100 protein-coding genes, 1 tRNA gene and 2 pseudogenes (2 of these 103 only partly in view) are annotated in these 112,106 nt (G+C 72.0%); 45 read left to right on the forward strand and 58 right to left on the reverse strand.

What is annotated here, in order from left to right:
* The 5 genes from pqqC to ACZ4U1_RS21070 form a co-directional block, all read right to left on the reverse strand.
* Window positions 1–130: the start of a pyrroloquinoline-quinone synthase PqqC gene (gene pqqC, locus ACZ4U1_RS21050; protein ID WP_467905064.1), read on the reverse strand. The gene continues 590 nt to the left of window position 1, outside the view; 130 of the gene's 720 nt are visible here — the first part of the coding sequence; its start codon is at window positions 128–130; its stop codon lies off the left edge, out of view.
* The gene (gene pqqB, locus ACZ4U1_RS21055; protein ID WP_467905065.1) at window positions 127–1,041 is read right to left on the reverse strand and encodes a pyrroloquinoline quinone biosynthesis protein PqqB; all 915 of its coding nucleotides are present in this window, start codon (window positions 1,039–1,041) and stop codon (window positions 127–129) included. Before pqqB ends, pqqC begins: the two co-directional genes overlap by 4 nt.
* A gap of 8 nt (window positions 1,042–1,049) precedes the next feature.
* Window positions 1,050–1,187, reverse strand: coding sequence for a pyrroloquinoline quinone precursor peptide PqqA (gene pqqA, locus ACZ4U1_RS21060; protein ID WP_467905066.1), 138 nt, complete (start codon window positions 1,185–1,187; stop codon window positions 1,050–1,052).
* A 70-nt stretch (window positions 1,188–1,257) separates the two neighbouring features.
* Entirely contained in the window at window positions 1,258–2,379 is a 1,122-nt protein-coding gene (locus tag ACZ4U1_RS21065) for a PQQ-dependent sugar dehydrogenase (RefSeq protein ID WP_467905068.1), read from the reverse strand.
* A gap of 172 nt (window positions 2,380–2,551) precedes the next feature.
* Window positions 2,552–4,108: a glycosyl hydrolase family 28-related protein gene (locus tag ACZ4U1_RS21070; protein ID WP_467905069.1), complete on the reverse strand. Its 1,557-nt coding sequence runs from the start codon at window positions 4,106–4,108 to the stop codon at window positions 2,552–2,554.
* Window positions 4,109–4,140: 32 nt separating this feature from the next.
* Between ACZ4U1_RS21070 and ACZ4U1_RS21075 the strand changes: the two genes are divergently transcribed.
* Window positions 4,141–4,842 carry a CDP-alcohol phosphatidyltransferase family protein gene (locus ACZ4U1_RS21075; RefSeq protein WP_467905070.1) on the forward strand — a complete coding sequence of 234 codons (702 nt, stop codon included), beginning with the start codon at window positions 4,141–4,143 and terminating at the stop codon, window positions 4,840–4,842.
* Here the strand turns inward: ACZ4U1_RS21075 and ACZ4U1_RS21080 are convergent.
* From ACZ4U1_RS21080 to ACZ4U1_RS21100, 5 genes are all read right to left on the reverse strand, one after another.
* Window positions 4,732–5,286: an FAD synthase family protein gene (locus tag ACZ4U1_RS21080; RefSeq protein ID WP_467905072.1), complete on the reverse strand. Its 555-nt coding sequence runs from the start codon at window positions 5,284–5,286 to the stop codon at window positions 4,732–4,734. The two genes, ACZ4U1_RS21075 and ACZ4U1_RS21080, sit on opposite strands and share 111 nt — an antisense overlap.
* On the reverse strand, window positions 5,277–6,737 hold the full coding sequence (locus tag ACZ4U1_RS21085) for a fibronectin type III domain-containing protein (RefSeq protein ID WP_467905074.1): 1,461 nt from the start codon (window positions 6,735–6,737) through the stop codon (window positions 5,277–5,279). Before ACZ4U1_RS21085 ends, ACZ4U1_RS21080 begins: the two co-directional genes overlap by 10 nt.
* Window positions 6,738–6,917: 180 nt before the next feature.
* Entirely contained in the window at window positions 6,918–8,444 is a 1,527-nt protein-coding gene (locus ACZ4U1_RS21090; protein WP_467905075.1) for an oligosaccharide flippase family protein, read from the reverse strand.
* Window positions 8,441–10,057 (reverse strand): hypothetical protein, encoded by a 1,617-nt coding sequence (locus ACZ4U1_RS21095; protein WP_467905076.1) that lies wholly within the window; start codon window positions 10,055–10,057, stop codon window positions 8,441–8,443. Before ACZ4U1_RS21095 ends, ACZ4U1_RS21090 begins: the two co-directional genes overlap by 4 nt.
* On the reverse strand, window positions 10,054–11,589 hold the full coding sequence (locus ACZ4U1_RS21100; RefSeq protein ID WP_467905077.1) for a hypothetical protein: 1,536 nt from the start codon (window positions 11,587–11,589) through the stop codon (window positions 10,054–10,056). Before ACZ4U1_RS21100 ends, ACZ4U1_RS21095 begins: the two co-directional genes overlap by 4 nt.
* A gap of 165 nt (window positions 11,590–11,754) precedes the next feature.
* Between ACZ4U1_RS21100 and ACZ4U1_RS21105 the strand changes: the two genes are divergently transcribed.
* Both ACZ4U1_RS21105 and ACZ4U1_RS21110 read left to right on the forward strand, forming a co-directional pair.
* The gene (locus ACZ4U1_RS21105) at window positions 11,755–12,735 is read left to right on the forward strand and encodes an NAD-dependent epimerase/dehydratase family protein (RefSeq protein WP_467905078.1); all 981 of its coding nucleotides are present in this window, start codon (window positions 11,755–11,757) and stop codon (window positions 12,733–12,735) included.
* Between the two features lie 5 nt (window positions 12,736–12,740).
* Window positions 12,741–13,943 (forward strand): glycosyltransferase family 4 protein, encoded by a 1,203-nt coding sequence (locus tag ACZ4U1_RS21110; RefSeq protein WP_467905080.1) that lies wholly within the window; start codon window positions 12,741–12,743, stop codon window positions 13,941–13,943.
* 188 nt (window positions 13,944–14,131) lie between these two features.
* Here the strand turns inward: ACZ4U1_RS21110 and ACZ4U1_RS21115 are convergent, their stop codons facing one another.
* The 6 genes from ACZ4U1_RS21115 to ACZ4U1_RS21140 form a co-directional block, all read right to left on the reverse strand.
* Window positions 14,132–15,337, reverse strand: coding sequence for a glycosyltransferase family 4 protein (locus tag ACZ4U1_RS21115; protein ID WP_467905082.1), 1,206 nt, complete (start codon window positions 15,335–15,337; stop codon window positions 14,132–14,134).
* Window positions 15,334–15,894, reverse strand: coding sequence for a DapH/DapD/GlmU-related protein (locus tag ACZ4U1_RS21120; RefSeq protein WP_467905084.1), 561 nt, complete (start codon window positions 15,892–15,894; stop codon window positions 15,334–15,336). The genes ACZ4U1_RS21115 and ACZ4U1_RS21120 overlap by 4 nt, the downstream gene beginning before the upstream one ends.
* Window positions 15,895–16,043: 149 nt before the next feature.
* Window positions 16,044–17,516 carry a sugar transferase gene (locus ACZ4U1_RS21125; protein WP_467905086.1) on the reverse strand — a complete coding sequence of 491 codons (1,473 nt, stop codon included), beginning with the start codon at window positions 17,514–17,516 and terminating at the stop codon, window positions 16,044–16,046.
* 185 nt (window positions 17,517–17,701) lie between these two features.
* Window positions 17,702–18,721: a hypothetical protein gene (locus tag ACZ4U1_RS21130; protein ID WP_467905088.1), complete on the reverse strand. Its 1,020-nt coding sequence runs from the start codon at window positions 18,719–18,721 to the stop codon at window positions 17,702–17,704.
* Window positions 18,722–18,725: 4 nt separating this feature from the next.
* Window positions 18,726–22,052: a hypothetical protein gene (locus tag ACZ4U1_RS21135; protein WP_467905090.1), complete on the reverse strand. Its 3,327-nt coding sequence runs from the start codon at window positions 22,050–22,052 to the stop codon at window positions 18,726–18,728.
* A 224-nt stretch (window positions 22,053–22,276) separates the two neighbouring features.
* Window positions 22,277–22,978, reverse strand: a complete 702-nt coding sequence (locus ACZ4U1_RS21140) for a DUF5324 family protein (RefSeq protein WP_467905092.1) — start codon at window positions 22,976–22,978, stop codon at window positions 22,277–22,279.
* A 274-nt stretch (window positions 22,979–23,252) separates the two neighbouring features.
* On the opposite strand from ACZ4U1_RS21140, the gene ACZ4U1_RS21145 reads away from it, so the two are divergent.
* Window positions 23,253–23,810 (forward strand): peptidylprolyl isomerase, encoded by a 558-nt coding sequence (locus ACZ4U1_RS21145; protein ID WP_467905094.1) that lies wholly within the window; start codon window positions 23,253–23,255, stop codon window positions 23,808–23,810.
* Between the two features lie 94 nt (window positions 23,811–23,904).
* Complete coding sequence (locus ACZ4U1_RS21150; protein ID WP_467905095.1) at window positions 23,905–24,795, forward strand: rhomboid family intramembrane serine protease; 891 nt, start codon at window positions 23,905–23,907, stop codon at window positions 24,793–24,795.
* A 284-nt stretch (window positions 24,796–25,079) separates the two neighbouring features.
* Here the strand turns inward: ACZ4U1_RS21150 and crgA are convergent, their stop codons facing one another.
* Complete coding sequence (crgA, locus tag ACZ4U1_RS21155) at window positions 25,080–25,334, reverse strand: cell division protein CrgA (protein WP_059250060.1); 255 nt, start codon at window positions 25,332–25,334, stop codon at window positions 25,080–25,082.
* 152 nt (window positions 25,335–25,486) lie between these two features.
* On the opposite strand from crgA, the gene ACZ4U1_RS21160 reads away from it, so the two are divergent.
* The 6 genes from ACZ4U1_RS21160 to ACZ4U1_RS21185 all read left to right on the forward strand — a co-directional run bounded on the left by ACZ4U1_RS21160 (window position 25,487) and on the right by ACZ4U1_RS21185 (window position 29,726).
* On the forward strand, window positions 25,487–26,275 hold the full coding sequence (locus tag ACZ4U1_RS21160; protein ID WP_467905097.1) for a DUF881 domain-containing protein: 789 nt from the start codon (window positions 25,487–25,489) through the stop codon (window positions 26,273–26,275).
* A gap of 21 nt (window positions 26,276–26,296) precedes the next feature.
* The gene (locus ACZ4U1_RS21165; protein ID WP_467905099.1) at window positions 26,297–26,962 is read left to right on the forward strand and encodes a class E sortase; all 666 of its coding nucleotides are present in this window, start codon (window positions 26,297–26,299) and stop codon (window positions 26,960–26,962) included.
* A gap of 63 nt (window positions 26,963–27,025) precedes the next feature.
* Window positions 27,026–27,187, forward strand: coding sequence for a hypothetical protein (locus tag ACZ4U1_RS21170; RefSeq protein WP_189296565.1), 162 nt, complete (start codon window positions 27,026–27,028; stop codon window positions 27,185–27,187).
* Window positions 27,184–27,822, forward strand: a complete 639-nt coding sequence (locus ACZ4U1_RS21175; RefSeq protein WP_467905100.1) for an aminodeoxychorismate/anthranilate synthase component II — start codon at window positions 27,184–27,186, stop codon at window positions 27,820–27,822. Before ACZ4U1_RS21170 ends, ACZ4U1_RS21175 begins: the two co-directional genes overlap by 4 nt.
* On the forward strand, window positions 27,819–28,940 hold the full coding sequence (locus ACZ4U1_RS21180) for a class E sortase (protein ID WP_467905102.1): 1,122 nt from the start codon (window positions 27,819–27,821) through the stop codon (window positions 28,938–28,940). Before ACZ4U1_RS21175 ends, ACZ4U1_RS21180 begins: the two co-directional genes overlap by 4 nt.
* A gap of 27 nt (window positions 28,941–28,967) precedes the next feature.
* A complete protein-coding gene (locus ACZ4U1_RS21185) occupies window positions 28,968–29,726 on the forward strand; it encodes a class E sortase (protein WP_467905104.1) in 759 nt (252 codons plus the stop codon).
* An 85-nt stretch (window positions 29,727–29,811) separates the two neighbouring features.
* Here ACZ4U1_RS21185 and pknB read toward each other — a convergent pair whose 3' ends face one another.
* The 6 genes from pknB to ACZ4U1_RS21215 form a co-directional block, all read right to left on the reverse strand.
* On the reverse strand, window positions 29,812–31,818 hold the full coding sequence (gene pknB, locus ACZ4U1_RS21190; protein WP_467905106.1) for a Stk1 family PASTA domain-containing Ser/Thr kinase: 2,007 nt from the start codon (window positions 31,816–31,818) through the stop codon (window positions 29,812–29,814).
* Between the two features lie 195 nt (window positions 31,819–32,013).
* A complete protein-coding gene (locus tag ACZ4U1_RS21195; protein ID WP_467905108.1) occupies window positions 32,014–33,501 on the reverse strand; it encodes a peptidoglycan D,D-transpeptidase FtsI family protein in 1,488 nt (495 codons plus the stop codon).
* Window positions 33,498–34,949: an FtsW/RodA/SpoVE family cell cycle protein gene (locus tag ACZ4U1_RS21200; protein WP_467905110.1), complete on the reverse strand. Its 1,452-nt coding sequence runs from the start codon at window positions 34,947–34,949 to the stop codon at window positions 33,498–33,500. The genes ACZ4U1_RS21195 and ACZ4U1_RS21200 overlap by 4 nt, the downstream gene beginning before the upstream one ends.
* A gap of 27 nt (window positions 34,950–34,976) precedes the next feature.
* Window positions 34,977–36,605 carry a Stp1/IreP family PP2C-type Ser/Thr phosphatase gene (locus ACZ4U1_RS21205; RefSeq protein ID WP_467905295.1) on the reverse strand — a complete coding sequence of 543 codons (1,629 nt, stop codon included), beginning with the start codon at window positions 36,603–36,605 and terminating at the stop codon, window positions 34,977–34,979.
* 132 nt (window positions 36,606–36,737) lie between these two features.
* On the reverse strand, window positions 36,738–37,265 hold the full coding sequence (locus tag ACZ4U1_RS21210) for an FHA domain-containing protein FhaB/FipA (RefSeq protein WP_467905111.1): 528 nt from the start codon (window positions 37,263–37,265) through the stop codon (window positions 36,738–36,740).
* Between the two features lie 10 nt (window positions 37,266–37,275).
* Window positions 37,276–38,139 carry an FhaA domain-containing protein gene (locus tag ACZ4U1_RS21215; protein ID WP_467905113.1) on the reverse strand — a complete coding sequence of 288 codons (864 nt, stop codon included), beginning with the start codon at window positions 38,137–38,139 and terminating at the stop codon, window positions 37,276–37,278.
* Window positions 38,140–38,676: 537 nt separating this feature from the next.
* On the opposite strand from ACZ4U1_RS21215, the gene ACZ4U1_RS21220 reads away from it, so the two are divergent.
* The 4 genes from ACZ4U1_RS21220 to ACZ4U1_RS21235 all read left to right on the forward strand — a co-directional run bounded on the left by ACZ4U1_RS21220 (window position 38,677) and on the right by ACZ4U1_RS21235 (window position 41,843).
* Window positions 38,677–38,760 (forward strand) — tRNA-Leu (locus ACZ4U1_RS21220).
* A gap of 223 nt (window positions 38,761–38,983) precedes the next feature.
* On the forward strand, window positions 38,984–40,471 hold the full coding sequence (locus ACZ4U1_RS21225) for a DUF2252 domain-containing protein (protein WP_467905114.1): 1,488 nt from the start codon (window positions 38,984–38,986) through the stop codon (window positions 40,469–40,471).
* Window positions 40,472–40,655: 184 nt separating this feature from the next.
* A complete protein-coding gene (locus ACZ4U1_RS21230) occupies window positions 40,656–41,465 on the forward strand; it encodes a hypothetical protein (protein WP_467905116.1) in 810 nt (269 codons plus the stop codon).
* Window positions 41,466–41,513: 48 nt separating this feature from the next.
* Window positions 41,514–41,843 (forward strand): rhodanese-like domain-containing protein, encoded by a 330-nt coding sequence (locus tag ACZ4U1_RS21235; protein WP_467905296.1) that lies wholly within the window; start codon window positions 41,514–41,516, stop codon window positions 41,841–41,843.
* Window positions 41,844–41,863: 20 nt separating this feature from the next.
* Here the strand turns inward: ACZ4U1_RS21235 and ACZ4U1_RS21240 are convergent, their stop codons facing one another.
* The 6 genes from ACZ4U1_RS21240 to paaA all read right to left on the reverse strand — a co-directional run bounded on the left by ACZ4U1_RS21240 (window position 41,864) and on the right by paaA (window position 46,706).
* Entirely contained in the window at window positions 41,864–43,006 is a 1,143-nt protein-coding gene (locus ACZ4U1_RS21240; RefSeq protein ID WP_467905117.1) for an acyl-CoA dehydrogenase family protein, read from the reverse strand.
* 80 nt (window positions 43,007–43,086) lie between these two features.
* Window positions 43,087–44,151 (reverse strand): 2Fe-2S iron-sulfur cluster-binding protein, encoded by a 1,065-nt coding sequence (locus ACZ4U1_RS21245; RefSeq protein ID WP_467905119.1) that lies wholly within the window; start codon window positions 44,149–44,151, stop codon window positions 43,087–43,089.
* A complete protein-coding gene (gene paaD / locus ACZ4U1_RS21250) occupies window positions 44,151–44,684 on the reverse strand; it encodes a 1,2-phenylacetyl-CoA epoxidase subunit PaaD (protein ID WP_467905121.1) in 534 nt (177 codons plus the stop codon). The genes ACZ4U1_RS21245 and paaD overlap by 1 nt, the downstream gene beginning before the upstream one ends.
* Complete coding sequence (gene paaC / locus ACZ4U1_RS21255; RefSeq protein ID WP_467905298.1) at window positions 44,678–45,379, reverse strand: 1,2-phenylacetyl-CoA epoxidase subunit PaaC; 702 nt, start codon at window positions 45,377–45,379, stop codon at window positions 44,678–44,680. Before paaC ends, paaD begins: the two co-directional genes overlap by 7 nt.
* Window positions 45,380–45,405: 26 nt before the next feature.
* Complete coding sequence (gene paaB, locus ACZ4U1_RS21260; RefSeq protein WP_014673816.1) at window positions 45,406–45,693, reverse strand: 1,2-phenylacetyl-CoA epoxidase subunit PaaB; 288 nt, start codon at window positions 45,691–45,693, stop codon at window positions 45,406–45,408.
* Complete coding sequence (gene paaA, locus ACZ4U1_RS21265; protein ID WP_467905123.1) at window positions 45,690–46,706, reverse strand: 1,2-phenylacetyl-CoA epoxidase subunit PaaA; 1,017 nt, start codon at window positions 46,704–46,706, stop codon at window positions 45,690–45,692. The genes paaB and paaA overlap by 4 nt, the downstream gene beginning before the upstream one ends.
* A 580-nt stretch (window positions 46,707–47,286) precedes the next feature.
* On the opposite strand from paaA, the gene ACZ4U1_RS21270 reads away from it, so the two are divergent.
* Genes ACZ4U1_RS21270 through ACZ4U1_RS21280 form a run of 3 tightly spaced genes read left to right on the forward strand, consistent with a single transcriptional unit; the run spans window position 47,287 to window position 49,996 of the window.
* Window positions 47,287–48,051, forward strand: coding sequence for a DUF5819 family protein (locus ACZ4U1_RS21270; RefSeq protein WP_467905299.1), 765 nt, complete (start codon window positions 47,287–47,289; stop codon window positions 48,049–48,051).
* Complete coding sequence (locus ACZ4U1_RS21275) at window positions 48,048–49,259, forward strand: HTTM domain-containing protein (protein ID WP_467905125.1); 1,212 nt, start codon at window positions 48,048–48,050, stop codon at window positions 49,257–49,259. The genes ACZ4U1_RS21270 and ACZ4U1_RS21275 overlap by 4 nt, the downstream gene beginning before the upstream one ends.
* The gene (locus ACZ4U1_RS21280; protein WP_467905127.1) at window positions 49,256–49,996 is read left to right on the forward strand and encodes a TrmH family RNA methyltransferase; all 741 of its coding nucleotides are present in this window, start codon (window positions 49,256–49,258) and stop codon (window positions 49,994–49,996) included. The genes ACZ4U1_RS21275 and ACZ4U1_RS21280 overlap by 4 nt, the downstream gene beginning before the upstream one ends.
* 5 nt (window positions 49,997–50,001) lie before the next feature.
* Here the strand turns inward: ACZ4U1_RS21280 and paaN are convergent, their stop codons facing one another.
* Window positions 50,002–51,696, reverse strand: coding sequence for a phenylacetic acid degradation protein PaaN (gene paaN / locus ACZ4U1_RS21285; RefSeq protein ID WP_467905129.1), 1,695 nt, complete (start codon window positions 51,694–51,696; stop codon window positions 50,002–50,004).
* Between the two features lie 158 nt (window positions 51,697–51,854).
* Between paaN and ACZ4U1_RS21290 the strand changes: the two genes are divergently transcribed.
* Window positions 51,855–53,369, forward strand: coding sequence for a 3-hydroxyacyl-CoA dehydrogenase (locus ACZ4U1_RS21290; RefSeq protein WP_467905130.1), 1,515 nt, complete (start codon window positions 51,855–51,857; stop codon window positions 53,367–53,369).
* Entirely contained in the window at window positions 53,366–53,953 is a 588-nt protein-coding gene (locus ACZ4U1_RS21295; protein WP_467905132.1) for a TetR/AcrR family transcriptional regulator, read from the forward strand. The genes ACZ4U1_RS21290 and ACZ4U1_RS21295 overlap by 4 nt, the downstream gene beginning before the upstream one ends.
* Window positions 53,954–53,955: 2 nt before the next feature.
* Here ACZ4U1_RS21295 and ACZ4U1_RS21300 read toward each other — a convergent pair whose 3' ends face one another.
* Window positions 53,956–54,456: an Lrp/AsnC family transcriptional regulator gene (locus ACZ4U1_RS21300; RefSeq protein ID WP_467905134.1), complete on the reverse strand. Its 501-nt coding sequence runs from the start codon at window positions 54,454–54,456 to the stop codon at window positions 53,956–53,958.
* A 175-nt stretch (window positions 54,457–54,631) separates the two neighbouring features.
* Between ACZ4U1_RS21300 and pdhA (ACZ4U1_RS21305) the strand changes: the two genes are divergently transcribed.
* The 7 genes from pdhA (ACZ4U1_RS21305) to ACZ4U1_RS21335 are packed head-to-tail and all read left to right on the forward strand — an operon-like array spanning window position 54,632 to window position 62,625.
* Window positions 54,632–55,795 carry a pyruvate dehydrogenase (acetyl-transferring) E1 component subunit alpha gene (pdhA, locus tag ACZ4U1_RS21305; protein ID WP_467905136.1) on the forward strand — a complete coding sequence of 388 codons (1,164 nt, stop codon included), beginning with the start codon at window positions 54,632–54,634 and terminating at the stop codon, window positions 55,793–55,795.
* On the forward strand, window positions 55,792–56,796 hold the full coding sequence (locus tag ACZ4U1_RS21310) for an alpha-ketoacid dehydrogenase subunit beta (protein WP_467905138.1): 1,005 nt from the start codon (window positions 55,792–55,794) through the stop codon (window positions 56,794–56,796). The genes pdhA (ACZ4U1_RS21305) and ACZ4U1_RS21310 overlap by 4 nt, the downstream gene beginning before the upstream one ends.
* On the forward strand, window positions 56,796–58,184 hold the full coding sequence (locus tag ACZ4U1_RS21315) for a dihydrolipoamide acetyltransferase family protein (RefSeq protein WP_467905140.1): 1,389 nt from the start codon (window positions 56,796–56,798) through the stop codon (window positions 58,182–58,184). The genes ACZ4U1_RS21310 and ACZ4U1_RS21315 overlap by 1 nt, the downstream gene beginning before the upstream one ends.
* A 46-nt stretch (window positions 58,185–58,230) precedes the next feature.
* Window positions 58,231–59,142 carry an NTP transferase domain-containing protein gene (locus ACZ4U1_RS21320; protein WP_467905142.1) on the forward strand — a complete coding sequence of 304 codons (912 nt, stop codon included), beginning with the start codon at window positions 58,231–58,233 and terminating at the stop codon, window positions 59,140–59,142.
* Entirely contained in the window at window positions 59,139–60,521 is a 1,383-nt protein-coding gene (locus ACZ4U1_RS21325; RefSeq protein ID WP_467905143.1) for a molybdopterin molybdotransferase MoeA, read from the forward strand. Before ACZ4U1_RS21320 ends, ACZ4U1_RS21325 begins: the two co-directional genes overlap by 4 nt.
* Window positions 60,518–61,615 (forward strand): potassium channel family protein, encoded by a 1,098-nt coding sequence (locus tag ACZ4U1_RS21330; RefSeq protein ID WP_467905144.1) that lies wholly within the window; start codon window positions 60,518–60,520, stop codon window positions 61,613–61,615. The genes ACZ4U1_RS21325 and ACZ4U1_RS21330 overlap by 4 nt, the downstream gene beginning before the upstream one ends.
* Before the next feature lie 29 nt (window positions 61,616–61,644).
* The gene (locus ACZ4U1_RS21335) at window positions 61,645–62,625 is read left to right on the forward strand and encodes an NAD(P)H-quinone oxidoreductase (protein ID WP_467905146.1); all 981 of its coding nucleotides are present in this window, start codon (window positions 61,645–61,647) and stop codon (window positions 62,623–62,625) included.
* Between the two features lie 42 nt (window positions 62,626–62,667).
* On the opposite strand, the gene ACZ4U1_RS21340 is transcribed toward ACZ4U1_RS21335, so the two are convergent.
* Window positions 62,668–63,402, reverse strand: a complete 735-nt coding sequence (locus tag ACZ4U1_RS21340; protein WP_467905147.1) for a hypothetical protein — start codon at window positions 63,400–63,402, stop codon at window positions 62,668–62,670.
* 186 nt (window positions 63,403–63,588) lie between these two features.
* Between ACZ4U1_RS21340 and ACZ4U1_RS21345 the strand changes: the two genes are divergently transcribed.
* Window positions 63,589–64,131: a bacterial proteasome activator family protein gene (locus ACZ4U1_RS21345; RefSeq protein WP_356150249.1), complete on the forward strand. Its 543-nt coding sequence runs from the start codon at window positions 63,589–63,591 to the stop codon at window positions 64,129–64,131.
* A 101-nt stretch (window positions 64,132–64,232) separates the two neighbouring features.
* On the opposite strand, the gene ACZ4U1_RS21350 is transcribed toward ACZ4U1_RS21345, so the two are convergent.
* Window positions 64,233–65,879, reverse strand: a complete 1,647-nt coding sequence (locus ACZ4U1_RS21350; protein WP_467905148.1) for a protein kinase domain-containing protein — start codon at window positions 65,877–65,879, stop codon at window positions 64,233–64,235.
* A gap of 343 nt (window positions 65,880–66,222) precedes the next feature.
* Here ACZ4U1_RS21350 and ACZ4U1_RS21355 point away from each other — a divergent pair, with 343 nt between their 5' ends.
* Window positions 66,223–67,854 carry a protein kinase domain-containing protein gene (locus ACZ4U1_RS21355; protein WP_467905150.1) on the forward strand — a complete coding sequence of 544 codons (1,632 nt, stop codon included), beginning with the start codon at window positions 66,223–66,225 and terminating at the stop codon, window positions 67,852–67,854.
* A gap of 73 nt (window positions 67,855–67,927) precedes the next feature.
* On the opposite strand, the gene ACZ4U1_RS21360 is transcribed toward ACZ4U1_RS21355, so the two are convergent.
* On the reverse strand, window positions 67,928–68,971 hold the full coding sequence (locus ACZ4U1_RS21360) for a phosphotransferase (RefSeq protein WP_467905151.1): 1,044 nt from the start codon (window positions 68,969–68,971) through the stop codon (window positions 67,928–67,930).
* 501 nt (window positions 68,972–69,472) lie between these two features.
* Here ACZ4U1_RS21360 and pdhA (ACZ4U1_RS21365) point away from each other — a divergent pair.
* From pdhA (ACZ4U1_RS21365) to ACZ4U1_RS21380, 4 genes are all read left to right on the forward strand, one after another.
* Window positions 69,473–70,702, forward strand: coding sequence for a pyruvate dehydrogenase (acetyl-transferring) E1 component subunit alpha (gene pdhA / locus ACZ4U1_RS21365; protein WP_467905153.1), 1,230 nt, complete (start codon window positions 69,473–69,475; stop codon window positions 70,700–70,702).
* A 1-nt stretch (window position 70,703) separates the two neighbouring features.
* Entirely contained in the window at window positions 70,704–71,681 is a 978-nt protein-coding gene (locus tag ACZ4U1_RS21370) for an alpha-ketoacid dehydrogenase subunit beta (protein WP_467905155.1), read from the forward strand.
* A 10-nt stretch (window positions 71,682–71,691) separates the two neighbouring features.
* A complete protein-coding gene (locus tag ACZ4U1_RS21375) occupies window positions 71,692–73,101 on the forward strand; it encodes a dihydrolipoamide acetyltransferase family protein (protein WP_467905157.1) in 1,410 nt (469 codons plus the stop codon).
* Window positions 73,102–73,777: 676 nt separating this feature from the next.
* Window positions 73,778–74,638 (forward strand): alpha/beta fold hydrolase, encoded by an 861-nt coding sequence (locus ACZ4U1_RS21380; protein ID WP_467905158.1) that lies wholly within the window; start codon window positions 73,778–73,780, stop codon window positions 74,636–74,638.
* Window positions 74,639–74,644: 6 nt separating this feature from the next.
* Here the strand turns inward: ACZ4U1_RS21380 and ACZ4U1_RS21385 are convergent, their stop codons facing one another.
* From ACZ4U1_RS21385 to ACZ4U1_RS21400, 4 genes and pseudogenes are all read right to left on the reverse strand, one after another.
* Window positions 74,645–75,097 carry a hypothetical protein gene (locus ACZ4U1_RS21385; protein ID WP_467905160.1) on the reverse strand — a complete coding sequence of 151 codons (453 nt, stop codon included), beginning with the start codon at window positions 75,095–75,097 and terminating at the stop codon, window positions 74,645–74,647.
* Window positions 75,094–75,645, reverse strand: coding sequence for an RNA polymerase sigma factor (locus ACZ4U1_RS21390; protein ID WP_467905162.1), 552 nt, complete (start codon window positions 75,643–75,645; stop codon window positions 75,094–75,096). The genes ACZ4U1_RS21385 and ACZ4U1_RS21390 overlap by 4 nt, the downstream gene beginning before the upstream one ends.
* 55 nt (window positions 75,646–75,700) lie before the next feature.
* Window positions 75,701–76,081, reverse strand: a pseudogene (locus ACZ4U1_RS21395) (DUF1648 domain-containing protein); the annotation flags it as partial.
* A gap of 57 nt (window positions 76,082–76,138) precedes the next feature.
* The gene (locus ACZ4U1_RS21400; RefSeq protein ID WP_467905164.1) at window positions 76,139–77,041 is read right to left on the reverse strand and encodes a D-alanyl-D-alanine carboxypeptidase family protein; all 903 of its coding nucleotides are present in this window, start codon (window positions 77,039–77,041) and stop codon (window positions 76,139–76,141) included.
* Window positions 77,042–77,231: 190 nt separating this feature from the next.
* Between ACZ4U1_RS21400 and ACZ4U1_RS21405 the strand changes: the two genes are divergently transcribed.
* Window positions 77,232–77,906 (forward strand): GntR family transcriptional regulator, encoded by a 675-nt coding sequence (locus ACZ4U1_RS21405; protein ID WP_467905166.1) that lies wholly within the window; start codon window positions 77,232–77,234, stop codon window positions 77,904–77,906.
* Window positions 77,903–79,213, forward strand: a complete 1,311-nt coding sequence (locus ACZ4U1_RS21410; protein ID WP_467905168.1) for an MFS transporter — start codon at window positions 77,903–77,905, stop codon at window positions 79,211–79,213. The genes ACZ4U1_RS21405 and ACZ4U1_RS21410 overlap by 4 nt, the downstream gene beginning before the upstream one ends.
* 40 nt (window positions 79,214–79,253) lie before the next feature.
* On the opposite strand, the gene ACZ4U1_RS21415 is transcribed toward ACZ4U1_RS21410, so the two are convergent.
* Window positions 79,254–80,078, reverse strand: a complete 825-nt coding sequence (locus ACZ4U1_RS21415; RefSeq protein ID WP_467905170.1) for a maleylpyruvate isomerase family mycothiol-dependent enzyme — start codon at window positions 80,076–80,078, stop codon at window positions 79,254–79,256.
* A gap of 182 nt (window positions 80,079–80,260) precedes the next feature.
* Here ACZ4U1_RS21415 and ACZ4U1_RS21420 point away from each other — a divergent pair, with 182 nt between their 5' ends.
* Complete coding sequence (locus tag ACZ4U1_RS21420; protein WP_467905172.1) at window positions 80,261–81,085, forward strand: carbon-nitrogen family hydrolase; 825 nt, start codon at window positions 80,261–80,263, stop codon at window positions 81,083–81,085.
* An 88-nt stretch (window positions 81,086–81,173) separates the two neighbouring features.
* On the opposite strand, the gene ACZ4U1_RS21425 is transcribed toward ACZ4U1_RS21420, so the two are convergent.
* Together ACZ4U1_RS21425 and ACZ4U1_RS21430 are read right to left on the reverse strand one after the other, a co-directional pair.
* Window positions 81,174–81,668 (reverse strand): LURP-one-related/scramblase family protein, encoded by a 495-nt coding sequence (locus ACZ4U1_RS21425; protein ID WP_467905300.1) that lies wholly within the window; start codon window positions 81,666–81,668, stop codon window positions 81,174–81,176.
* Between the two features lie 51 nt (window positions 81,669–81,719).
* Window positions 81,720–82,673, reverse strand: a pseudogene (locus tag ACZ4U1_RS21430) (helix-turn-helix domain-containing protein); the annotation flags it as partial.
* Between the two features lie 51 nt (window positions 82,674–82,724).
* Here ACZ4U1_RS21430 and ACZ4U1_RS21435 point away from each other — a divergent pair.
* Window positions 82,725–83,111 (forward strand): cupin domain-containing protein, encoded by a 387-nt coding sequence (locus ACZ4U1_RS21435; RefSeq protein WP_467905174.1) that lies wholly within the window; start codon window positions 82,725–82,727, stop codon window positions 83,109–83,111.
* Between the two features lie 71 nt (window positions 83,112–83,182).
* Window positions 83,183–85,036, forward strand: a complete 1,854-nt coding sequence (locus tag ACZ4U1_RS21440; RefSeq protein ID WP_467905176.1) for a thioredoxin-like domain-containing protein — start codon at window positions 83,183–83,185, stop codon at window positions 85,034–85,036.
* Here ACZ4U1_RS21440 and ACZ4U1_RS21445 read toward each other — a convergent pair.
* The 3 genes from ACZ4U1_RS21445 to ACZ4U1_RS21455 all read right to left on the reverse strand — a co-directional run bounded on the left by ACZ4U1_RS21445 (window position 85,024) and on the right by ACZ4U1_RS21455 (window position 88,566).
* A complete protein-coding gene (locus tag ACZ4U1_RS21445; protein ID WP_467905178.1) occupies window positions 85,024–85,275 on the reverse strand; it encodes a DUF6458 family protein in 252 nt (83 codons plus the stop codon). The genes ACZ4U1_RS21440 and ACZ4U1_RS21445 overlap by 13 nt on opposite strands.
* Window positions 85,276–85,341: 66 nt before the next feature.
* Window positions 85,342–86,640 (reverse strand): M18 family aminopeptidase, encoded by a 1,299-nt coding sequence (locus ACZ4U1_RS21450; protein WP_467905180.1) that lies wholly within the window; start codon window positions 86,638–86,640, stop codon window positions 85,342–85,344.
* Window positions 86,641–86,739: 99 nt separating this feature from the next.
* The gene (locus ACZ4U1_RS21455; RefSeq protein WP_467905301.1) at window positions 86,740–88,566 is read right to left on the reverse strand and encodes an acyl-CoA dehydrogenase; all 1,827 of its coding nucleotides are present in this window, start codon (window positions 88,564–88,566) and stop codon (window positions 86,740–86,742) included.
* Between the two features lie 161 nt (window positions 88,567–88,727).
* Here ACZ4U1_RS21455 and ACZ4U1_RS21460 point away from each other — a divergent pair, with 161 nt between their 5' ends.
* The gene (locus tag ACZ4U1_RS21460) at window positions 88,728–89,192 is read left to right on the forward strand and encodes an SseB family protein (protein ID WP_467797952.1); all 465 of its coding nucleotides are present in this window, start codon (window positions 88,728–88,730) and stop codon (window positions 89,190–89,192) included.
* A 143-nt stretch (window positions 89,193–89,335) separates the two neighbouring features.
* Window positions 89,336–90,307 (forward strand): pirin family protein, encoded by a 972-nt coding sequence (locus tag ACZ4U1_RS21465; protein WP_467905182.1) that lies wholly within the window; start codon window positions 89,336–89,338, stop codon window positions 90,305–90,307.
* An 81-nt stretch (window positions 90,308–90,388) separates the two neighbouring features.
* Here the strand turns inward: ACZ4U1_RS21465 and ACZ4U1_RS21470 are convergent, their stop codons facing one another.
* Both ACZ4U1_RS21470 and ACZ4U1_RS21475 read right to left on the reverse strand, forming a co-directional pair.
* Entirely contained in the window at window positions 90,389–90,814 is a 426-nt protein-coding gene (locus tag ACZ4U1_RS21470; RefSeq protein WP_467905183.1) for an SRPBCC family protein, read from the reverse strand.
* 78 nt (window positions 90,815–90,892) lie between these two features.
* Window positions 90,893–91,447 (reverse strand): GNAT family N-acetyltransferase, encoded by a 555-nt coding sequence (locus ACZ4U1_RS21475; RefSeq protein ID WP_467905185.1) that lies wholly within the window; start codon window positions 91,445–91,447, stop codon window positions 90,893–90,895.
* A gap of 78 nt (window positions 91,448–91,525) precedes the next feature.
* Here ACZ4U1_RS21475 and ACZ4U1_RS21480 point away from each other — a divergent pair, with 78 nt between their 5' ends.
* Window positions 91,526–92,635, forward strand: a complete 1,110-nt coding sequence (locus ACZ4U1_RS21480) for an AI-2E family transporter (protein WP_467905187.1) — start codon at window positions 91,526–91,528, stop codon at window positions 92,633–92,635.
* Here the strand turns inward: ACZ4U1_RS21480 and ACZ4U1_RS21485 are convergent.
* On the reverse strand, window positions 92,542–94,737 hold the full coding sequence (locus ACZ4U1_RS21485) for a SpoIIE family protein phosphatase (protein ID WP_467905189.1): 2,196 nt from the start codon (window positions 94,735–94,737) through the stop codon (window positions 92,542–92,544). The genes ACZ4U1_RS21480 and ACZ4U1_RS21485 overlap by 94 nt on opposite strands.
* A gap of 173 nt (window positions 94,738–94,910) precedes the next feature.
* Here ACZ4U1_RS21485 and aspS point away from each other — a divergent pair, with 173 nt between their 5' ends.
* Window positions 94,911–96,674, forward strand: a complete 1,764-nt coding sequence (gene aspS / locus ACZ4U1_RS21490; protein ID WP_467905191.1) for an aspartate--tRNA ligase — start codon at window positions 94,911–94,913, stop codon at window positions 96,672–96,674.
* 105 nt (window positions 96,675–96,779) lie between these two features.
* Entirely contained in the window at window positions 96,780–97,661 is an 882-nt protein-coding gene (locus ACZ4U1_RS21495) for a dioxygenase family protein (RefSeq protein ID WP_467905193.1), read from the forward strand.
* Window positions 97,662–97,684: 23 nt separating this feature from the next.
* On the opposite strand, the gene ACZ4U1_RS21500 is transcribed toward ACZ4U1_RS21495, so the two are convergent.
* Window positions 97,685–98,377 carry a hypothetical protein gene (locus tag ACZ4U1_RS21500; protein ID WP_467905194.1) on the reverse strand — a complete coding sequence of 231 codons (693 nt, stop codon included), beginning with the start codon at window positions 98,375–98,377 and terminating at the stop codon, window positions 97,685–97,687.
* A 94-nt stretch (window positions 98,378–98,471) separates the two neighbouring features.
* Here ACZ4U1_RS21500 and ACZ4U1_RS21505 point away from each other — a divergent pair, with 94 nt between their 5' ends.
* The gene (locus tag ACZ4U1_RS21505) at window positions 98,472–99,815 is read left to right on the forward strand and encodes a pectate lyase family protein (RefSeq protein ID WP_467905195.1); all 1,344 of its coding nucleotides are present in this window, start codon (window positions 98,472–98,474) and stop codon (window positions 99,813–99,815) included.
* Between the two features lie 68 nt (window positions 99,816–99,883).
* Here the strand turns inward: ACZ4U1_RS21505 and metG are convergent, their stop codons facing one another.
* From metG to ACZ4U1_RS21555, 10 genes are all read right to left on the reverse strand, one after another.
* Window positions 99,884–101,599: a methionine--tRNA ligase gene (metG, locus tag ACZ4U1_RS21510; RefSeq protein WP_467905196.1), complete on the reverse strand. Its 1,716-nt coding sequence runs from the start codon at window positions 101,597–101,599 to the stop codon at window positions 99,884–99,886.
* 106 nt (window positions 101,600–101,705) lie between these two features.
* Window positions 101,706–103,067 (reverse strand): VWA domain-containing protein, encoded by a 1,362-nt coding sequence (locus tag ACZ4U1_RS21515; RefSeq protein WP_467905198.1) that lies wholly within the window; start codon window positions 103,065–103,067, stop codon window positions 101,706–101,708.
* Window positions 103,068–103,155: 88 nt separating this feature from the next.
* Window positions 103,156–105,099 (reverse strand): FUSC family protein, encoded by a 1,944-nt coding sequence (locus ACZ4U1_RS21520; RefSeq protein ID WP_467905201.1) that lies wholly within the window; start codon window positions 105,097–105,099, stop codon window positions 103,156–103,158.
* Between the two features lie 62 nt (window positions 105,100–105,161).
* A complete protein-coding gene (locus tag ACZ4U1_RS21525; RefSeq protein WP_467905203.1) occupies window positions 105,162–106,118 on the reverse strand; it encodes an endonuclease/exonuclease/phosphatase family protein in 957 nt (318 codons plus the stop codon).
* Window positions 106,119–106,191: 73 nt separating this feature from the next.
* On the reverse strand, window positions 106,192–106,974 hold the full coding sequence (locus ACZ4U1_RS21530) for an ABC transporter permease (protein ID WP_467905205.1): 783 nt from the start codon (window positions 106,972–106,974) through the stop codon (window positions 106,192–106,194).
* The gene (locus tag ACZ4U1_RS21535) at window positions 106,971–107,960 is read right to left on the reverse strand and encodes an ATP-binding cassette domain-containing protein (protein WP_467905206.1); all 990 of its coding nucleotides are present in this window, start codon (window positions 107,958–107,960) and stop codon (window positions 106,971–106,973) included. Before ACZ4U1_RS21535 ends, ACZ4U1_RS21530 begins: the two co-directional genes overlap by 4 nt.
* Before the next feature lie 80 nt (window positions 107,961–108,040).
* Window positions 108,041–108,883 carry a DUF4097 family beta strand repeat-containing protein gene (locus ACZ4U1_RS21540; protein ID WP_467905208.1) on the reverse strand — a complete coding sequence of 281 codons (843 nt, stop codon included), beginning with the start codon at window positions 108,881–108,883 and terminating at the stop codon, window positions 108,041–108,043.
* A 101-nt stretch (window positions 108,884–108,984) separates the two neighbouring features.
* The gene (locus tag ACZ4U1_RS21545; protein ID WP_467905210.1) at window positions 108,985–109,500 is read right to left on the reverse strand and encodes a toxin-antitoxin system HicB family antitoxin; all 516 of its coding nucleotides are present in this window, start codon (window positions 109,498–109,500) and stop codon (window positions 108,985–108,987) included.
* 179 nt (window positions 109,501–109,679) lie between these two features.
* Window positions 109,680–110,603: a hypothetical protein gene (locus tag ACZ4U1_RS21550; RefSeq protein WP_467905212.1), complete on the reverse strand. Its 924-nt coding sequence runs from the start codon at window positions 110,601–110,603 to the stop codon at window positions 109,680–109,682.
* A 241-nt stretch (window positions 110,604–110,844) separates the two neighbouring features.
* Window positions 110,845–111,366 (reverse strand): hypothetical protein, encoded by a 522-nt coding sequence (locus ACZ4U1_RS21555; protein ID WP_467905214.1) that lies wholly within the window; start codon window positions 111,364–111,366, stop codon window positions 110,845–110,847.
* 186 nt (window positions 111,367–111,552) lie between these two features.
* Here ACZ4U1_RS21555 and ACZ4U1_RS21560 point away from each other — a divergent pair, with 186 nt between their 5' ends.
* Window positions 111,553–112,106 carry the start of a PP2C family protein-serine/threonine phosphatase gene (locus ACZ4U1_RS21560; RefSeq protein ID WP_467905303.1) on the forward strand. It continues 601 nt past the right edge of the window, so only the first 554 of its 1,155 coding nucleotides appear in the window; it begins with the start codon at window positions 111,553–111,555; the stop codon falls past the right edge of the window.

Consider the following 112,106-nt stretch of genomic DNA (forward strand, 5'->3'; position numbering starts at 1 on the left):
GATCGCCCTGGTGCATGCGGATGTTGAAGGGATGGCGGTCGTGGTAGCGGTCCTGGCCCACCGCGCGCAGGCGGGTCTCGAACTCGGCGGGGCTCCAGGGCTTCGCCGGCGGGGCGAGGGTCGTGGTCACAGCTCGATCACCATTCCGTCTTCGGCCACCCCGAGACCCAGCCGGGCGAGCCGCTTGTGCTGCGGTGCGGCGGGGTCGACGAGGGGATTCGTGTTGTTGAGGTGGGTGTAGAGGCAGCGGGCGGACAGCGTGGCGAGGATGCCGGCGGTGCCGCCCGGTCCGTCGATGGGCAGGTGACCCATGCCGGTGGCGGTGCGGGGGGAGATGCCCGCGCTGCGGGGTTCCTCGTCGTCCCAGAAGGTGCCGTCGAGGATGACGCAGTCGGCTTCGGCGGCGGCCTGGTGCAGCGCGTCGGACCAGGCGGCCACGGCCGGGGCGTACAGGACGGACCGGCCGGTGGCCGGTTCGTACAGGCGCAGCGCGACGACCCAGGCGTCGTCCGCGGGGGCGTCGGCGGCGTAGCGCGGGCGCTTGCCGGAGACGGGTACGGCGCTGATCAGGACGCCGGATCCGGCCGGGCCGCTCGCGTCGCCGAGCAGGGGCTGGGTGCCCGGGCACCGCAGCTCCCGCCAGGTCAGGGTGGTGTACGGGGTGAGGACCGCGCCGAGGCGCAGGCGGCCGTCGACCGCCTGGCGGACGGGGCCGGTGGCGAGGATCTCCAGGCGGTCCGCCTCGCGCAGCCGCCAGATTCCCAGCGTGTGGTCGAGTTCGGCGTCGGTGAGGACGACTCCGGCGACCGGTGTCTGCCGGGGCCGGGGCCCGGGGTGGAGCACCGGATGGTCCTCGATCTGGTCGCCGAGGTCGGGGGTGGCGTTGACGAGGTACCAGCGGCCCTCGTCGGCACGGACGGCCAGTGAGGCGTGTCGGCGGCGCCGCCCGGGGTGGGCGCGTGCCCCGGAACACCCGGGGCACGCGCAGTTCCACTGGGGGATGCCGCCGCCGGCCGCGGTACCGAGCACCTGCAGCAGCATGACGGGGGCTAGCGGACGCTGAGGGAGTAGGCGGTGACCTCCAGCGCGGTGTCGACGACCACGTATCCGGGGGTCTGCCAGGCGGTCCGGTCGGCCTCCTCGGTGCTGCGGGCGTGCTGTTCGCCCTGCTCGACGGCTTCGGTCATGGTGCGTACCTTCCTTTCTGCACGGGGTGTTCCCCTCCCCGGTTGGGAGGGAGCCTTCAGCCGACCGCCCCTACTTGATGGTCACTTTGAGCAGGAGGTCCTTGGCGTCGCCGCGGTCGCTGGTGCCCAGCCACAGCTGGTCGGCGCCGGGGACCTTGGCCAGCGCCCGCAGCCGGCCGTAGGTGCCGTTGTAGTAGGCGGTCGCGGGGCCGACGTCCTGGCCGGTGGCGTCGATCGGGATGCGCCACAGCCGGCGGCCGCTCAGTGTGGAGGCGTAGATGACGTCGTTGACGACCGCGATCTGGGCGGGCACGCCTCCCTCGTCCGGGTCCCAGACCATTTTGGGATTCGTCATTCCCGCGGTGGAGCAGGTGCCCTCACAGGTGGGCCAGCCGTAGTTCCTGCCCGGCTTGACGAGGTTGAGTTCGTCCCACTTCTCCGCGCCGATCTCGGTCGACCACAGCCGCCCGGCCCGGTCCCAGGCCAGTCCCTGGGGATTGCGGTGGCCGTAGCTGTAGACGCGGGTGCCGAACGGGTTTCCGGGGGCGGCGGCACCGGATTTGGTGATCCGCAGGATCTTTCCGTTGAGCGACTTCTTGTCCTGGGCGAGATTGCGCTGCTGGGCGTCGCCGGTGGTGACGTACAGATATCCGTCGGGCCCGAAAGCGATCTTTCCGCCGTTGTGCTGGGTGTCCCTGACGATTCCGGTCAGGATGGGGGTGTAGGCGCTGAGTTTGTCGCCGTCGAAGCGCATTTTGACCACACGGTTGTCCTCGCGCGTGGTCTCCATGAAGAACACGTCTTTGTCGGTGGTCCCGTTCCAGGTCGGGGACACGGCGACACCCAGCAGTCCGCCCTTGTCCTGCGTCTGCTCGCTCCACACCGCGTTCGGCACCGTGCCGACCTTCTTCTTGGCGCCGTCCAAGGCGACCTTCCAGACCACCGCGGTGTCGCGTTCCGTCACCAGTGCCGCTTTGTGGCCCCGGAGGAACGAGATTCCCCAAGGCGTCGTCAATTTGGCGGCCAGGGTGCGGATCGATGACGGTGCGCCGGCCGCACGGGGAGCGCCGGGCGGTTCCGCGGCTGTCGAGGGCGGCCCGGACAGGCCTACGGCCATGACGGCGGCGACAGCGGTGAGTGCGGCCATGACCGGCCGGACCCCATGCAGCGCCGAATGCGCCAAGCGTGACATTTGATGCCTTTCCTGTCGGTGTTTCCGGAGTATGGGCGCCCCCTCCGCGCATATCTGTGAGCTTGCGCGCCGACTCGTCCGCGGCCGGTCCACCGGCGCCGTGAAGTCCCTCCCACGAGTGACCGCCGTTCCGCAGGTGGGCAGGCGGCCGGTGCGGACGGAGTACACCGGGTCAGGGGAGCTTGTGCTGCGGGGAGGGACAGCCCGCCTGACCGGCGTCGGGCCCGGGGGCGTCCGGGGTGCCGGGCGCCGTGGCGGGACCGGGCGCGGGTGTCGTCGCCGGCTGCGGTGCGGGCGCCGAGGCGGGACTCGGCTCCGGGGTCGTCTCCGGGGCCGGGGCGGGGGTGCCGGGGGCCGGGCTCGGGGACTGGCCCGGCGCGAGGCACGGCGGCGGGGTGGAGGGGGTGGAGGGGGAGGAAGGGGAGGCCGGCCGGGACGCTTCGCCGGCGTTGCCCTCGTCGACGCAGTTGACGAACTGGACGAAGGGGACCTGGCCCGCGCCGCCGGCGCCTACCGCGAAGTCCTGTGCCGTGTGGCTGCGGAGCAGACACATGTCGTAGCGGGCGAGCACCGGGAGCGGGCCGGGCGCGGCGGCCGGGCGGTACTCGTGGCGGCCCACCAGCTGGCAGGAGTCGTAGCGGATCAGCGGCCCGCGCGGGCCCACGGTGTAGCGGTGCGGGCGGACGTCGGCGGAGAAGTCCTGGTGGGCGAAGGCGGTGTCGTCGCAGTCGCTGAAGTGGACCGTGCCGCTGTTCCACACGCAGTCGATGACGACCGCGTCGGGGTTGCGTACCTCGAAGCGGATGTCCTGGGCGTGGAACCGCTGTACGGAGTCGTGGTGCCGGCCGACGGGGAAGCGGAAGAACGTGCTGGTGGTGCCGTACTCCGGGGTGCTCTGCGGCCGTCTGTCCGTGATGATGTACGAGCCGCCCCGGCAGGCGATGGAACCCCCGTAGGGGAACTCCAGGAAGTTTCCCCACTCGTACTCGACCTTCATGTCGGTGAACCAGTAGTTGAGGAACTGGTCCTGGTCGTTCGGGTCCTGCTGTCCCGCCCGGGTCAGCCCCGAGTACAGGAACGCCCTGCGGTACCGGCCGCCGACCCGGCACGCCTCCCACCGCATCTCCGAGTTGGTGTCCGTGCCGCTCAGGGCGAGCCCGTACTCCCACTCCCCCATCCACTCGCACTCGGAGAACCGGTAGTCCTGGGCCTGCCCGGTCGAGTACGAGTCGAAGAAGGAGGCGCCGGGCGTGGCCGAGCGGAACTGCATGCGTTCGAAGGAGAGGTTGGACCACACGTCCTGGTTCCGGCAGAGGTAGGAGCCGGGGCCGGTGTCGGGGCGGAAGACGAGGCTGGTCATGCGCCTGCCCGCGCCGGAGAACCGCAGGCCGCTCGCGGGCCGGGGCGGCGCGACACCGTTCAGCAGCGCGTGCGGGCGGGTGATGAGGTACTCGCCGGCGGGGATCTCGATGACCACGCGGCCGACCCCGCCGGAGACACGGGCGGCGGCGTGCGAGTAGGCGACCTCGAAGGCCCCGCTGTCGTCGGTCCGCCCGTCGCCCACCGCCCCCAGGTCGATCACGTTGACCACGGTGTCCGACCCGTCCGGGGAGCGCCCGGCGGCCGACGCGCTGCGGGCGGACAGGGCCGTGGCGGCCAGCACCGAGGCGCCGCCACGCAGAAGTCGCCGACGGCTGACACGGGACACCGATCCATCCCGTTCTGTCATAATCCCCTTCTTTCCAGCCGATAAGGAGCCAAATGACCGGGTTCATCGAGGTGCTCAGGCATATGTCGGCGGCACAGAAGCCCGCGAAGGGGGTGTCGGCCTACACCCTGTTCGTCAACCGTCCGGCCGGCCGCCTCCTGGCCGCGCTGGCCTACCGCGTCGGCGCGACCCCCAATCAGCTGACCGTGCTCGGCGCCCTGTTCACCTTTCCGGCCCTGGCCGCCGTGGCCCTGGTGCGGCCCGGTCCGGGGATGTCGGTCGGTGTCTGTGCGGCCCTGGCCGTCGGGTTCGCCCTGGACTCGGCGGACGGACAGCTCGCCCGCACCCAGCGCTCGGGAAGTCCGTCCGGCGAATGGCTGGATCATGTGCTGGACTGCGTCAAGCTGGTCACGGTGCACCTGGTCGTGCTGGTGTCGTTCTACCGGTTCTTCTCGCTGCCCGGTCCGGCCTTCCTGCTGGCCCCGATGCTGTTCGAGCTGGCGGCCGTGGTCATCTTCTTCGCCGGGATCCTGACCGAGCAGCTCAAGCGGCGGACGGCGGCCCCGGCGCCGGCGGAGCCCGCCCCGGCGCTGCGGGCCGTGCTGCTCCTGCCCGTCGACTACGGAGTGACCTGCGTCAGCTTCCTATTCCTGGGCAGTCAGCACGTCTTCCTTTCCGTGTACTGCGCATTGCTGCTGGCCCACCTCTTGTTCATGGCCGCCTTCCTGGTCAAGTGGTTCCGCGAGCTGCGCTGAGGCGGTGTCCTGTGTCTTCTGCCGGGACAGCAGCTCCAGCGAGCCGCGCAGCAGGGTGCTGGAGGTGTGCATGGTGTAGGGGAAGTAGACGACCTCGACGCCGACCTGCGCGAAACGGCGTTCCAGCTCGACCCACTTGGGCGTGCCCCGCCAGTCGTCGCCCTTGAAGATGACGTGGAAGCCGATCCGCTTCCACGTCTCCAGCTTGTCCTCCTCCGACTCGACGACGGCGACGTCGACGTAGCGCAGGCTGCCGACGATCTCCAGGCGCTCGGTGAGCGGGACGACCGGCGGCCGGCCTTTGAGACGTACGACCAGGTCGTCCGAGGTGACCCCGGCGATGAGGCGGTCGCAGTGCCGGCGCGCCTGGCGCAGGATGTTGAGGTGGCCGATGTGGAACAGGTCGTAGACACCGGGCGCGAAGCCGATGCGGGTCATCTCCATGCGTCACCCGCCGTCCCGGCCGCCGCCTTCGCGGGTACGGCCACGCGCAGCGCGGGGGACTTCGGCGAGGTGTTCACCCCGTCCGACACCTCGATCCGGTACTGGTGACGGGTGCCGGCGTCCACGGAGTCGGTGTAGCTCATCCACGGGCGGTTCCAGTAGGTGGACGACCGCTTCTGCTGCGAGACCAGCCGGCCGTCCCGGTAGAGCCGGTAGGTGAGCGACGCGTCGTCCCGGTCCCAGGAGGCCTTCCAGCGCAGGGTGACCTGTCCGGCGCGGGCGGCGGAGAGGGAGAGGGCCGGCACCGGCGGTGCCCCGGTGTCGGGGCCGGCGCCGAAGCGGGTGAGGCTCTGCTGGGGTCTGCCGTTGACCCGGGTGAACTCGCCGCCCACCCAGAGGACTCCCCGGGCGACCGTCAGCGCACGCGGTCCCACCTTCTCCCCCGTCCCTTCGTCGGTGTCGGGGAACCAGTGCAGGATCCTGCTGGTCCGGGGCGACTGGGCCAGCAGGTGCTGCCGGTCCTGCCGCTCGGGGAAGCCGCCCGGTGTCCCGCTGCAGTCGTGGGCGTGGGAGGCGCTGTAGAGGACGCCGTCGTAGGGCAGGACGGCCTGGGTGGCGCCGTGGCAGGTGTCCTTCCACACCATGCTGTCGTCGTCGAGCCGGCCCGCGATACGGCCGTCGAAGATGCCCTCGCCGTGGCCTTCGGCACCGACGTAGAAGCGGGTGCCGTCCCGCGCGATCGACTTCACCGACGACCGGGACGGCAGCCAGTTGGGGAAGGTGTGCTCGGTCGCTCCGCTGGTGGCGTCCAGGGTGACCAGCGAGCGGGCCCACCGGCCGTTGACCCACTCGAAGTCGCCGCCGGCGTAGAGCTTTCCCCGTGAGGGCACCGCCGACAGCGCGCGCACCGGGGCGTCGATGTCCGCCCGGAACGTCCGCAGGGCGCCCTTGGGGGTGAGGGCGGCGATGTGCTGCCTGGTCCGGCCGTCGACCCGGCGGAAGTCACCGCCGAGATAGACCGTGCGGTCGGTGACGTCGATGGCCCGGACGGTCGCGGACACCGCCGGCCGGAAGTCCCGGCGCAGGGTGCAGTCGGCCGTGTCCAGGGCCACGGCGCTGGCCACGCCGGTGGACCCGACCCGGCTGAAGGAGCCGCCCACGTAGAGCACCCGGCCGTCCGGCGAGGCCTTGAGGGCGCGGACGGTTCCCTCGCCCCCGGTGAAGGAGGGCGCGCACGGCAGGAGGGCGCCGGTCACCGCGTCGAACGCGGCGAAGTTGCGGCGCGGGACCTCCCGGTCGCCGGGTTCCGCGCCGGACGGCCGTACCGAGTCGAAGGTTCCGCCGACGTAGACGACCCCGTGCGCGGAGGCCAGCGACCAGACGATGCCGTTCGTCTGCCATGTGGTCAGCGGGTCGGCGGTGAAGGACGCCTTGGCTGCGCCGGCGGCCACGGCGGCGGGGGGATGGAGCTGTGCGGCGGAGCACAGGAGGGCGACGGTGACAGCCCTGGTGGCCGCCCTCGACGGGAGCTTTCTCAGGCGCAATGGACACCCCGGATGGCAGTGGTGTGGGCGACGCGCGGGGAATGACACGGGGCCCGCCGAGCCCCGGCCGTACACCCCTGCCTGGGCTCACGCAGCGCGACGGCGCAGAACTCCGACCAGCTCACTCACTCCCAGCGGCCTGCGATACCACCACAAAGTAGTACCAAATACACACATTCCCAAGGTCATCCCGGCGGCGAGTCCTGACGGCGTGTCACCTTCCAGTGAGCGCAGGGCGGCCAGCACCACCGAGACGGCCAGTCCGGCACCGAGGGCGGTGGTGTAGCCGCGGTCCACGGTCGTGAAGCCGAGGCGCAGCCGGATGAGAAGGGCGGCCGAGAGGTTCTCCACGACGATGGCCGCGCCCCAGGACAGGGCGGCCCCGAGCACACCCCACTTCGGCACGGTGAGCAGACCGACCGTCAGCTGCACGGTGAACGCGGCGGCGGTGACGGCCAGATGCCAGGAACTCCGGCCGGACATCAGCAGCACGGTCTGGGCGTTGCCGACCGCGACGTTGACCATCGCGGCCCCGCACAGCACGACGAGGGCGGGCGCTCCGTCGACGAACTCCGGGCCGAAGACCGACAGCACGGTCCGGGGGAAGGCGGCGACGAGGACGAACAGCGGCCAGGAGAAGAGCACGATCCAGCAGGTCGAGACGCGGTGCAGGTGGCGCGCCTCGGCGACCTGGTCGACGGCGAGCAGCCGGCTGATCTGGGGCGCCACGGCGAGCCGGATGGCCAGTTGCAGCAGGGTGCCGGCGGTGATGACGCGGCCGATGGCGGTGTAGACACCGGCCTCGGCGCCGGTGGCCAGGGCGGACAGCAGGATGACGCCGACCCAGACCGCGCTGAAGTCGAAGACGGACGAGACCGCGCGGGGTGCCGCGAAACTCCAGAAGGCGCGCCAGGGAACGGCTCCGCGTACGGCCGGGTGCGTGGTGCCGCGGGCGGCGCGGCAGCGGCGCAGGGCCAGCCAGGCGGCCACGGTGCCGGCCAGGGCGGGCAGCAGCCAGGCCGCGGCCAGGGGGAGCATGCCCGGTGCCCAGGCGGCCACCGCGACGGCGATCAGCACGCGCAGCACGGGTTTGCCGATCTGCTCCACGCCGACGAACGGCACCACGGTGCCGTGGCCCTGGTTGGCGCCGAGCAGGACCAGTCCGACGGTGGCGACGGGCAGGAACAGCCCGAAGAGCCGGACCAGGGTGACCGCGTCGGCCGGTCGCAGGTGCGGCAGGAGCGTGGTGGCCACCGCGGGCCACAGCAGCAGGGGCAGGGCGGCCGCCGTACTGGCCACGAGCGCGGGGACGACGGCCGCGCGCAGCAGACCGCCCACCGAGCGGCCGCCGCCCAGGGCGATGTCGCGCGAGACGAAGCGGACGAGCCCGCTGTCGGCGCCGAGCTTGCAGGTGTGGCTGAGGATGGTGAACAGGGCCACGCCCGTGAAGACGGCGCCCGCTCCCCGCGCTCCGAGGGCGCGGGTGATCAGGCCGACGAAGACGAAGGCGAAGACGGCGTTGGTCGCGGAGCCCGCCACCCCCCACCAGCCGCCCCGCGCGGTGGCGGCGACGCTGTTCGGGGCGGCGGGGGTGGTCGCTTCCGGGGCGGTCATCCGCGGGAGACCGAGAGCGTGTCGTCCTGCGCCGGGAGTTCCACGACCGGTGTGGCGGGCTCGGCCTCCGGGCGGCGCCCGGCACGGCGGCGCAGGGCGGCACGGAGACGTCCGTGCCGGCGTCCGGTGTCGAGCACGGTGCCGAGGAGGGTTCCGCCGGAGCAGCCGATCAGCTCGTGCACCCGCCTGAGGTCGTCCCGCCGGGTGGTGTCGAGGCCGGCGACGACCAGGACGCCGTCGACGCGCTGGGCGAGGGCCAGGGCGTCGGCGTGTTCCAGGAGCGGCCGGGCGACGACGACCGTGGTGCGGGAGTCGGACCCGGCCGGCATCCGCAGGCCGGCGGCGGGTCCGCCCGCCCGGTCGGGCGCACCGGTGCCGGCGCAGCAGGCGAACCGTCCGGCGGTCCCGGCGTCGACGAGGCGGCTCCCGTCGGGCAGGGAGGAGGCCTCCTCGGGGGTGCGGGCGTCGTCCGGCAGCAGCGGCAGCCGTGCGGTGAGGGCGGGCGTGCCGGGGTCGGCGTCCACCAGCAGTACCTCGTCGCCGCACTCCGCGAGGGCCGCGGCCAGGTTCACGGCGACCTCCTCGGTGGCGGCACCGTGCCGGGGGGACACGACGAGGATCCGGCCGGTGCCGGCGGGCAGGCCGGTCCCGTGCAGGCGGAAGGCGAGGGCGCGGAGGGTCTCCGCACGGTCACCGCCCTGGCGGCCGACGGTCAGCAGGTCGTCGTCCTCGTCGCGCCCGGGGGGCAGCAGGCCGAGCACCGGGGTGCGCAGCGCCGCCCGGGCCTCGTCGGCCGAGCGGACCCGGGTGTCGAGGGCGGAGCGCAGCCAGGCCAGCAGGACGCCGAGGGCCAGACCGCCGGCCAGGCCGAGGGTGAGCAGGGTCGGCCGGCCGGGGCCCGAGGGCCGGCGGGGCGCCTCGCCGGGGCGGACGATGTCGCCTCCCTCGGTGTCACGGGACCTGATCTCGACGATGCGCTTGTGCAGGGTGTCCAGCTGGCTCTGCACGGCCTTCGCGGTGTCGTCCCCCGTGTCCTTCTCCGTGTCTGTCTCCGTGTCTTTCTCCTCGGCCTTCTTCTTGGCCGCCTGCACCGCCTTGATCTGCTGCTCCACGCTGCGGGTGGCCCGCTGTACGGCGGCTTCGTTCCGGGTCCTGCGGTCGGCCAGATAGGCCTCGGCGAAGGCGTTGGCACCGCGCGCGGCACGCCCCGGGGTGCGGGCGGTGAACTCGAAGCGCAGCACCTGGGACTTGGCCCGGTTGGTGATCCGCAGGTCGTCCTCCAGCGCGGCCGCCCTGCTGTCGGCCTGGCCCAGCAGGCGCGCCGCGCGGACGGCGACCGCGGCGCTGCCGGCGATCTGCTGCTCGGTGCCCATGCTGACCTGGTTGTCGGCGGCCACGCTGACCGCGCCGAAGGGGTCGGCGGTGGAGCGTACGAGGACTTCGCTGGTGGAGGTGTAGGTGTGGGCGCGGGTGAGCGCCAGGGCGGCCCCGCCGAGCAGTCCCAGGATCATCCCCAGGGCGATGAGGGCGCGGTGGCGCAGCAGCCGGCGCAGTTGGTCGCGTAGCTGGTCCGGCTCGTCGTACCGGTCGTAGAGGTGGATGGGGCCGGTCACGGAGGGCCTCCTGTTCCGGGGATCCGGGCGGGGTGGGTGGGTGCGGTCGGCGGCACCGACGGGACGGGCCGGGGCGCGCGGGCCGTGCGGGTGGTGATGAGCAGCGGAACGGTCAGCAGCAGCGTCAGCGGGCCGACGATCCCGAGCAGGCTGCCGCGCAGGAAGACCATCTGGTAGAAGGCGAAGGCCGGGACCAGCAGGGTCGCGAGGGTGCCGGTCCGGCCGCGGAGCCGGTGGCGTACGTCGTCCATGCGCCGTCCGGCCGCGCCGAGCAGGAAGAACACGGCGGCCACGGCGGGCGGGCCGGCCCACAGGTAACTCTCGATCCACAGCGGGGCGGAGAGGTTGAGGAAGTCGTAGCCCGCGTAGTGGGCCAGCGCGATCCCGGTGTCCTCCGGTTTGTCCGGCCACACCGAGCGCGGGACCGGGAACAGGACGGGACCCAGCACGTTCAGCGGGGAGAACCCCTCGTCCCGCGCGAGGTCGACACCGGTCTGCACCTGCTGGAAGGCGTCGTAGTCGCCGTTGGTGGTGAACTGCGCGGAGAGGGAGACGACGGTGAACTGCTCCCGGTCGCTGTAGCGGAAGTAGTCGCTGTACGGGAAGACCAGCAGCACGGTCGCCATGAGGGTGGCCGCGATGGCGCGGAAGGCGCGGGGACGGCACATCCGGGGCACGGAGAACAGCAGGGTCAGCAGGACCGTGCCGACCCAGAACCGCGGTTTGCTGACGGGGTTGTTGACGACGACGTTCAGCGCGAGGAGGAGCGGCAGCAGCAGCCGGCGGACACCGCGCAGCAGACGGTCCCCGCCGGGGACGCGCGGTACGTGCAGCAGGCCCAGCAGCGCCCAGAAGGCGGGCACGGACAGGGACCAGCTGCGCAGGGCCGCCACGAAGGCGTCGTCCGCGCCCTCCGCGAGGCCCGCCTCGCGCAGCGCCTGACGGCTCGTGAAGTAGGCGGTGACACCGCCGGGTTGGGCGGGGATGAGCACGGCCGCCAGGGCCAGGGCGAGCCCGCTCAGCGCCAGCAGGCGCCAGGGGGCGAGGCGGCGGGACAGCAGCCGTTCCACCGGCCCCGGCGGGGCGGTGGCGGGCCCGGCCGCGCGGGTGCGTTCCCGGCGGGCGGCGACGGCGGATCCCGCGGTGTGGGCGAGGAGTCCGAGTTCGACGACGGCCACGGCCGTGAGGGCGGTCCCCTGGCCGGTCCGGTAGGGCCACGGGTAGGTGTCGGTGGCGAGCTGCGCCAGGGGCGCGAGGCCGAGCCAGACATAGGCGAACACCCAGAAGCCGAGGGCGACGAGCCGCACCGTCGTCGCGGTGAGCGCGCGGATGAGGACCGTACCGGTGTGTGCCACCACCACGCCTTGCACGGCGAGCACGACCGACAGGTGCCCGCCGCCCGACTGGAGAAGCAGCCCCGGCAGCAGGACCAGCAGCGCCAGGGCCCAGAGAGAGACCGCGACCGCGCTGCGGCCGTGTGCGTCTCCTCTCAGCTGCTCTTCATCAATCGGGTATTTCAGCTGAAAGCTCATCAAGAGGTTTATATCGCCCGTAACTCATGAAGTCGTACAGGCGCGCGCGGCGGCGTCATCGGGTGACGCGGGGAGGCGGTCGGCGTGCCATAAGTCGAAAATCAGGACAAATGTGCATTCCTTGGTCGCACCAGGTCATCAGATCTTCGGACAAAGGAGTTGCCCATGGGCAAGCAGGTCGACGTCGTCGTTGCCGGTGGCGGGGGGTTCATCGGGGGCCATCTCGTGGGCTCCCTGCTGGCCCAGGGGCTGACCGTCCGCTCCATCGACATCAAGCCCCGGCACGAGTGGTACCAGGTCCACGACGCCGCGGAGAACGTGATCGCCGACCTGTCGCTCCTGGAGAACGCGCGCGCGGGCGTCCGGGGCGCACGGCAGGTGTACATGCTCGCCGCCGACATGGGCGGCATGGGGTTCATCGAGAACAACAAGGCCGCCTGCATGATGTCCGTGCTGACCAGCACCCACATGCTGCAGGCCGCGCACGAGGCCGGCGTGGAACGGTACTTCTACTCCTCCTCCGCCTGCGTCTACGCCGCCGGCAAGCAGACCGATCCGAACGTCACCGCGCTCCGCGAGGAGGACGCCTACCCCGCGCAGCCGGAGGACGGCTACGGCTGGGAGAAGCTCTTCTCCGAGCGCATGTGCCGCCACTACACGGAGGACTACGGCTTCACCACCCGCGTCGCCCGCTACCACAACGTGTACGGCCCGCACGGCACCTGGGAGGGCGGCCGGGAGAAGGCGCCCGCCGCGGTCTGCCGGAAGGTGGCCGAGGCGGTGCTCTCCGGTGACCACCGCATCGAGATCTGGGGCGACGGCCGGCAGACCCGTTCCTTCATGTACATCGACGACTGTCTGCACGGCAGCCAGATGATCATGGAGGGGGACAGCGATGTACCGGTCAACCTCGGCTCCTCGGAGCTGGTCACCATCAACCAGCTGGTCGACATCGTGGAGCGGATCGCGGGCATCCGCTGCGAGCGCAGCTACCGGCTGGACGCCCCCCAGGGAGTACGCGGCCGCAACTCCGACAACACCCTGATCCGAGAGATCTACGGCTGGGAGCCGTCGGTCTCCCTGGCCGACGGACTGGAGCAGACCTACGCGTGGGTCTACGACCAGGTCAAGCGCTCCCACCAGTGACGCCGATGAGGATCCTCGTCCACGACTACAGCGGCCACCCCTTCCAGGCCCAGCTGAGCCGGGAGCTGGCGCGCCGCGGCCACGAGGTCGTCCACTCGACGTGCACGGCGTACGTCTCCGGCAAGGGCAACCTCGCCTCCGACGTCTCCGGCCTGCGCTTCGCCACCATCGGCGACGGCGTCCGGCTGCGCAAGGAGGCCTACGTCCGCCGGCTCGGCCAGGAGACCCGGCTGGGCCTCGAACTGGCCCGGCAGGTCCGCCGCGAGAAGCCCGACGTGGCGCTGCTGTCCAACCTGCCGATCCCGGTGCTGGTGGTGACCGCGGCCGTGCTGCGGAGGCTGGGCATCCCCTGGGTGCTGTGGCACCAGGACGTGACCGCGGTCGCGCTGAAGAGTTTCGCCGCCGGCGGTGTCGCCCGGTCGATGGGGCTGGCGGCCAAGGTCTTCGGGGCGGGCGAGAAGTGGTCGGCGCGGCAGGCCGCGGCCGTCGTGGTGATCGCCGACTCGTTCGTGCGGGTCCACGAGCAGTGGGGCACCGCCGGCAAGGTCACCGTCATTCCCAACTGGGCGCCGCTGGACGAGATCGTCCCGGTGGCACGGGCCAACGCCTGGTCGGCGGAGCACGGTCTGAACGACGTGCGGACGGTGCTGTACTCGGGCACGCTCGGGCTGAAACACAACCCCGAGCTGCTGGTGCGGCTCGCCGAGCGACTGCGCGACCAGGGGAGTCCGGTACGGCTCGTCGTCGTCAACGACGGTCCCGCCGTACCCGTGCTCCGGGACGCCGCCGCCGCGCGGGGCGTCGAGCTGACCCTGCTCCCCTTCCAGCCCTACGAGCGGCTGCCCGAGGTGCTCGGCACGGGGGACGTCCTCGTCGTCCTGCTGGACCCGGACGCCGGGCAGTTCTCGGTCCCGTCCAAGACGCTGTCCTATCTGTGCGCCGGCCGGCCGGTGCTCGGCCTGATGCCCGCCGACAACCTCGCCGCGCGGCTGCTCCGGCAGGCGGGCTCGGCGGTCTTCCCGCCCGAGGAGCGGGCCCTGGGCGCCGCGGCCGCCTGGATCCGGGACCTCCTGGCCGACCCGGCCCGAGCCGAGCGACTGGGCAAGGAGAGCCGCGCCCTGGCCGAGCGCGAGTTCGCCCTGGAGTCCTGCGCCTCCCGTTTCGAGACCATCCTCCGCGACGCCGGCAGACACCGCCGCCGCCCCTGACCGGCCCCCGTTCCGTGGTCGACCGCCGCACGCCGTCGGCCACGGTCCCGCCGACCGGCCGGCCCACCGGGGGCCGGTGCCGGCGGGCGCGCGGGTCCCACGCGGCCTGGCGCTGTCGCCGTCGTCGGTCGGTCAGTTGGCCGGTTCTTGCCGGCGGCGCCCCACCCCTGTGCTTTCCGGCGCGGCTGTCAGGCTCGGTCGGTCACCCGGCCGGGCTCGGCGGCCGGCTCCTGCTGGGGGTGGCCGTCGGACGGGTGCGCAGTCCGGTCGGTACCGGTCCGGGCGCTGGTTCGGTAGATCTCCTCCAGGCGGTCCGTCACCGCGGTGATGGAGTAGACGTCCTCGACCACGCGGCGGCCCGCTTCCGCCATGCGGGTCCACAGGGCCGGGTCGGTGAGGAGGCGGTGGACCGCTGCCGCCATGGACTCGGGGGTGCCGTCGGTGACCAGGGCGGCGCCGTGGCGGGCCAGTTCGTCGGCGATGCCGCAGGTGTCGGTGCAGACCACGGGCGTGCCGGCGGCCAGCGCCTCGATGACGGTCATGCCGAACGGCTCGTTCACGCTGGCCAGCACATGGACGGCCGCCGTCCGGTAGGCCTCGCGCGCCTCGGCGGGGTCGAGCGCCCCGCCGTAGCGGACCACGCCCGCGGGGCCCTCCTCGATGAGCCGGCGTACGGCGGGCAGCGAGCCGTCGTCCGGGCCGTACAGGGTGAAGCGGGCCTCGGGCATCTTCCGGTGGACCAGCGCGGCCATCTCCACGAAGGCCTCGGGACGCTTACGGGGGTGCAGCCGGGCCAGGAACAGCACATGCGGCTCGCGCGGCTGCCGCGGCGCCGGTTCGGGCGGGCCCGGCCGGATGCCGTTGGGCAGGATCCGCAGCGGCGGGCCGTCCGGGCCGAGTACCCGCGCCACCAGCCCGCGCTCCTGCTCGGTCAGGACACAGCAGGCGCGGGCCCGGCGCAGCAGCGGCAGGTACAGCAGGTCGAAGAGCCGGACGGGGAGCGCGGTGCGCGGCTCGACCATGCCGTGCGTCTGCGCCACACACGGCACCCGGCGCAGCGCGGCCACGGCGAGGGCGCAGAGGGAGACCAGGTCGCGCCCCGCGTGGACGTGCACGACCTCGGCGTCGCCCATGGCCCGCCACAGGTCGCGGACGAGGAGGGGGTGCAGCAGGCCGATGAAGCCCCGTCCCGGCAGCAGCGTACGGGCCGGACGGGAGCGCAGCCGGACGGCGCCGACGCGGTCCGGTGCCCGGCCGCCGCCCCGCCACAGCGACATCAGCGTGACGTCGTGACCGCGTGCCGCCAGCTCCTCCGACTGGGCGACCGCGACGCTCGGCGGACCGCCGAAGGCACCGTCGTCGCTGACGAGCGTGACCACGTGGAGGAGTCTCATGCCGTACGTCCCTTCGTGGTCAGGACCGTGCCGGGCGCGAGGTCCCGGTGGGCGACGGCGCCGGCGCCCACCACGGCGCCCCGGCCGACGGTGACCCCGCGCAGGACGACGGCGCGGGCCGCGACCCAGCTGCCCGGTTCCAGCCGGATGGGGCCGTTGTCGAACTCGAACGTGGCGGACCGGGGGCGATGGCTGCCCGTGCACAGCAGCGCGCTCTGGGAGACACAGCAGTCGTGGCCGATCGTGACGGGTTCGAGGTTGAGGATCCAGGCGTCCTCGCCGATCCACACGTCGTCGCCGATCTCCAGCTTCCACGGCCAGTGCACCCGCACTCCGTGCCGGATCAGCACCCGCTGTCCGACGCGGGCGCCGAAGGCGCGCAGCAGCACCGGCCGCCAGCGGTCCGGGCACCACCATTTGACGAAGACCAGGTGCAGGACGGCGAACCAGGCGGCCTGGGCGAGCAGGGGGCGCCCCTTGTCGTATCCGGCGCCGGTGAAGCCGCGCAGGGAGCGCTCCACGACGGGCCGGTGCGGGGCGGCTGTGGTCTGCGCCATGACGGTGTTCCTTCCGGTTCCTTCCCGGTTTCCTCCGGAGGGCCGAGGCGTTCGGCTCGGCGGCCCTCCGCGTGATCCTTCACGCCCCGGAAGGCGAACCCGCCGCGATCGACGCGTGTTGGCGGCAGGCCTGCCCGGATGGAGGAACTTCAGTAGGCGCCCTGACCGTTCAGCACCGCGCGTACGGTGCGGGCCATCACGTTCATGTCCATGGACGGGGACCAGTTGTCGACGTAGCGCAGGTCGAGCGAGACCGTCTCGTGCCAGGACAGGTCCGAGCGTCCGCTCACCTGCCACAGCCCGGTCAGGCCCGGCTTGACGTGCAGCCGGCGCAGCTCCACCGGGTTGTACTTGGCGACCTCCTCCGGCACGGGCGGGCGCGGGCCGACCAGGGACATGTGGCCGAGGAGGACGTTGAACAGCTGGGGCAGCTCGTCCAGCGAGTAGCGGCGCAGGACGCGTCCCACCGGGGTGACCCGGGGGTCGCGGCGCATCTTGAACATGTGGCCGTCGTTCTCGTTCGCCGCTTCCAGCTCCTCCTTGAGACGGTCCGCGTCGACCACCATGGTGCGGAACTTCCACATCGGGAACGGCGTGTTGTACTGGCCGACCCGGATCTGGCGGTAGAAGGCGGGACCGGGCGAGCCGAGCCGCACGGCCAGCGCCAGCAGGAGCAGCAGCGGCGAGAGCAGCACGATCAGCAGCAGCGCGCCCACGCGGTCCACGGCCGACTTCAGCAGGGCCGGCATGCCACGGCGCAGCGGCGGCGCGATGTGCAGCAGGGTGAGCCCGGACGCCGAGGTGAGCCGGACCCGGCGGCGGGCGACCTCGACGATGCCGGGCAGCACGACGATCGGGCAGCCCCGGTCGTGCACCGCCCAGGACAGCCGGCGCAGCCGCTCGCCCGACAGGTGCGGGCCCGGCGCCACGAAGACCAGGTCGGCGCAGAGTTCGTCGGCCGCGCCGAGCACCGTCGCGGCGTCCTGCCCGGGCGTCTCGGGGTCCTCGCGGGGCAGCCGTACGTACACGGGGACACCGGAGAGGACCTCGTCCTCCCCGACCGGGCAGCAGCCCACGATCACGTACTCGTGGTCGGTGCGCTGGGCCAGCTGACCGACCACCGCGTCGATCGTCGGGCCCTCCCCGACCACCACGACATGGCGCAGCGCGCGGCCGTTGCGGCGGGCGGCCAGGAGGTGACGGTGGATCATCTTGTGGCAGGCCGCGGTGAGGACCAGCGCGGGGATCAGCGCCGTGAAGGCCTCGGCCGGCACGCTCTGCAGCCCGCACAGCACGCGCAGCGTCGCCAGCGCGCCGACCAGCAGCAGCCAGTCCCGCAGGACGGCCCCGAGGCCGCCGCCGTCGCCCCAGGCGGAGGGTGTGTACCGCTTGCCGGCGACCCTGATGAGCGGCCACAGCAGGGCGGCGACGGCCGCCAGGCGCAGGGGGTGGGGCTCGTGGACCTCCACGATCGCCGCCGCGACCGGCAGTGCCGCGCCGGCCAGGTCCACACCGACGGACAGGGGGCCGTACCAGCGTGCGTGGGTGCCTTCCGGATGAGCCGGGCGGCGGGGCACGGAGACCGGTGCCTGTCGGGATGCCGCGAGTCTGAAGGGCCGCATGCCTCTCCTTAGAAGCTCCAATCGCAGACCACCGGCGCGGCCGAACCGCCCGCTCAAGGGCTGGTCACGCCTTCATGTGATCTTTATATCAAGCGATAGGCGGCTATGTCCGATTTGCTTACTCCCTCTCCGTCCGTCCGTGCCCCGCGCCGGGACGCGCCGGGACGCGCCGGGACGCGCCGGGATCAGGTGAAGTCCGGCATGTAGGCGCCGTACCGCCGGGTCTCCGGGTCGAAGGTGAAGTCGAAGTAGTTCCTGTAGAACGTGAAGTGCCGGGTGAAGGCGCTGTTCACGTGCATCAGCGGGCGGGCGCCGGTGTCGGGTTCGGCGTAGGTGCCGAGCAGGGCGCCGAAGGTCTTCCGCCGGGAGGCGACCGCGAGGGCGTGGCTGTAGGAGCCGAGGATCTCCCTGCGGACGAACCGCTTCAGCTCGCCGAAGGTCACCTCGATCTTCCGGGGGTCGGCGAAGGTCCGGCCCAGACCGGCCTCCAGTACGGCGGCCGGTCCCGGGGGGAGATCTCGGAGTACCAGGACCTGCGTGTCGGGAAGGCCGGCGGACCGGTAGTCGGGGTGGTGCTCCACCTTGGCCAGGAGCTGGTTGAAGTCATGGCCGAACGCGCAGCCCCAGCTCCAGCTGAACCCGTCGGGGTGGTAGGCGGCCTGGAAGGCGGCGAGGTCCGCGGGGTCCGTGTTCGCCGGCTGGAAGTCCTTCGCGCGGGGATCCCTGTCGTCGGGGTCACGTCTCCCGCTGGCCACGACGAGAGGGGTGGAGCGGCCCGGCGGCTGCCACTGCCCGTCGTCCCAGCTGTTGACCAGGACCGGGCCGCCGGCATGGCCGTGGGAGAAGAAGCTCAGCTCCCTCAGGGTGCCCGGGGCGGTGACCCCGATGGTGCGCACCGCCGCGTAGACGTCCATGGCGGACATCACGTCGAAGTGACCGTCCTGGAAGGCGTGACCGTCGTAGAGGGCGCGGGTGACCGGACGGAAGGCGCGGACCGCGGCGACCGTCTCGGTCCGGTTGCCTCCCGGGTAGGTGAACGTCCGGACGACGATCTCCCCGCTGCCCACGTCCATGATCTGGAAGACCAGGTCCTCACGCGCCTTGTTGGCCGCCACCAGCCGCCGGACCCGGTTCTCGCAGTAGGCCCGGAACGGCAGGCTCTTGGGCGGCTGCGGATATCCGGCCACCAGGACGAAGTGCCTCATCCGCTCAGGCCTCGACCCAGTCGCCGTCCCCGTTCTGCACCCAGCGCGGCAGCCTGTCGTCCGGGCGCAGCCGCACCAGGTTCGTGGGGATACGTACGGTCCACTGCTCGCCCTGGGGGATCTCGTCGCCGGGGCGGTCGAGCCGTTCGGCGATCTCGTCGGCGATGGGCAGGTACAGCGGGCTGGACACGGTCGGCAGCGGCCCGCCGTTCCACAGCTCGCCGAAGTGCATGAAATGGTCGATGGCACCCTCGAAACCGAGGCGGGCGGGGACGGTGACCCGGCAGTAGCCGGCCTTGAGGAACTGGTTGAACAACGGGTCGGGATCGTCGTAGGCGAGCCGCTCGTCCCACTCGGACTTACGGCCCCAGAAGTACGGGTACGCCACCCACGTCATGTGCTCCCACTCGAAGGCCTGCTCGAAGAAGCGGACGTAGGCGCCCTCCGCCGCGGCCTCCTCGAAGTCCATCTGCGGGACCTTGTCGCTCGTGAGACGCATCGCGTCGAAGAGGTCGAAGTGCTGCTCGGTCATGATGCTGACGCAGCTCTTGCGCAGCTCGTGGGCGATCAGCTCCTCGTTGGCCCGCGGGTTGCGCCCCTCGATCGCGACACCGGCCTCCAGAGTGAGTGCGGCGAGCTTCTCCTCGTACTCCGAGAGACGGGCGCGGTAGGCGGTGGTCAGCTTGGCGTGGGTCTCCGCCCGCCACTTCTCCATCGCGCGCTCGGTGCGCCCGCACTTGATCTCGACGGCGACGGCCACCTGGGCGAGGCGCAGGGTGTCCACGGCGACCGGGACGGAGCCCTGTTCCTCGTCCAGCATGGTGATCCACACCCAGCGGTCCCCCGGCCCGAACCGGTGCGTCCGGCGGCCCACCACCACGTCCAGGGAGTACGTCCCCTCCCAGATGTTGCCGATGTAGGCCACGGACGCCTGGAGCGCCTGGTAGCCCTCGTCGATGGTGACCTGGCCGGAGTGGTTGTAGTTGGTCTTGCTGTCGCCGCCGCCCGCCTTGAAGTCGAAGGACTTGGTCACGTACCGCTCGGGCGGCGGGGAGACGTCCGTGGCCTGGTACGTCTGCACCCAGTGGTGGTAGTTCGTCTCGTCGATCTGGTGCGGCTTCAGGGGGAAGGCCTGCGGCTTGTCCAGCTGCACGGCTCCCGCGTGGGCCGACTGGAGGGTGTACACGAGGAACGCGGCCGGCTCCGGGATCATGAAGTCGAACATGGTCCGCAGCCCGTAGTTGAACATCTGCGCCCGGTAGACCTTGTTCACCCACTGGTAGACCCCGGAGATGTGCCCGATGCCGGGGCTGTTGTCGAGCGTGTGGGTGTTCTTCTCGGTGACCTCCGTGGTGACCCGCTGGGAGGTGCGCTCCAGCACCCGCTCGGAGATCTTGCGGGCGCTGCGCTGGGTGACGTCCTGGGAGAAGGTGGACGCCGATTTCGTCGCCTCCTCCTTCGACCGGGAGACGGAGCCCTCCACGGAGGCCGAGAACTCCACCGTGGGGCCGTACTTGCCGGAGACCGTCAGACCGGCCTTCAGCGCCGCGTCCTCCTTGATGACGGCACTGGCCTCCCGGCTCATCTCGAAGCGGTCGGTCGACTCCAGCTCGCGTTCCTCGGAGGTGATCGTCTCCGTCTCGCGGACGGTGATCTGCTCGGTCTCCTCCCGCCGGGTGTGCTCGCGCAGCTTGGTCTCGCCCTTGAGCACGTTCTCGATGTGGGCGACATCGGCGCCCTCGTAGCCGACCAGCTGCTGGCGGACGACCAGGAGGTCGGCCACGCCGGACGGCTTCACGCTGCCCCTGGTGGCCGGGACGCGGCCGGTCTCCAGCGGGAACTTCTCGATCGGGTCCAGGTCCCCGATGGTGATCGCGTTCCAGACGGACGGCAGCGGGGTGGCGGTGGTGACCAGCGTGTCGCCGATCCGCCGCACGCTGCGCTTGACGGGCTTCCCGAACAGTTTCTCCAGCTCCGCGGCCGTCCGGTCGACCTCGCCCTGGAGGAGGGCCACGATCCGGTCCAGCGGCTGGGCCGTCACGTCGATGCCGCGGGCCGTCAGCAGGGTCCGGGTGGGCTCCGACAGCTGCTGCGAGGCGTTCGGCCCGAGCCGGAAACCGAGGTCCTTCAGCACCGCCGGGATGAACTGAGGGCTGCCGGCGAGCAGGTCCGGCTTGGCGCCGAAGACCTGCCCGGCCAGCTGCGCGGCTCCGGCGACGACGCCGGGCTGCGGCGGGTCGGGCGGGGGCTCCTCGGCCGCGGCGGGGGAAGCGGCACCACCGCCGACGCCTCCGCGGGCACCACCGCCGACGGCTCCGCCGGTGCCGCCACCGCCACCGTCACCGTCACCGGCGCGGGCACTCCCGCCGGTGCCTCCGCCCGTGCCGCCACCGGTTCCGCCCCCCGTCGCGGTTCCCGCGGCCAAGGCCCGCAGGTTGGCCTCCGCGAGGCGGCCGTGGAAGCTGATCTGACGGGCCAGTTCGGCGGCCGGGGTGGCGTCGGCGGGCGGCAGCACCTCCGCCTTCCCGGTCTGCGAGGAGATGCTGAAGTGCTCACCGCCGAGGCCGGTGAGTTCCTCGATCGCCGTACGCAACTGCCGGTAGGCCGCGAGCAGTTGCTCGGCCCGCTCGCGCCGCACCCGGGCCGCCTCGGCCTCCTTCTCCCGTTGCCCGCGCTCGGCCTCGACGGTGGACAGGACGGGTTCGAGGCCCGTGGCACCGGGCAGCCGCAGGGACCGCCGGCGGGCGCGCCGCAGGTCCTGCGCGGTGGCGGGGAAGGAGGGCTGCGTCACCAGCCGGGCGACGATCTCCAAGTGGCGCAGCAGACGGACGAGTTCGTCCAGGGGCCGGGTGTGCTCGGCGGGCAGGTACTTGACGGCCAGCACGCTGTCCCGGAGCCGGGCCACGGCATCCTTGTACGGCGCGCCCTGCACGACGTCCGCCGGGGCCGCGCCGAACGCCTCACGGACGGCGGCGATCACCGTGTCGCGCAGGGAGGGCGGGGCAGGCGCGGAGGGGCCGGGATGGGCTTCGGCGGCGGGAAGGGCCCCGGCCACCGCCCGGGACGACGCTGACGAGGTCAGCCGGTCCAGCACGGCAGCGAACCTGGCCGTCTCCTTCCCCAGCGGAGCCTGCTCGGGCCTGGCGATGTACAGCGGCCCGGCGACGTACTCGCCCACCACCCGCCGGAGTTCGGCGCGCGGGTCCGGCGCGCCGGAGGCGGCGGACAGCGCCCGCTGGAAGTCGGTCTGCTGGGCCAGTTCCACGCTCGGCTGGTCGGGGTCCTGTGCGACAGCGGGCCGCAGCAGGGCGAGGCGGAAGAGCGGCTCCACGGGGCCTCCTGTGGGGTGACGGAGGCACGACTCGCGTCACGGACCCGCGCCCCCAGCTCCTCTCACTATGCGGTCGTTCCCCGTGGACAGAACCGAAGTTCACTCGTGTGAGTGTTCCGGGCGGGAACCAGTGATGTCGGTACGCACCACGAGCCCCCTCCGCCCCGGAGACACCGGCGGGAGGGGGCTCGTCGTCGGCCCGCAGCGGGCGGCGGGCCTACGGTTTACGGCTGGTCGTCACGGTCGGGCCCGTCCTCCTCGGCCTGCTTCGCCTCCACCTCCGGGTCCAGTCCCGAGGTGCCGGTGCCGTCCACCGAGGTGAGGTGGCCCTCGCCGGGGACCTCCGTCGCCGCCGGCGGCTCGACCAGCCAGTCGGGGTTGGCCTGCTTGTCCCACCACTTCCAGGCCGCGAAGGCGCCGCCCGCCAGGACGGTCAGCCCCGCCAGCATCTTCACGGCACGGCCGGTCCGGCACCGCCGGGCTTTTTGCCGGGCCAGCTTCTGGATGTCCTCGGCCGAGACCTGACCGCGCAGCGCGGCCAGGGCGGCGGCGCCGCGCGCGGCGGCCTCGTCACGTACCGGCGCGGCCGCGGCCACGGCCTGTTCGAGCTTGGGACGCGAGTACTCGGCGGCCTGCCGGGCCGCCTTGCGGGTACGGACGGCGGCCTCGTGCGCGGCCACGTCCATCTTCGTCGGCACATGTGCGCGTGCCTGTTCCAGGCGCGGGGCGAGCCGGGCGTCGTACTGCACGCGGGCCTGTTCGGCGGCCTGCGACACCACGGGCGCCAGCCGTACGCGTGCCTCCTGCGCGTAGTACGCGGCACGCTCCTTGGCCGTGTCGGCGTAGGGCGCCACCACTTCCGCGGCGTGCAGCACGCTGTCCTTCGCCGAGCCGGTCGCGGCGCGCACGCTGTCGATGCGGGTCACGGGTTCCTCCTCCTCGGTGGCGTACGGTATTTCGACTTTCCACCCTTTTACGGATCATGCCTGTCCGGGGCCGGTGCGGCATGCGCGGACGGGCATATGGGTGCCGATCTCTTCCTTCCGCATGATTCCGGGCAACAAGGGGCCTTCCGTCGACCCTGTCACGAATCGCCGGGGGGCGCCGCCCACCCGGCGGAAGTCGTGGCCGCCTGGCGACGCTCCGACCGGAGCGTGGAAGGATCGAAGTGTCGCGGCGGACGACGACGGAAGGCGGACCGTGGCCGAGCAGCTCTATGCCACCCTGAAGACCACCCTCGGCGACATCGAGGTGCGGCTCTTCCCGCTCCACGCTCCCGTCACGGTCAGAAACTTCGTCGAGCTGGCCCGCGGCGAGCGCGAGTGGGTCCACCCGGGCACCGGGGAGCGGAGCAGGAGACCGCTCTACGACGGCACGGTCTTCCACTCCGTCATCAGCGGCTTCATGATCCAGGGCGGCGACCCGCTGGGGAACGGGCTGGGCGGGCCCGGCTACGGGTTCGAGGACGAGTGCCATCCGGACCTCGCCTTCGACACCCCGTACCTGATGGCCATGGCCAACGCCGGCCCGGGCACCAACGGCTCGCAGTTCTTCATCACGGTCACCCCGAGCACCTGGCTGAACGGCAAGCGCACCATCTTCGGCGAGGTCAGCGACCCGGCCGGCCGGAAGGTGGTCGACGCCATCGCGAACGTGCCGACCGGCCGCAACGACCGGCCGCTCGTGGATGTCGTCATCGAGACGGTGGTCGTGGAGACGCGCGAGGGCCAGGGAACCAATCACCCCGCTCGTCCGTAAGGATGAGCGGGGCAGGACAGTGCCGTCAGGCAGGCGTACGCCCGCCACAGGCCTACACCGGCCACAGGGATACGACGACCGACAAGGGGATCTGATGGACCAGGCCGCAGGGAGCGCGCAGGACGCCGCCCGCAGCGTGCCCGTGTGCTACCGGCACCCGGACCGCGAGACCGGCGTGCGCTGCACCCGCTGTGACCGGCCGATCTGTCCCGAGTGCATGGTCAGCGCCTCGGTCGGCTTCCAGTGCCCGGACTGCGTCCGCGGCGGCTCCGGCACCGGCCACGCACCGGCCGCCTCCCGGCCGCGCACGATCGCCGGCGGCACGGTCACGGCCGACCCCCGCCTGCTCACCAAGATCCTGATCGGGCTCAACCTCGCGGTCTTCATCGCGATCAAGGCCGACAGCTCCCTGCTGGAGCACGTGGTGCTCTACGGCGCCTGGCCCCCGAAGCCCTTCGAGCCGACCTCGGGCGTCGCCGGCGGCGAGTGGTACCGCTTCGTGACGTCGATGTTCGCGCACGAGGAGTACTGGCACATCGGCTTCAACATGCTGAGCCTGTGGTGGATCGGCGGCCCGCTCGAAGCGGCCCTCGGCCGGGCCCGCTATCTGGCGGTCTACCTCGTCTCCGGGCTGGCCGGCGGCGCGCTGACCTATCTGCTCACCTCCCCGACGACCGCCTCGCTCGGCGCCTCGGGCGCGATCTTCGGTCTCTTCGGCGCCACCGCCGTGCTGATGCGCCGGCTCAACTACGACATGCGGCCGGTCCTCGCCCTGCTGGTGATCAACCTGATCATCACCTTCAACCCGGCCATGAGCATCTCGTGGCAGGCGCACATCGGCGGGCTGGTCGCCGGTGTCGTCACCGGGTACGCGATGGTCCACGCCCCGCGCGAGAAGCGCTCGCTGGTGCAGTACGGCACCTGTGCCGTCGTACTGGCCCTGGCGGTGGCGCTGGTGCTGGTCAGGACCGCTCAGCTCACCTGACCGGGCGGGGGGAACACCCTGTCACCGAACCGTTGTCCACAGCGTGTGGCGGATCTTGTGCACACGGTGCGGACACAGCTGTGCCCCCTGTCGCTCGGATGTGTTTCCGCAGGTCGGACAGGGGGCGAACGGGTGTCTGAGGGGCGCCTGGCCGGTCACACCGGCGTCAACACCCGATGGGTTATCCACAGATCGTCGTTCTTTTCCCCACTGTGGAAAACCCCTGTGGATAACTCAGTGGATAGCCGTGGGCAGAGCTACTCCGCCCGCGCTACGTCCCCGCGCTACTTCCACTGCGTGGAGACACCGAATCCGGCGGCGATGAAGCCGAAGCCGACCACGATGTTCCAGTTGTCCAGGCTGTCGACGGGCAGCGAGCCGTCGGTCACATAGAAGACGACGATCCACGCCAGGCCGATCAGGAACATGGCCAGCATGACGGGCGCGACCCAGGCGCGGTTGGTGAGCTTGATGGCCTGCGCCTGCTTCGCCGGCGGCGGCGTGTAGTCGGCCTTCTTGCGGATACGTGACTTCGGCACGAGGGTCTCTCCTGTCGATGCGCTGCGTGGCCGCGCAGGTAACTGGGTCGGGCTCGGGGCAGCGTACAAGGGGCCAACATGACGACTCTGTGTGCTCCCCCGGGCGTCCGTTAGCGTAGTGCTTCCGCGGCGCCGAAGGAGATAAGGGTACGTTGAGCAATTCTGCCGACTCCCCCGGGACGGGATCAACGGGTCCCGGCCCCCTGCGCAGGATGCGTTTCCGGCCGGTGCGGATGCTCACGGCGGCCGTCTTCGCCCTCGCCGGGCTGATCTTCTTCACCAGCTTCGACACGGCCAAGGGCACCGACATCCGCCAGGACGGTTCGCTGCTGAAGCTCTCCGACCTGATCCAGCAGCGCAGCCGCAAGAACAAGGAGCTGGACGAGTCCAACGCCACCCTGCGCGACAGCGTGGAGTCGCTCGCCGAGAGCGACGACGGCAGCACCAAGGCCGAGGACGAGAGGCTCGGCCGGCTGGAGAAGAGCGCGGGCACGCAGGAGCTGACCGGCAAGGCGATCACCGTCACCCTGAACGACGCGCCGCCGGGCGCCACCGCCAAGCTCCCCGGCTATCCCGAGCCGCAGCCCGACTACCTGGTCATCCACCAGCAGGACCTCCAGGCCGTGGTGAACGCGCTGTGGCAGGGCGGCGCCAAGGGCATCAAGGTCATGGACCAGCGGCTGATCTCCACCAGCGCGGTGCGCTGTGTCGGCAACACCCTGATCCTCCAGGGCCGCGTCTACTCACCGCCGTACAAGATCACGGCGGTCGGGGACCCGGACCGGCTGAAGCAGGCGCTCGCGGACAGCAAGGCGATCCAGACCTACATGGTCTACGTCAACGTCTACGGCCTCGGCTGGAAAGTCACCGACGACGGGACGGTGACTCTTCCCGGCTACTCCGGCACAGTGGATCTGCACTACGCGAAGCCAGTGGGGTAGACGTCCGTCCGGGAGCCGCCGGTGCGCGTGATCGTCAGAACCGTCAGCGAGCTGTGCATCACCCTCGGCACCCTGATCGTGCTCTTCGTCGTCTACGTGTTGTTCTGGACCGGTGTGAAGGCCGACCACGTCATGGGCGACCAGATCGAGACGTTGCGGCACCAGTGGGCGCAGCGCGGCGCCCAGCCGGTCGAGCGGTCCGGGCCGCAGGCGTACGCACCCGGCGAAGCCTTCGCCGTCATGTACGTCCCGCGCCTCGGTGCCGGCTGGCACAAGCCGGTCCTGGAGGGCACCGGCACCGGCACCCTGAAGAAGGGCCTGGGGCATTACGCGCGCACCGCCCGGCTCGGCGGGACCGGCAACTTCGCGGTCGCCGGCCACCGCCGGACCTACGGCGACCCCTTCAAGGACTTCGCGAGGCTGCGTCCGGGCGACGCCGTGATCCTGACCGACGGGACCGCCTGGTACACGTATCGGATCGACAAAGGGCCGTACAAAACCGTGCCGACGGACGTCGGGGTGATCGATCCTGTGCCCGGGAAGTCGGGGTACGCGGGTCCCGGCCGCTATCTGACCCTGACGACGTGCGATCCGGAGTGGGGCCACAGCCACCGGCTGATCGTGTGGGCGCATCTCGACGCCACCCAGCCTGTGGACAGAGGCGAACCGAAGGCGCTGCGCCGTTAATCTGGTGACGTACGGCGTGGGTCTGGTGCCGTAGGGGATACGGAAGGGACGGCAAGGGACGGCATGTACGGCTGGATCTGGCGGCATCTGCCGGGGAACGCGTGGGTGAAGGCGCTCCTCTCGCTCGTACTGGTCCTGGCCGTGGTCTACGTCCTCTTCCAGTACGTCTTCCCCTGGGCCGAACCGCTGCTGCCCTTCAACGATGTGACGGTGGACAACCAGTGAGCGCGCGGATTCTCGTCGTCGACAACTACGACAGCTTCGTCTTCAACCTCGTCCAGTACCTGTACCAGCTGGGCGCCGAGTGCGAGGTGCTGCGCAACGACGAGGTGTCGACCGCGCACGCCCAGGACGGCTTCGACGGCGTGCTGCTCTCGCCCGGGCCCGGGACGCCGGAGGAGGCGGGCGTGTGCGTGGACATGGTCCGGCACTGCGCGGCCACCGGGGTGCCGGTCTTCGGGGTGTGCCTCGGCATGCAGTCGATGCAGGTGGCGTACGGCGGTGTGGTCGACCGGGCGCCCGAGCTGCTGCACGGCAAGACCTCGCTGGTCGAGCACGAGGGCAAGGGCGTCTTCGCGGGCCTGCCCTCGCCCTTCACGGCGACCCGCTACCACTCCCTGGCCGCCGAACCGGCCACGGTCCCGGCCGAGCTGGAAGTGACCGCCCGTACGCACGACGGCATCATCATGGGCCTGCGGCACCGTGAACTCCGGGTCGAGGGCGTGCAGTTCCACCCCGAGTCGGTGCTGACCGAGCACGGGCACCGGATGCTGGCCAACTGGCTGGCGGAGTGCGGCGACCACGGTGCCGTGGCCAGATCGGCGGGGCTCGCCCCGGTGGTGGGCAGGGCCACGGCGTGACCGCGCTGCGCCCCGAGCGCGAGGACTTGTACGGCGGCGAGAGCCCGTACGAGTCCTCCGCCGGTGCGCGGCCGTACGCGGGCCGCCGGACGGACCCGCCGACGGCCCCGATGCCCCGGCTGACGCCCGGGCCGGCCGAGGAGGCGCTGACGGCGCCGATGCCCCGGGTCGCTCCCGTCGACGACGAGACGATGGCGCTGCGGGTCCCGGCCCCGGCGGGGTTCGCCCCGGAGAGCGAGCCCACAGGCGCCTCTGCGGCCTCATCTGCCTCTCCTGCCACCACAGGCGCACCCGGCGGCCGTGCGGCCCGGAGAAAGGCCGCCAAGCGCCGTGGCGGGCGGCGGCGCGGTGGCGGTGCCCGGGAGACAGCGGCTCCCCCCGTGGAGCGGGACCCGCAGCGGCCCCTGACCCGGGTGGAGGCCCGGCGGCAGGCCCGGCTGCGCAAGCCGAGCCCGGCGACCCTCGTGAGCCGGGCGATCGGTGAGCTGTTCATCACCACCGGCGTGCTGATGCTGCTGTTCGTCACCTACCAGCTGTGGTGGACCAACGTCCGCGCGCACGCGCAGGCCGGCAGCGAGGCCAGCCAGCTCCAGGACGACTGGGCGAAGGGCAAGCGCAACCCGGGGGTCTTCGAGCCGGGGCAGGGCTTCGCCATCCTGCACATCCCGAAACTGGACGTGGTGGCGCCCATCGCGGAGGGCATCAGCAACAAGAGGGTGCTCGACAAGGGCATGGTCGGGCACTACGGCGAGGCCCCGCTGAAGACGGCGATGCCCGACGCGAAGACCGGCAACTTCGGTCTCGCGGCGCACCGCAACACGCACGGTGAGCCGTTCCGGTACATCAACCGGCTGGAGCCCGGTGACGCGGTCGTGGTCGAGACGCAGGACACGTACTTCGTGTACAAGGTGACCTCGATGCTGCCGGTGACCCCGCCGACCAACACCAGCGTGCTCGACCCCGTCCCGCCGGGCTCCGGCTTCACCGGCCCCGGCCGCTACATCACCCTCACCACCTGCACGCCGGAGTTCACCAGCAAGTACCGGCTGATCGTCTGGGGCAAGATGGTCCAGGAACGGCCGCGCAGCAAGGGCAAGCCGGACGCGCTCATCGAGTAGGCCTCATCGAGTAAGGGCAGAGGAACTGTGGCAGCGACCGCCGACGAGACCGAAGAGACCACGGACGCGTCCGAACCGGCTGCGGATCCCGCTCCGCGCCGCCGGCGCCCCGGCCGGATCGCGCTGGCGGTCAGCGTCTTCGGGGAACTCCTCATCACGGCGGGCGTGCTGCTCGGCCTGTTCGTCGTCTACTCGCTGTGGTGGACGAACGTGATAGCGGACCGCAAGGCGGACCGGGAGGCCGACAAGGTCCGCGAGCACTGGGCCCAGCAGAAGGAGTCCGGTCCCGGCGCGCTCGACACCAGGGACGGCATCGGCTTCCTGCACGTGCCGGCCATGCACAACGGCGAGGTGCTGGTCGAGAAGGGCACGGGCACGGACGTCCTCAACGACGGTGTGGCCGGCTACTACACCGACCCGGTCAAGGCCACGCTGCCCACCACCGGCAAGGACGGCAACTTCTCCGTCGCCGCCCACCGGGACGGCCACGGCGCCAAGTTCCACAACATCGACAAGCTGGAGAAGGGCGACCCGATCGTCTTCGAGACCCGGGACGACTGGTACGTCTACAAGGTCTACTCGGTCCTTGCCGAGACCTCGAAGTACAACGTCAAGGTCCTCTCCTCGGTCCCCAAGGAGTCCGGCAGGAAGAAGCCGGGCCACTACATCACCCTGACGACCTGCACCCCCGTCTACACCTCCCGCTACCGCTACGTGGTCTGGGGCGAACTGGTCCGCGTGGAGAAGGTGGACGCGGACCGGACTCCGCCGGAGGAACTGCGCTGATCCGCGGCTGAAAGCACGTGGGCCCCTGCCGGGATGTCCCGGCAGGGGCCCACGCGTATCCGCCCTTCAGGCGTCCCTTCGGGCGTCAGCCGTCGGTGCCGCCGAAGAAATTGGTGCCGCCGTCGTTGCCGTTGCCGCCGTTGTTCCCCCCGTTGCCGATGCCCACGGTCGTCAGGGTGATCGTGGTGGCGGCCGGGTCGTCGACCTTCTCGTTCTGCTTCGGGTCCTGGGAGGCGACGAACGCGGTGTCGCTGCTGTCGCTGCCCGGGGCGAACTGGATGTTCGTGAAGCCGGCGGCGTTCAGCATCTGCCGGGCCACCGCGACCGTGCGGCCACGGACGTCCGGGATCTGCGTCTGCTGCTGCTGCGCCTTGCCGACGTTGACCGCGATGGGCGTGTTCTTGGAGACCTGCTGACCGGCCGCCGGGTTGGTGTTCTGCACCTTGCCGTTCTGGGCCGGGTCGGTGACCGGGGTGTCGTTGCAGGTCGGAGCCAGACCCTTGGCCTGGAGTTCGGCCTTCGCCTCGTCACAGGTCTTACCGGTGACGTCGGGCACGGTCACCTTCTCCTCGGCCTTGGCGACCGTGAGGGTGATCGTGGTGCCCTTCTCCTTGCTCGTGCCGCCCGCCGGGTTCTGGGTGATGACGACACCGGGCGGCTGGGTGGACACCTGGGTCTCCTTCTCGACGGTGAAGCCCTTCTCCTTGAGCTGGGCCTCCGCCTGGTCGAACTGGATGCCGCGGACGTCCGGCACGGTGACCTTCGGGGCGCCCGTCGACACCACCAGGGTGATCGTGTCGCCCTTGTCGACGTCCGTACCGGCCGTCGGGTCCTGGGAGCAGACGTTGCCCTTCGGCTGGCTCTCGCACTCCTTGCGGGTCGGTGGCGCCAGCTTCAGGTCGGAGTTCACCGCCATCTTCTGGGCTTCTTTGTAGGTGTGGCCGACGAAGTTCGGTGCCTCGAAAGACTGGTCCGCCTTGTTGCCGGTGAACGCCCACTTGCCGATCAGGATCGCGCCGACCAGGACCAGCAGACCCGCGACGATCAGCAGGATCGTGGAGGTGTTGGACTTCTTCTGCTGGCGGCGGCGGTCCGGGCGGTCGTCGTAGCCGTAGCCGCCCTCGTCCGGGTTCATCGGCGGGAGCATGGCGGTCGCTCCGGCGGCCGACTCCGAACGCAGGGCCGTCGTCGGCTGGTCGTCGGGGTAGCCGCCGTAACCCACCGCGCCCATCGCGGCCGTGGCCGCGACCGGCTGGCCGTCCAGGCACGCCTCGATGTCGGCGCGCATCTCGTCGGCCGACTGGTAGCGGTAGTTCGGGTCCTTGACCAGCGCCTTCAGGACGATCGCGTCCATCTCCGGCGTGATCTCCGGGTCGAAGACCGACGGGGGCTGCGGTTCCTCGCGGACGTGCTGGTAGGCCACCGCGACAGGAGAGTCGCCCACGAAGGGCGGCCGTACCGTCAGCAGCTCGTAGAGGAGACAGCCGGTCGAGTACAGGTCCGAGCGGGCGTCGACCTGCTCGCCCTTGGCCTGCTCCGGCGAGAGGTACTGGGCGGTGCCGATGACCGCCGCGGTCTGGGTCATGGTCATGCCGGCGTCGCCCATGGCGCGGGCGATGCCGAAGTCCATCACCTTGACCTGGCCGTTGCGGGTCAGCATGACGTTGGCCGGCTTGATGTCCCGGTGGACGATGCCGTTGCGGTGCGCGTACTCCAGGCCCTGGAGGATGCCGATGGTCATCTCCATCGCGCGCTCGGGCAGCAGCTTGCGGCCGGAGTGCAGCAGCTCACGCAGCGTGGAACCGTCGACGTACTCCATCACGATGTACGGGATGGAGACCCCGTCGATGTAGTCCTCGCCCGTGTCGTAGACCGCGACGATCGCGGGATGGTTGAGCGAGGCGGCCGACTGGGCCTCCCGGCGGAACCGGGCCTGGAAGGACGGGTCGCGCGCGAGGTCCGCGCGCAGCGTCTTCACCGCCACGGTGCGGCCGAGGCGGGTGTCATGCGCGAGGTAGACCTCCGCCATGCCACCGCGGCCGAGCACCTGGCCCAGCTCGTACCGGCCGCCGAGGCGACGCGGCTCTTCCATAGCTACCTACCAGCCCTCTCCGTCGGTCTCGGCCGCGCACCCCTGTGCGCAGCCGGAGGCTGCCGTCCGGGCCTACCGTACCCGGCTCGCTCTGTGTGACCTGGCCAAGCCCGTAACCCGATACAGGACCGGTATCGCAACGTGCGGCGATGTGAAGGTGATGTGAGCGGCGTCACTTCCTGTGATCGGAGGCGGTCACTTCTTGGAGTCGATGACCGCCTCCATGACGTTCTTCGCGATCGGCGCGGCCAGGCCGCCGCCGGAGATGTCGTCGCGGTTGGCGCCCTCGTCCTCGATCACCACGGCCACGGCGACCGGCGAGCTGCCGTCGCTGAGCTTGGCGTAGGAGATGAACCAGGCGTACGGGTTCTCGCTGTTCTCGACACCGTGCTGGGCGGTACCGGTCTTGCCGCCGACCGTGACACCGCTGATCCGCGCGTTGGTGCCGGTGCCCTTCTCGACGACCGTCTTCATCATGTCCTGAAGGATCTGCGCGTTCTTCGGCGACAGCGGCCGGCTCAGCTCCTCCGGCTGGGTCGTGGCGACCGGGTCCAGGTTGGAGGACTGCAACGAGTCGACCATGTACGGCTTCATCAGCTTGCCGTCGTTGGCGACCGCCGAGGCGACCATGGCCATCTGCAGCGGGGTGGCCGCGGTGTTGTACTGGCCGATGGAGGACAGCGCGGTCTGCGACTGGTTCATGTCGTCGGAGAACACCGAGGCGCTGGAGCGGACCGGGACGAACTGCTCGGAGTTGAAGCCGAACTTCTCCGCCTCCTCCAGCATCTTGTCGTTGCCGAGGTCGGAGCCGATCTTGCCGAAGACGGTGTTGCAGGACACCCGCAGCGCCTCACGCATGGAGGCGTTCTCGCAGGGGATGTTGCCCTCGTTCTTCAGCTGGGTCGTGGTGCCCGGCATGGTCCACGGCAGCGGCGAGTCGGTCTTCTCGTCGGCCGAGGTGTACTTGCCGTTCTCCAGCGCCGCGGCGGCCGTGACCACCTTGAAGGTGGAGCCCGGCGGGTAGGTCTCGCGCAGCGCCCGGTTCAGCATCGGGTCGTTCGGGTTGTATTTCTTCTGGAGCTTCTTCCAGGCCGCGGCGTCGTCGTTGGTGTTGCCCGCGAAGGACGAGGGGTCGTACGACGGGTAGGAGGCCAGCGCCAGGATCTTGCCGGTGGAGGGCTCCAGGGCGACGACCGCGCCCTTGCCGCCCTGCTTCTTCAGACCGTCGAAGGCGGCCTTCTGCGCGGCGGCGTTGAGCGTGGTGACGACGTTGCCGCCCTGCTGCTCCTTGCCGGTGATCATGTCCAGCGTCTTGCGGAAGAACAGCCGGTCGTCGTTGCCGGTGAGGATGCCGTCCTCGATGGACTCCAGCTGGGTGGCGCCGAAGGCCTGCGAGGCGTAGCCGGTGACCGGGGCCCACATGGGGCCGTTCTTGTAGGTGCGCTTGTACTTCAGGTCGTTCAGGCCGGTCTTGCTGGTCTCGGTGGACCCGGTGATGGCGTCGCCGCCGGACACGATGATGTCGCCGCGCGGGGTGGAGTAGCGGGCGATGGTGACGCGGCGGTTCTTCGGGTCGTCCTTGAGGCTGTCGGCCCGGACGTACTGCAGGTAGTTGTCCCGGATCAGCAGGGCCAGCATGAGCAGGCCGCAGAAGATCGCGATCCGGCGCAGGGGCTTGTTCATGACGGGCGGACCACCTGGGTCATCTCGGCGTCGGGGTTTCCGGCGGGGGTGGGCGCCGGGCGGCGTGCGGTGTCGCTGATGCGGATCAGGATGGCGATGAGCGCCCAGTTGGCCAGCACGGAGGAACCACCGGAGGCCAGGAACGGCATGGTCATACCGGTCAGCGGGATGAGGCCCATGACACCACCGGCCACGACGAAGACCTGGAGGGCGAAAGCGCCGGAGAGGCCCACCGCGAGCAGCTTGCCGAAGGGGTCGCGGGCGGCGAGGGCGGTGCGCACGCCGCGTTCCACGATCAGGCCGTAGATCAGCAGGATGGCCATGACGCCGGCCAGGCCCAGCTCCTCTCCGAACGTCGCGAGGATGAAGTCGGAGTTGGCCGCGAACTTGATCAGGTCCGAATGGCCCTGGCCCCAGCCGCTGCCGAGGGTGCCGCCGGAGCCGAACGCCCACAGGGACTGCTGCAGCTGGTCGGAGTGGAGGATGCCGTCGTGCGTGATCTGGCGGCTCAGCTCGTACTCGCGCATCGGGTTGAGCCAGGCGTTCACACGCGTCTGGATGTGCGGCTCGAAGCTCGCCACACCGACAGCGCCGGCCGCGGACATCAGCAGACCGAAGACGATCCAGCTGGTCCGCTCGGTGGCGACGTACAGCATGATGACGAACATTCCGAAGAACAGCAGCGAGGTGCCGAGGTCGGTCTCGAAGACCAGGATGAGGATCGAGATGGCCCAGACGACCAGGATCGGGCCGAGGTCGCGGCCGCGCGGCAGGTACAGGCCCATGAAGCGGCGGCTGGCGAGGGCCAGGGCGTCGCGCTTCACCATCAGGTAGCCGGCGAAGAAGATCGCGAGGACGATCTTGGCGAACTCACCGGGCTGGAGGGACCCCAGGCCGGGAATCCTGATCCAGATCTTCGCGCCGTAGATGTTGGCTCCGAGGCCCGGCACCAGCGGCAGGATCAGCAGGACCAAGGCCGCGAACATCGAGATGTAGGTGTAGCGCTGCAGGACCCGGTGATCCTTCAGGAAGATCAGCACGACCGTGAACAGAGCGATGGCGAGCGCGATGTACAGCAGCTGGCGGGGGGCGGCCGGTGAGAAGCCTCTCAGCGACTGCAGCAGCTTGGACTGGTCCAGCCGCCAGATGCACACCAGGCCCAGCCCGTTCAGGAGGGTGGCCAGTGGCAGCAGCAGCGGGTCCGCGTACGGCGCGAACTTGCGTACGGCGAGATGGGCGACGCCGGCCAGCAGGCCGAGACCGAGGCCGTAGCTCAGCAGGCCGGCGGGGACCTGGTCGTTGAGTGCCAGGCCCACGTTGGCATAGGCGAACACCGGGATGACCACGGCGAAGACCAGCAGGGCCAGCTCGGTGTTGCGGCGGCTCGGCGCGCCGATGGCGCCGATCGTGGACGTGTGATGCGTCGGCGAGTTCGTAGTACTGCTCATCGTGTGACAGGGCCTCTCACGGCTTGCCTACTGCTTACCGCACAGCGAGACGACCTTCTGCTCATCCTCCGAGAGGGTGGGGCCGGGGCTGGGGGTCGCGGACGGGGTCGTGGACGGAGACTTCGAAGGGGACGTCGGGGATGCCGGTGACGTCTTCGAGGCCGACGGGTTCGGGGTCGGGGAGGCCTTGACGAAGGCGGTCTGGGTGGTGGTGCCCGAGGTGGTGCTGTCGGCGCCTGTGGTACCAGTCGTGCCGGTGGTGCCCGCGGTACCGGTGGTGCCGCCGGTCTTGCCGGTTTTGTCCTGGTCCTTCTTGGCCTTGTCCAGCGCCTCCTCGGCGGCCTTGCGCTCGGCCTGCTTGCGGCAGGCGGAGGCCTGCACGGCCAGCTCCTCGACCTTCGTCCGGGCCGCCTGCAGACCGCCCTCCGCGATCGTGGCCTTCACCTGCTTCTGCTGGTACGGCGGCAGGTACTTGAGTTCGATCTCGGGGTGGTCCTTCTCCACCTCCGACAACGACACCCAGGCGAGGTCCTGGCTGATCCCGCGGTACAACGCGACGTGCTCGTCCTTGACGCCGACGTAGTACTGCGTCTGCGTCCAGCGGTAGCCGCCGTACAGTCCGCCGCCGACGACGGCGAGCGCGAGGGCGCCGTAGAGCGAGGTCTTCAGCCATCTGCGCTGCTTGCGCGGCTTGGTCAGGTCGCCGTCGGCGTAGTCCTCGAAGCCGCCGGCCGGGACGTAGCCGGTGGTGTCGCCGGAGCCGGGCGGGCCGAACTCGCCGCCGCCGTGTCCCTGGCCCTGACGGCCCAGGTGGGAGGCGCGGCCGGCCGGGGTCTGCATGATCCCGTTGTCGTGCAGGTGGTGCTGGTTCTCGGCGACGGCGCCGACCACCACCGGCTGGTCGGAGAGCTGCCCGGCGAGGGTGTCGCCGGTGTCCAGGTCGAGCACGTCGGCGACGATGACCGTGATGTTGTCGGGGCCGCCGCCGCGCAGCGCGAGCTGGATCAGCTCCTGCACGGTCTCCTGCGGGCCCTGGTAGCTGGCGAGGGTCTCCTCCATCGTCTGATGGGAGACCACGCCGGACAGGCCGTCGGAGCAGATCAGATAGCGGTCGCCGGCCCGGACCTCGCGGACCGACAGGTCGGGCTCGACGTGCTCGCCGCTGCCGAGGGCGCGCATCAGCAGGGAGCGCTGGGGGTGGGTGGTGGCTTCCTCTTCGGTGATCCGGCCCTCGTCCACGAGCCGCTGCACCCAGGTGTGGTCCTGGGTGATCTGGGTGAGCACACCGTCACGGAGCAGGTACGCGCGCGAGTCGCCGACATGGACGAGGCCGAGCCGCTGGCCGGTCCACAGCAGCGCGGTGAGGGTCGTCCCCATGCCCTCGAGCTGGGGGTCCTCCTCGACCATGGCGCGCAGCTGGTCGTTGGCGCGCTGCACGGCCTGGCCGAGGGAGGTGAGGATGTCGGAGCCGGGCACGTCGTCGTCGAGCGTGACCAGGGTGGAGATCACCTCGGAGGAGGCGACCTCGCCCGCGGCCTGACCGCCCATGCCGTCGGCGATGGCGAGCAGGCGCGGACCGGCGTAACCGGAGTCCTCGTTGCCCTCCCGGATCATGCCCTTGTGCGATCCGGCGGCAAAGCGCAGTGACAGACTCATGCGCACCTCGCCCGTCGGCTCCGGGTACAGCCGGTCGTGTCGAGCCACACTGCCCACCCTCCGGTCGGGAGCGCGCCGGAGGCCTGGGTGTGGCCTGCTTCCGCGTGCTCGCTCCGCTCGCTCATTGTCGTACTACTTCCGCAGCTCGATTGCGGTCTTGCCGATGCGGATCGGCGCGCCCAGCGGGATCGGTGTGGGGGTCGTCAGCCGGGACCGGTCCAGGTACGTGCCGTTGGTGGAGCCGAGATCCTCGATGATCCACTGGCCGTCGCGGTCCGGGTAGATCCTGGCATGGCGGCTGGAGGCGTAGTCGTCGTCCAGCACGATCGTGGAGTCGTGCGCCCGGCCCAGGGTGATGGTCTGGCCCTGGAGCGCGACGGTGGTGCCGGTCAGTGTGCCCTCGGTCACGACCAGCTTGGTGGGGGCGTTGCGGCCGCGCCGGCCGCCGCCCTGCTGGGCGCGCTGCTGTGGCGGCGCGGCCTGCTGCCGGGCCTGCTGCCGGCCGGGCTGCTGCGGCCGGGCCGCCTCCCTACGCGATCCGCGCTGGGTGACGCGCGTACCGAACAGGTCGCTCCGGATGACCTGCACGGCCACGATCACGAACAGCCACAGTACGGCCAGGAAACCCAGCCGCATGACCGTGAGGGTCAGCTCTGACATTGCCCCCGCTTCACCCTTCGGCTTGCCTATAGATAACGGTGGTGCTGCCCACGACGATCCGCGAGCCGTCGCGGAGCGTAGCGCGGGTGGTGTGCTGCCCGTCCACCACGATGCCGTTGGTGGAGCCGAGATCCTGGATCGTCGAGGGCGTTCCGGTCCGGATCTCGCAGTGCCGGCGGGAGACGCCGGGGTCGTCGATCCGCACGTCGGCGTCGGTGCTGCGGCCCAGCACCAGCGTCGGGCGGGAGATCTGGTGGCGGGTGCCGTTGATCTCGATCCAGTAGCGGGTGCGCGCGCCGCTCATCGGGGCCGCGGCGGGCCGCTGGGTGGCGGGCTGCGGGTAGCCGTAGCCGCCGGGTCGGGCGCCGGGCGGCGGCGCGGACGGCATCGGGGGCACGCCCGCGGGGGCGGCCGGCGGGTAGCCGTAGCCGCCCGGGGCGCCCTGTCCGGGGCGTCCGGCCGGTGCGCCGGGAGCCTGCGGTGCCGCCTGCTGGCTGCTGGAGGAGGCGAGGGTGCGCGAGCGCACCCGGTACAGGCCGGTGTCCAGGTCGTCGGCCTTCTCCAGGTTGACCTTGATCGGTCCCATGAAGGTGTAGCGCTGCTGCTTGGCGTAGTCGCGCACCATGCCGGCCAGCTCGTCGCCGAGCTGCCCGGAGTAGGGGCTGAGCCGCTCGTAGTCCGGCGCGCTCAGCTCCACGATGAAGTCGTTGGGTACGACGGTGCGGTCGCGGTTCCAGATGGTGGCGTTGTTGTCACACTCCCGCTGGAGCGCTCCGGCGATCTCCACGGGCTGGACCTCGGACTTGAAGACCTTGGCGAAGGTGCCGTTCACCAGACCTTCGAGACGCTGCTCGAACTTCTTCAGGACTCCCATGGGGCACCTCCTCCGTCCCTGCCGTCGTCTTGCCTGCTCTGTGCCGCTGCCTCGGCCGCTGCTTGGGCGGCTGTCCTGCCGGGTACTGCTGGTACTGCTTACTGATCGTATCTACGCGCCCGCCAATCAGCCGGTTCCCCCAGCGGCTCCCCTTCGAACTCCCGGGTGCGTGTCCTGCTGCCATGGATCGTAGAGGCGGGCGAAGACCAGTGTCCCGCACCCGGCTGTGGACCCGGTCCGCCTCCCGGGCAGATGTCCTGGACCGGTACGAGGTTGATACGAGACGCGCGTCTCCTCGAGACGCGCGCCGTCGCGTGACCTGACCCACGCCGTCGCATGCCCGCACGCGCGCCGTCGCATGCCGGTACGCGCCCCGCCGCGTGCCGGCGGGGGCCGTTGCCTGCCCGGTGGGGACCGGGGAGGGGGCGCCGGGGGCCGGGCGGGAAGCGATGTGAATCCACCCCGTACGACGTGCTAATGTTCTGGGTGTCGGAAGGGGCCGGACCGAAAGGGAAGGAACCGGAAGACACACCCAATGCGCGGGTGGCGGAATAGGCAGACGCGCTGGATTCAGGTTCCAGTGCCCGCAAGGGCGTGGGGGTTCAACTCCCCCCTCGCGCACAGAAGGCCAAGGGCCCATCGTGAAAACGATGGGCCCTTGGTCGTATATGGGGCCGTCCGCGGGCGCTGTCCGACCCGGGTGTGAGGAAGCTCTCAGGATGTCAACGGCCCTGCCCTGCGAGGGCAGTCAGCGTGCCGGTCTCCGCCTCCGGCCCGGGCGCGGCGGAGTTGTCCACAGGGTCTGACGCGTTTCGGCCACCGGTTGTACGGTCTCCCCGACTTGATGTTCGTACCGGCGCCTGTCCGATGGCGTCCGGGCAGTGCGGGGGAGGCGGTCGCGGTGACCGGAACCGGTGTGGGGGCGACGGACGCGGCGGACCGGGGCGCGCGCCGGCTGCCCCGGGTGCGCGGGTTCGCCCCCTGGCCGCCGCAGGGCTCGCCGAAGGAGGAGGGCAAGGCGCTGCGCACGAGCGTGCCGCGCTCCGCCCACCGCACGCTCGACCTGGACGCCGCCCGCCCCGACGCGGTGAGCGCGGTGGCCGAGTCCAACGCCGGCCGCATCCCCGAACTGACCCCGCTCCGCGTGGGCCGGATGGCGGCCACCCCCTTCGCCTTCCTGCGCGGCTCGGCCGGCCTCATGGCGTACGACCTCGCCCGCACCCCCACCACCGGGATCGGCACCCAGCTCTGCGGTGACGCGCACGCCGCCAACTTCGGCCTGTACGGCGACGCCCGCGGCGGCCTCGTCATCGACCTCAACGACTTCGACGAGACCGTGCACGGCCCCTGGGAATGGGACCTCAAGCGGCTCGCCGCCTCACTGGTGCTCGCCGGCCGCGAGGCGGGCGCCGACGAGGACACCTGCCGCGCCGCGGCCCGGGACGCGGCCGGCGCCTACCGCCGCACCGTGCGGCTGCTCGCCAAGCTGCCCGCGCTCGACGCCTGGAACGCCATCGCGGACGAGGAACTCGTCTCCCACACCGACGCCCACGACCTGCTCGGCACGCTCCAGCGGGTCTCGGAGAAGGCCCGGGCCAACACCAGCGGCCGGTTCGCCGCGAAGTCGACCGAGGCGGCGCCGGACGGCGGACGCCGGTTCGTGCCCGCCCCGCCGGTGCTGCGCCGCATACCGGACGCCGAGGCCGCGGCGGTCGCCGCGTCCCTGGAGTCGTACGTCGACACCCTCGGCGAGGACCGCCACCCCCTGCTCGCCCGGCACGCCGTGCACGACGTCGCCTTCCGCGTGGTCGGCACCGGCAGCGTCGGCACCCGGTCCTACGTCGTGCTGCTCCTCGACCACCGCGGTGAGCCCCTGATCCTCCAGGTGAAGGAGGCCCGCCCCTCCGCGCTCCTCCCGCACCTGGCCACGGCCGGCTTCCCGGCCCCGCGCGCGGAGCACGAGGGCCGCCGGGTCGTCCTCGGGCAGAAGCGGATGCAGGTCGTCAGCGACACCCTGCTCGGCTGGACCACCGTCGACGGGCGCCCCTACCAGGTGCGCCAGTTCCGCAACCGCAAGGGCAGCGTCGACCCGGCCGCCCTCGCCGCCGACCAGATCGACGACTACGCCCGCATGACCGGCGCCCTGCTGGCCCGCGCCCACTCCCACGGCGCCGACCCCCGCCTGATCGCCGGCTACTGCGGCAAGAACGAGGAACTGGACGAGGCCCTCGCCGCCTTCGCCGTCGCCTACGCCGACCGCACGGAGGCGGACCACGCCGACCTGCTCGCGGGCATCCGGGCGGGGAGGATAGCGGCCGAGCAGGGTGCGTGACGGGGCGGACGGCGGCGGGGCCGGGTGCGTGACAGGGCGGACGGCGGCCGTGCCGGGTGTGTGACGGGGGTGGACGGTGGCGGAGCCGGGTAGGTGAGAGGGCCGGCCGCGGCTTTCGGGCAGTCGGCTGGGGTTCCCCGGTTGTCGGACCGGGGGCGGGCCGGCGCGGCGCTACGCTGAGCGGGTGACGACCCCCGAAGCCGACCAGTCCGCACCGCGCCCCGAGGAACGGCTGGAGCAGGCCGTACGGGCGGCCGAGCAGGCGTTGATCGAGTACGAGATCGCCGTGGAGACCTTCCGCGTCGAGGTCGAGAACTTCTCCCGCCTCCACGAGCAGCGACTCGGCCCGCTCTACCTCCGCATCGAGGAGCTGGACGCCGAGATCGCCGAGGCGAAGGCCGCCCGCACCGGCGATCCCGAGGACATCCGCCGCGCCGCGGAGGCCCGCGCCCGCGTGCTGCCGATGCCCGGCGTGGAGGAGCTGCTGCACGGCTGGATGGACGGCGACGGCCTGTTCCCGGAGGCCGTGGCCATGCTCACCGACCAGCCGGTGCGGCCCCCGCAGCGGGTACGGCCCAGCGAGAAGGCCCGCAAGCTCTACCGCGAGCTGGCCCGCAAGGCCCACCCCGACCTCGCCCAGGAGGAAGAGGAGCGCAAGCGGCGTGAGGAGTTCCTCAGCCGGGTCAACGCCGCCTACGCCCGCGGCGACGAGGCCCTGCTCGGGGAGCTGGCCGCGGAATGGGCGGCCGGACCGGTGCCGCCCGAGCGCCGGCCGAGCCCCGCCGAGGAGCTGTACGCCCGCCTCGAATGGCTCGCCCAGCGCAAGGAGCTGCTCACCCTCGTCGCCCGCGAGCTGGAGGAGGGCGCGATCGCCGGCATGCTCCGCCTCGCCCCGGACGACCCCGACGGGCTGCTCGAGGAGATCGCCGAACGGCTGCGCGCCGACATCGCCCAGCGGGAGGCGGAACTGGCCGGCCTGCTGGGGCAGGACTGAACCGCCGGTGCTTCGGGTAGCGTCGGAGCCATGAATTTCGGAGCTGGTGTGCCCACGGTCCAGGTCGCGGACCTCAAGGACGGCGACTTCCTGCTGGACGTCCGCGAGGACGACGAGTGGCAGGCGGGCCACGCCGAGGGAGCCCTGCACATTCCCATCAGCGAGTTCGTGGCCCGCTACGGCGAGCTGACCGAGGCCGCCCCGCAGGACGGCCGCGTCCACGTCATCTGCCGCTCGGGCGGCCGGTCCGCCCAGGTCACCATGTACCTGGTCCAGCAGGGCATCGACGCGGTCAACGTCGACGGCGGCATGCAGCAGTGGCAGACCGCCGGCCGCCCGGTCGTCACCGACGAGGGCAAGCCGGGCTTCGTCCTGTAACCCCGGGCTCAGCGCCCCCGTCAGCCGAGGGGGTGGGCGGCCAGCAGGTCGCCCAGCCGCTCCTCGTACGCCGCCGCCGGGCCGAGCGCCAGCTCCAGGTGCTTGGCCCAGGCGTGATAGCGGTGCAGCGGGTAGTCGGTGTCCGCGCCGAACCCGCCGTGCAGATGCTGTGCCGTCTGCACCACCCGGCGGACCCCCTCCGCCGCCCAGATCTTCGCCACGGCGATGTCCCCGGCGACCGGCAGCGCCCCCGGTGCCCCCGAGGCGATCCGCCACGCGGCCTGCCACAGGGTGACCTCCATGGCACGCAGGTCGATGTACCGGTCCGCGGCCTGCACGGCCACCGCCTGGAACGTCGCGATCGGGTGGCCGAACTGCTCCCGCTTGCCGGTGTACTCCCCGGTCATCCGCAGCACCCGCTCACCCAGCCCGAGCGCCAGCGCACACGTGCCCGTCACCAGCAGCCCGTGCAGCCACTCCCAGGCGCCGTCGGCCTCGATCACCTCGCCCGGCCCGAGCCGCACCGACCGCAGCCGTAGCTCGGCCAGCCGTTCACCGCTGGTGGAGACCTGCTCGGCGAGAACCAGTCCGTCCGCCTCCCGCGGCACCAGCGCCAGCACGGTCCGGTGCGCCCCCGTGCCCTCGACATGCGCCGGTACGACGACCAGGTCCGCGTCGTACGCCCACGGCACCGCCGTCTGCACCCCGTCCAGCAGCCACACCGGTCCCTCACGGCGCGCGGTGACGGCGAGTTCGGCCGGGTCATGGCCGGTACGTCCCTGCGCCGCGACGGTCAGCACCAGCTCGCCCCGGCCGGCCCGGGCCGGCAGGCGGTCCGCCTGCTCCGGGCCGCCGTAGGCCTGTACGGCCGCCGCGGCGGCGCTGTGCTCCAGCAACGGCACCCGGGCGAGCACCCGGCCGGCCTCACGCAGCACCAGGCACAGCGCGATCGCGTCCAGGCCCGCCCCGCCGTGCGCCTCGGCCAGCAGCAGACTCAGCAGGTCCGCGTCGGCCAGCCGGGACCACAGCGCCCGGTCGAAGCCCTCGGCCACGGCGCCCGGGCTGAGCGCCGGGCTGGGCACCGCGTCCGGCGCGACACCGGCGAACACCCCCCGCGCCGCCTCGGCCGCCGCCCGCTGCTCCTCGGTGAAGGTGAAGTCCACGACCTGTCCTCCTGGCGCCGGTATCTGACGGGCCGTCAAGATAGAACAGGTTCTAGGAGAAGGGAACGGTCGGGTGACCCTCAGCGGTCGAAGTCCAGCTCCACCCTTTCCGTCAGCGGATGCGACTGGCAGGCCAGCACATACCCGGCCTCCGTCTCCTCCGTCTCCAGCGCGAAGTTGCGGTCCATGCGCACCTCGCCCGCGACCAGGAAGGCCCGGCAGGTCCCGCACACCCCGCCCTTGCAGGCGTAGGGCGCGTCGGGCCGGTTGCGCAGCACCGTCTCCAGCAACGACTCGCCCTCCCGCACCGGCCAGCTGCCGCCACGGCCGTCGAGCCGTGCGGTGACGGTGCTGTGGGCGGGTGCGGAAGCGGTGGCGGCCGGGGCCGAGCCCGCGTCCACGTGGAAGATCTCCTGGTGGATCCGGGCCCGGTCCACGCCCAGCTCGCGCAGCGCCTGCTCCGCGCCCTGCACCAGCCCGTACGGCCCGCACAGGAACCAGCCCGCCACCCGCTCCACCGGCAGCAGCGCGGGCAGCAGCCCCGTGAGCCGTTCCCGGTCGAGCCGGCCGGAGGGCAGCCCCGCCTGCTGTTCCTCCCGGGAGAGCACGGTCACCAGCTGAAGCCGCTGCGGATAGCGGTCCTTCAGGTCGGCGACCTCCTCCAGGAACATCGTCGAGGCGGCCGTGCGGTCACTGCGTATCAGACAGAACCGGGCCGCCGGCTCACGCGCGAGCAGCGTGGCGACGATGGACAGCACCGGGGTGATGCCGCTGCCGCCGACCACCGCCGCGTACAGACCCGGGGCCGGCTCCAGCGTGAAGCGGCCCGCCGGGGTCATCACGTCCAGCTCGTCCCCGACGTTGATCTCCTTCAGCGCGTACGCCGAGAAGGCCCCGCCCTCGACCAGGCGCACCCCCACGCGCAGGCTGTCCGGGCCCTCGCCGGCCGGGTCGGGCGCGGGGGAGCAGATCGAGTAGGTGCGCCGGATCTCGCTGCCGTCGACCCGGCGGCGCAGCGCGAGATGCTGGCCGGGTGCGTGCCGGTACTCCTCGCGCAGCTCCGGCGGGACGGCGAAGGTGAGGGCGACGGAGTCGTCGGTGAGCCGGTCGACCGCGGCCACCGGGAGCGGGTGGAAGCGGGCCATCACAACTCCTTGAAGTGGTCGAACGGTTCACGGCAGGCCAGGCAGCGGCGCAGTGCCTTGCACGCGGTGGAGGAGAACCGGCTCAGCAGCTCGGTGTCGGCCGAGCCGCAGTGCGGGCAGCGGACCGGTTCGGCCGGGGCCTGCGGCTCCCGGGTGCGGGTCGGCCCCAGGGCCAGCGGCACCGGGCCGCTGTCGTGCCGCACGCGCGGCGGAGCGATGCCGAACTCCCGGAGCTTCTCCCGCCCTTCGGGGGTGATGTCGTCGGTCGACCAGGCGGGCGCGAGCACCGTGCGGACGGTGACCTCGCGCATGCCGTGGGCGCGCAGCACCCGCTCGATGTCCAGGCTCATCGCCTCGATGGCCGGGCAGCCGGTGTAGGTGGGGGTCAGGTCGACCTCCACCGCGTCGCTGCCGTGGACGTGCACCGCGCGGAGTACGCCCAGCTCGCGCAGGGTGAGCACGGGCAGCTCGGGGTCGGGCACCGCGCCGGCCAGCTCCAGCAGCTCCGCCTCCAGGGCGGTGGCGGTCACCATGCCGCCCCCGGGTGGCTGCGGTGCAGGTGCTGCATCTCGGCGAGCATCCGGCCGAACGGCTCGGTGTGCAGGCCCTGCCGGCCGGCGCCCGCCGACCAGGCGCCGGTGCGCGGGCCCTCCGGGACGGTCAGGGCGGCCCGGCCGAGCACGTCGGTGACGGACTCCAGCCAACGGTCCTCCAGGGCGCGCCAGTCGGCGTCCAGGCCCTCCACCGGCTGGAACATCTCCCCGGTGAACCGCCACAGCGCGTCGCAGGCCCGCTGCATCCGCTCGTGGCTGGTCTCCGTGCCGTCGCCGAGCCGCAGCGTCCACTGCTCGGCGTGGTCGCGGTGGTAGGCGACCTCCTTGACGGCCTTCGCGGCGAGCGGCGCGAACGGACCGTCGGCGGCGGCGAGTTCGGCGTAGAGAAGCTGCTGGTAGGTGGAGAAGTACAGCTGGCGGGCGATGGTGTGGGCGAAGTCGCCGTTCGGCTGCTCGACCAGCTGGAGGTTGCGGAAGGCGCGTTCCTCGCGCAGGAACGCCAGCTCGTCCTCGTCGCCGGCCAGGGACAGCAGTACCCGGGCCTGGCCGAGCAGGTCCAGGGCGATGTTGGCGAGGGCGACCTCCTCCTCCAGGACGGGCGCGTGCCCGGCCCACTCCCCCAGGCGGTGGGAGAGCACCAGGGCGTCGTCGCCGAGGGCGAGCGCGGCGGTCACCGGGACGGTGGCGGGGCCGGTGGCGGTCACAGGTGCTTCACCCCTTCCGGGATCTCGTAGAAGGTCGGATGCCGGTACGGCTTGTCGGCGGCCGGCTCGAAGAACGGGTCCTTCTCGTCCGGCGAGGACGCGGTGATCGCGGCGGCCGGGACGACCCAGATGGAGACGCCCTCGCCGCGCCGGGTGTACAGGTCGCGGGCGTTGCGCAGGGCCAGCTCGGCGTCGGGCGCGTGCAGGCTGCCGGCGTGGGTGTGGGAGAGGCCGCGCCGGGAGCGCACGAAGACCTCCCACAGGGGCCAGTCGGTGGTGCTCATGCTCGCGTCGCTCCCGTCTCACCGGTGTCGCCGGCGTGCTTGGCCGCGTAGGCCGCGGCTGCTTCCCGTACCCACGCGCCCTCGTCGTGGGCTCGTCTGCGCTGGGTGATCCGCTGCTCGTTGCAGGGGCCGTTGCCCTTGAGGACCTCCCAGAACTCCGTCCAGTCGATCGGGCCGAAGTCGTAGTGCCCCCGCTCCTCGTTCCACCGCAGCTCCGGGTCGGGGAGGGTGAGGCCCAGGGACTCGGCCTGCGGGACGCAGATGTCCACGAAGCGCTGGCGCAGCTCGTCGTTGGAGTGGCGCTTGATCTTCCACTCCATCGACTGCGCGGAGTGCTGGGACTCGTCGTCGGGCGGGCCGAACATCATCAGCGACGGCCACCACCAGCGGTTCACCGCGTCCTGGGCCATGGCGTGCTGCTCCGGGGTGCCCTTGCTGAGGGCCAGCAGCAGTTCGTAGCCCTGGCGCTGGTGGAAGGACTCCTCCTTGCAGATCCGCACCATCGCCCGGGCGTACGGGCCGTAGGAGCAGCGGCACAGCGGGACCTGGTTGGTGATCGCGGCGCCGTCCACCAGCCAGCCGATCGCGCCGACGTCGGCCCAGGTCAGGGTGGGGTAGTTGAAGATCGAGGAGTACTTCTGGCGGCCGGAGTGCAGCTTGTCGAGCAGCTCGTCGCGGCTGGTGCCGAGGGTCTCGGCCGCGCTGTAGAGGTACAGGCCGTGGCCGGCCTCGTCCTGGACCTTGGCCATCAGGATCGCCTTGCGGCGCAGGGAGGGCGCGCGGGTGATCCAGTTGGCCTCCGGCTGCATGCCGATGATCTCGGAGTGCGCGTGCTGGGCGATCTGCCGGACCAGGGTCGCGCGGTAGGCGTCGGGCATCCAGTCACGCGGTTCGATGCGTTCGTCGGCGGCCGCGGCCGCGTCGAAGGCGCGCTGGTAGGCCGCCGTGTCGACGGTGTCCGGTGCGCCGTCCGCCTCCGTGCGGGCGGTGCGCTGCGCGGCTGCTGTGGCCATGCGGTCCCCCTGACCTCGGGCTCTGCGGTGAACTATGTCCGAGCGATGCGTCCCGACCGATCGTTCGGTCCGTGCGTAGTCCATGGTGTGCCGGGCCGCCGCGGGGTGTCAACCGCTGTGGAAAACTCATGGCGCCGCCTGTGGACAACGCGGGGCGGGGCGGCGGGCCGTGAGCCGCGGGCGGGCTGCCGGAGGCACCGTGCGGGCTACCGAAAGCACCGGGCGGGCTGCCGTAGGGCCCCCGGACCTGCTGCCGTAGGGCCCCGGACCGGCTGCCGGACAGCAGCGGACCGGCCGCTCCCGCACCACCGCAAGGCCTTCCGCCCGGCCCCGGCCGACGCCTCCCGTGGCGAGGGCCACCGTCTTCGTCCCGTACCCGGGGCTGCGCCCGGGGGCCTGGGCTGAGTACCGTTCCGTGCGGGCGCCGACACGTGGCGCTCGTGCCGGATGCGACGCCTGTGACGGGCGCCGCGCCACGGTCCGCCCCGCTCAGCCGAACCGCCGAGCCGGACGGCGGGCCGGACGACCGGGTCGAAGACACCGAGCTGACCGCATGAGCCGAAACGGGGGACGGGACGGAATGGACGCGTACGACGAGGATCCGCGGGGCCCGCAGGGCCCGGACGGGTCGGCCGGGACGCGTCTCCCGGAAGAGCCCCCGGCGCCGCCCCCGCCGCCCGCTGCCGCACCCGCGCCCCGTGCCGGCGTCGCCGCGCTCTCCCCGCGCTACCAGGTCGGCGCGGCGCTGGCGCTCGCGGTGGTCGCCGTGGCCGCCTGTGCGCACCTGCTGATGGTGTTCCTCAGCCTCGCCCCCGCCAACACGGTGACGAAGCAGCACGGCAAGGCGATAGAGGAATGGGTGTACCCGGAGTTCGAGCAGAACTGGAAGCTGTTCGCCCCGAACCCGCTCCAGCAGAACATCGCCGTACAGGTCCGTGCCGAGGTGCGGATGCGGGACGGCGGGCTGCGCACGACCGGCTGGACCGACCTGTCCGCCCAGGACGGCGCCGCCATCGACGGCAACCTGGCCCCCAGCCACACCCAGCAGAACCTGCTGCGCCGGGCCTGGGACTTCTTCTCCGCCACGCACGGCACCGACAACCGTCCCGTCGGCCTGCGCGGCTCCCTGTCGGAGCAGTATCTGCGCCGGATCGTGGTGATGCGTCTGTACCGGGACGACCCGACGAGCCGGGAAGGCGTGATCCAGCGCGTGCAGATCCGTTCCAGCACCACCAATGTGCAGCCGCCGCCGTGGAGCCGTGAGCGGGTGTCCGACAAACCCGCCTACCGCCTGCTGCCCTGGTGGTCCCTGACGTCCGACGAGGCCGCGGGAGGTGTGCGGTGAACCGTCTCTCCCTGACCCTGTCGCGAGGTGTCGCCCGGGTCACCGAGGCCGCCCTCGGGCCGTACCAGAGCGCCGTGATCCGGATCGGGTTCGCCGGTACCTGGCTGCTGTTCCTGCTGCGCGAGTTCCCGTACCGCCAGGAGCTGTACGGCCCCGCCGGGCCGTGGGGCTGGAACCTCGCCAAGGAGCTGACCGCCGACAACCACGCCTTCACTGCGCTGCTGTGGTCCGACGGGCAGCTGTGGTTCGAGTGCTGTTACGCGCTGGCCATCCTCGCCAGCGCGGCCCTGCTGCTCGGCTGGCGCACCCGGACCGCGTCCCTGCTCTTCATGGTGGGCGTGCTGTCGCTGCAGAACCGCAGCGTCTTCATCGGTGACGGCGGCGACAACGTCCTGCACCTCATGGCCTTCTACCTGGTGTTCACGCGCTGCGGACAGGTGTGGTCCCTGGACGCGCGGCGCACGGCGAACAACGCGGCGGCACGCGCGCGCGGGGAGCGGGTTCCCGCCGACCGGACGGGAGCCGTGCTGTGGGCGGTGTCCGGCCTGGCGCTCGGCGCGGCGACGCTGACCGGCCGGTTCGACAACGGCTGGCTGATCCCGGCGCTGCTGTGGACGGCCTGGGCCGGGCTCGGCCTGTGGTGGGCCGTCCGCCGCCGGGAGGCCTGGGAGCAGCGGCGGATCCTGCTGGACGTCATCGCGAACATCCTGCACAACGGCGCCCTGGCCGTGATCATGGCGGAGGCCTGCCTGATCTACGCCACGGCCGGCTGGTACAAGGTCCAGGGCTCGCGCTGGCAGGACGGCACCGCCGTCTACTACCCGCTCCACCTGGACTACTTCTCGCCCTGGCCCGCGCTGGCCGACCTGATGTCGTCCAGCGGCACGATCCTGATGATCGTGGCCTACGGAACGGTCATGGTGCAGGTCGCCTTCCCGTTCACGCTGTTCAACCGGCGGGTCAAGAACGTCCTGCTGGTGCTGATGATGATCGAGCACGCGGTGATCGCGGTCGTCCTCGGCCTGCCGTTCTTCTCGCTGGCGATGATCACAGCGGACGCCGTCTTCCTGCCGACGTCCTTCCTGCGCCGACTGGGCGACCTGGCCGCACGCGCGCGCGGACGGCTCGCCCGGCGCGTCGGCCGTACGGTCCCCGCCCCGCGCTCCCCCGAGGAGAGCCCGGCGGACCGCGTAGGGTTCACGGCATGACCGACCCGCTGAGCCGCTGGCGCGAGCACGCGGACTCCGCCGCGCTGCTCGACGGCTTCCACGCCCTTAAGCACGCGCTGCGCTTCGGGGCCGAGGTGCCGGTCGCGGTCACCACCGACCGGGAGGCCGCGCTCGCCCTCGCCGGGGAACTGGCCGGGGACGTGCGCGACACCCTGGACGCCCTCCTGACGGAGGTGTCCCGGGCGGCGTACGCCTCGCTCGTCCCGCGTCCCCATCCGACCGGCGTGGCAGCCCTCGCGGTACGGCCGTCCCGGGAGGCCAACCTGCGCGCGCTCGCCCGCATGCCGCGCACCGCGCCCGTCGTGGTCCTGGACAACCCCCGCAACCTCGGCAACGCGGGGGCGGTGATCCGGCTGGCCGCCGGTTTCGGGGTGACCGGTGTGGTCACCACGGGCACCCTCGACCCCTGGCATCCCACGGTGCTGCGCGGCGGCGCGGGCCTGCACTTCGCGACCGCCGTGGAGCGCCTCGGTGTCGACGAGCTGCCCGCCGGCCCGCTGTTCGCCCTCGACCCGGAGGGCGAGGACATCCGCGGCACCAAGCTGCCCGACGACGCCGTGCTGGCCTTCGGCTCGGAACGCTCCGGCCTGTCGCCGGAGCTGCGGGCCCGGGCCGACCACCTGCTGCGGCTGCCGATGCGCCCCCAGGTCTCCAGCTACAACCTCGCCACCAGCGTGGCGATGACGCTGTACCACTGGAGCGCCGGGGGCGCGTAGCCCGCTCAGGCCTCCCGGCGGACCTCCACCATCCGGAACCGGTTGGCCACGAAGGCGCTGTCGGTGAGGGCCGCGTTGGCCGCCGGGTTGCCGCCCGAGCCGTGGAAGTCGGAGAAGGCGGCGGTCTGGTTCACGTACACCCCGCCGGTCAGGTTGAGCGACAGCTGGGCCGACTCCTCCAGGCACACCTCCTGGATCATCTCCTCGACGCCGGCGTCCGTGGTGTACGCGCCGACCGTCATGGCGCCCTTCTCCCGGACCGTGCGCCGCAGCAGCTCCGCGGCGTCGGTCACCGAGTCGACCGCGACGGCGAAGGAGACGGGGCCGAAGCACTCGCTCATGTAGGCGGCCTCGTCGCCCGGCTTGGCGCCGTCCAGCTTGACGATGACGGGGGTGCGGACCACCGCGTCCGGGAACTCCGGGTTGGTGACCTCGCGGGAGGCGAGGGCGACCTCGCCGAGGCCGGCCGCGGCCTCCAGGCGGGCCTTGACGTCCGGGTTGACGATCGCGCCGAGCAGGGCGTTCGCGCGCGCGTCGTCGCCGAGCAGGCCGTCGACCGCGCGGGCGAGGTCGGCGGTGACCTCGTCGAAGGTCTTCGGGCCCTGGTCGGTGGTGATGCCGTCGCGGGGGACGAGCAGGTTCTGCGGGGTGGTGCACATCTGGCCGCTGTACAGGGACAGCGAGAACGCCAGGTTGGACAGCATGCCCTTGTAGTCGTCCGTGGAGTGCACGATCACGGTGTTGACGCCGGCCTTCTCCGTGTAGACCTGCGCCTGGCGGGCGCTGGCCTCCAGCCAGTCGCCGAACGCCGTCGAGCCCGTGTAGTCGATGATCTTGATCTCGGGGCGCAGCGCGAGGGTCTTGGCGATGCCCTCGCCGGACCGCTCGGCGGCCAGCGCGACCAGGTTCGGGTCGAAGCCCGCCTCGGCGAGCACGTCCCGGGCGATCCGCACGGTCAGCGCGAGCGGCAGCACCGCGCGCGGGTGCGGCTTGACCAGGACCGCGTTGCCGGTCGCCAGGGAGGCGAACAGGCCCGGGTAGCCGTTCCAGGTCGGGAAGGTGTTGCAGCCGATGACCAGGCCGATGCCGCGCGGGACCGGCGTGAACGTCTTGGTCAGCACCAGCGGGTCGCGCTTGCCCTGCGGCTTGGTCCACTCCGCCGTGCCCGGGGTGCGGACCTGCTCCGCGTACGCGTACGCCACCGCCTCCAGGCCGCGGTCCTGGGCGTGCGGGCCGCCCGCCTGGAACGCCATCATGAACGCCTGGCCGGAGGTGTGCATGACCGCGTGTGCGAACTGGTGCGTGCGGTCGCTGATCCGCTTCAGGATCTCCAGGCACACCATGGCCCGCAGCTCCGGGCCCGCGTCCCGCCAGGCGCGCCGGCCCGCCCCCATCGCGGGCAGCAGCACGTCGAGGTCGGCGTGCGGGTAGGTCACGCCCAGCTCGATGCCGTACGGGGAGACCTCGTCGCCCACCCAGTCGTCGATGCCGGGCTGGTCGGTGAGGTCGAGGCGGTTGCCGAGCAGGGCGTCGAAGGCGGCCTTGCCCGCCGCCGCGTCCAGGCTGCCGCCCTCGCCGTACGCCTTCGGGTGCTCGGGGTGCGGGGACCAGTAAGCGCGGGTGCGGATCGCTTCCAGGGCCTGATCGAGAGTGGGCCGGTGCTTCGCGATCAGCTCGGGCGCGGTCAGTTCGGCGGCCATGCGGGACCAACTCCTCGTCTGGAGGACTCTCCTTCGAGTCCGGACCTGGCAGAAAGAGCAGCGGGATGGAACGGTCAGAGCTAGAGTAACCGAACGATCGGTCGGTACAAGGGGGTCCGCCGCATCTGTGGAAAACCCCGTGCGGGAGGATCGCGCACATGACAGCACTCGACCTCAGCAGCCCCGTGGCCGTCGTCGGAACCGGCACCATGGGCCAGGGAATCGCCCAGGTCGCGCTGGTCGCCGGCCACCCCGTACGGCTGTACGACACCGTCCCCGGCCGGGCCCGGGACGCGGCCGAAGCGATCGGCGCCCGCCTCGACCGGCTGGTGGCCAAGGACCGGCTCACCGAAGCCGACCGCGACGCCGCCCGCGCCCGCCTGAAGCCCGTGGACAGCCTCGCGGAACTGGCCGGCTGCGGGCTGGTCGTGGAGGCCGTCCTGGAGCGGCTGGACGTCAAGCAGCAGCTCTTCGGCGAGCTGGAGGAGATCGTCGCCGAGGACTGCCTGCTCGCCACCAACACCTCCTCGCTGTCGGTGACGGCCATCGGGGGCGCCCTGCGCCACCCCGGCCGCTTCGTCGGCCTGCACTTCTTCAACCCGGCGCCGCTGCTGCCGCTGGTCGAGGTGGTCTCCGGCTTCGCCACCGACGTCACGTCGGCCACGCGCGCGTACGAAACCGCCCGCGCCTGGGGCAAGACCCCGGTGGCCTGCGCGGACACCCCCGGCTTCATCGTCAACCGCATCGCCCGGCCGTTCTACGCGGAAGCGTTCGCCGTCTACGAGGCCCAGGCCGCCGACCCCGCGACCATCGACGCGGTCCTGCGCGAGTCGGGCGGCTTCAGGATGGGCGCCTTCGAGCTGACCGACCTGATCGGCCAGGACGTCAACGAGTCCGTCACCCACTCGGTGTGGCAGTCCTTCTTCCAGGACGTGCGCTTCACCCCCTCCCTGGCCCAGCGGCGGCTGGTGGAGTCCGGCCGGCTCGGCCGCAAGAGCGGGCGCGGCTGGTACGACTACGCCGAGGGCGCCGAGCGGCCCGAGCCGCACACCGCCGACAAGGAGCAGCCGCCCGCCTACGTCGTCGCCGAGGGCGGCCTGGGTCCGGCGGCCGAGCTGCTGACGATGATCCGCGAGGCGGGCATCCGGGTCCGCGAGGAGGACGAGGACAACGGCACCCGCCTGGTGCTGCCCAGCGGCGGCCAGCTGGTCCTCGCCGACGGCCAGACCTCGGCCGAGTTCCGGGACGTCGTCTACTTCGACCTGGCCCTGGACTACCGCACCGCCACCCGGATCGCCCTGTCCGCCGCCCAGGACACCTCCCCGCAGACCCTGGCCGAGGCCACCGGGCTGTTCCAGGCGCTCGGCAAGCAGGTCAGCGTCATCGGTGACGTCCCCGGCATGATCGTCGCCCGTACGGTTGCCCGGATCGTGGACCTCGCCCACGACGCCGTCGCCAAGGGCGTGGCCACCGAGGAGGACATCGACACCGCGATGCGCCTGGGCGTGAACTACCCGCTCGGCCCCTTCGAGTGGGACCGCAGGCTCGGCCGCGACTTCGCCTTCGACGTGCTGGACGAGATGCACGAGCGCGACCCCTCCGGACGCTACGCGCCCTCCCTCGCGCTCTACCGCCACGCCTACGCCAACGACAAGCGGGAGGGCACCTCATGACCACGGCCAAGCGCGACACGTACACCCCCGAGACGCTGCTCTCGGTCGCCGTGCGGGTCTTCAACGAGCGCGGTTACGACGGCACCTCCATGGAGCATCTGTCCAAGGCGGCCGGCATCTCCAAGTCGTCCATCTACCACCACGTCAGCGGCAAGGAGGAGCTGCTGCGCCGGGCCGTCAGCCGCGCCCTGGACGGGCTGTTCGCCATCCTGGAGGAGGAGCACGCGCGCGCGGGGCGGCCCGCCGACCGGCTGGAGCACGTCGTGCGCCGCATGGTCGAGGTGCTCATATCCGAGCTGCCCTATGTGACGCTGCTGCTGCGCGTGCGCGGCAACACCGAGACCGAGCGGTGGGCGCTGGAGCGGCGCCGCGACTTCGACCACCGGGTCGCGGAACTGCTGAAGGCGGCGGCCGCCGACGGGGACGTACGCGGTGACGTGGAGGTCCGGCTGGCCACCCGGCTGGTCTTCGGAATGATCAACTCCATCGTGGAGTGGTACCGGCCGGACCCGCGGGGCGCGAGCGACCGGGAGGTGGCCGAGGCCGTGGTCCGGCTGGTCTTCTCGGGACTGCGCCAGGGCTGACCTCAGCTGTCCGGCTCCAGGTCCTCCTCCTCGAACACCAGCAGCGTGCGGGTGCTGAGCACCTCGGGGATCGCCTGGAGCCGGGTCAGCACCAGCTCGCGCAGCGCCCGGTTGTCGGGCGTGTGCACCAGCAGCAGCACGTCGAAGTCGCCGCCCACCAGGGCGATGTGGGAGGCGCCGGGCAGCTCTCTGAGCTGCTCGCGGACCGTGCGCCAGGTGTTCTGGACGATCTTCAGCGTGATGTACGCCGAGGTGCCGTGGCCGGCCCGCTCGTGGTCCACGCGCGCGCTGAAGCCCCGGATCACCCCGTCCTCGACGAGCCGGTTGATGCGCGCGTAGGCGTTGGCGCGCGAGACGTGGACGCGTTCGGCGACGGACCGTATCGAGGCGCGGCCGTCCGCCTGGAGGATCCGCAGGATGTCCTGATCGATGGCGTCCAGCGGGCGGGGCGGCGGCAGCACGACGCCGTCCTGCGACCCGTAGGCCATTTGTTCAGGTCCCATGTCCCCCCGCTTCCTCGCCGTGGACGTCCTGCGTTCATTGCAGGTTGTGGAGAACCGTTTGTCCACAGCCTTGAGGTGCCTGTAGCCAAAATGTGCCGGCGACCGAACAATCGGTTGGTGAGGCGGGTCACAGCCGACACGCCTCCCGTAGCCGCTCCCACGAGGAGGTGCCGTCATGACGGTTCTGGAGCAGCGGGGCGCGTACCGGCCATCGCCGCCGCCCGCCTGGCAGCCCCGTATGGACCCCGCGCCGCTGCTGCCCGACGCCGAGCCCTACCGCGTCCTCGGCACCGAGTCGGCCGGGAAGGCCGACCCCGACCTGCTGCGCCGGCTGTACGCCCAGCTGGTGCGCGGCCGCCGGTACAACACGCAGGCCACCGCGCTCACCAAACAGGGCCGGCTCGCCGTCTACCCGTCCAGCACCGGCCAGGAGGCCTGCGAGATCGCCGCCGCCCTGGCCCTGGAGGAGCGCGACTGGCTCTTCCCCAGCTACCGCGACACGCTCGCCGTCGTCGCCCGGGGCGTGGACCCCGCCGAGGCGCTCACCCTGCTGCGCGGCGACTGGCACAGCGGCTACGACCCCTACGTCCACCGGGTGGCCCCGCTCAGCACCCCGCTCGCCACCCAGCTGCCGCACGCCGTCGGCCTCGCGCACGCCGCCCGCATCAAGGGGGACGACGTGGTCGCGCTCGCCATGGTCGGCGACGGCGGCACCAGCGAGGGCGACTTCCACGAGGCGCTCAACTTCGCCGCCGTCTGGCAGGCACCGGTCGTCTTCCTGGTGCAGAACAACGGCTTCGCCATCTCCGTCCCGCTCGCCAAGCAGACCGCCGCGCCCTCGCTGGCCCACAAGGCGGTCGGGTACGGCATGCCGGGCCGGCTGGTCGACGGCAACGACGCCGCGGCCGTGCACGAGGTCCTCAGCGACGCCGTGCGCCACGCGCGCGCGGGCGGCGGCCCCACCCTGGTGGAGGCGGTGACGTACCGCATCGAAGCCCACACCAACGCCGACGACGCCACCCGGTACCGCGGTGACGCGGAGGTCGAGGCGTGGCGCGCCCACGACCCGATCGACCTGCTGGAACGCGAACTGACCACGCGCGGCCTGCTCGACCAGGCCGGCATCGAGGCGGCCCGGCAGGACGCCGAGACGATGGCCGCCGCCCTGCGGGACCGCATGAACCAGGACCCCGACCTCAACCCCATGGACCTCTTCGACCACGTCTACGCCGAGACCACCTCGCAACTGCGCGAGCAGCGCGCCCTGTTGCGGGCCGAGCTGGAGGCCGAGCAGGAGCAGCACGGCGAGCCCGGCACGCGGGAAGGCGGCGCCCGATGACCACCGTCGCCGTCAAGCCCGCCACCATGGCGCAGGCCCTCACCCGCGCGATGCGCGACGCGATGGCCGCCGACCCCACCGTGCACGTCATGGGTGAGGACGTCGGCACCCTCGGCGGTGTCTTCCGGGTCACCGACGGCCTCGCCAAGGAGTTCGGCGAGGACCGCTGCACCGACACCCCGCTCGCCGAGGCCGGCATCCTCGGCACCGCCGTCGGCATGGCCATGTACGGCCTCAGGCCCGTGGTGGAGATGCAGTTCGACGCCTTCGCCTATCCGGCGTTCGAGCAGCTGATCAGCCATGTCTCCCGGATGCGCAACCGCACGCGCGGCAGGATGCCCCTGCCGATCACCGTCCGCGTCCCCTACGGCGGCGGCATCGGCGGTGTCGAGCACCACAGCGACTCCTCCGAGGCCTACTACATGGCGACCCCGGGGCTGCACGTCGTCACCCCGGCCACCGTCGCCGACGCCTACGGGCTGCTGCGCCAGGCCATCGCCTCGGACGACCCGGTCGTCTTCCTGGAGCCCAAGCGGCTGTACTGGTCGAAGGACAGCTGGAACCCCGAGCATCCGACGGACGTCGAGCCCATCGGCCGCGCGGTGGTCCGGCGGCCCGGCAGCAGCGCCACGCTCATCACCTACGGCCCCTCGCTGCCGGTCTGCATGGAGGCCGCCGAGGCCGCCCGGGCCGAGGGCTGGGACCTGGAGGTCGTCGACCTGCGCTCGCTGGTGCCGTTCGACGACGAGACGGTCTGCGCGGCCGTCCGGCGCACCGGGCGTGCCGTTGTCGTCCACGAGTCCACCGGCTTCGGCGGGCCGGGCGGCGAGATCGCGGCCCGCATCACCGAGCGCTGCTTCCACCACCTGGAGGCGCCGGTGCTGCGCGTCGCCGGGTTCGACATCCCGTACCCGCCGCCCATGCTGGAGCGGCACCACCTGCCCGGCGTCGACCGCATCCTGGACGCCGTGGCCCGGCTGCAGTGGGAGGCCGAGGGCTGATGGCTCAGGTGCTGGAGTTCAAGCTGCCCGACCTCGGTGAGGGGCTCACCGAGGCGGAGATCGTCCGCTGGCTGGTCAAGGTCGGCGACGTGGTCGCCATCGACCAGCCGGTGGTCGAGGTCGAGACGGCCAAGGCGATGGTCGAGGTGCCCTGCCCCTACGGCGGTGTGGTCACCGCCCGCTACGGCGAGGAGGGCACCGAACTGCCCGTAGGCGCCCCGCTCCTCACGGTCGCCGTCGGCGAACCGGCGGCGGAAACCGAGGGCTCCGGCAATGTCCTGGTGGGCTACGGCACCCAGGCCCCGGCGGCCCGCCGCAGAAGGGTCCGGGCCGGCGCCGACGGACAGCCGCAGGGGCCCGGGAACGCCTCGGCGGCCCCCCACGCGCGCGTGAGCGCACCGGCAGCGGCACAGGCGCCCGCGCCCGCCGCCGCGCCTGCCCCGGCCCCCGCCGACGGGCCGGTCCCCGTGATCTCCCCCCTCGTGCGCAAGCTCGCCCGGGACAACGGCGTCGACCTGCGCCGGCTGGCCGGGTCCGGGCCGGACGGGCTCATCCTGCGCGCGGACGTCGAGGACGCGCTGCGGGCCGAGGCGGCGAGGAGCCGTACGGCCGCGGAACCGGCCGTACCGGCCCCAGCGGCGGCGCCGACGGGCGGGGAACCGGCCGTACGGGCCCCCGCGGCGGCCCCTCGGGCCGAGGCCGGTGTCCGGATCCCGCTCAAGGGCGTGCGCGGGGCCGTCGCCGACAAGCTCTCCCGCAGCCGCCGGGAGATCCCGGACGCGACCTGCTGGGTCGACGCCGACGCGACCGAACTCATGCGTGCGCGCACCGCCATGAACGCCGCCGGGGGACCGAAGATCTCCCTGCTCGCGCTGCTCGCCCGCATCTGCACGGCCGCCCTGGCCCGGTTCCCCGAGCTGAACTCCTTCGTCGACACCGAGGCCCGCGAGGTCGTCCGGCTCGACCAGGTCCACCTCGGGTTCGCCGCCCAGACCGAACGCGGCCTGGTCGTGCCGGTCGTCCGGGACGCCCACGCGCGTGACGCGGAGGCCCTGACCGCCGAGTTCGCCCGGCTCACCGAGTCCGCCCGCGCGGGGACGCTCACCCCGGGGGAACTCACCGGCGGCACCTTCACGTTGAACAATTACGGAGTCTTCGGCGTCGACGGCTCCACCCCGATCATCAACCACCCCGAGGCGGCCATGCTGGGCGTCGGCCGCATCGTCCCCAAGCCGTGGGTGCACGAGGGCGAGCTGGCCGTCCGCCAGGTCGTCCAGCTCTCGCTCACCTTCGACCACCGGGTGTGCGACGGCGGCACGGCGGGCGGCTTCCTGCGGTATGTGGCGGACTGCGTGGAACAGCCGGCGGTGCTGCTGCGCACCCTGTGACGTACGCCGGGTCCAGAAGAAGGGAGCCACAGGACATACTCGGAAGGTGACCGACACCGCGCCCGCCGCCCCCGGGACACCCGCCCCGTACGACGCCGTCGTGCTGGCCGGCGGTGCCGCCCGGCGGCTCGGCGGGGCCGACAAGCCCGGCCTGCGGGTCGGCGGGCGCGCGCTGCTCGACCGGGTGCTCGCGGCCTGCGCCGGCGCCGCCACGACCGTCGTCGTGGCCGCGCCCCGGCCCACCGCCCGCCCGGTGCGCTGGGCGCGCGAGGAGCCGCCCGGCGGCGGACCGGTCGCCGCGCTGGAGGCCGGTACACGGCTCACCACCGCCGCGCACACCGTCGTCCTCTCCGCCGACCTGCCCTTCCTCGAACCGGCCACCCTCCGGCGCCTGTTGACCGCTCTTCAGGACACCGGCGCGGACGGCGCGCTGCTCACCGACGCCGACGGCCGTGACCAGCCCCTCGTGGCCGCCTACCGCACCGCCGCCCTGCGCCGCGAGCTGACCGCCCTCGCCGCCGCGCACGACGGCCTCACCGGGCTGCCCCTGCGCCGGCTCACCGGCGCCCTCAAGCTCACCCGCGTCCCGGACCCGCTCGCGTCCTTCGACTGCGACACCTGGGACGACATCGCCGACGCCAGGGCACGGATCAGGGAGCATGGGCACGTGTTGGATGAATGGATCTCCGCAGTCAAGGATGAGCTGGGCATCGACCTGGACGTCGACACCGGCGTGCTCCTCGACCTGGCCCGCGACGCCGCCCACGGCGTGGCCCGCCCCGCCGCCCCGCTGACCACCTTCCTCGTGGGCTACGCCGCGGCGCAGGCCGAGGGAGGCCCGGAGGCCGTCGCCGAGGCCGCCCGCAAGGCCACCGCGCTGGCCCTGCGCTGGGAGGAAGAGAACACCGCGGGCAAGGATGCGAGCAGCGGGGGCCCGAGCGCCCCGGACGCCGGATGACCGCCCCCGGCGCCCGGGCCGAGGCGCCCGCCGAAGACACCGACGACCTCGACGTCGAGGAGGCCCTGGCCCTGGTGAGGGAACCCCACAGGGAGCCCCGGAACGACGGCACGGACGGCCCTGGCCGGGCGGCCGACCCGTCCCCGGAGGCGACCGGCGAGCAGCCCGCAGAGCGGCACCGGGCCACCCCCTGGCCCCGGGCCCGGGAGACCGCCGCGCGCGCCGCCCGCTCCCGCGCCCGCCGCACCCCCGTCTCCGTACCGCTCGCCGACGCCCTCGGACGGGCCCTGGCCGCCCCGCTCGACGCGCTCACCGACCTGCCCTCCTTCGACACCTCCGCGATGGACGGCTGGGCGGTCGCCGGCCCCGGTCCCTGGCACGTGCGGGAGGAGGGTGTGCTGGCCGGGCACGCGCAGCCCGAGCCGCTCACCGACGGCGAGGCGGTCCGTATCGCCACCGGCGCCCGCATCCCCGCCGACACCACCGCCGTGCTGCGCACGGAGCACGGCCGGACCGACACCCAGGGCCGCCTGCACACCACCCGAGAGATGCTCCACGGCCAGGACATCCGCCCCCGCGGCCAGGAGTGCCGTACCGGCGACCAGTTGCTTCCCGTGGGCACCCTGGTCACCCCCGCCGTCCTGGGCCTCGCCGCGGCGGCCGGCTACGACACGGTCACCGTCGTCCCCCGGCCCCGCACCGAAGTCCTCGTCCTCGGCGACGAGTTGCTGACCGAGGGGCTGCCGCACGACGGGCTGATCAGGGACGCCCTCGGCCCCATGCTGCCGCCATGGCTGCGCGCGCTCGGCGCCGACGTCATCGCCGTACGCCGGATCGGCGACGACGCCCGGGCGCTGCACAAGGCGGTCACCCGCTCCGACGCCGACCTGATCGTCACCACGGGCGGCACCGCCTCCGGACCCGTCGACCACGTCCACCCGGTCCTGGACCGCATCGGCGCCGAACTCCTCGTCGACGGTGTCAAGGTGCGCCCCGGCCACCCCATGCTGCTGGCCCGCACCAAGGACCAGCAGCACCTCGTCGGCCTGCCCGGCAACCCCCTCGCGGCCGTCTCCGGGCTGCTCACCCTCGCCGAACCGCTGCTGCGGACCCTCGCCGCCCACCCCGCCCCCGAGCCGTACACGCTGCCGCTCCGGGAGCCGGTGCAGGGGCACCCGCACGACACCCGGCTCGTCCCCGTGGTGCTGCGCGGTGACCATGCCGTGCCGCTGCACTACAACGGCCCGGCCATGCTCCGGGGCATCGCCGCCGCCGACGCGCTGGCCGTCGTACCGCCGGGCGGTGCCCGGCAGGGCGAGGAGACGGAGCTGCTCGACCTGCCGTGGGCGACCGCCGGGATCGGGGTGTGTTTCACGTGAAACTTCCGGGCCATGACGCCATAGCCCGCCGAGCGGGTGAACACCTGGTGACCCATCGGGTGGTCCTGCCGAGAAAAGTGGTGGAGCGCCCGATCCGCCAGGTTCTCAAGCGGCTGGTCATGGCCCTGGTGGTGCTGGTCGCCACCGCGTTGATCGTCTACGCCGACCACGACGGCTACCACGACAACGCCGACGGCGCCGTCGACCTGCTCGACGCGTTCTACTACGCGACCGTCACCCTCTCCACCACCGGATACGGCGACATCACCCCGGTCAGCGACGGTGCCCGGCTCGCCAACATCTTCGTCGTCACGCCCCTGCGCGTGCTGTTCCTGATCATCCTGGTCGGCACCACGCTGGAGGTCCTCACCGAACGCACCCGTGAGGAATGGCGCCTGAACCGCTGGAGGTCCACGTTGCGCGATCACACCGTCGTCATCGGGTTCGGCACGAAGGGGCGGTCGGCCATCCGGACCGTCTGCGCGACCGGCCTGAAGAAAGAGCAGGTGGTCGTGGTCGACCCCAGCTCCAAGGTGATCGACGCAGCGAACGCCGAGGGCTACGCCGGCGTCATAGGCGACGCCACCCGCAGTGACGTGCTCAAACGGGCCGAGGTGCACCGGGCCCGGCAGATCATCGTCGCCCCGCAGCGCGACGACACCTCCGTCCTCGTCACGCTGACGGCCCGCCAGCTCAACCGCAGCGCCAAGATCGTGGCCGCGGTGCGCGAGGAGGAGAACGTCCCGCTGCTCAAGCAGTCCGGTGCCGACGCCGTCATCACCAGCTCCGGCGCGGCCGGCCGCCTGCTCGGCCTGTCCGTGCTCAGCCCCGCCGCCGGCATGGTGATGGAGGACCTCATCCAGCAGGGCAGCGGGCTCGACCTCATCGAACGGCCCGTGGTCCGAGGCGAGGTGGGCCGGAAGCCGCGCGAGACGGACGACCTGGTGGTGAGCGTCATCCGCGGCCACCGGGTGCTCGGTTACGACGATCCGTCCGTCGGCACCCTCCAGCTGACGGACCGGCTCATCACCATCGTCCGCGCCACCCCCGGAACCCAGGTCACCCCGGACACCCGCCCCCTGCCACACGGGTGACCGGCCCCCCGGGGAGTAGCGTCACCGGCATGCATGCGATCACGATTCCCGAACCTGGTGGTCCCGAGGCGCTGGTGTGGGACGAGGTCCCCGATCCGGTGCCCGGCGAGGGCGAGGTGCTGGTCGAGGTGGTGGCCAGCGCCGTCAACCGCGCCGACGTCCTGCAGCGCCAGGGCTTCTACGACCCGCCGCCCGGTGCCTCCCCCTACCCCGGCCTGGAGTGCTCCGGCCGGATCACCGCGCTCGGCCCCGGAGTCTCCGGCTGGGCCGTGGGCGACCCGGTGTGCGCACTGCTTTCGGGCGGCGGCTACGCCGAGAAGGTCGCCGTACCGGCCGGGCAGCTGCTGCCCGTGCCCGAGGGCGTCGACCTCACCCGGGCGGCGGCGCTGCCCGAGGTCGTCTGCACCGTCTGGTCCAATGTGTTCATGATCGCCCACCTGCGCCCGGGCGAGACGCTGCTGGTGCACGGCGGCTCCAGCGGCATCGGGACCATGGCGATCCAGCTGGCCAAGGCCGTCGGCGCCAAGGTGGCGGTGACCGCCGGCACGAAGGAGAAGCTCGACCGCTGCGCCGAGCTGGGCGCCGACGTGCTGATCAACTACCGCGAGCAGGACTTCGTCGCCGAGATCAGGCAGGCCACCGACGGCGCGGGTGCCGACGTCATCCTCGACAACATGGGCGCCAAGTACCTGGACCGCAACGTCCAGGCCCTCGCCGTCAACGGGCGCCTCGCGATCATCGGCATGCAGGGCGGGGTGAAGGGCGAGCTGAACATCGGCGCGCTGCTCGGCAAGCGGGCCGCGATCAGCGCGACCTCGCTGCGCGCCCGTCCGCTGGAGGAGAAGGCGGCGATCGTCGCCGCCGTACGGGAGCATGTGTGGCCCCTGCTGGCTGCCGGGCACGTCCGCCCGGTCGTGGACCGCGAGCTGCCGATGCCGCGGGCGGCCGAGGGACACCGGCTGGTGGAGGAGAGCGGGCACATCGGCAAGGTGCTGCTGGTCGTGCCGTAGCGGCGGGGGTGCCGTAGCGGCGGGGTCGGTGGTGCCGGGCGGTCAGCCCTTGCGGAGTCTCAGGCCCAGCAGAGCCAGGCCCAGGCCGAGTCCGATGAGGACCAGGCCGCTGCCCAGCGGGAGGATGCGCAGGACCGGCTCCGTGCCGGCCTCGCCCTGGGCCGCCTGCTGGGCGGCGGGCTCCACCGGACGCCCGGCCGGGTCGAGACCGGCCTCCTCGGATGGCGAGGAGGCGCTCGGTATCTCAGCGGTCTCCGGTTCCTCCGGTTCCTCCGGCTCCTCCGGCCGGGCGACGGGGGTGGCGGGAGGCGGGTCGTCGTCACCCTCCACCTCGGCCGGGGGCCCGTCGGGCCGGCCCGGCCGCATCCGTCCCTCGCCGGCCCGGCTGCCCGCCCGGGACGGCTCGACCGAGGCGAGCGGACGGAAGGGGCGGACCGACGCCGAGGCGGAGTCGGACGGCATCGGCACGGCGGCCGGCGAGTGCCGGTGCGCGGGGGCGGCCGGAGTGGCCTGCGCCTGGCCCGGGCCGTCCCGTCCCGTCGGGCCCTGTTCCGGCTGTCCACGGCTCGGGGCGGTGTCCTCAGCAGCCGCTTCCGCGCGGGCCGTGTCCTCGGCGGGCCGCTGCCGGCCCGGGCGCCCGGTGGCGGACGGGCGGGCGGAGCCCGGCTCCGTGGCGCGGACGGGCGGGCCGCCGTACGCGACGGCGGTGCCGTACGCCGGCACGGCCGCTGTCGTGAGGGCGACCATCAGCGGGACGCAGCGGAGTGTGTGTCGCACGCGTGGAGTCACGGCGGTGACCTCCCGGAGCCCAGGTGTCGTGACCGATGGAAAACCAACGGGAATAAGCCTCACATTCAACGCCAAAGAGGGCATTCCGGATTGCTCCGTCGGGTCTAAACGGTGGATCACCCCCACGAGGGGGCACGACGGTGATGAGGTGGTGGCGTGCGAGAGAATGGCGGCATGGAGATGCCGAGGAACGAACGGTCGCCGGAGAACCCCCAGATCCTCGTCGTGGGTCAGGACGGGATGGCGCTCGGCGGCGGCGGGGACGAGGACTCCCGTGAGACCCCGGTGACGGAGCAGGTGGAACAGCCGGCCAAGGTCATGCGGATCGGCAGCATGATCAAGCAGCTGCTGGAGGAGGTGCGCGCGGCTCCCCTCGACGAGGCCAGCCGGGTGCGGCTGAAGGAGATCCACGCCAGCTCGGTCAAGGAGCTGGAGGACGGCCTGGCCCCCGAGCTGGTCGAGGAACTGGAGCGGCTCTCCTTGCCGTTCACCGACGACGCCACGCCCAGCGACGCCGAACTACGGATCGCGCAGGCGCAGTTGGTGGGCTGGCTGGAGGGCCTCTTCCACGGGATCCAGACGACGCTGTTCGCCCAGCAGATGGCCGCGCGGGCCCAGTTGGAGCAGATGCGCCGCGCGCTCCCGCCGGGCATGTCCGGCCACGAGGGCGGCGACGACCACCACGCGGGCGGCCGCTCGGGCGGGCCGTACCTGTAAACCGCCCATCCGTCCGAGCCGGTCACGGCACACGAAGGGCCCGGCGGGACGACCGCCGGGCCCGACCTATGCCCGTGGACCCCGGACCGCCGGTCCGGGCCTCACTGCGGCGGGTTGCCCGTGGAGACGCTCAACTGGATCTCGACGTTGTCCGGGTCGACGTCGGTGCCCTGCTCGGGAAACTGCTGCAGGACCGCCCCGTCGGGCCACGTGTTGTCGTCCTCGTCGTCGAGGTCCCACTTCCAGCCCGCGGCCTGCATGCACTCCTTCACGGAGGTGATGTCCTTGTAGCGGAAGTCGGGCAGCTCGACCTTGTCCGGATCCTTCCAGGACTCCTGCGGGTCGGTGCACTTGGACTTGTCGATCGTCCGGGTGGGGTCCGGCTCGCGGTAGCCCGCGCGGTGGGACGCGGACGCCGAGGCGCTCGATCCGACGCTGCCCTTGATGTCCTCGCCGGCGTCCTTCAGCGTCAGCGCGACGATCACGCCGACGACCACGATGGCCGCCACCGCGACCGAACCGACGACCACCGGCCGCTTCTTGCGACCGCCGGCCTGACCGGCCGGCCGCCCGGCGGCCTGCGGCGCGATCGTGTACGGCGGCGGGGTCGGGGCGGCGGCCTGCGGGCCGTAGCCCGCCGGGGGCGTCTGGTAGCCGCCCTGCTGCGGGTAGCCGTAGGAGGGAGCGGGCGTCGGGTGGCCGTACGGGTTCGGGGTCGGAGCCGGGGCGGGGGCGGGCTGGTACGGCGTCTGGACCTGCCCGTGCGGCGCCGGGGTCGACTGGTCGACCGGCGGGAACACCGCGGAGCCGACACCCGCGCCGCTCTGCGTGGGCCCGGCGCCCGGCACGATGCTCGGCGGGGCCGCCTGGAAGGAGGCCGCGATCCGCAGGCACTCGTCGCGCATGGACTCGGCGGTCGGGAAGCGTTCGTTCGGGTTCTTCTTCAGCGCGCGGGCGACCAGCGCGTCCACCGCGGGCGGCAGCGCCCGGTTGACCGAGGAGGGCGCCACCGGCTCCTCCTGCACATGCGCGTACGCGATCGCCAGCGGGGAGTCCGCGTCGAACGGCAGCCGCCCGGTGACCAGCTGGAACAGCATGATGCCGACCGAGTACAGGTCGGAGCGGGCGTCCACACCGCGGCCGAGGGCCTGCTCGGGCGAGAGGTACTGCGGGGTGCCGACGACCATGCCGGTCTGGGTCATCGAGGTGACGCCGGACTGCATGGCGCGGGCGATGCCGAAGTCCATCACCTTGACCACGCCACGCTTGGTCACCATCACGTTGCCCGGCTTGATGTCGCGGTGGACCAGCCCCTTCTCGTGGCTGATCTCCAGGGCCGCGAGCACATCGGCGGTGACCTTCAGCGCCTTGTCGGCGGGCATCGCGCCGTACTGCCGGATGTCCTCCTCCAGCACGGAGCCCAGCGGCCGGCCCTCGACGTACTCCATGACGATGTACGGCGTCGCCATGCCGTTCAGCTCGTCCTCGCCGGTGTCGAAGACGGAGACGATGTTGGTGTGCGTGAGCTTGGCCACGGCCTGCGCCTCGCGGCGGAAGCGCTCGCGGAAGGCCTGTTCCCGGCCGAGTTCGGTGTGAAGGGTCTTGATCGCCACCTGGCGGTCCAGTACGGCGTCGTACGCAAGGTGCACCGAGGCCATGCCGCCCTCGCCCAGCAAGTCACGCAGCTGGTAGCGGCCTCCGGCCAGCGCCTGCCCCGCGTACCGGCCGTGTGCGCCGTCCTGGCTCATCTCTCCGCGTCCCCCACTGGCCGTCCGGCGCCGTCATCCATCGAACAGGCCTTGATCGAATGTGTCATTCCCGGCCAAGTCTGCCCCAGGGCACTGACACGTCAAGCTCGGTGCCCGTTCCGTGACCGTACGCGCAAGAAGCGTCGCGCAAGCGTTACAGGGGGTGTACGACCGGCACACAGAATTTGCACGACAGCGCGTGCTAGAGGTTTCATGACCGGTCCGTCTCGGGTCGGTCCCGGTAGCCGTTCCGAACCGGTGGCCCCCGCGGAGGCTGTAGCGTGGCCGACGGAGACCGTAACAACACCGCGCGCACCGCGGGCAGAAACGACGGCGAGGACTGATGGCACAGACGCAGCGCTCTCAGGGCCCGTCCGACCCCGAGGCGACTGGCGGCGGCATGTCAGACGCGCCGGAGATGTGGGGCAACGGCGGGCTCGTCGGCGACGGCCGGTACCGGCTCACGCACCGGCTGGGCCGGGGCGGCATGGCCGAGGTGTTCGCGGCCGAGGACGTCCGTCTGGGCCGTACGGTCGCGGTCAAGCTGCTCCGCGCCGACCTGGCCGAGGACCCCGTCTCCAAGGCCCGGTTCACCCGTGAGGCACAGTCGGTCGCCGGCCTCAACCACCACGCGATCGTCGCCGTGTACGACTCCGGCGAGGACATGGTGGGCGGCCAGTCCGTGCCGTACATCGTCATGGAGCTGGTCGAGGGCCGCACCATCCGCGACCTGCTGATGAACGCCGAGGCGCCGGGGCCCGAGCAGGCCCTGATCATCGTCTCCGGTGTGCTGGAGGCGCTCGCCTACTCGCACCAGCACGGCATCGTCCACCGTGACATCAAGCCGGCGAATGTCATCATCACCGACAGCGGTGCCGTCAAGGTGATGGACTTCGGCATCGCCCGCGCCCTGCACGGCGCCTCGACAACGATGACGCAGACCGGCATGGTCATGGGCACCCCGCAGTACCTCTCCCCGGAGCAGGCGCTCGGCAAGGCCGTCGACCACCGCTCCGACCTGTACGCCACGGGCTGCCTGCTGTACGAACTCCTCGCACTGCGGCCCCCGTTCACCGGCGAGACCCCGCTGTCGGTGGTCTACCAGCACGTCCAGGACATGCCGGTGGCTCCGTCGCAGGTCGCCGACGGGACCTGCCCGCCGGAGCTGGACGGCCTGGTCATGCGCTCCCTCGCCAAGGACCCCGACGACCGGTTCCAGACGGCTGAGGAGATGCGCGGCCTGGTCCAGTACGGCCTGCAGATGCTGTACGACCAGGGCGGCCACACCGGCACCTGGAACACCGGCCCGGTGGAGACGCACGACGGCCGGCACACCCCGGCGGCCGGCTTCGCCGGGACGACCGTCATGCCGCACCCCATGGACGGGGGCGGCACCACGCAGATCCCGCAGCCGATCCTGCCCGCGGGCTACGGCAGCGGCGACGACGGCGGCTTCGAGGGCCACGGCAACAAGGGCAGCGGACGCGGCAAGCTGTGGATCCTCGCCGTGCTCGCGGTCGTCGCGATCGCGGCGGGTGTCGCCCTGGCGCTGAAGGGCGCGGGCGGCAACGGCGGCGACGGCACCGACACCAAGCCGACGTCGACGCACTCCAAGGACACCAAGGAGAAGTCGCCCTCCGCGACCCCGACCGACACGGACACCGGCGAGCCCTCGGACCCCTCCACGGAGACCGGCGGCTCGGACACGGGCACCGGCTCCGGCTGGCCGCCGGCGTCCACGCCGTCGTACAGCCCGTCGCAGTCGGCCCCGTCGACCCCGAGCAGCGAGCCGTCGACCCCGCAGAGCACGCCGTCGCAGCCCACGGGCACGACGGACGGCGGGACCGACGCCGGCACCGGTGACGGCGGTACGGACGCGGGCACGGGCGACGGCGGTACGGACGCGGGCACCGACGTCGGCGGCACGGACGCGGGCACCACGACCGAGGGCACGATCGGCGACACCACCGGTTGAAGGACGCCCACGGCGACCGGGCCGGCCGCGCCCTGAGGTGACGCCGGCCGCGCGCGGCCGGCCGTAGCGCGGCTCACTCCACGAACGCGTCGCACACCGCGTCGTACTCGCGCGTCCACCACACGGCGAGCGCCGACGCGGCCGGGAACTGGCAGTCCGCGCGCGTGTCGCCGCGCTCGTAGTGCCAGCGCAGCATCCAGAAGTCGTTCAGCCGCTCCCACCACACCCGGTGCACGGCCGCCGCCAGCTCCGAGGGTGTGGCGCCGGCCGCACGCCGGTACGCGCGCGCGTAGGCACGCACTTTCGGCAGGTCCAGCGTTCCGCCGGGGCGTACGAAGAAGATCACGGCGGCGCGTACGGCCTCCTCCGCGCGCGGCTGCACGCCGAGCCGGTCCCAGTCCACGATGGCCGCGGGGGCGTCGTCCCGGTAGAGCAGGTTGAACGGGTGGAAGTCGCCGTGCACCCAGCCCACCGAGCCGCCACGCGGCGGGCGCCGGTCCGCGTGCTGTTCGAGGAGGGCGCGGCGCTCCAGCAGCCGGTGCCGGGCGAGTTCGTCGAAGGCGTCGGCGGGCCGGTGCCGGCGCACATGGGCGAGCAGGTTGTCGATGAGGGCGAAGGTGTCGGCCGGGTCGGCGCTCTCCACGGGGTGCGGGCTCGTCGCCGGGCGCGTGCGCCCCTTGGGCGGCATCACGCGTTCCAGACAGGCGTGCACCGCGCCCAGGAGCGCGCCCAGGCGTGCGCTCTCCCCGCGGGTGAGCTGGCCGCCGTGGCGGTGCCTGCCGTCGATCCAGGGGTGCAGGGCGTAGGCGTGGCCGCCGATGACGGCGACCGTGCGGCCCTCGCGGTGCGCCAGGGGCAGCGGGACCGGGACGCCGAGGTCGGCGAGGCGCTGGGTGGCCCGGTGCCGGCGTTCGATGGCGGCCGGGTCGGCGGTGTCCGGATCGAAGTGGTGCTTGAGGAAGTAGCGGCCGCTGGTGGTGCAGAGCCGGTAGCCGCGGTTCAGGAGGCCCTGGTCGACCGGCTCGCAGGTGAGGGCGGTTCCGGCGGCGTACAGACGGAGCAGGGCGCCCAGAGGGGGCGCATGGGGTACGACAGGTGGTACACATGAGCGCGGCACGCGCCAGATGTTAGGGCAAGCGCAGCCCCTGTGAGCTGGGGCTTGTCACAGGCAGTCGCCGACGGTCGCTTTCGGTCACGTGACGGGCTTTTCTGTTTTCCGGAGGGCGGCGGCTGCGGCCGTGTGGGTTATCGAGCGGCCTATCGAACAGAAATACCCGGAATTTCCGCCTTCGTGTGCGAGGTCAGTCTCACATGAAACTCTTCCCGTGACCTGGGTGCGCGGGATAACGTGCGGGTGCTCCGGACTGGCGCAAGGCTGTGACCAGCGCGCTTTCACACCACCTCGATTTACTTGGAAATCCAAGCAAAATCGCAGGTCAAACGGGGTTTCACAGAAATGTGAGGCACTGGGTAACGTGATGGTTGCAGGGCGCTCGCCGGGGCACCTGTCACGCCTGTTCCCGGCCGAGTGGCACCCACCCCGTGCCCGGTGGTCGAAACAGGTGAGCCGCACTGGCCTACCGGCAACCCCGGGGGCCGGAACGACGGAGGAGCACACGTGACCGTGGAGAGCAGTGCCGCGCGCAAGCCGCGACGCACCGCCGCAGGCAAGGCCGGCACCACCGGCAGCAAGTCCGGCACGACCGCCGGCAAGACCGGAGCCACCGGCACCCAGCGCACCACCCGCAGCACCGCCAAGAAGAGCACCGAACCGGAACTCGTGCAGCTCCTGACCCCGGAGGGCAAGCGGGTCAAGAACGCCGAGTACGACGCCTACGTCGCCGGCATCACCCCCGAGGAACTCCGCGGCCTGTACCGCGACATGGTGCTCACCCGTCGCTTCGACGCCGAGGCCACCTCTCTCCAGCGCCAGGGCGAGCTGGGCCTGTGGGCCTCCCTGCTGGGCCAGGAGGCCGCCCAGATCGGCTCCGGCCGGGCCACCCGCGAGGACGACTACGTCTTCCCGACCTACCGCGAGCACGGCGTCGCCTGGTGCCGCGGGGTCGACCCGGCCAACCTACTCGGCATGTTCCGCGGCGTGAACAACGGCGGCTGGGACCCGAACAGCAACAACTTCCACCTGTACACGATCGTCATCGGTTCCCAGACGCTGCACGCCACCGGCTACGCGATGGGCATCGCCAAGGACGGCGCGGACTCGGCGGTCATCGCCTACTTCGGCGACGGCGCCTCCAGCCAGGGCGACGTCGCGGAATCGTTCACCTTCGCCGCGGTCTACAACGCCCCGGTGGTGTTCTTCTGCCAGAACAACCAGTGGGCGATCTCCGAGCCGACCGAGCGCCAGACCCGCGTCCCGCTCTACCAGCGCGCCCAGGGCTACGGCTTCCCCGGCGTCCGGGTCGACGGCAACGACGTGCTCGCCTGCCTCGCGGTCACCAAGCGGGCGCTGGAGCGCGCCCGCAACGGCGAGGGCCCGACCCTGGTCGAGGCGTTCACCTACCGCATGGGCGCCCACACCACCTCCGACGACCCCACCCGCTACCGGGGCGACGAGGAGCGCCTGGCCTGGGAGGCGAAGGACCCGATCCTGCGCCTTCGCCGGTACCTGGAGGCCTCGAACCACGCGGACGAGGGATTCTTCGCGGAACTGGAGGCCGAGTCCGAAGCGTTGGGCAAACGAGTGCGCGAAGCGGTCCGCGCCATGCCCGACCCGGACCACTTCGCCATCTTCGAGAACGTGTACGCGGACGGGCACGCGCTCGTCGACGAGGAGCGCGCCCAGTTCGCCGCCTACCAGGCGTCGTTCGCCGATGAAGGGGGTCACTGAGATGGCCGAGAAGATGGCGATGGCCAAGGCCATCAACGAGTCGCTGCGCCGTGCCCTGGACGCCGACCCCAAGGTCCTGATCATGGGCGAGGACGTCGGCAAGCTCGGCGGTGTCTTCCGCGTGACGGACGGCCTGCAGAAGGACTTCGGCGAGAGCAGGGTCATCGACACCCCGCTCGCCGAGTCCGGCATCGTCGGCACCGCGATCGGTCTGGCCCTGCGCGGCTACCGCCCGGTCGTGGAGATCCAGTTCGACGGCTTCGTCTTCCCGGCCTACGACCAGATCGTCACCCAGCTCGCCAAGATGCACGCCCGCTCGCTGGGCAAGGTCAAGCTGCCGGTCGTCGTCCGCATCCCCTACGGCGGCGGCATCGGCGCGGTCGAGCACCACTCGGAGTCGCCGGAAGCGCTGTTCGCCCACGTGGCCGGCCTGAAGATCGTCTCGCCGTCGAACGCGTCGGACGCGTACTGGATGATGCAGCAGGCCATCCAGAGCGACGACCCGGTGATCTACTTCGAGCCCAAGCGGCGCTACTGGGACAAGGCCGAGGTCGACCCCGAGGCGATCCCCGCCCCGCTGCACAAGGCGCGCGTGGTCCGCGAGGGCACGGACCTCACCCTGGCGGCCTACGGCCCGATGGTGAAGCTGTGCCAGGAGGTCGCGGACGCGGCGGCCGAGGAGGGCAAGTCCCTGGAGGTGCTGGACCTGCGCTCGGTCAGCCCCCTCGACTTCGACTCCGTCCAGGCCTCGGTGGAGAAGACCCGCCGCCTGGTCGTGGTGCACGAGGCGCCGGTGTTCTTCGGCTCCGGCGCGGAGATCGCCGCCCGGATCACCGAGCGCTGCTTCTACCACCTGGAGGCACCGGTCCTGCGCGTCGGCGGCTACCACGCCCCGTACCCGCCGGCGCGCCTGGAGGAGTCGTACCTGCCGGACCTGGACCGCGTGCTCGACGCCGTCGACCGCTCGCTGGCGTACTGAGGAGAGGGCCGTGACGACGATGACGGAAGCGTCCGTACGCGAGTTCAAGATGCCCGACGTGGGCGAGGGACTCACCGAGGCCGAGATCCTCAAGTGGTACGTCCAGCCGGGCGACACGGTGACGGACGGCCAGGTGGTCTGCGAGGTGGAGACGGCGAAGGCGGCCGTCGAACTGCCCATCCCCTACGACGGCGTGGTCCACGAGCTGCACTTCCCCGAGGGCACCACGGTCGACGTGGGCACGCCCATCATCGCGGTGGCCGTGGCCGGCGGTGCCGCGCCGCAGGCCCCCGCCGAGCAGCCCGAGCCGGCGGCCGAGCGGCCCGAGCCGGCGGCCAAGGAGCCCGAGCCCAAGCCGGAGGGCCGCCAGCCGGTCCTCGTCGGTTACGGCGTGGCGACGTCCTCCACCAAGCGCCGCCCGCGCAAGGGCCCCGAGGTCACCGTCCCGGCACCGGCACAGGCGATCCAGGCGGAGCTGAACGGGCACGCCGGCGCGGTCGCCGAGAAGCCGCGGCCTTTGGCCAAGCCCCCGGTGCGCAAACTGGCCAAGGACCTGGGTGTCGACCTGGCCGCGATCACCCCCTCCGGCCCGGACGGCATCATCACCCGCGAGGACGTCCACGCGGCGGCCACACCGCGGACGGCCGAACCGGCGGCCCCGGTCACGACGGCCCCGGCCGCCCCCGCGGCCCCGGCTCCCGCGGCGACGTACGACACCGCGCGCGAGACCCGTATCCCGGTCAAGGGCGTCCGCAAGGCGACGGCGGCGGCCATGGTCGGCTCGGCGTTCACGGCCCCGCACGTCACGGAGTTCGTGACGGTGGACGTGACCCGCACGATGAAGCTGGTCGAGGAGCTGAAGCAGGACAAGGAGATGCAGGGCCTGCGGGTCAACCCGCTCCTGCTGATCGCCAAGGCCCTGCTGGTCGCCATCAAGCGCAATCCGGAGATCAACGCGTCCTGGGACGAGGCCAACCAGGAGATCGTGCTCAAGCACTACGTCAACCTGGGCATCGCGGCGGCCACCCCGCGCGGCCTGATCGTCCCCAACATCAAGGACGCGCACGACAAGACGCTCCCGCAGCTCGCTCAGGCGCTGGGCGAGCTGGTGACGACGGCCCGCGACGGCAAGACCTCCCCGGCGGCGATGCAGGGCGGCACGGTGACCATCACCAACGTCGGAGTCTTCGGCGTCGACACGGGCACCCCGATCCTCAACCCCGGCGAGTCGGCGATCCTCGCGGTCGGCGCGATCAAGCTCCAGCCGTGGGTCCACAAGGGCAAGGTGAAGCCGCGCCAGGTCACCACCCTCGCCCTGAGCTTCGACCACCGCCTGGTCGACGGCGAACTGGGCTCCAAGGTCCTGGCGGACATCGCGGCGATCCTGGAGCAGCCGAAGAGGCTGATCACCTGGGCGTGAAAGCCCGTCTCGACGGGTAACGTCGGAGACATGAAGGGGGGCGGCCGCAACTTCGTCTTGCGACCGCCCCCTCTCTCTTTCCCAGCCCCGCTCTGTCAGCTCCGGTCGAGCACGTACACCGGCGCCCCGTCCTCCGCCCCGCCCTGCGAGCGGATGCAGGCGTGCTTGCGTAGCAGGCGGAGGCCACGGGTCACACGTTCCGCCCACTGCTTGAAGGGAGCGGCAGCGGGCTTGGTGCAGGCACCAACAAGGACGAGCAAGCCCTGGAGGTCGATCAGTCGCAGGTCTCGGCGCCACCTTCTACGGCACGTGATCGGCAAGGGCCTTGGTGGTGTTGCTGTGCCCGAGTTCCTTGCACACATCCACCGCCGGAAACCAATGGCTCCCGTCCGGCATGGTCAGTCGGCGGACGCGGGCTCCGGTCGCCGCGTACACGAAGTCGCTGACGTCGATCGCGTTGTGCTGTCCGACGGGGCTCGGACTGTTTCCTGGGTTCGTTCATGTGAACCACCTCCGCCGCGGAACGTAGAGCGGATGAAATGGAATATGCCAGCGGAATGAAGGGCGTTCACCATTGCGGTGGAACCTTTCGCGTTGCCGTTGACTCCTGACCCGGCAACGCGGGCCCGACGGGGGGCCGCGACGACCCAGGGGGTCAGGGATGGATGGACGTGTGTTGCCGGAGGACCGTCAGGCGGTTCACCGGTACATCGCCGTACGCGGTACCCGGCTGCACCTCGCCGAGTACGGCGGCACCGGCACCCCGCTGCTGATGCTGCACGGCTTTCCGCAGCACTGGTACGCCTGGCACAAGGTCGCCGGGCGGCTGGACGGTGAGTACCGGCTGCTCTGCCCGGACCTGCGGGGCTTCGGGTGGTCGGAGACCACCCGGCGCGGGTACGACATGGACGGCCTGGCGGACGACGCCCTCGCGCTGCTCGACGCGCTCGGGATCGGCGGGCCGGTCGGGCTCGTCGGGCACGACTGGGGTGCGCACCTGGGCTTCCGGCTGTGTCTGCGGGCGCCGGAGCGGTTCACCGGGTATCTCGCGCTGAACATGTCCCACCCCTGGCCGCGGCACCGGGCGGTGCTGCCCAACCTGTGGCGGCTGTGGTACACGGCGTTCCTGGAGTACCCGGTGCTCGGGCGCGCCGTGCTGCGCCACTGGCCCGGTTTCACCCGCTTCCTGCTGCGGCACCAGGTGGCCGACCGGTCCGTGTGGACGGAGGCCGAGCTGACCGAGTACGCCACCGCGACCTCGGCCGGTGCCACCGCGGCGCAGTCCCTGTTCTGGCAGTACGTGCTGCACGACATCCCCGCGCTCGTCCGCGGCACCTGGCGGCGGCACCGGCTCACCGTGCCGACGCTGCTGCTCGGCGGGGAACGGGACACCGTCGTCGTACCGTCGCTGCTGGCGGGCGCGGAGCCGTACGCCGACGATCTGAGGGTGCGGCTGGTGCCCGGGGCCGGTCACTATCTGCCGCAGGAGCGGCCGGGGGAGGTGGCGCGGGCCATCCGCGAACACTTCTCGCGCTGAAGGCGCCTACCGAAGCGCCGCCCGCTCAGCCACCCGCCGTACGAACGCCCGCCCGCGCCGCTCGCCGAGCAGGCGGCCGTAGAGCCACTGGGCGGGGCGCAGGGCGGCCGGCCGGGTGGCGCCCAGCACGGCGAAGCGGGTGCCGCCGGCTTCCGGTACGGCCGCCATGCCGCCCACGACCAGACGGGACTGCATGAGGCACCAGCCGGGGGCGAGCCGTACCTCGAAGGCCTCCGTCAGCCCGGAACGGCCCACCGCCAGCGCCTCCTTGCGGTCCGCGTCGCCCGGCGGCACCCGGAACTCCCGCAGGAACGGGACGAGGTACGGCAGTTCGGTCCGCAGGTCGGCGGCGACCCGCCACACCCGGTCGTACGGCAGGGGGAGGTGCTCCTCGGCGTACATTCCGGCGTGCAGGCCCGCGGCCAGGACCCGGAGCCGCCGTACCGGATCGGAACTCATCGTGACCACGCTTTCCGGAAGGAGGAACGGGCCCGGTGCAACCGGGACTTGACGGTGCCCTGCGGCACCCCGAGGAGGTCGGCGACGGCGGCCTCGTCCAGGCCCTCCAGCTCGCGCAGCACCAGGACCGCACGGTGCCGGACGGGCAGCCGGGCGAGGACGTCGCGGACGTCGGCCGGCAGTTCGCCGTCGGTGTCCGCCCGCAGTCCGCCGAGGCGGGCGAGGCCGTCGGGGTCGGCCGGTTCCTCGGTGCCCGTACGGCGGGCGACGCGCACCGCCTCGCGCACCGTGGCGGTGCGCACCCAGCCGTAGAAGGCGCGCGGGTCGCGCAGTCCGCGCAGGCCCTTGAAGACGGCCAGCAGGGATTCCTGGACGGCGTCGGCGACGTCGTACGGGGCGATCGGGCGGCACAGCCGGGTGACGTACGGCGTCACCAGCGCCAGCAGTTCGTCCATGGCCAGGGCGTCGCCGCCCTGCGCGGCCCGGACCAGCGCGGCGGCCGTGTCCCACGGCTCCGCGCGGCTCTCGTCCTCCCCCTGGGCGCGCATCGGGCTCAGCCTAGCCGCCGCACCACCGGCCCGGTGGCCGGGCCGAGTTCACCGATCACCCTGCCCCGTCCCGGTCGCGGAGTGCGTTCAGCAGCGCGGCGCCCCGCTCGGCGTCGTCCACGCTCACCGCGAAGTCCGTGTGGCGGCCCCGGGGGCGTACGACCAGGCAGTCGCCGGCCCGGAGCATCACCGTCGTACCGAGGCCGCTGAGGCGGTAGCCCCAGTCACCGACCTGGGACGGCAGCCGCTGCTCGGCGCGGGCGGACTCGATGGCGGCCGGGGCCCAGCGGCGGGCCGGCCGGCCGAGCGGGCCGAACGACACCTCCAGCCCCGCTTCCGACACATTCGTCCGGACCGAGGAGAAGACGCCGCCGGCGAGCGCCGTGACGGCGCAGACCGCGCACACCGGCCACAGCCCGGCGGGGTCCGCCAGGCCGGGAACGGGAAAGGGCCCGCCGCTGTCCGCGACGGGCCCTGGTGACCGTGGTGGTCGTCAGCCGAGCCGGGCGAAGCCGTAGTTGAGGATCTTCTTGGCGTCCGCCTCGCGCTGGGCGATGGAGGAGGAGGCGAGGACGGTGCCGGTGATCGTCTTGCCGTTCCGGGTCGCGGCGAAGACCAGGCAGTACTTGGCCTCCGGGCCGGAGCCGGTCTTCACGCCGATGGTGCCGCTGTAGCTGCTGAGGAGCCCGTTGGTGTTCTTCCACGGGTTCATCGTGCGGGTGCTGCCCGTCTTGGTGATCGTCTTCGCGGTGTACGACTTCGTCTTGACGATCGTGCGGAACGTGGAGTTCTTCATCGCGCTGCTGGCGATTTTCGTCAGGTCGCGCGGCGTCGAGTAGTTGTCGCCGTTGCCGATGCCGTCGAAGGAATCGAAGTGCGTGTTCTTCAGGTCCAGGTTCTTGGCGGCGGAGTTCATCTTGCCGATGAAGGACTTCACGCGCGCGGAAGTGGTGGAGCCCGAGCCGTACTTGTCGGCGAGCGCGTAGGCGGCGTCGCAGCCCGACGGCAGCATCAGGCCGTACAGCAGCTGGCGGACGGTCACCTTGTCGCCGACGATCAGGTGCGCCTGGGAGGCGTTGTTCCTGACGACGTAGTCGCTGTAGATCTTCTTGATCGTGACCTTGGCGTCGAGGTTGAGGTTCGACTGGGCGAGCACGACCTTGGCGGTCATGATCTTCGTGGTGGAGCCGGTGGCCAGCCGGGTGTCCGCCTTCTTGGTGAACAGCGTCGAGCTGTTCGCGTTGTTCATGAGGTACCCGCCCTTGGCCACGATCGAGGGCGCGGTGACGGCCTGGGCGGGCGCTGCGGTGAGGGCACCGGTGGTGAGCAGCGCGCCGGAGGTGACGGCGACGACGGCTGCTCTGCGGAGGCGGGTGCCCTTAATGCCGGTAATCAAAGTGATGTACCTCTAATGTCTTGAATGCCCCTGAAACGCGGCCGAGTTGAGGTGGCATGGGGGAGGGGGGCCGCGCATGTGTGACACGTAAGTAGCACAGAAGGTTGTGCGGGGGCTGCGGGAGGGGTTCACCTCGTCCGGATGATGGACGGTACTGCCCTTGCGTACGTGTTGTATCTATGCTGTGGGCATGAACACGGCCGTCGAGCAGCCCGCCCCGCAGTCCCTCAAGCCGCCACCCGCCGCCGACCGCGTGTACGCCCACGTCAAGCAGGGAGTGCTCGACCGCCGCTACGAGGGCGGCACCCTGCTCACCGAGGGAGAGCTGGCCGAGGCCGTCGGCGTCTCGCGCACCCCCGTCCGGGAGGCGCTGCTGCGGCTGGAGGTCGAGGGGCTCATCCGGCTCTACCCGAAGAAGGGCGCCCTGGTCCTGCCGGTCTCCGCGCAGGAGATCGCCGACGTGGTGGAGACCCGGCTGCTGGTGGAGGAGCACGCGGCCCGCAAGACCGTACCCGCCCCGCCCGGTCTGCTGGAGCGGCTGACCGAGCTGCTGGAGCAGCAGAAGGCGCAGGCCGCCGCCGGCGACCTGGCCGCCGCCGCGGTCACCGACCGCTGCTTCCACGCCGAGATCGTGCGCAGCGGGGGCAACGAGATCCTCTCCCGGCTCTACGACCAGCTGCGCGACCGCCAGCTGCGGATGGGCGTCGCCGTCATGCACTCCCACCCCGACCGGATCGCCAAGACGCTCGCCGAGCACGAGGAGATCCTGAGCGCGCTGCGCGCCGGGGACGCGGAGGCGGCCGTCGCGGTCGTGCACCGGCATGTCGGCTGGTTCTCGCACCTCGCGCGGGGTGAGGTCCGATGAGCGGTGCGGTGCGCGACGCCACCCTTCCGGGTGACCCACCGGGCGGCCGCCGGGCCGTCGCCGTGTGGTCCATAGGCGTGGCCGTCTACTTCGTCGCCGTCATCTTCCGTACGTCCCTGGGCGTGGCCGGCCTCGACGCGGCCGACCGCTTCCACGTGGGCGCCTCCGCCCTCTCCACCTTCTCCATACTCCAGCTGCTGGTCTACGCGGGCATGCAGATACCCGTCGGCCTGCTGGTCGACCGCCTCGGCACCAAGAAGGTGCTGAGCATCGGGGCGGTCCTGTTCACCGCCGGGCAGCTGGGCTTCGCCTTCTCCCCCTCGTACGGCACCGCGCTCGCCTCCCGCGCCCTGCTGGGCTGCGGCGACGCGATGACCTTCATCAGCGTGCTACGGCTCGGCACCCGCTGGTTCCCGGCCCGGCGCGGTCCACTGGTCGCGCAGCTCGCGGGGCTGGCCGGCATGGCGGGCAACCTGGTCTCCACCCTGGTCCTGTCCCGGCTGCTGCACGGCATCGGCTGGACCCCGGCGTTCGCGGGCAGCGCGCTGGCGGGCGCGGTGGTCCTGGTCCTGACCCTGCTGTTCCTCAAGGACCACCCCGAGGGGCAGGAGCCGGAGCCGTCCCCGCACCGGGGCGCGGCCTACGTTCGTCGGCAGATCGCCGCGGCCTGGCGGGAGCCGGGCACCCGGCTGGGCCTGTGGGTGCACTTCACCACCCAGTTCCCGGCGATGGTGTTCCTGCTGCTGTGGGGCCTGCCGTTCCTCGTCGAGGCGCAGGGCCTCAGCCGCGCCACGGCCGGCGAACTGCTCACCCTCGTCGTCCTGTCCAACATGGTGATCGGCCTGGTCTACGGCCAGATCGTCGCCCGGCACCACGCGGCCCGGCTGCCGCTGGCGCTGGGCACGGTGAGCGCCACCGCGCTGCTGTGGGCGGCGACGCTCGCCTACCCCGGTGACCACGCGCCGAGGTGGCTGTTGCTGGTGCTGTGCACGGTGCTCGGCGCGTGCGGGCCGGCGTCGATGCTCGGCTTCGACTTCGCCCGGCCGGCCAACCCGCCCGAGCGGCAGGGCACCGCGTCCGGCATCACCAACATGGGCGGCTTCATCGCCTCCATGACGACGCTGTTCGCGATCGGTGTGCTGCTGGACGCGACCGGGGACGATTACACCGTGGCGTTCAGTGCCGTGTTCGTGCTGCAGGCGCTCGGGGTCAGCCAGATCCTGCGGTTGCGGGGGCGGGCGGCTCGGCGGGAGCGGGAGCGGCTGGTCGCCAGCCGGGTGGAGACGGTGCACGTCCCTGCCGCCTGAGCATGGTGTCCGCCCACGGGCGGCTTGCCCTCCGCGGGCGTTACGGCGTGACCGCGAAGTGGCGCAGGATCGCCGCTGCCAGATCCTGGTCGCCCTCCGTCTTGACCCGGTCCGTCACCGCCTCGGGGGTGACGCGGCCGCAGGCCAGGCGGACGTAGGTCTCCCAGTCGAGGGTGAGCGTGGCGGCGGGGCCGAGCGCGGGGGCGGTCTCCACGGTGCCGCGGCCCTGGATGTCGACGCGGACCGTGCGCAGGAACTCGACCGGGCCGTGCACGTCGAACACGATCGCCGAGCTGCGCGGGGCGTTCGCGTCGTGCGCCACGACCTTGGGCAGCGCCTCCAGCAGCACGTCCCGGGTGACATGCGCGCCCGGCGAGTCCAGGTTGCCGGGGCGGCCCAGGGCCGTGCGCAGGTCCTGCTCGTGCACCCACACGTCGAACGCCCGGGTGCGGTAGGCCTGTTCCAGGGTGATCTCGGTGCTCAGCGGGCCGCGGACCAGGGTGCCGGGCTCCCGGGACTCGTTGCGCAGCTGGCGGTTGCGGCGGATGACCGTGTACTCCAGCTCGGCTGTCATCTCCGGCGCCGTGTGGTGGCGGCGGACGTCGACCTGCATCTCCATGTAGCGCTGGTGCTCGGTGGTGACGTGGAAGAGGTCGCGCGGCAGGGAGTGGATGGGGCGCGGGTCGCCGAGCATCTCGCAGTCCATGCCGATGACATGCGACACGATGTCCCGCACCGACCAGCCGGGGCAGGGGGTCCGCCGGTTCCACTCACCCTCGACGAGTGACTGCACCATCTCGGATATCGCTTCGATGGAGTGCGTCCAGGCGTCGGCGTAGGGCTGGAGGGTGGGATGCAGACTCACGGAACGGGACCCCTCGGCGGTCGGTACACGGGCAGGTTGCGGCGGCGGTGCCAGCGGGCGGCGGCTGCACTTCGCGGGTGTCTTGAGGAGCTAAGTTACGCTGCTGGAAGGCACCCCGGCAGTGCTTTCGTGTGACGATCGTAGGCCTGTGTGGACGACTCGAATGCCAGGACGGTGGTAGTGTGCGCGCTTCGCTGATCCAGATCGCCGTGGACGAGGGCGAACCGGTCGACTCCCGGCGGCGGCGCGTGGCCGCGCTGGTGCGGGAGCAGAGCGGGGCGGACCTCGTCGTCCTGCCCGAACTGTGGACCACCGGCGCCTTCGCCTACGAGGAGTTCGGCCGGGAGGCCGAGCCGCTCGAAGGGCCGACGTACGAGACGATGGCCAAGGCGGCGAGCGACGCGGGCGTGTGGCTGCACGCCGGCTCCATCCCCGAGCGGGCAGCGTCCGGCAGCGGCTCCGCCGCGGGTGAAGGCCCCCTGTACAACACGTCTCTCGTCTTCTCCCCCTCCGGTGAACTGGCCGCGGTCTACCGCAAGATCCACCGCTTCGGCTTCGACAAGGGCGAGGCCGTACTGATGGGTGCGGGACGGGACCTGGTGACGGTCCGGCTGCCCGGGACCACGCTCGGCGTGGCCACCTGCTACGACCTCCGTTTCCCCGAACTCTTCCGTGGACTGGTCGACGCCGGCGCCGAGACGCTGGTGATCCCGGCGGGCTGGCCCGAGCGGCGACGCGCGCACTGGACGCTGCTGGCTCAGGCGCGGGCGGTGGAGAACCAGGCGTTCGTGCTCGCCTGTGGAACGGCCGGGACCCACGCCGGAGTTCCGCAGGCGGGTCACTCGATCGTGGTCGATCCGTGGGGCGAGGTGCTCGCCGAGGCCGGCCCCGGAGAAGAGGTCCTCACCGTCGACCTCGACCCGGCGAAGGTGGCCGCGACCCGCGAACAGTTCCCGGCGCTGAAGGACCGCGTCCTCGGCCTGGAACGCCCCGGGCCCCGGGGCTAGGGGGGTTCGTCTGGATCAGCCCGGGTCCGCGACGCCCGGCACGGCACCTCGCCGCGTTGTCGGATCACCCTGATCCGAACGAAACCCCCTAGTCCTCCTCCCCCTCCTTCTCGGCGAGGTGGATCACGCACACCGCCACGGCGATCAGCAGCGCCGGGTCGGCGTCCTCCCGTACGACGTCGACGCCGTAGGTGTCGCGGACGCTCAGCCAGCGGCGGGAGATCACCGCGAGGAGTTCGCCGTCGTACTCGACGGCGAACTCGCGGTCCAGGATCTTTCCGCTGACGTCCAGCTCGGTGCCGTCCACCAGCGAGACCCGGTAGTGGTTGCGCAGCAGGGACAGCCGCTTGCGCCGGATCCGGGCCAGGGCCTCGCCGTCCCGTTCGATCACCATGGTGTCGCGCAGGGCGAGCATCTTCTGGTGGATGTCGATCAGGACCTGCCCCTGGACGTCCTTCAGCTCGAAGGTGTCGCGCAGCCGCATCGCCTTGCCGTCGACGAGGAACACCTTCCGGCCGTGCTCGTCCTCGATCCACCAGTCGTCACCGATGCCGAGGATCCGGTCGCGTACGAGGAATCTCATACGGTCACGCTTCCCCGGCACCGGCCGACCGTCACAAAGTGGTGGCACCGCCCCGAACCGCTTGCGGTACGCCGACGGGCTCAGTCCCGTCTCCCGCCGCAGCCGGGCCCGCAGATTGGCCGCCGTACCCAGGCCGCTGCGCGCCGCCACGACGTCCAGCCGCTCCTCGCCGCGCTCGATCAGCCGGCACGCCAGCGCCACGCGCTCCCCGGTGAGCCAGGCCAGCGGGGTCGTCCCCAGCTGGCTGCGGAAGCGGCGGTGCAGGGTGGCGGGGGAGACGGCCGCGCGCGCGGCGAGGTCCGCCACGGTCAGCGGCTCGCCCAGCCGTTCCTGCGCCCAGGCCAGCAGCGGTCCGAGCGACTCGTCGGGCACCGCGGGCACCGGCCGCTCGACGAACTGCCGTTGCCCGCCGTCCCGGTGCGCGGCGAAGACGAGCCGCCGGGAGACATGGTTGGCGATCTCCACGCCGTGGTCGCGGCGTACGAGGTGCAGGCCGAGGTCGAGCGCGGAGGCGCTGCCGGAGGCGGTGAGGATGTCGCCGTCGTCCACGAAGAGGACGTCCGCCTCCAGGCGCACCTGAGGGAAGCGGGCCCGGAAGGCGTCCGCCCACATCCAGTGGCAGGCCGCCCGGCGCCCGTCCAGCAGCCCGGCCTCCGCGAGGGTGAACGCGCCCGAGCAGAAGCCGACGAGCCGGGCGCCACGCGCGTGTGCCCGCCGGATGACGTCTAGGACGCGTTCGGCGCGCGGGACCTCGGTGTCGGGCCGGTTCGGCACGATCAGCGTGTCCGCGGACTCGGCGGCCTCCAGCCCGGCGACCCCGGTGAGCGTGAAGAAACCGTCCCGCATCCGGGTCTCCGGCTCGGCCGCGCACAGCCGGAAGTCGTACAGCTCCCGCCCCAGTTCGGGCCGTGCGAGCCCGAAGATCTCGATGGCGCAGCTCATCTCGAAGGGGTTGGAGTTGTCGTCGACGACGAGCACGACACGGTGAGAGGATCGTTGCGGCATGTGCGATTTCTAGCACTCGTCCAGTGCGTCGGCACCCCCGACGATGAACCCATGGAACCGATCTCCCTCGAGGCGGCCCTCGCCTCCTTCACCGAGCAGTGGAGCCCCCGCATCGTCACCGCCGTCAACGACTACGACGTGCGCGTGGCGAAGGTCGAGGGCGAGCACCTCTGGCACGCGCACGAGCACACCGACGAGTTCTTCCTGGTCCTCGCGGGCGAACTGCACATCGGCCTGCGCGAGCCGGCCGGCGAGCGCACGGTGGTCCTGCCCACGGGGTCGGTGTTCACCGTCCCGCGCGGCATCGAACACAAGCCGTACGCGCCCGTGCCCACCGAGATCCTGGTCTTCGAGCCCACCGGGACGCTGACCGTCGGCGACCGGCACGAGGAGGTCCCCGACCACGTGGACGCGACGACGGGCCACGCCCTCTCCTGACGGGGCGCAGGCGCCGGAGTTGTCCACAGGCTCCGAACCGGCTGTCGCCGCCGGATGGCACCCTGGGTGCCATGACCGACTCCGCACCCCGACGCGCCCGAGTCCGCGCCCCCGAGCTGATCGGCAAGGGTGGCTGGCTGAACACGGGAGACCAGCAGTACACCCTCGCCGACCTGCGCGGACGCATAGTCGTCCTGGACTTCTGGACCTTCTGCTGCATCAACTGCCTGCACGTCCTGGACGAGCTGCGCGAGCTGGAGGAGAAGCACCGGGACACGCTCGTGGTGATCGGGGTGCACTCGCCGAAGTTCGTGCACGAGGCCGAGCACCAGGCCGTCGTGGACGCCGTGGAGCGCTACGGCGTGGCGCACCCGGTCCTGGACGACCCGGAGCTGGCGACCTGGAAGCAGTACGCGGTGCGCGCCTGGCCGACGCTGGTGGTGATCGACCCCGAGGGGTACGTCGTCGCCCAGCACGCGGGCGAGGGCCATGTGCACGCCATCGAGCGGCTGGTGACGGAGCTGGAGGCGGAGCACGAGGCGAAGGGCACGCTGCGCCGCGGCGACGGCCCCTACGTGCCGCCGGAGCCCGAGCCGACGACGCTGCGCTTCCCCGGCAAGGCGCTGCTGCTGCCGTCGGGGAACTTCCTGGTCAGCGACACCACCCGGCACCAGCTGGTGGAGCTGGCCGAGGACGCGGAGACCGTCGTACGGCGGCTCGGCCGCGGCACCCGGGGGTTCGCCGACGGCGGCCCGGAGGAGGCGTCCTTCAACGAGCCGCAGGGCCTCGCGCTGCTGGACGACGGCTCGGTGGTGGTCGCCGACACCGTCAACCACGCCCTGCGCCGCCTGGACCTCGCGACCGGTGAGGTGACCACCCTGGCGGGCACCGGGAAGCAGTGGTGGCAGGGCTCGGCGACCTCCGGCCCGGCCCGCGAGGTGGACCTCTCCTCCCCGTGGGACGTCGCGGTCTTCGGTGGCAGGGTGTGGATCGCGATGGCGGGCGTCCACCAGCTGTGGACGTACGACCCGGCCGCCCGCACGGTCGCCGTGGCGGCGGGCACCACCAACGAGGGCCTCGTGGACGGGCCCGGCGCCGAGGCCTGGTTCGCCCAGCCCTCCGGCCTCGCGGCCACCGCCGACCGGCTGTGGCTCGCCGACTCCGAGACGAGCGCCCTGCGCTGGGTGGACCCGGACGGGCACGTCCACACCGCCGTCGGCACCGGCCTGTTCGACTTCGGCCACCGGGACGGCGCCGCCGGCCAGGCCCTCCTCCAGCACCCGCTGGGCGTCACGGCCCTGCCGGACGGCTCGGTCGCGGTCGCCGACACCTACAACCACGCCCTGCGCCGCTACGACCCCGCCACCGGCGAGGTCACCACGCTCGCCACCGATCTGCGCGAGCCCAGCGACGCGGTCCTCGTCGGCGAGGACATCGTGGTCGTGGAGTCGGCCCGGCACCGGCTGACCCGCCTGCGCCTGCCGGAGGAGGCGGTGCGCGTGGCGCCGGTCGCCCACCGCACCCGGCGCGCCGCCACCGAGGTCGCCCCCGGCCGGCTCCTCCTGGACGTGATCTTCCAGGCCCCCGCGGGCCAGAAGCTCGACACACGGTACGGCCCCTCGACCCGCCTGCTGGTCTCCTCGACCCCGCCCGAGCTGCTGCTCAAGGGCGAGGGAGCGGACACGGACCTCTCCCGTGAACTGGAACTGAACCCGGCCGTCAGCGAGGGCGTCCTGCACGTCTCCGCGATGGCGGCCTCCTGCGACGACGACCCGAGCAACGCCTACCCCGCCTGCCATGTCCACCAGCAGGACTGGGGCGTGCCGCTCCGCCTCACAGCGGGCGGGGCGGACCGCCTGCCGCTCGTCCTGGCGGGCATGGACGCGGGCGCGGACGAGCAGGAGGCGGTGCCTCAGACGCCGTAACCGTCGCTGTAGCCGTCGGCGCGGTGGTGGCGCGGTTCGTCCTCCACCACCGGTGTCGTCGGCGGGACCACCACCCGGCGGCGTCGTGCGATACCGCTGAACGTGGCCACCCCGATCAGACCCACGGCCATCAGGATCAGGCCGACGACCGTGAGGTTGACGCCCTGCATCTGCCAGTCGGTCGCGAACGTCAGAATGGCCCCTACGGCGATGAGGATGATGCATCCGCCGAGACCCATGAGACCTCGCCTCCCCTTCCGGTTCCGGAATCTCCGGTGCCGTCCGGGTACCCGGCGAGGCCCCGGCTAGCCCTGCAGGAAGGCGGTCAGGGCGTTCGCCAGCAGGAACGGGTCGTCGGCGCCGCACAGTTCACGGACGCTGTGCATGGAGAGGATCGCCACGCCGATGTCGACCGTGCGGATGCCGTGCCGGGCCGCGGTGATCGGGCCGATGGTGGTGCCGCACGGCATGGAGTTGTTGGAGACGAAGCTCTGGAAGGGGACGTTCGCCTTCTCGCAGGCCGCGGCGAACACCGCGCGGCCCGAACCGTCCGTGGCATAGCGGTTGTTGACGTTGACCTTGAGGATCGGGCCGCCGTTGACCCGCGGGTGGTGCGTGGGGTCGTGCCGCTCCGCGTAGTTGGGGTGGACCGCGTGGCCCGTGTCGGAGGACAGGCAGACCGTGCCGGCGAACGCGCGGGCGCGGTCCTCGAACGAGCCGCCGCGGGCGAACACCGAACGCTCCAGGACGGATCCGAGCAGCGGGCCGTCCGCGCCGGTGTCCGACTGGGAGCCGTTCTCCTCGTGGTCGAAGGCGGCCAGCACCGGGATGCGGGTGAGCGCGGCGCCCGAGGCCGCGACGGCGGCGAGGGCGGCGGCACCGGCGTGCACGGAGAGCAGGTTGTCCATGCGCGGACCGGCGACCAGCTCCCGGTCCCGGCCCAGGTAGGCCGGCGGCTCCACCGGATGCGTCATCAGGTCCCAGCCGGCCACCGAGCCCGCCGCCAGCCCGGCCTCCTCCTCGAGGAAGGCGATGAGGTCGCCGTCCAGCACGTCGTTGCCGAGGCCCCACACCGGTTGCAGATGCCGCTGCTTGTCGAGCTTGAGCCCCTCGGAGCTGACCGAGCGGTCCAGGTGGATGGCGAGCTGCGGCACCCGCAGCAGCGGCCGGTCCACACTGACCAGGACCGAGGAGCCGTCGCGTAGGGTCAGCCGGCCGGCCAGGCCCAGGTCCCGGTCCAGCCAGGAGTTGAGCAGCGGGCCGCCGTAGATCTCCACGGCCACCTGGCGCCAGCCGTGCGCCCCGGTGTCCGGGCGCGGTTTGACCCTCAGGCTCGGGGAGTCGGTGTGCGCGCCGATGATGTGGAAGGGGGTGTGCGGCTCGGCACCCTCGGGCACGTACCAGGCCACGATCGCGCCGCCGCGCAGCACGTACTTGCCGCCGCTCGTGCCGTCCCAGGCGTCCGTCTCCGCGACCTGCCTGAAGCCCGCCTTCTCCAGCCGCTCGGCGGTGTTCGCCACGGCGTGGTACGGCGACGGGCTCGCCGCCAGGAAGGACATCAGGTCGTCGGTGTGGCCGCGGTCGAAGCGGGCTGGTGCGCTCATGGGATTCACCTTAACGACGTGCACGGGCCCGCTCCCGGTAATGGGAGCGGGCCCGTGCGAGGAATCGACGGGGACGTCCGGAACGTCCAGACGGGTCGGCTAGAAGGCGGCCTCGTCCAGCTCCATGAGGTCCAGCTCGACGTTGCCGGCGACCTTGCGGGCGAGCGTGACGCCCGGCAGGACGTTCGCCGCGAAGAACTTCGCCGCGGCGATCTTGCCGGTGTAGAAGGCCTTGTCCTTCGCCGAGGCGGTGGCCAGCTTCTCGGCGGCGACCGCGGCGCCCTTGAGGAGCAGGTAGCCGACGACGACGTCACCGGAGGCCATGAGCAGGCGGGTGGTGTTCAGGCCGACCTTGTAGATGTTCTTGGTGTCCTGCTCGGTGGCGGCGAGGTCGGTCAGCATCAGGCCGACGATCGCCTCCAGCTCGACGGCCGCCTTGGCCAGGTGCTCGCGGGCGCCGGCCAGCTCCTCGCCGCCGGTGCCGAGGGCCAGGAACTTCTTGATGTCCTCGGCGAGGGAGTTCAGCGCGGCGCCCTGGTTGCGGACGATCTTCCGGAAGAAGAAGTCCTGGCCCTGGATCGCCGTGGTGCCCTCGTACAGGGTGTCGATCTTGGAGTCCCGGATGTACTGCTCGATCGGGTACTCCTGCAGGAAGCCGGAGCCGCCGAAGGTCTGCAGCGACTGGGCGAGCTGCTCGTAGCCCTTCTCCGAGCCGTAGCCCTTGACGATCGGCAGGAGCAGGTCGTTCAGCGCGATCTCGGCGGAGGCGTCCTCGCCGTTCGCCTCCTTGATCTGGATCGCGTCCTGGATCGAGGCCGTGTAGAGGACCAGGGCGCGCATGCCCTCCGCGTACGCCTTCTGCGTGATCAGCGAGCGGCGCACGTCGGGGTGGTGGGTGATGGTGACCTTCGGCGCGGTCTTGTCCATGAAGTTCGCCAGGTCCGGACCCTGGACGCGCTCCTTGGCGTACTCCAGCGCGTTCAGGTAGCCGGTGGAGAGCGTGGAGATCGCCTTCGTGCCGACCATCATGCGGGCGAACTCGATGATGCGGAACATCTGGCGGATGCCGTCGTGCTTGTCGCCGATCAGCCAGCCCTTGGCGGGGTGCTTGTCGCCGAAGGTCATCTCGCACGTGTTGGAGGCCTTCAGGCCCATCTTGTGCTCGACGTTGGTGGCGTAGACGCCGTTGCGCTCGCCCAGCTCGCCGGTCTCGAAGTCGAAGAGGTACTTCGGGACGAGGAAGAGGGACAGGCCCTTGGTGCCGGGGCCGGCACCCTCGGGGCGCGCGAGCACGTAGTGGAGGATGTTCTCCGACATGTCGTGCTCACCCGAGGTGATGAAGCGCTTCACGCCCTCGATGTGCCAGGAGCCGTCCTCCTGCTGGACCGCCTTGGTGCGGCCGGCGCCCACGTCCGAGCCGGCGTCCGGCTCGGTGAGCACCATGGTGGAGCCCCACTGCTTCTCGGTGGCGATCTTGGCGATGTGCTTCTGGACCTCGTTGCCCTCCTCGAAGAGGATGCCGGCGAACGCGGGGCCCGAGGAGTACATCCACACGGCCGGGTTGGCGCCCAGGATCAGCTCGGCGTAGGCCCAGATCAGGGAGCGCGGCGAGGTGGTGCCGCCGATCTCCTCGGGGATGCCGAGGCGCCAGTACTCGGAGTCCATGAAGGCCTGGTAGCTCTTCTTGAAGGACTCGGGGACCGGCGCGGTGTTGGTCTCCGGGTCGAAGACCGGCGGGTTGCGGTCGGCGTCGGCGAAGGACTCGGCCAGCTCGTTCTCGGAGAGGCGGGTCAGCTCCTCCAGGACGCTCTTGGCGGTCTCGACGTCCATCTCCTCGAACGGGCCGGTGCCGTACACCTTGTCGCGCCCCAGTACTTCGAAGAGGTTGAACTCGATGTCGCGGAGATTCGACTTGTAGTGCCCCATGGCGACGGCTCCGTAGAGGGATCGGCGAGGCACTGACTCCTCGCACCTAGTTCACGTACCAACAAGTAGCTACGATGATGCTACCCGCCGGTAATAAGAAGCAACCCCGATCCGGGGATCTGTGACCCACCCCTCGCCCGGTTCTCAGTACCCTTACGCCCATGTACGGCTACGACCAGAACGTGGGTGCCCAGCAGCAGTACGCCCCGCCGCAGCAGCCGATGGCCGGCGGATACGGGCAGCAGCCGCCGCTGTACCCCGAGCCGTCCCCGCCCTCGCTCGCGGACGCGGTGCGTGCCTTCACCACCGGGCAGATGTCCGCCGAGGACTTCCAGCAGATCTTCGCCACGTCGAAGGTGTACTGCCCGCGCGGCGACACCCCCGGCTTCCTCGCCCTGCACAACACCCAGCAGCCGGTGATCCCGATGTTCACCTCGCTGAAGGAGCTGCGCCGGTACGCGGGCAAGGAGTCCAAGTACTTCGTCATCACCGGCGCCGAGGTGATCGACCTGCTGCCGACCGGCTACGGCTTCGTCCTGGACATGGAGGGCGAGCACCGGATGGTGTTCGACGCGAAGGCGGTCGAGCAGATGGTCGACTTCGCGATGCGGCGCATGTACGGCTAGGCGCGATGGCCGCGCGGACGGCGGCCGAGCCGCGCGCCTCGCGCAACCGGAGCCCGGAGGGAATGCCCTCCGGGCTTTCTCTGTTCCGGGTGACAGGAAGTTCAATGCTCAACTAAAGTGGGCGTACCAAGGAGGTACCCACCATGCCTGCAGTGACTGTCGAGAACCCGTTGACGCTGCCCCGTGTGACCGCTCCCGCCGATGCCGTGGCACGTCCCGTGCTCGCCGTCACGACCGCTCCGAGCGGTTTCGAGGGTGAGGGCTTCCCGGTGCGCCGGGCGTTCGCGGGGATCAACTACCGCCATCTCGACCCGTTCATCATGATGGACCAGATGGGCGAGGTGGAGTACGCGCCGGGCGAGCCCAAGGGCACCCCCTGGCACCCCCACCGCGGCTTCGAGACCGTCACCTACATCATCGACGGCGTCTTCGACCACCAGGACAGCAACGGCGGTGGCGGGACCATCACCAACGGCGACACCCAGTGGATGACGGCCGGTTCCGGTCTGCTGCACATCGAGGCCCCGCCGGAGTCCCTCGTCGTGTCCGGCGGTCTCTTCCACGGGCTCCAGCTGTGGGTGAACCTCCCGGCCAGGGACAAGATGATGGCCCCGCGCTACCAGGACATCCGCGGCGGCAACGTCCAGCTGCTCACCTCCCCCGACGGCGGCGCGCTGCTGCGGGTCATCGCCGGTGAGCTGGACGGCCACCAGGGTCCGGGCATCACCCACACGCCGATCACGATGATCCACGCGACCCTCGCGCCGGGCGCGGAGATCACCCTGCCGTGGCGGGAGGACTTCAACGGTCTGGCGTACGTCCTCGCGGGCCGCGGCAGCGTGGGGGCGGAGCGCCGCCCGATCCACCTGGGCCAGACGGCGGTCTTCGGCGCCGGCGGTTCGCTGACCGTCCGCGCGGACGAGAGGCAGGACGCGCACACCCCGGACCTGGAGGTCGTCCTCCTCGGCGGGCAGCCGATCCGGGAGCCGATGGTCCACTACGGGCCGTTCGTCATGAACACCAAGGACGAGCTGATGCAGGCCTTCGAGGACTTCCAGAAGGGCCGCCTCGGCACGATCCCGGCCGTGCACGGGATGACCGAGGGCGGGCTGTAAGCCGTACGACCGGGCCTACGACCGCCACGGCTCTCCGTGGGCGAGGCCCTGCCCCACCCGGGCAGGGCCTCGCGCGTGCCGTCAGCCCTCGACCAGGCTCTTGAACTGCTGGAGGTCGCCCCGGACCGTGTTTTCGATGCGGTGGACCTGCGCCATCCCCTTCGGGCCGCCGAAGGCGCTCTGGACGGCCCCCGGCTCGTACTCCAGCCGGACCTGTACCTGGCTGTGGTCCTGGTCCAGCGACCGTACCGACAGGGTGCCCTTCAGTTCCGGGCTGCCCTCCGTCTGCCAGCTGATGACCTGGTCGCCCTTGCGGTCGTCGAGGACGGCGTCGAACTCCCGTTGCCCGCTGCCGGTCCGGACATCGAGATGGGCGCGGTTGCCACCGCGGCCCTGGGCACGCTGGACGCCGTCGATGAATGTCGGATAGGACTCGACGTCATGCAGCAGGTCCCAGACCTTCTGCGCGGGGGCGTCGATGTCGATGTGCTCTTCAAGCCTGCTCATCGTGAACCTCGCCTCCTGGCCCGGTGACCGGACCATCAGGTCATTCCAGCGTGCGCCGCAGGCCGGTCACCCCGCAAATCAGTGCACCGGCCGGACCATGAAGAGCGCCTGTTCACCGGCCGACTCGGTGCCGTCGTAGAGCGAGGCGTCCAACCCGCAGAAGGCGAAGCCCATCCGGAGGTAGGCGCGGATGGCGGGGGCGTTGACGTTGCTGACTTCCAGCCACACATGCACCGCCCCGCACTCCCGGGCGAAGTCGACGGCGTGATCCATGAGGGCCCGCCCCACTCCCTGGCCGCGCCACGCCGGTGCGACCTCGATGTCACGGACGGTCAGGCGCGCGTTCCACGGCTCGAAGGCGGCCGTCACGAACCCGCACAGCCCGTCCCCGGCGACGGCGACGACCGTCCTGGTCGGCTCCGGGGCCCCACCGGTGCCGTCCTCCGTGTCGTCATCGTCGGGGAAGGCCTTGTGCAGGGGCGGGTCCACCGGGGTCGGGCGGATGCCGAAACCCCCTTCCGTCACCGTCACTTCGAACACCTCGTCCGTCGTGAACGACCCGTCCAGCGCCGCGATCGCCTCGTCGTCCTCGGGCCGGGCGTGCCGGTAGACGACGGCTGTGGTCCTCTTCATGAACCCGACCGTAGGCCTTCTCACCCGCCCGGACCCGCGCCGCAGGACAGTCGGGGGCGGGCGTGATGCGCTGGTGGCGTGCAGTTTCTTCCCGTTCCCGTACGTCGGTTCGCCGCGTGGTGTGTCGTGCTGCTGCTCGGTGCGGGCGTGGGCTGGGTGGGGGTGCGGCTGTGCGGGGAGCTGCGTACGGCCGTCACGCCGGTGCTGCTCGCCCTGCTCGGGACCGCGCTGCTCGGGCCGTTGTACCGGCGGATGGTGCGGGCGGGGGTGCAGGCGTCGGTGGCGGCGGGGCTCACCTGTGTCGCCGTCCTCGCCGTGGTCGGCGGTGCCGTGTACATCATCGTCGCCGCGCTCATCGACACCGGCGACCAGATCGTCTCCTCCCTGCGGGACGCGGCCAAGGGTCTGTCGCGGCACTTCGGGGCCGCCGGGACCAGCCTCGACGACCTGGCCGCCAACGCGCGCGAGCTGCTGCGCAAGTTCGGCGCGACGGCCGCGTCCAACGTCATCAGCGGGGTCAGCGTCGTCGCCGAGTCCATCGCCATGGCCGTGCTCGCGCTGCTGCTCGTCTTCTTCTTCCTGCGCGACTCCCACCGGGCCGTGGGCGCCCTGCGCTCGGTCGCGCCCGGCGGCACCGCCGACACCGTGGAGGCCATCGCCCGGCGGGCCTTCGCCGCGGTGGAGGGGTTCATGCGCGGGACGACCTTCATCGCCCTGATCGACGCGCTGTGCATCACCGTCGGTCTGCTGGTCCTCCGGGTGCCCGGCGCGGTCGGGCTCGGCGCGCTCGTCTTCGTCGGCGCCTACATCCCCTATCTCGGCGCGTTCATCTCCGGCGCGGTGGCCGTGCTGGTCGCGCTCGCCGACCGGGGTTTCGTGATCGCGCTGTGGGCGCTCGGCGTGGTGCTCGCGGTGCAGGTGCTGGAGGGGCATGTGCTGCAGCCGGTGATCCAGAGCCGGACCGTGCAGATGCATCCTGCCGTGGTGATGCTGGCGATCACCGCGGGCGCCTCCGTCGCGGGCATCCTCGGCATGCTCCTCGCGGTCCCGCTGACCGCGGCGGCCTTCGGGGTCGTACACGAGCTGAGGGAGCGTTACACCGGCCCCTCCGGCCCCACCGCGCCCTCCGGCCCCACCGCATCCTCCGGCCCCTCCGGCACGTCGGCCGCCGAGCCCCCGGGCTCGTAGAGCTCGAACCAGATGCTCTTGCCCTCGCCCCGCGGGTCCACCCCCCACGCGTCCGCGAGGAGTTCGATCAGCATCAGTCCCCGGCCGGAGGAGGCCAGCTCGCCGGGGCGGCGCCGGTGCGGCAGGTCGTCGCCGCTGTCGAAGACCTCCACCCGCAGCCGCCGCCCCGCCCCCTCGCCGATGACCTCGGCGAGCAGCAGCGCGTCGGCGTCCGTGTGCACCAGCACGTTGGTGACCATCTCGGAGACCAGCAGCACCGCCGAGTCCAGCTGCTCGGCGGATGCCCAGTCGTGCAGCAGCTCGCGCAGGTGCTGGCGGGCCTCGGCGATCCGGTCCGGCTCGTCCTGCGCCACCGACAGCAGCGTGCGCCGCACCCGTGGCCGTACCGCGACGGTGTCGCCGCAGCCGCAGCCCTCCCCCGGCCGGCACAGCAGCAGCAGCGCGATGTCGTCCTCGCGGCGGTCGGCCAGCGGGCCGGTGGTGTGGTGCGAGGAGGGCCCGTGCACGGCCTGCACCAGCGTGTCCGCCAGCGACTCCAGGTCGCCCCGGTGGTCCTCCAGGGTCTGGCGGAGTCTGCGCCAGCCGCTCTCCATGTCGTGCCCGCCGGTCTCGATCAGGCCGTCGGTGCACAGCATCAGCGTCTCGCCGGGTTCCAGGGTGAACCGGGTCGTCGGGTAGTCGGCGTCCGGGTCGATGCCCAGCGGCAGCCCGCCCACCGTCGGCCGCATCATCACCGTGCCGTCCGCCATCCGGATCACCGGGTGCGGATGCCCGGCGCGGGCGATCTCCAGCCGGCCGGTGGGCGGGTCGGCCTCCACGTACAGGCAGGTCGCGAAGCGGAGGTCGGCCTGCGGGTCGTCGGCGGTGGCCTGTGTGACGCCGTGCAGGAAGCGGGAGGCGCGGGAGAGGACGGCGTCCGGGCGGTGCCCCTCGGCGGCGTAGGCGCGCAGTGCGATCCGCAGCTGGCCCATGAGGCCGGCCGCGCGCACGTCATGGCCCTGGACGTCCCCGATGACCAGCGCGAACCGTCCCGAGGGCAGTGGGATCAGGTCGTACCAGTCGCCGCCGACCTGGAGGCCGCCGCCGGTCGGGATGTACCGGGCGGCCACCCGCATCCCCGGGATCTCCGGGCCCAGCGACGGCAGCATGGACCGCTGCAGGCCCTCCGTCAGCTCCCGCTCGGACTCGGCGGCACCGGCCCGCGACAGCGCCTGGGCGAGCATCCGGGCGACCGTGGTCAGCACCGCGCGCTCGTCCGGGGTGAAGGCCACCGGGTAGGTGAAGGCGGCCATCCAGGCGCCCATGGTGCGTCCGGCGACCGTCAGCGGCAGGAAGGCCCACGAGCGGCGCCCGAAGACCCGGGCCAGCGGCCAGGTCACCGGGTAGCGCTCCTTGTACTCCTGCGGCGAGGACAGGTACACGGCCCGTCCGGTGCGGGCGACCTCGGCGGCCGGGTAGTCGGTGTCCAGCGGCATGTCGGAGAACGGGTTCATGTCGGCGGGCTGGTGCCCGTGCTGGCCGATGATGGTCAGCCGGTCGCCCTGGACGCCGAACACCACGAGCCCGTCCGGGGAGAACCCCGGCATCGACAGGCCCCCCGCCACCCGCAGCACCTCGGCCGTGGACCGGGCCTCCGCCAGCGCCCGGCCGGCGTCCAGCAGGAACGCCTCCCGGGAGCGCCGCCAGTCCCCGGTGACCGCGCTCCGGGCGGCCGCCGTGCCCGGGGTCGGCTCGGTCACCTCCTGGAGCGTGCCGATCAGTTCGTACGCCTGCCGTTCGGGGTCGTAGGACGGCTTCGACCGGCTGCGGACCACCCGCAGGATGTCGCCGTCGCCGTTCATGATCCGGATGCGTACCTCGGCGAGGGTGCCCTCGGTGACCGCCAGCCGCACCACGCCGGTGATCTCGTTCCAGTCGACCGGGTGGAACCGGGCGCGGGTCTGGGCCTCGGTCAGGGTGGCCGGCTGCGCGGGCAGGCCGAGCAGCCGCGCCGCCTCCGCGTCGACGGTGACCAGCCCGGTGGCCGTGTCCCAGTGCCAGAGCCCGGTCGCGAGGGCGGCGAGGACGTCCTCGACGGACGGAAGGGGCTCGCCGGTGCGCATTGCCCCACTTTAGGAAGATGTGACCGGTGACTGCCACCGTAGGCGGGCGAGCGGTAATGGTGGGGAGCCGAGCTTGGGGTGCCCGGTACCCTTGATGGGTCCGGGCCCCGTGCCCGATCTCGCCGGGCCGGCAAACCCGGCAGACGCCAACTCGCGAAGGACGATGAACGACGATGCATCGGTACAGGTCCCACACCTGCGGCCAGCTCCGCGCCTCTGACGTCGGCACCGACGTCCGGCTGAGTGGCTGGCTGCACAATCGGCGCGACCTGGGCGGCATCCTCTTCATCGATCTGCGCGACCACTACGGCATCACGCAGCTGGTCGCCCGCCCCGGCACCCCCGCGTACGAGGCCCTGGACAAGCTCTCCAAGGAGTCCACGGTCCGCGTCGACGGCCAGGTCGTTTCCCGTGGCACCGAGAACGTGAACCCCGACCTGCCCACCGGCGAGGTCGAGGTCGAGGTGGCCGAGGTCGAGCTGCTCGGTGCGGCCCAGCCCCTGCCCTTCACCATCAACACCGAGGACGGGGTCAACGAGGAGCGGCGCCTGGAGTACCGCTTCCTGGACCTGCGCCGCGAGCGCATGCACCGCAACATCATGCTGCGTACGGCCGTGATCTCCGCGATCCGCCAGAAGATGGCGGCGATGGGCTTCAACGAGATGGCGACGCCGATCCTGTCCGCCACCTCCCCCGAGGGCGCCCGCGACTACGTGGTGCCCTCCCGTGTGCACCCGGGCAAGTTCTACGCCCTGCCGCAGGCCCCGCAGCAGTTCAAGCAGCTGCTGATGATCTCCGGCTTCGACCGCTACTTCCAGATCGCGCCCTGCTTCCGCGACGAGGACGCCCGCGCCGACCGCTCGCCGGGCGAGTTCTACCAGCTCGACGTCGAGATGAGCTTCGTCGAGCAGGAGGACGTCTTCCAGCCGATCGAGAAGCTCATGACCGAGCTGTTCGAGGAGTTCGGCGGCGGCCGCCACGTCACCTCCCCCTTCCCGCGCATCCCGTTCCGCGAGGCGATGGCGAAGTACGGCTCCGACAAGCCGGACCTGCGCGCCAAGCTGGAGCTGGTGGACATCACCGACGTCTTCGAGGGCTCGGAGTTCAAGGCCTTCGCGGGCAAGCACGTGCGCGCGCTGCCGGTGCCGGACGTCTCCGGGCAGCCCCGCAAGTTCTTCGACCAGCTCGGTGAGTACGCCGTCGAGCAGGGCGCCAAGGGCCTGGCCTGGGTGCGCGTCGGCGAGGACGGCTCGCTCTCCGGCCCGATCGCCAAGTTCCTCACCGAGGCGAACGTCGCGGAGCTGACCAAGCGCCTCTCCCTGGCCCCCGGCCACGCCGTCTTCTTCGGTGCGGGCGAGTACGACGAGGTCTCGAAGATCATGGGCGCGGTCCGCGTGGAGGCGGCCAAGCGTGCCGGCCACTTCGAGGAGGGCGTCTTCCGCTTCTGCTGGATCGTGGACTTCCCGATGTACGAGAAGGACGAGGAGACCGGCGGGATCGACTTCTCCCACAACCCCTTCTCGATGCCGCAGGGCGGTCTGGAGGCCCTTCAGACCCAGGACCCGCTGGACATCCTGGGCTGGCAGTACGACATCGTCTGCAACGGCGTCGAGCTGTCCTCCGGCGCGATCCGGAACCACGACCCGGAGATCATGCTCAAGGCCTTCGAGATCGCGGGCTACGACCGGGAGACCGTCGAGGAGAAGTTCGCGGGCATGCTCCGCGCGTTCCGCTTCGGCGCCCCGCCGCACGGCGGCATCGCCCCGGGCGTGGACCGCATCGTCATGCTCCTCGCGGACGAGCCCAACATCCGCGAGACGATCGCCTTCCCGCTCAACGGCAACGCCCAGGACCTGATGATGGGCGCCCCGACCGAGCTGGACGAGTCCCGCCTGCGCGAGCTGCACCTGACCATCAGGAAGCCGCAGCCCAAGTAGCGAGCACCGCTGTGCGCGCCGATCTGTCCTGACCCGCTCTTGACGATCGGCGCGCACAGCTGTCTCCGGGCTCGGTGACAGCTTTCGTCCCTACGGTCCCGGCCCATGACCGAAACCCCTGAAACCCAAGGCGGAGACCGTGAGCTGTCCCGTCGTACGGTGCTCCTGGCGGGCGGTGCCACCGCCGTGGCCGTGGGCCTGGGCGGCGCCCTGGCCGTCGACGCGTCCGCGGAGGACGACGCCGGCGCGGACACCTGCTACACGCTGACCTCCGAGGCCGTCGAGGGCCCCTACTACATCGACGCCGACAAGATCCGGCAGGACATCACCGAGGACCAGGACGGCATCCCGCTGGCGCTCACCCTCAGGGTGATCGACGCGGAGACCTGCGAGCCGCTGCGGAACGCGGCCGTCGACATCTGGCACTGCAACGCGGTGGGCGTCTACTCCGGGTACGAGGCATCGGGCAGCGGCGGAGGCGGGGGAGGCGGCCCGGCCCCCACGGGATCCCCGACCGGTACGCCCACGGGGGCGCCGCCCTCCGGTGGTCCCGGCGGTGGGGGCGGGGGTCACCAGGAGCCCACGGACGACAGCCGCTACCTGCGTGGCACCTGGCGCACCGACAAGCGCGGGTACGTCACTTTCCGGACCGTCTTCCCCGGCTGGTACCAGGGCCGCTGTGTGCACATCCACGTCAAGGTGCACGTCGACGGCACCTGGACGGACGCCGGGTACGAGGGCGGCCGCACCTGCCACACCGGGCAGCTCTTCTTCGCCGAGAAGGCGGTGCTGCTGACGGAGGACGTCGAGCCGTACTCCACCAACACCGTCATCCGCACCACGCTCGACGAGGACACCATCTACCCGGGCAACGGCCACGCGGGCGGCCTGCTGTACCTGTCGTACGACAGGAAGCACATCGCGCGCGGCGTCCGCGGCCGTCTCACCCTGGGTGTGGCCCCGGACGAGACGCACGACGGCAGCTGAGCCCGCTCAGCCGCCCTGCCCGCTCAGCCGCCCTGCTCGTCCGGCTCGGTGTCGGGGGAGGCGCCCTCCTCCAGGAGACGTTCGGCGATGTCGTCGGACCAGTGCTGGGCCCAGGCGCGCAGGGCGGCGACGGCGGCCTCGTCCAGGCCGTAGCGGAGGAAGTCCCGGTCGGCGTAGAAGTCGGTGCCGGTCAGGCGGGACTGGAGGGTGGGCAGGTCGAACGGGTCGTGGGCGTGCCGGCGGCCCAGTTCCTCCAGGTCGGGCAGGGAGAACCGGGCCGCGCAGGCCTGCGCGTCGATGAGGTCGACGGCCGCACCCCGGTCGTACAGGGCCCGGATCTTCGTGCCGACGGCGTCCGCCAGGGAGAGCGCCGGGCCGTACGCCGTGAGTTCCGGCGACTGCCAGAACGCCTCCTTGTGCAGCGCGAGCGCGCACTCCTCCCCGCTCGGCGGGTCCGTCACCGTCAGCTGCGCGGTGAGCGTGGTCACCGCGCCGGTCCGCACCCGCCGTCCCCGCGCCTCCAGGGCCGCGGCGACGGCACCGGCGATGTGCTCCACGGTCTCGCCGCTCTCGGTGGCGAGGTCGACGTTGGCGTGCGGGCGGCGGAGCAGTCCGTGGGCTTCGAGGGCGTAGCCGCCGGCCAGCACCAGGCCGTGCGGGCCGCCCGCCGGGACGACGTCCGCGAGGAGCCGGTGATGGGGTTCGGGGATGTCCACGGGAAGATTTTTCCGCGCGGACGGCAACTTCCGCCCGTGCCGCGCCCACTGAGGAGTCGTAAGGCATGTTCGACAGACCCTTAAGGACTCCTCCGTGGCAGCTCCCTCCCACCGCCGGTCCCTCCGCAAGCGGCGCACCCTCGCCGTGTCCGCCGCCGTCGTGGCCGCGGGTGTCGGCGTCGGGGTGTTCGTGATGAGCGCGAACGCCGACCCCGTCGACCTGTACCACCAGACCCTCGCCGCCAAGGACGGCTGGGCCGCCTCCGGCACGGGGACCACCGGCGGCGCGAAGGCCGACTCCGCGCACACCTTCACCGTCTCCACCCGGGCCCAGCTGGTGAAGGCGCTGGGCTCGGCCTCCGACACCACGCCCCGGATCATCAAGGTCAAGGGCACGATCGACGCCAACACCGACGACAGCGGCAAGAAGCTGACCTGCGCCGACTACGCCTCCGGCACCGGCTACTCGCTGTCGGCCTACCTCAAGGCCTACGACCCCGCCACCTACGGCCGCTCCAAGCTGCCCTCCGGCTCCCTGGAGAAGGCCCGCGCCGCCGCCCAGGAGAAGCAGGCGAAGAACGTCGTCTTCAAGGTGCCGGCCAACACCACGATCGTGGGCGTGCCCGGCAGCAACGCCGGGATCACCGGCGGCATGCTCCAGATCCAGAGCGTGGACAACGTCATCGTCCGCAACCTGACCTTCTCCGCCACCGAGGACTGCTTCCCGCAGTGGGACCCGACCGACGGCGACGACGGCAACTGGAACTCGAACTACGACTCGGTCACCCTGCGCGGCGCCACCCACGTCTGGGCGGACCACAACACGTTCACCGACGCACCCCACTTCGACAAGGTGAACCCGAAGTACTTCGGCCGCGAGTACCAGATCCACGACGGGGCCCTGGACATCACCAAGGGCTCCGACCTGGTGACCGTCGAGCGCAACCAGTTCACCGACCACGACAAGACCATGCTGATCGGCAGCAGCGACAAGGACAGCACCGGCAAGCTGCGCGTCTCGATCCACCACAACGTGTGGAAGGGCATCGTCCAGCGCGCCCCGCTGGCCCGCATCGGCCAGATCCACATCTACAACAACGTGTACGACACGACGACCGTCGACGGCTACGCGCCCCTGTACAGCATCAACTCCCGTGCCAAGGCCCAGGTCGTCGCCCAGGCCAACTCCTGGACGGTGCCGTCCGGCGGCAAGGTCGCCAAGCTGCTCAGCGGCGACGGCACCGGCTCGGTCGCGGGCAGCGGCAACCTGGTCAACGGCACGGTCACCGACCTGGTCGCCGCGTACAACGCCGCGAGCTCCAAGAAGATCAAGACGACCGTGAACTGGACGCCGACGCTCACCGCCGGCCTCCAGACGTCGGCGAAGAACCTGCCGGCGGAGCTGGCGAACACCACCGGCGCCGGTGTGCTGAAGTAGCCCGGACCGTATGCGAGAGGGCGCCGAGCCATCCGACTCGGCGCCCTCTGGCGCGGGTCGGACCCCGGTCAGCCTTCCTCGCCGCCGAAGCGCTCCTTGTACGTCGCCAGGTCCTCGTCCGTCAGCTTGGCGAACAGGACCGGCGGGACCGTGAACGGGGTGCCGGCCGGCACGGACGCCAGGGCCTTCGCCTCGTCGCGGCTCACCCAGGTGGCGGTGTCGTCGGCCAGGGAGAACGCCTCACGCATCGTCTTCGCGGTCGCCGGGATGAACGGCTCGGAGACCACCGCGTACAGGTGGATGAGGTTCATCGCCGTACGCAGGGTGAGGGCCGCGCCCTCCTTGTTCGTCTTGATCTCCAGCCAGGGGGCCTTCTCCTCCAGGTAGGAGTTGCCGGCCGACCACAGGGCACGCAGGGCCGCGGCGGCCTTGCGGAACTGGAGCGCCTCCATGTGCTCCTCGTACTCCGCGAGCAGGCGGGCGATCTCCTCGCCGAGCCGTGCCTCCGCCTCGCCGGGCTCGCCGCCGGCCGGGACGTCGTCGCCGAAGCGCTTGCGGGAGAAGGACAGCACGCGGTTGACGAAGTTGCCGAGGGTGTCGGCCAGGTCCTTGTTCACCGTCGCGGTGAAGTGCTCCCAGGTGAAGGACGAGTCGTCCGACTCGGGGGCGTTGGCGATCAGGAAGTAGCGCCAGTAGTCGGCGGGCAGGATGTCCAGGGCCTGGTCCGTGAAGACGCCCCGCTTCTGCGAGGTGGAGAACTTGCCGCCGTAGTACGTCAGCCAGTTGAACGCCTTGACGTAGTCGACCTTCTTCCACGGTTCGCGCACGCCCAGCTCGGTGGCCGGGAACATGACGGTGTGGAAGGGGACGTTGTCCTTGGCCATGAACTCGGTGTAGCGGACGGTGTCGTCCGCCTCGTACCACCACGACTTCCAGTCGCGGTTCTCCGGGTCCTGGTCGGCCCACTCCTTCGTCGCGCCGATGTACTCGATCGGGGCGTCGAACCAGACGTAGAAGACCTTGCCCTCGGCCGCCAGCTCCGGCCAGGTGTCCGCCGGGACCGGGACGCCCCAGTCCAGGTCCCGGGTGATCGCCCGGTCGTGCAGGCCCTCGGTCAGCCACTTGCGGGCGATGGAGGAGGCCAGCTGCGGCCAGTCCGCCTCGTGCCGGGCGACCCACGCCTCGACCTCGTGCTGCAGCTTCGACTGCAGGAGGAAGAGGTGCTTGGTCTCGCGGACCTCCAGGTTCGTGGCGCCGGAGATCGCGGAGCGGGGGTTGATCAGGTCGGTCGGGTCCAGGACGCGGGTGCAGTTCTCGCACTGGTCGCCGCGGGCCTTGTCGTAGCCGCAGTGGGGGCAGGTGCCCTCGACATAGCGGTCCGGCAGGAAGCGGCCGTCGGTGGGCGAGTAGACCTGGCGGATCGCGCGCTCTTCGATGAAGCCGTTCTCGTTCAGCTTGCGGGCGAAGTGCTGCGTGATCTCGCGGTTCTCCGGGCTGGAGCTGCGGCCGAAGTAGTCGAAGGCCAGCGCGAAGCCGTCGTAGACCGCCTTCTGGGCGTCGTGCGCCTGCGCGCAGAACTCGGCGACCGGGAGGCCCTGCTCCTTGGCGGCCAGCTCGGCGGGGGTGCCGTGCTCGTCGGTCGCGCAGATGTACAGGACGTCGTGGCCGCGCTGGCGGAGGTACCGGGAGTACACGTCCGCCGGGAGCATGGACCCCACCATGTTGCCCAGGTGCTTGATCCCGTTGATGTACGGAAGGGCGCTGGTGATGAGGTGTCGAGCCATCGGGGGCTGCTCCCAGGTCGCTATGTGTACGAACCTTGAAATCGTAGCCGACGTGTGTATGCCGCCCGCTTCCCGTTTTGCGGGGTGAGAAGCGGGCGGCACGGGATCACGGGCGCCACTGGGCCAGGATGCCCTGGTACAGCTCGGTGTCCGTCAGCTCGCGGGGGGTCGGGCCCGCGTGGAAGAAGGACGTGGTGTCGGTCTTCAGTTTGCGGAGGTAGTCGAAGGCCTTGTTGTCGTGCTCGCCGAAGGCGACGAAGGAGAAGAAGACCGCGGGGTGGGTGTCTGCCGCCGCGGTCAGGGCCTGGGTCGCCGGGGTCTTCGCGTCCGGGGCGCCGTCGGTCTGGAACACGACCAGGGCCGGGGTGCCGGGGGTGTTCTTGTCGTAGTGCGCGAGTACGGCCTCCACGGCGGCGTGGTAGCTGGTACGGCCCATGCGGCCGAGGCCGGCGTGCACGTCGTCGATCTTCGTCTCGTGGTCCGCGGTGAGGGTGAGGTCGGTGGTGCCGTCGACCTCCGTGGAGAAGAAGACGACGTGGACCGTGGCCTCGGGGTCGAGGTGGGCGGCGAGGGCGAGGGTCTGGTCGGCGAGGGCCTGGGCGGAGCCGTCCTTGTAGTACGGGCGCATGCTCGCGGAGCGGTCGAGGACGAGGTAGACCTTGGCGCGGGTGCCGGTCAGGTTCGTCTTCTTCAGGGCGGCTGTGGCGGCCTTGTAGGCGGTGGTGAGGGCGGGGGTGCGCGACTTCACCTTGGCGAGCGGGAGGGCGGGGTGCGGCTTGCCCACCGCGGTTGCCTGCGGCGCCTCGGGGTGCGGGGCCGCCTCGGCTTCGCCTTCGGCGTCCGTGTTCCCACCCGCACCGGTTGCCTGCGGCGCCTCAGTGTGCGGGACCGCCTCGGCTTCGCCTTCGGCGTCCGTGTTCCCACCCGCACCACCCGTGCGGGTTTCGTTGTCGACTGCGGGTGGCCCCAGTGGGGCGTCCCCGCCGTCGGCGGCCTGCGGGGCCGTTTCTGCCGGTGGGGCAGGCTCGGGTGCCGTCTCCGCAGCCGGGCCGGGTGCCTCCGTACCGACCGGCTCCGGTTCCACCGCCGCGTCGGCCTCCGGCATGACCGGCTCGGAAGCCGTCTCGGTCTCGGCCGGTGCCTCGTCGGCCGTCGGCTCGGCCTCGGGCGCCGTTTCCTCGGGCCGGGGCGGAGCCGCTGCCTCCGTGGCCTCCGCCGTGACCTCCGCCTCCTCGGGGTTCGGTTCGGCCTTGGCCGGAGCCGTGCTCTCGGGAGCCGGGTCGGGGGTCTGGACCTTGGTGAAGGCCGCTGTCACCAGTTCGTGTTCGGCCGAGGGGGACTGGCGGGGTTCGGGTACCGAGGTGGTGGGGGTCTGCGGCTCGGGGGTCTGGGTCGCACCCTCCGGCTCGGTGGCTCGGGACTTACGTGAGCGGCCGAATGCGTTCCGCAGGAGAGTGAGAATGCCCATGTGCGCAACCCTTCGCATGAGGTTGTAACCGTCGATCGCTGGCCAGGACGGACACGTAAGGTTAGCGGCCCCGCGTTGCCGGACCGCGTCAGTGCGGGGATGTGATGGCCCGGGCGGCCGCGACCTCCTGGCGGAGGGGTTCCAGGACGCTGCCCGAGGGGCCCGTGAGGTCGGTGCGGACGGCTGTCAGCGTCTCCGCGCTCCGTACGCCCTCGGACAGCTCGCGCAGTTGCAGCGCCACCTGGGAGATCTCGCCGGTGGACGGCGGCGCGGCCCCGTGCCGGACGCGGACGCGGGCCGCCGTCGTGGCGTCCACGATGCGTTCCACGGCGACGACCAGCGGCCACCACGCCGCGGCGCGCCGGCCGGTCGGCGGTGGTTCGGTCAGGGCCCGCTGGAATTCGGTGCGGATGACGGACAGGTCGCGGTAGAGGCGGCGGCGCATGCGGGCCCGGGCAGCCGGTTCCGTGGACGGGCCGAAGGCCGCCTCCACGTAGGCCGCGGTGTCGGCCACCGCGTCGGCCAGGCGGTCGCCGACCCGGGTGTGCCAGCTCTCCGGCCACAGGAGGTAGCCGGCGATCAGGGCGATCGCGCAGCCCAGCAGGGAGTCGTTCAGCCGGGGGAGCAGGAGTGCCGTGCCCTGGTGGTTGAGGACGTCGGAGAGGAGGAGGATCACCGGGGTGATCGCCATGGTCTGGTAGCCGTAGCCGCGGGGGGTCAGGGCCGGGATCAGGGGGGCCAGGAGGAAGAGGGCGGGGACGTCCCACCAGCCCAGGGGGACCTCGGCCAGGACCACCGCCGCGACCACCAGGCCGGCCACCGTGCCGAGCGCGCGCAGCAGGGCGCGGGAGAAGACCGAGCCGAAGTCGGGCTTGAGGACGAAGGTGATGGTCAGGGCGACCCAGTAGGAGCGCGGGACGGGGATCAGGGAGACCAGGGCCTGGGCGATGCCGATGCAGACCGCCAGACGGACGCCGTAGCGCCACGAGTTGGCGGACAGGACGACGTTGCGGGCGGCGCGGGCCGTGCGGATGCCGAGGGCGGCCGGCCGGCCCAGGCGGTCGTCGACGCCCCGGGGGTCCACGTCGGGGGCGGTGACGACCTCGGCCGTGTGCCGCAGGGCGTGGTCCACCGCCCGCGCCGTCTCCGTGGTGGGCAGGGGGAGGTTCAGGGGTGGCGGCGGGGTTCCGTTCCCCTCCACCGCGCCGGCCAGCTGGTGGAGGGCCTCCGGGATCCGGGCCGGGAGCGGGCGGGCGGCCAGGTGGGCCGCGGGGGCCGCCTCGATCACCGGGGTGATCGCGTTCAACTGGGCGAGCAGGCGGGTGAGTTCGCGGCTGCGGCCGTGGTGGCGGGCGCGCCGGGCCAGGATCAGGTCGTACGACTCGTTGAGGGACTGGGTGACGGCGCGGCGGGCCTCCTCGTACTGCTCGGTGCGGTCGGTGCCGGCGACGGCGAGGAGGGCGGCGACCGTGCGGTAGGTGGCGGCGACCGCCGTCCGTTCGGGGACGCCCGCGCGCAGCGGCCAGGCCAGCAGGGCCAGCAGCAGGACCAGGAGGCCGCCGCCGGTCATCAGGGCGGGGGCCAGCCACCACGGGGAGGGGAGCGGGAGGCCCGCCCCGACCACGCAGTTCAACAGCAGCAGCAGGCCGGAGACCGAGGCCACCGCGCCGATCGTCGAGATCATCCCGGAGAGCAGGGCGACGCCGGTGACCGCCACCACCGCGTACCAGCCGTGGCCGTACACCAGCGTGCCCAGGGTCACGCCGACCGCGCCGAAGAGCTGGGGGACGGCGATGTTGAGGATGCGCATGCGGTAGGCGTCGGCGGTGTCGCCGATGACACCGGACAGGGCGCCCATGGAGGCGAGGGCGCCGTAGGCCGGGCGGCCGGCGGCGAGGCCGAGCGCCAGGGGGAGGGCCATGCCGAGGGCGGCGCGGGCGACGGCGGCCCAGTTGACGGGTGCCTGCTGGGGCTTGAGGTTCCGGACCAGCCAGTCGGGAGGGGTGAGGCCGATGGGGAACTCTCGGGGCATGCGCCCATTATGGGTTGTTCGGCCGTATTCGGGTCACGAGGCTGTGACCGCCGGCGCCCCGTTCAGGTTCGTCCGTGCAGCGTCAGGTCCACGAGCAGGGCCCGGTGGTCGCTGCCGGACACGCGCAGGAAGCGGGCGCCGGTCGCGGTGAAGTCCCGGGAGACCAGGACGTGGTCGATCTGGGCGCCGATGACGGAGGCGGTGCGCGACGGCCAGCTCGGGGTGCGGTCGTGGCCGGCGAGGCGGGCCGCGTCGGTCAGGCCGGTGTCGAGGATGTGCCGGAAGGCCGCGTGGTCCTGGGAGGCGTTGAAGTCGCCGGCGAGGATCGTGGGGGTCCGGGCGGAGGTGGCCGCGAAGGCGCGCAGTCGGGCCAGTTCGCGGCGCCAGAGGCCGACCTGGTCCGGCAGCGGGGGCATGGGGTGGGCGAGCTGGAGGCGTACGGCGTGGCCGCCTACGTCGGCGACGGCCCCGGGCATGCCCATCGTGCCGGGGACGCCCGGGGCCGGGGCCAGCGGGTGGCGGCTGAGGATGAGCGAGCCCTTGGAGCCGTCCTCCTCGACGGCCCGGCGGTGCGGGTAGTCGGCCGCGAAGTCGCCTTCCAGGGTGGCCCGGCAGCCGGACTCGCACTCCTGCACGAAGACCACGTCGGGGTGCCGGTCGCGGATGACCGGGACCAGGGCGGGGGTGCCGCGCCCGAACTCGACGTTCGCGGTCAGTACGCGGAGCCGGGCGAGTTGCGGGCCGTCGGGTTCGCGGGTCGTGCCGTACGGCTCCAGGTACCAGGCGAGCAGGCCGAGGACGGCGACGCCCCAGACCAGGCCGGTCCACCAGCGGGCGAACAGCGCGCACAGCAGGGCGAGGCCGGCCGGCGCGAGCAGCCAGGGGAGGAAGGCGAGGAACTGGGGCACGGGGGTGATGCCGTCGGTGTCGGCGACCCGGCAGCCGACGACCACGCTCACCCCGGCGAGCAGCAGCCCGGCACACCAGGCGCCGAGCCTGCGTCCGGGGCGCTGGGTCACGGGAGCGAGCCTACGATCGCCCGGGCCGGCGGCGCCAGGAGGTCACCCGGCGCCCCGGCGGACGGAGCGGCGCTCAGCGCTTGGTGGTGCTGTTGAACAGCGAGCGCGACCAGATGTAGCCGACCAGGGTGATGCCGGCGCACCAGGCGAGGGAGATCCAGCCGTTGTTCCCGATCGCCGAGCCGGAGAGCAGGCCGCGCAGGGTCTCGGTCATCGGCGTGAAGGGCTGGTTCTCGGCGAACCAGCGCAGGCCGGGCGACATGGAGCCGGCCGGGACGAACGCCGAGCCGAGGAACGGCAGGAACTGGATCAGCAGCGGCTTGTTGCTCGCGGACTCGACGGTCTTGGAGATCAGGCCGAGCGCCACCGACAGCCAGGTCACCGCGAAGGCGATGGCCGCGAGGAGACCGGCCGCCGCCAGCCACTCCAGCGGGGTCGCCCCGGAGCGGAAACCGACGGCGAGCGCGACGCCCACGACCGGGACCATGCACACCATCGTCTGGACGACGCTGCCGATGACATGCCCCGTCATGAACGACGACCGCGTGATGTTCATGGTGCGGAAGCGGTTGATGATGCCCTCGGTCATGTCGGAGCAGACCGCGATCGAGGTCGACATCGAACCGGCGGCCACGCCCATGATGATGACGCCGGGCGTCAGGTACTCCAGGTAGGCGTCCCGGCCGCCGCCCATGCCGGCGCCGATCGAGTCGCCGAAGGCGTACACGAACAGCAGCAGCATCAGGATCGGCATCATGGCGCTGCCGAGCCCCACGGACGGATAGCGGATCGCGTGCTTCAGGTTGCGCCGGAGCATCGTCATCGAGTCGTGCACGGCGTAGGCGAGGCTGCTCATCGCTGGGTCTCCTTGACGTGAAGCGCGGAGTCGGCGGTTCCCTCGCCGGTCAGGGCGAGGAACACGTCGTCGAGGTCGGGGGTGTGCACGGAGAGGTCGGCGGCCTGGATGCCGGCGGCGTCGAGCCGGTCGAGCAGGCCGCGCAGCGCGTCGAGGCCGCCGTCGCCCGCCACGCGCAGGGCGAGGTTCTCGTCGTCCCGGGCCGCGCCGGGGAAGACGGCCGCCGCGCGCTCGTAGGCGGCGGACTCGGTGAACCGCAGCCGTACGTGGCTGCCGGGGATCCGCGCCTTCAGCTCGTCGGCGGTGCCCTCGGCGACGATCCGGCCGCCGTCGAGCACGGCGATCCGGTCGGCCAACTGGTCGGCCTCCTCCAGGTACTGGGTGGTGAGGAAGACGGTGGTGCCGCCCGCGACCAGGGTGCGCACGGTCTCCCACATGGTGCGGCGGCTGCGCGGGTCCAGCCCGGTCGTCGGCTCGTCCAGGAAGATCACCTGGGGGTCGCCGACCAGGGTCATGGCGATGTCGAGCCGGCGCCGCATCCCGCCGGAGAAGGCCGCGGCGCGCTGGTCCGCGACGTCCGCGATGCCGAACCGCTCCAGCAACTCCCGGGCGCGGGACCTGCCTTCGCGCTTGCCCAGCCGCAGCAGGTCGGCCATGAGGAGCAGGTTCTCCTCGGCGGTGAGCAGGTCGTCCAGGGCGGCGAACTGCCCGGTGACACCGATCGCGGCGCGTACACCGTCGGGTGAGGTGGCGACGTCGTGCCCGGCCACCTGGGCCTGTCCGCCGTCGGCGGCGATGAGCGTGGACAGGATCTGCACGGTGGTGGTCTTGCCGGCGCCGTTCGGGCCGAGCAGCGCGAACACGGACCCGGCCGGGATGCGCAGATCGATGCCGTCGAGCACGGCCTTGTCGCCGTACGACTTGCGCAGGCCGACGACGGAGACGGCGGCGGGCGGCTGCGCACCGGCCTGCCTTGATGTAGACATGACAGAAGAAGGCATGGGCCCTCCCGTTCGAAGGCTGGAGTGGGCGGGGAAGCGGGTGGAGAAGAGGGGGGAGGGGGCGCTCAGGGCCGGGGGCGGCGGATGTCGATGTTGCCGTACCGGGTGCGGGCGCGGATCTTGACGGTGTCCTCGGTCTGCTCCGGGCCCTCGGACGCGGTGAGCGAGTTGCGCACCTGGCCGGAGTCCGAGCTGACGTCGAGCCAGGCGGCCGTGCCCTCGCGGACACCGACCTCGATGGCGCCGTAGGAGGTCTCCAACTGGACGGCCCCGCGGGCCACTTCACCCACCCGCAGGGTGCCGTGGGCGGTGGTGGCGGTGACCGAGTCCTCGGCGCGCCGGATCTCGATGTCCCCGTTGGCGCCGCTCACCCGCAGCTCGCCGGTCGCGGCGCCGACGGTCGTGGTGCCGTGCGAGTTCTTCAGGACGGCGGGGCCGTCGAGGAGGCCGACGCGCAGGCTGCCGGAGCTGGTGGTGATCTCGGCCATGCCCTCGACCCGGTCCACGGTGATCGTGCCGTGCGACGCGGTCAGCGTCGCCGGGCCGGTCGTGTCGAAGCGGACGTCGCCGGCCGAGGTCTTCACGCGGACCTCGCCGAGCCGGCCCTCGCCGAGCACCTGGGTCCAGGCGCCGTTCGCGTCGACGTGCGAGCCCGTGGGCAGTTCGATCGTCACGTCGACCACGCCGGTGCGGCCGAAGAGATTCGGCTTGGGCGTCCGGACGGTCAGGGCGCCGTTCGCGTACGTCACCTCGGTCTGGTCGGCCGCCCGCACGTCCAGGTCCTTCTTCGGGTTGCGGGGCCGCACCTCCACGACGGTGTCGGTGCGGTCGCCCGCGGTGAACTGGAGGGAACCGGCGTCCACGCGCGCCGTCACCGAGATCGCTTCGGGAGTGTCGAAAGAAGGCATGGCTGTCCCGTCCTCTTGGCTCGTCAGGGCGTCCCCGCTGGTGGGACGTGGTGTGGGTGAAGTGGTGCGGGTTGCTGTGGTGTGTGCGGGCGCGGGCGCGGTCAGCGCACCCAGCCCGTGAAGCTCTGTCCGACGCTCTGGGTCTTCTCCGCCGTACGCGGCCGGGTGCCGCCCTCGACCGCGGCCGACACGGCGCGCACCAGCCAGGCGTTGACCGACAGGCCCTCGCGGGCCGCGGCCTCCTCGGCGCGGGCCTTGAGGTGGGCCGGCAGGCGCAGGTTCACGCGGGCCGTGCCGCCCTCGTCGCCCTCGGCCGGGGCCGGGGCCCGGAACGGCTCGACGGGCGCGGCGGCCGCCTCGCCGGAGGCGCCGGCGGGCGGCGGGGTCACCACGAAGTCGGGGTCCAGGCCGCGCAGCCGTACGTCGACCGAGCCGGGGGCGAGTTCGCGGGTGATCTCGTCCATCGCGGCGGAGAGCACGTTGAGCAGGGTCAGTCGGGTCGCCGACTCCAGCGGAGCGGTGAGCCGCTCGGCCAGCTCGCGGGCGTCTTCGCCGCCGGCTTCGGCGGCCACCGCGAGTTCGCGGCGGAGGGTGTCGACATACGGCGTGAGGTCCATGACGCCATCATGGCACCATCATGGTGCCAAGCGCAAGCCTCAATGGTGTCGCGCCTGGGGGTTGTGGGAGTGCAGCCCATCTGACCTGCGGAAACGCTCGGTGGCACCGGATGGCGCCAAGCGATGCCAGGTGGCGTCAAGCGGCGCCAGGTGGTGCCAAGTGGTGTCACACAGGGCGGTCAGGCCCGGACGCGGCTCGGTGCCGGACCCGCGGCCGGTGCCACCGCCGAGGAACCCCGTCGGCGTCGCGTGGGCCGGTGCAGCCGGAGCCGGCGGGTGAGCCAGGCGGTGAGGGCCACCGCCACGCCCAGGCCGAGCAGCAGCCAGGCGGCCGTGCGCAGGGTGCCGGTCAGGGCGTCGTAGACGGCGCCCGCGGCCGGGTGGGACACGTCGGCCGGCAGGTCGGACAGGGTGAGGCTGCGGCCGACGGCCAGGGCGAGGACCAGCAGGGCGCCGCCCAGGGCCGTACCCAGGGCGGTGGCGGCGACCGCGCGGCGCCGGCGCACGGCCAGCCCGATCCCGCCGACGGCGAAGGCGACGGCCGCCACCGGCAGCCAGAAACCGGCGACTTCGAGCACGTGGAACCCCTTCCGGAACGTGGTCAGCCGGTCCGCCGGGAGCACGGCGACCGCGGTGTGCTCCACCGGGATCCGCGCGGCGAGCGGCACATGGTCCCGGGCGAGCTGGCGTTTGACCTGGGCGGTGACGGGGGCGAGGTCGACGGTGACGGCGCGCTCGTCCTCGGCGCGCAGGGCGCGCAGTACGGCGTCGTGGGTGACCCGGTTGCCGGTGTCCCAGGCCAGCCGGAAGGCCCGGGTGTGGGTGAAGGAGCGCACCGCGTCGTGGACGAAGGGGCGCACCGAGCCGCGGACCGGGCGGACGTCCAGGTGCTGGTCCACCGCGCGCAGGATGCCGTCACCGACCGTGTCCACGACGGCCTCCCGCACGGCCGGGTCGGCGGCGAGCGGCGCCATCGTGGTGACGTACCGGCCCGTGTCGGCGAGCCCGTACGCCGCCCAGGCCGCCAGCGCGCCGAACGGCACGAGGAGGCAGGACAGGGCGATCAGTACGGCCGACAGGGCGCTCCTGAGACGTGGGGGCACGCTTCCAGGCAACGGTCCCGGAGGCCGGTGCGCGAGCGGGGGGACTGCGTTCGGGCGGCTCTCCGGTGGAGGGATCACCCGAACGGGTGTTTCCTGGTGCTGGGGGGACGGAAGTGGCCGGTGTGACCCTTCGGTCCGGCCGCGTGGGGAAAACAGGGGAAAACAGGGGAGCGCGTGGGCCCCGGCCACCTGGTCGGGGCCCACGCGTGCCGGAATCCGTCCCCGCGCCGTTCCCATCCGCTCAGCGGATCCGGCGCCCGAACGCGTCCTCCCGCGTGTAGTACCGGTAGAAGAACACGGCGAAGGTGACCGCCGACACCAGCAGGGACATCAGCACCGACCGCACCACGTCGTCATGACTGCCCTGGCCGGCGCCCTGGGTGGACATGAAGCTGCCGCTCTGGCTGTAGAGGAAGCCGAACGCACAGCCCACGAACGCCGACCACAGCAGGGCGTGCACCTCCCGCGGCATCCGCGGGGCCAGGATCAGCAGGGCGGCGCACAGCACGGCGAACACCACCGCGCTGGCGAAGCCGAGCAGCAGGTTCCAGCCGGTGATCCCACCGCCGGAGCGGTTGTTGGCCGCCACCCAGTAGCCGTAGACCAGGCCGAGAGCGACCGGGACGGCCAGCCGGGCGATCCGGTGGGTCCGGGCGTCGAAGATGTCGGGTGTCCGCCGGACGATGTCGGACGACCGGCGCTCCACCTCGGGCGTGCGGCCGGGCCGGGACATCCCGCCGGGCGTGGATGCCGCTTGAGCCATGGGAGCACTCCTTCCCTCTCGCCCCGGTCCGCCCCGCTTCCGGGGCCCGTCTTTGGGGCACGTCTCCAGGGCACACCGGGGGCCCTGGCCCGGCAACTCGGCCAGGAGGGTCACGAGTGCCCGGATGCGTGCGGTTCTCTCCCGTGATTCGCTGAACGACATGGAGGGCTGCCGGCCGTGACGGAGATGGAGTACGGGCGGCGCCGCCCGCTGCTTCGGGTCCGCGGGCGGAGCATCGCCTGGCTGCCGCCCCTGCTGCTGCTCGTCGGGATCATCCTGCTGGACTTCAACACCGGTGAACAGTTCCGGATCATCACGTGGATCGTCCTGGTGCCGGGCATCGCCGCCGCGATCTGCGGGGTGTGGACGACGGCCGCCTACAGCGTGCTGTCCGTGGTGACGTACGTCCTCGTGGACAACGCCTGGCCGGACCAGTACCAGGCCGGGTTCGGCGACTTCCTGCTGGTCGCCCTCGGCGGCGCGCTGGCCACCCTCGCCGCGGTGGTCCGCGTGCGCCAGGAGCGGCAGATCCTGCACATCCGGGACATCGCCGAGACCACCCGGCGTACGGTGCTGCGCCCGCTGCCGCCGCGCTGGGCCGGTCTGGAGCACGCCGGGGTGTACCTGGCCGCCGACGTGGACGCCCGGGTCGGCGGCGACTTCTACGACATCCAGCCCGGCCCGCACGGCACCCGGGTCCTGGTCGGAGACGTGCAGGGCAAGGGCCTCGGCGCGGTGGA

It is taken from the genome of Streptomyces sp. NPDC028928 (assembly GCF_055564915.1).

Excerpts from the sequence above, each read along its gene's own strand:
- ACZ4U1_RS21440 (WP_467905176.1), top strand. The coding sequence starts at position 83,183 with ATGACCGACTCCGCACCCCGACGCGCCCGAGTCCGCGCCCCCGAGCTG.
- ACZ4U1_RS21445 (WP_467905178.1), bottom strand. The coding sequence starts at position 85,275 with ATGGGTCTCGGCGGATGCATCATCCTCATCGCCGTAGGGGCCATTCTG.
- ACZ4U1_RS21515 (WP_467905198.1), bottom strand. The coding sequence starts at position 103,067 with ATGGGCATTCTCACTCTCCTGCGGAACGCATTCGGCCGCTCACGTAAG.
- ACZ4U1_RS21110 (WP_467905080.1), top strand. The coding sequence starts at position 12,741 with ATGAGGATCCTCGTCCACGACTACAGCGGCCACCCCTTCCAGGCCCAG.
- ACZ4U1_RS21245 (WP_467905119.1), bottom strand. The coding sequence starts at position 44,151 with ATGGCCCGCTTCCACCCGCTCCCGGTGGCCGCGGTCGACCGGCTCACC.
- aspS (WP_467905191.1), top strand. The coding sequence starts at position 94,911 with ATGCATCGGTACAGGTCCCACACCTGCGGCCAGCTCCGCGCCTCTGAC.
- ACZ4U1_RS21450 (WP_467905180.1), bottom strand. The coding sequence starts at position 86,640 with ATGAGCGCACCAGCCCGCTTCGACCGCGGCCACACCGACGACCTGATG.
- ACZ4U1_RS21535 (WP_467905206.1), bottom strand. The coding sequence starts at position 107,960 with ATGTCTACATCAAGGCAGGCCGGTGCGCAGCCGCCCGCCGCCGTCTCC.
- ACZ4U1_RS21485 (WP_467905189.1), bottom strand. The coding sequence starts at position 94,737 with ATGCGCACCGGCGAGCCCCTTCCGTCCGTCGAGGACGTCCTCGCCGCC.
- ACZ4U1_RS21540 (WP_467905208.1), bottom strand. The coding sequence starts at position 108,883 with ATGCCTTCTTTCGACACTCCCGAAGCGATCTCGGTGACGGCGCGCGTG.
- ACZ4U1_RS21215 (WP_467905113.1), bottom strand. The coding sequence starts at position 38,139 with ATGGGAGTCCTGAAGAAGTTCGAGCAGCGTCTCGAAGGTCTGGTGAAC.
- ACZ4U1_RS21345 (WP_356150249.1), top strand. The coding sequence starts at position 63,589 with ATGGAGATGCCGAGGAACGAACGGTCGCCGGAGAACCCCCAGATCCTC.
- metG (WP_467905196.1), bottom strand. The coding sequence starts at position 101,599 with ATGGCTCGACACCTCATCACCAGCGCCCTTCCGTACATCAACGGGATC.
- pdhA (WP_467905136.1), top strand. The coding sequence starts at position 54,632 with ATGACGGTTCTGGAGCAGCGGGGCGCGTACCGGCCATCGCCGCCGCCC.
- ACZ4U1_RS21495 (WP_467905193.1), top strand. The coding sequence starts at position 96,780 with ATGACCGAAACCCCTGAAACCCAAGGCGGAGACCGTGAGCTGTCCCGT.
- ACZ4U1_RS21555 (WP_467905214.1), bottom strand. The coding sequence starts at position 111,366 with ATGGCTCAAGCGGCATCCACGCCCGGCGGGATGTCCCGGCCCGGCCGC.
- pqqA (WP_467905066.1), bottom strand. The coding sequence starts at position 1,187 with ATGACCGAAGCCGTCGAGCAGGGCGAACAGCACGCCCGCAGCACCGAG.
- ACZ4U1_RS21390 (WP_467905162.1), bottom strand. The coding sequence starts at position 75,645 with ATGCGCGCCCAGGGGGAGGACGAGAGCCGCGCGGAGCCGTGGGACACG.
- ACZ4U1_RS21475 (WP_467905185.1), bottom strand. The coding sequence starts at position 91,447 with ATGAAGAGGACCACAGCCGTCGTCTACCGGCACGCCCGGCCCGAGGAC.
- ACZ4U1_RS21435 (WP_467905174.1), top strand. The coding sequence starts at position 82,725 with ATGGAACCGATCTCCCTCGAGGCGGCCCTCGCCTCCTTCACCGAGCAG.
- ACZ4U1_RS21310 (WP_467905138.1), top strand. The coding sequence starts at position 55,792 with ATGACCACCGTCGCCGTCAAGCCCGCCACCATGGCGCAGGCCCTCACC.
- ACZ4U1_RS21470 (WP_467905183.1), bottom strand. The coding sequence starts at position 90,814 with ATGAGCAGGCTTGAAGAGCACATCGACATCGACGCCCCCGCGCAGAAG.
- ACZ4U1_RS21350 (WP_467905148.1), bottom strand. The coding sequence starts at position 65,879 with ATGAGCCAGGACGGCGCACACGGCCGGTACGCGGGGCAGGCGCTGGCC.
- ACZ4U1_RS21130 (WP_467905088.1), bottom strand. The coding sequence starts at position 18,721 with ATGAGGCACTTCGTCCTGGTGGCCGGATATCCGCAGCCGCCCAAGAGC.
- ACZ4U1_RS21300 (WP_467905134.1), bottom strand. The coding sequence starts at position 54,456 with ATGGGACCTGAACAAATGGCCTACGGGTCGCAGGACGGCGTCGTGCTG.
- ACZ4U1_RS21545 (WP_467905210.1), bottom strand. The coding sequence starts at position 109,500 with ATGGACCTCACGCCGTATGTCGACACCCTCCGCCGCGAACTCGCGGTG.
- ACZ4U1_RS21385 (WP_467905160.1), bottom strand. The coding sequence starts at position 75,097 with ATGAGTTCCGATCCGGTACGGCGGCTCCGGGTCCTGGCCGCGGGCCTG.
- ACZ4U1_RS21105 (WP_467905078.1), top strand. The coding sequence starts at position 11,755 with ATGGGCAAGCAGGTCGACGTCGTCGTTGCCGGTGGCGGGGGGTTCATC.
- ACZ4U1_RS21295 (WP_467905132.1), top strand. The coding sequence starts at position 53,366 with ATGACCACGGCCAAGCGCGACACGTACACCCCCGAGACGCTGCTCTCG.
- ACZ4U1_RS21355 (WP_467905150.1), top strand. The coding sequence starts at position 66,223 with ATGGCACAGACGCAGCGCTCTCAGGGCCCGTCCGACCCCGAGGCGACT.
- ACZ4U1_RS21455 (WP_467905301.1), bottom strand. The coding sequence starts at position 88,566 with ATGGGGCACTACAAGTCGAATCTCCGCGACATCGAGTTCAACCTCTTC.
- ACZ4U1_RS21100 (WP_467905077.1), bottom strand. The coding sequence starts at position 11,589 with ATGAGCTTTCAGCTGAAATACCCGATTGATGAAGAGCAGCTGAGAGGA.
- pknB (WP_467905106.1), bottom strand. The coding sequence starts at position 31,818 with ATGGAAGAGCCGCGTCGCCTCGGCGGCCGGTACGAGCTGGGCCAGGTG.
- ACZ4U1_RS21530 (WP_467905205.1), bottom strand. The coding sequence starts at position 106,974 with ATGAGCAGCCTCGCCTACGCCGTGCACGACTCGATGACGATGCTCCGG.
- pqqB (WP_467905065.1), bottom strand. The coding sequence starts at position 1,041 with ATGCTGCTGCAGGTGCTCGGTACCGCGGCCGGCGGCGGCATCCCCCAG.
- ACZ4U1_RS21270 (WP_467905299.1), top strand. The coding sequence starts at position 47,287 with ATGGACGCGTACGACGAGGATCCGCGGGGCCCGCAGGGCCCGGACGGG.
- ACZ4U1_RS21195 (WP_467905108.1), bottom strand. The coding sequence starts at position 33,501 with ATGAACAAGCCCCTGCGCCGGATCGCGATCTTCTGCGGCCTGCTCATG.
- ACZ4U1_RS21070 (WP_467905069.1), bottom strand. The coding sequence starts at position 4,108 with ATGACAGAACGGGATGGATCGGTGTCCCGTGTCAGCCGTCGGCGACTT.
- ACZ4U1_RS21315 (WP_467905140.1), top strand. The coding sequence starts at position 56,796 with ATGGCTCAGGTGCTGGAGTTCAAGCTGCCCGACCTCGGTGAGGGGCTC.
- ACZ4U1_RS21080 (WP_467905072.1), bottom strand. The coding sequence starts at position 5,286 with ATGGAGATGACCCGCATCGGCTTCGCGCCCGGTGTCTACGACCTGTTC.
- ACZ4U1_RS21410 (WP_467905168.1), top strand. The coding sequence starts at position 77,903 with ATGAGCGGTGCGGTGCGCGACGCCACCCTTCCGGGTGACCCACCGGGC.
- ACZ4U1_RS21120 (WP_467905084.1), bottom strand. The coding sequence starts at position 15,894 with ATGGCGCAGACCACAGCCGCCCCGCACCGGCCCGTCGTGGAGCGCTCC.
- ACZ4U1_RS21225 (WP_467905114.1), top strand. The coding sequence starts at position 38,984 with ATGTTCGTACCGGCGCCTGTCCGATGGCGTCCGGGCAGTGCGGGGGAG.
- ACZ4U1_RS21090 (WP_467905075.1), bottom strand. The coding sequence starts at position 8,444 with ATGACCGCCCCGGAAGCGACCACCCCCGCCGCCCCGAACAGCGTCGCC.
- paaB (WP_014673816.1), bottom strand. The coding sequence starts at position 45,693 with ATGAGCACCACCGACTGGCCCCTGTGGGAGGTCTTCGTGCGCTCCCGG.
- ACZ4U1_RS21065 (WP_467905068.1), bottom strand. The coding sequence starts at position 2,379 with ATGTCACGCTTGGCGCATTCGGCGCTGCATGGGGTCCGGCCGGTCATG.
- ACZ4U1_RS21115 (WP_467905082.1), bottom strand. The coding sequence starts at position 15,337 with ATGAGACTCCTCCACGTGGTCACGCTCGTCAGCGACGACGGTGCCTTC.
- ACZ4U1_RS21075 (WP_467905070.1), top strand. The coding sequence starts at position 4,141 with ATGACCGGGTTCATCGAGGTGCTCAGGCATATGTCGGCGGCACAGAAG.
- ACZ4U1_RS21520 (WP_467905201.1), bottom strand. The coding sequence starts at position 105,099 with ATGCCCCGAGAGTTCCCCATCGGCCTCACCCCTCCCGACTGGCTGGTC.
- ACZ4U1_RS21170 (WP_189296565.1), top strand. The coding sequence starts at position 27,026 with ATGTACGGCTGGATCTGGCGGCATCTGCCGGGGAACGCGTGGGTGAAG.
- ACZ4U1_RS21325 (WP_467905143.1), top strand. The coding sequence starts at position 59,139 with ATGACCGCCCCCGGCGCCCGGGCCGAGGCGCCCGCCGAAGACACCGAC.
- ACZ4U1_RS21280 (WP_467905127.1), top strand. The coding sequence starts at position 49,256 with ATGACCGACCCGCTGAGCCGCTGGCGCGAGCACGCGGACTCCGCCGCG.
- ACZ4U1_RS21465 (WP_467905182.1), top strand. The coding sequence starts at position 89,336 with ATGCCTGCAGTGACTGTCGAGAACCCGTTGACGCTGCCCCGTGTGACC.
- paaA (WP_467905123.1), bottom strand. The coding sequence starts at position 46,706 with ATGGCCACAGCAGCCGCGCAGCGCACCGCCCGCACGGAGGCGGACGGC.
- ACZ4U1_RS21125 (WP_467905086.1), bottom strand. The coding sequence starts at position 17,516 with ATGCGGCCCTTCAGACTCGCGGCATCCCGACAGGCACCGGTCTCCGTG.
- ACZ4U1_RS21205 (WP_467905295.1), bottom strand. The coding sequence starts at position 36,605 with ATGAGTCTGTCACTGCGCTTTGCCGCCGGATCGCACAAGGGCATGATC.
- ACZ4U1_RS21460 (WP_467797952.1), top strand. The coding sequence starts at position 88,728 with ATGTACGGCTACGACCAGAACGTGGGTGCCCAGCAGCAGTACGCCCCG.
- ACZ4U1_RS21370 (WP_467905155.1), top strand. The coding sequence starts at position 70,704 with ATGGCCGAGAAGATGGCGATGGCCAAGGCCATCAACGAGTCGCTGCGC.
- ACZ4U1_RS21405 (WP_467905166.1), top strand. The coding sequence starts at position 77,232 with ATGAACACGGCCGTCGAGCAGCCCGCCCCGCAGTCCCTCAAGCCGCCA.
- ACZ4U1_RS21210 (WP_467905111.1), bottom strand. The coding sequence starts at position 37,265 with ATGTCAGAGCTGACCCTCACGGTCATGCGGCTGGGTTTCCTGGCCGTA.
- paaD (WP_467905121.1), bottom strand. The coding sequence starts at position 44,684 with ATGGTGACCGCCACCGCCCTGGAGGCGGAGCTGCTGGAGCTGGCCGGC.
- ACZ4U1_RS21335 (WP_467905146.1), top strand. The coding sequence starts at position 61,645 with ATGCATGCGATCACGATTCCCGAACCTGGTGGTCCCGAGGCGCTGGTG.
- paaN (WP_467905129.1), bottom strand. The coding sequence starts at position 51,696 with ATGGCCGCCGAACTGACCGCGCCCGAGCTGATCGCGAAGCACCGGCCC.
- ACZ4U1_RS21425 (WP_467905300.1), bottom strand. The coding sequence starts at position 81,668 with ATGAGATTCCTCGTACGCGACCGGATCCTCGGCATCGGTGACGACTGG.
- ACZ4U1_RS21200 (WP_467905110.1), bottom strand. The coding sequence starts at position 34,949 with ATGAGCAGTACTACGAACTCGCCGACGCATCACACGTCCACGATCGGC.
- ACZ4U1_RS21290 (WP_467905130.1), top strand. The coding sequence starts at position 51,855 with ATGACAGCACTCGACCTCAGCAGCCCCGTGGCCGTCGTCGGAACCGGC.
- ACZ4U1_RS21150 (WP_467905095.1), top strand. The coding sequence starts at position 23,905 with ATGGACCAGGCCGCAGGGAGCGCGCAGGACGCCGCCCGCAGCGTGCCC.